This window comes from Candidatus Methylomirabilota bacterium (genome assembly GCA_035709005.1).
In the GTDB taxonomy this organism is placed as follows: Bacteria; Methylomirabilota; Methylomirabilia; order Rokubacteriales; family CSP1-6; genus 40CM-4-69-5.
In genome coordinates this window covers 1-85,356 of the sequence record DASTFB010000080.1, presented here as the reverse complement: position 1 = coordinate 85,356, position 85,356 = coordinate 1, and the positions used below count along the sequence as shown (strand labels likewise).

Sequence of the window (85,356 nt, the reverse complement as noted above, 5' to 3'; positions counted from 1 at the left end):
CCGGTGCGCAGGCGATGAATCTCCTCGCGGGGCTGGGGGATCTCGAAGAACGGTCGCGGGTCCGGCCGGCCGATCGGCTTGGCCGTGCCGTGGCCGAACACCGCGCGGATGCCCGATTCCTCCAGCCCGTCGAGCGCGGCGTCCGTCATGTCGGGGGACCGTAAGTTGTGGCACCAGTCGAAGATGGTGGTGCTCCCGCCGTTGATCTGGCTGAGCGCGCCCAGCAGGTTGGCGACGTAGTTGTCCTCGGCCTGGTAGCGCTGGGCAAGGTTGCCGTGCACGGTGCCGAAGTAATCGCGCGCGCTGACCCAGTCGGCGCCGATTCCGCGCAGCCCGATCTCCCAGGTGTGGATGTGCGCGTTGACGAGCCCGGGCATCACGATCATGCCGGTGGCGTCCAGCACCGTGGCCCCGGCCGCCGCCAGCCCGGGCCCGACCGCGGCGATCCGGTCGTCCTCGATCAGCACGTCGCCGCCGGCGATGTCACCCAGCGCCGCGTCCATCGTGACCACCCAGCCGTTGCGGAGCAGCGTGCGTGCCATCCCGGCCTCCTTCCGTGTGTCCTCGGGCATCGCCGGCCTACGCCGCGCCGACGCTACGCCCGCCTGACCCTGCTACAGCGGCTGGCGTGGAGTGTCAAGCACGAGGCGAGGGCGCGCGGATGAGGGAAATCGCGCCTGGCTCTTGACACTGCATCGCCGACGGGCCACCATCCGGCGCCGGAGTCGGGTCACCGCTGATCGGGAGGCGCACGTGTCCTTTCTGCAGTCCCGAACACGCTCGGCGCGCGAAGGGTTCGGCCAGCCGGTCCTCCGCAAGGAGGACGCTCGCCTGCTCGTCGGCGGTGGGTGCTACAGCGACGACGTCAACCTGCCCGGCCAGGCGTACGCGTGCTTCGTGCGCTCACCGCACGCCCACGCGCGCCTCGAGCACATCGAGACTACGGCCGCGCTCGGCACGCCGGGCGTGATCGCGGTGCTCACCGGCGCCGACGCGGCGAAGGACGGCGTCGGGCCGATCACCCACAGCCCGGTGCCGGCGAATCCCCACGAGGCGATGGTCCGGCCGGGCGACGTCCGGTTCGTGCCTCCGCATCCGCCGATGCCCGCCGACCGCGTGCGCTTCGTGGGCGAGGTGGTGGCCATGGTCATCGGCGCCACGCCCGCGGCGGCGCGTGACGGGGCCGAGCGCGTCGTCGTGGCGTGGACCCCGCTGCCCGCCTCGACGACCAGCACCACCGCCGCCGCCGCCGGCGCGCCGATCCTCTACGAGGGGGCCACGTCGAACGTGTGCGTGGAGACGGAGGTCGGCGATGCGGCGGCCGTGGAGCGTGCGTTTGCGCGGGCCGCCCACGTGGTGCGACTGGAAACCTGGGTGCACCGGATCACCGGCGTGCCCATGGAGCCGCGGGCGGCCGTCGGCGCCTGGGACGCGGCGACGGGCCGCTACACCGTGCATGCCGGAGCGGGCGGGCTGGGTCGGACCCGGACCGGCGTGGCCGGCGCCCTCGGCGTCCCGGATGGCACGGTGCGCGTGATGGCGCGGGACGTCGGCGGCAACTTCGGCACGCGGAACAGCTGCTACCCCGAGTTCGTGCTGGTCGCCTGGGCGGCGCGGCGGCTCGGTCGCCCCGTGAAGTGGACGGCCGACCGGCGAGAGGCGTTCCTCGCCGACTACCAGGGGCGCGATCTCGTGTCGCACGCCGAGCTGGCGCTGGACGCCGACGGCGCCTTTCTGGCCTTTCGGGCTGTCAACACCAGCAACGTCGGCGCCCACGCGGTGTCGTTCCATCCCCTCAACAAAGGCATGGCGCTGGCGACCACGGTCTACCGCGTGCCGGCCGCGCTCGTGCGCGGGCGCGCCGTCGCCACCAACACGTCGCCCACTACCCCCTACCGCAGTGCGGGCCGCCCCGAGGTCATGTTCGTCATGGAGCGGTTGATCGACCTCGCCGCGCGCCGGCATGGCTTCGACCGCCTGGATCTGCGCCGGCGCAACCTCGTGCCGGCCAGCGCGATGCCGTACTGCAGCGCCGTCGGCGTGCGCTACGACAGCGGCGACTATCAGGCCGCGTTCGACCGGGCGGTGGCGCTGGCGGACTGGGCGGGGTTCGAGGCCCGGCGCGCCGAGGCCCGCCGGCGCGGCCGCTACCGGGGGATCGGCGTGGCGAACTACATCGAGCTGAACACCGGGGACCCGCGCGAGCGCGCGCACATCACGGTCCATCCCGAGGGACGCGTCGAGCTCGTGCTGGGCACGCTGTCGTCCGGCCAGGGCCATGCGACGAGCTTCGCGCAGCTGCTGGTCGAGTGGCTGGGGGTGGAGCTGTCCCAGGTGCGGCTGATCACCGGCGACACCGACGTGACCGTCACCGGTGGCGGGGCCCATTCCGCGCGCGCCCTGCGGCTGGCCGCCATCGTGATGGCGAAGGCGTCGGACGAGATCGTCGCCAAGGGCCGGCGGATCGCGGCGTGGCTGCTCGAAGCCGCCGCCGCCGACATCGAGTTCGCCGCCCGCCGCTTCGTCGTCAAGGGCACGGACCGCTCGGTCGATCTCTTCGAGGCCGCCGCCGCGGGGGCGCGCCCGGACGCCCCGGCGGAGTGCCGCGGGCCGCTCGACGGGCTCTGCGACGAGACGCTCCCCGTGCCCTCGTTCCCCTACGGCTGCGCGGTCTGCGAGGTGGAGGTCGACCCCGAGACCGGCACGGTCGAGCTGCTGCGCTACACGACCGTGGACGACTGCGGCCGCGCCGTGAACCCCATGATCCTGCACGGTCAGACGCACGGCGGCATCGCGCAGGGCGTGGGGCAGGCCCTGTGGGAATCCTGCGCCTACGACCCCGAGAGCGGCCAGCTTCTCTCGGCGACGCTGATGGACTACGCGCTGCCCCGCGCGGACGTCCTGCCGTCGTTCACGACGGAGATCAGCGAGGTCCCCTCGACCGCGCATCCGCTCGGCTTGCGCGGGGGCGGCGAGGGGGGGACCACGCCGGCGCTCGCGGCCGTGGTGAACGCGATCTGCGACGCCCTCGCCGAGCTGGGCGTCGAGCACATCGAGATGCCGGCGACGTCCGAGCGCGTCTGGCGCGCGATCCGCGACGCGCGGTCACGGAGGTAGGACGATGCGAGCACGATCGACGATGATGGCCGCCGCGGCGCTGGTAATGGAGCCGGACCTCATCCTCTGCGACGAGGCCTTCGGCCATCTCGACGAGGTGACGGCCACCGTTCTCCGCCGGGAGTTTCTCGCCCTGGCTAGCGGTAGCTCCCGGACCCTGCTCTTCGTGACGCATTCCATCGAGGAAGCCTTCGTCCTCGGCCAGCGGGTGCTCGTGCTCCGACGTCCCGGCCAGGTGGGCGCCGAGTTCGCCGTCCCGCCCGGCGCCACGGCCACGGAGCTCGCGGAGCTGCGCGCCCGAATTCTAAAGACCATGGAGGCCATGAAGGCGTCGGCTTAGCCGCCTCGAACGCCGGCACCGAACACGGCCTAAACGAACCTGGCGGACCAGGCGAGCTGGACGCGGCAGCGTCTGGCGGCACCAACGACTCCGCTATCGAATCGCGGTCACAGCCGTCCGGTCAGGAGGAGGATGATCACAATCAGCAGGATGAGTCCCAATCCGCCGCTCGGGTAGTACCCCCAACCCGAGCTGTAGGGCCACATTGGCAGTGCTCCGAGCAGCAACAGGATCAGGATGATGAGCAGGATCGTGGTCATGGGTGGCTCCTTGTCCGCAACATTCTGTTATCGGTTGGGAGCGCAAGCGTCATGCCAGGCGAGACCGCGAAGAACTTCAGTAGATAACTCGCTAGCCTGGCGGTCTGCAGCAGGTCAAGGGATCGTGCACCGGCTCCCCGGCTTGAGAAATTCCGTACCGGATCTACGCAGTCAGGGACCGCCGCCGACGTGCCACCAGTAGGTGGTTACAGCCGAGCGAGCAAGGGCAGTGCGACAAGGCGCCTTCCGTCCCCTGCGGGAAGCCGCAAGGTCGTCTGCTAATCTCACCGAAAAACGATCGTCACACGGGCGGACGCCGTCGGTGCCATTCGGTAGCCTGCTCGTAAGCGTGCCCGGCGCGCAGGATGACGGCCTCTTCGAACGGCCGCCCGGCAAGCTGGAGCGAGAGCGGTAGTCCCGTCTTCGAGAACCCACAGGGCAGCGCGAGCGCCGGCAGGCCCGCCAGGTTGAACGGCGACGTGTTGCTCTTCGGAAACGGGAACGGCAGGTCCGGGTCCTGCACGACCGAGAACGCCAGGGCCGGGCTCAGCATCGTCGGGGTGGCCAGGACGTCCACGCGCCGGAGCACTTCCAACATCTCGGCCTGGAGCCGCCTCCGCAGTCGCTGGGCCTGCACGTATTCGGCGCCGGAGAAGAGCCCGCCGGTCAGGAGCTTGTCCCGCAGACCCTCGCCATAGAGATGCGGGCGCTCGCGCAGGTCGCGCTCGTGATAGGCGAAGGCTTCAGAGAGCATGATCGCCATGTAGGCGGGTGACGTCCAGATCGACCGGATCTCAACGTCGCTGACACTCGCGCCCAGCTCGCGCAATGTGTCCAGCGCGCGCTCGAACGCCGCCACTCCTTCGGGCTCCACGCCCTCGAGGAAGAAGGCGCGCGGCACGCCGATCCGCAGGCCGCGTATCCCCCGGTTGAGCTTGGCCACGTAGTCGCCGACGGGCGCCTGGCTGGAGGCCGGATCAGCGCTGTCGTGTCCGGCGATCGCCGTGAGTAGCCAGGCACAGTCCTCGACGGTCCGGGCCATCGGCCCAGTGTGATCGAGCGTCCACGCCAGCGTGACGACCCCTGCCCGACTGCACCGGCCATAGGTGGGCTTGAGCCCGACGATGCCGGAGAAGGCGGCTGGCCCGCGGATCGAGCCGCCAGTGTCGGAGCCAAGCGAGCCGACCGTGAGACCTGCCGCCAGCGCCGCGCCCGAGCCGCTCGACGAGCCGCCTGGGATGTGTTCCAGGTTCCAGGGGTTGCGGGCCGGCAGGAAGCGATGGCCCGGAAACTGGATGCCGAAGGCGAATTCGTGAGTGATGAGCTTGCCCAGCGTCACGCATCCAGCGGCCCGCAGGCGCGCCACGCACGTCGCGTCCTCGTCGGGGACCCAGTCCGCCAGCACCGCTGAGCCGGCGGTGGTTCGCACCCCACGCGTGGCATAGAGATCCTTGTAGGCGATGGGGATGCCGAGCAGCGGGCGCTCATCGCCCTGCAGAATCGCGGCCTCCGCGGCCTTGGCGTCGGCGAGCGCACGGTCGGCGGTGAGCGTGACGAAGGCGTGGAGCCTGGGATCCAGGCGCTCGATCCGCTCCAGGAGCGTCTGCGTGAGCTCGACGGGTGAGAGCTCGCGCCGGCGGAAGCACCGGGCGATCTCGCGGATGCCGGCGTAGGGGAGCGCGTCGCGCGCCAGGTTCGCGGCCGTGCCGACGGGCTCGCGTGATTGTCCCGGCCCTCCAACATCGATCCCGGCGGCGCCGCCGGTGGCCAATGGTCCGCCCGACTCCCCTCCGGCATTGAAGGTGACGGCGGGTTCCAGCACGCTCGCCGCCCGCCAATCCTCGCCGCGGATCGGCGCCAGGACGGGGGCCAAGAGCTTGCGGACCATCTCCCATCGGGCCTCGGGGATGGGCAAGCCCGCGGCGGTGATCCGCCGGCGAAGCTCATCGATGGTCATGGCGGGGGGTAGACTCATGACAGTCTCCTTGAGGGCTTCGAGAGCCTCACATCTAGCCGGGTCATCGGGTCGATGGCGGTCCACGCGCTCCCAGGTCAGGCCAAGCGCCTCCCCGCGACGGAGCCCGGTGTACAGCGCCAGGTCGACCAGGTCGGCCAGGTCCGCGTTCCGGGACGCCCGGCAGGCGTCGAGGGGCGCGGTCGCCTCCTCCGGAGCCGAAGGAGGTGCCAGAGGGCCCGCAGTGTAGCATTATCATTTCGCCCGTATGTCCGAGATCCGCCTGAGCGGCGTCAGCAAGCTCTGGGGCGCGGTGCGCGCCGTAGACGGCGTGAGCCTCACGGCTGAAGCCGGCGGCCTGCTGGTGCTGCTCGGCCCGTCGGGGTGCGGCAAGTCCACGACGCTCCGGCTCATCGCCGGCCTCGAGCGGGTGACCGAGGGCCGCATCTGGATCGGCGGTGTGGACGTCACCGACCTGCCGCCGGCGGCCCGCCGCCTGGCCATGGTGTTCCAGTCCTACGCGCTGTTCCCCCATCTCAACGTGCGGGAGAACATCGTCTTCGGCCTCAAGGTGCGGCGCGTGCCGGCCGCCGAGCGCGCGCGGCGGCTGGGCCGCGTGGCCGAGCTGCTGGGCATCGGCCACCTCCTCGACCGCAAGCCCGGCCAGCTCTCCGGCGGCCAGCAGCAGCGCGTGGCGCTCGGGCGCGCCATCGTGGCCGAGACGCCCGTCTGCCTCATGGACGAGCCCCTGTCCAACCTGGACGCCCAGCTCCGCCAGGACATGCGGCGGGAGATCCGCGCGCTCCAGCGGGCGCTCGGCATTACCATGGTGTACGTCACCCACGATCAGGTGGAGGCCATGAGCATGGCCGACCGCATCGTGCTTCTCCGCGAGGGGCGCATCGAGCAGGACGCACCGCCGGACGCCCTCTACGCGCGTCCGGCCAGCGTGTTCGTGGCGCGCTTCATCGGCACCCCGCCCATGAACGTGCTGCGTCTGGCCGACGGCCCCGGCGGCGCGGTGGTGCGCGGCGCCGACGGGCCGGCGGTGCTGCCGCGGCCCGGCGACGGGCTCCTGCTGGGCCTGCGCCCCGAAGACATCCGCGTCGACGGCCGCGGGGTGCCGGCGCGGGTCGTGGACGGCGAGTACCTGGGCGCCGACACTATCCTCAAGTGCACGGTGGGCGAGGAGACCGTGGCCGTCCGCGCCCCCGGCCGGGTGACTATCGAGCCGGGCGCCGCCGTGGGCCTGGGCTGGGACCCGGCGGCCGTGCACCTGTTCGACGCGGCGACGGGCCGCCGCCACGACACCATTCCGTAATCCCGCCGGCCATCGTCATCGGCTAAGATCGGGCCGCTCCAACGTACGCGAGGCCGGCCGCGGCCGGCCCGGGGAGGATCGATCATGTTCAGCCTGTCAGTCCGTCGCATCACGGCCGCGCTGCTGGCCGTCGGGCTCTTCGCCCTGCCGGCGCGCGCGGCCACCGAGCTCACCATGTACTACCCGATCGCCGTCGGGGGCCCGATCCCCAAGCTCATCGACAGCATGATCGCCGAGTTCGAGAAGGGGCATCCCGCCATCAAGGTCACCGCCGTCTACGCCGGCAACTACGACGACACGCGCAACAAGGCGCTGGCCGCGCTCAAGGCCGGCAATCCGGTGCAGCTCTCGGTGCTCTTCTCCATCGATCTCTTCGAGCTGATCGACCAGGACGTCATCGTGCCGTTCGACGACCTCGTGACCGCCGCCGACAAGCCGTGGCTCGAGTCCTTCTATCCGGGGCTGATGGAGAACAGCCGCACCAAGGGCAAGACCTGGGGCATCCCGTTCCAGCGCTCGACCATCGTCCTCTACTGGAACAAGGACGCCTTCAAGCAGGCCGGGCTCGACCCCAACAAGCCGCCGGCCACGTGGGGCGAGATGGTGGAGATGGCCAAGCGCCTGGTCCAGAAGGGCGCCTCGGGCAACGTCACGCGCTACGGGCTCATGATCCCGTCCACCGGCTATCCCTACTGGATGTTCCAGGCCCTGGCTCGCCAGAACGGCGAGGTTCTGATGAACCAGGACGGCAACCGCACCTTCTTCGACAAGCCGGCGGTGGTCGAGGCCCTCGCCTTCTGGCGCGACCTGGGCGGCACGCACGGGGTGATGCCGAAGGGCACGGTGGAGTGGGGCACGCTGCGCGAGGCCTTCCTCCAGGGCAAGACCGCGATGATGTGGCACACGACGGGCAACCTCACGCCGGTCCGCACCGGGGCCAAGTTCGACTTCGGCGTGGCCATGCTGCCGGCTTCCAAGATGCGGGGCAGCCCCACCGGCGGCGGCAACTTCTACGTCTTCAAGAAGGCCTCCCCGGAGGAGCGCAAGGCGGCGGTGGCCTTCATCAAGTGGATGACGGCGCCCGAGCAGGCCGCGCGCTGGTCCATCGAGACCGGCTACATGGGTGTGACCCGGGCGGCCTACGACACGCCCGCCCTCAAGAAGTACGCGGCCGAGTTCCCCGCCGCCGCCGTGGCCCGCGACCAGCTCCAGCACGCGGTGGCCGAGCTGGCCGTGCACGAGAACGCGCGCGTCAAGAAACTCCTCGACGACGCCATCCAGGCCGCCCTCACCGGCGGCAAGGAGCCGAAGGCCGCGCTGGCCGAGGCTCAGGCCGGCGCCGAGCGCATCCTGAGCCGCTATCGCCGATAAAGCCGTGAGGCGATTGCTTGGCGGCCGCCGGCTCGACGCCGTCCACGGCTGGCTACTCCTGCTGCCGGCCGCCGTGCTCCTCGCCACCTTCACGCACTACCCCATCCTGGCCAGCCTCGTCGACAGCGTCCGGTCGACGCCGCGGGGCGGCCAGCCTGCCGTCTTCGTCGGCCTCGAGAACTACGGGTTCATGGCCGCCGACCCCATCTTCTGGCGCGTCATGGGCAACAACGTCGTCTTCGCGCTGGGGACGATCCCGGCCAGCATTGTGCTGGCCCTCCTGATGGCCACCTGGATCGATCGCCGCCTGCCCGCCCGCGCGCTGGTGCGGCTCGCCTACTTCACGCCGACCATCCTGCCGATGGTCGCCGTGGCCAACATCTGGCTCTTCTTCTATACCCCGCAGTTCGGCCTGCTGGACCAGGTGCGCGCGCTCTTCGGCGCCGCGCATCACAACTGGCTCGGCGACCCCAGCACGGTGATGGGGTGCCTGATCGTGATGACGGTGTGGAAGGAGGCGGGCTTCTTCTCGATCTTCTATCTGGCCGCGCTCCAGCACTTGCCGCCTGATCTCAAGGAGGCCGCCGCCATCGAAGGCACGCCCCGGTGGACCTTCTTCCGTCGAGTGACGCTGCCGCTCCTGATGCCCACGACGCTGTTCGTGCTGGTGAACGCCACCATCAACTCCTTCAAGCTGGTCGACCAGCTCTTCATCCTGACCAAGGGCGGGCCGGACAACGCCTCGAACCTCCTCCTCTACTACCTCTACGAAGTGGCCTTCGGCTACAACGACTGGGCCTACGCGGCCACCCTCACCGTGCTGCTGCTGGCCATCCTGGCCGTGCTGGCCATCGCCCAGTTCGGGCTGATCGAGCGACGCGTGCACTATCGATAGCCTCGGAGGGAGGCTTTCATCGAAGGGGGCCTCGGCCGGCCCCCTCCGAACCTCCCCCAGAAAGGATTGCGCCGGCGGAGCCGGCGCTCGGAACGGGGGTGATATCGCGTGAGGGCAGAGGCCGATGGGATCGCGGGGCCGGCGCCGCGGGGGCAGTGGTTGGAGAACGCGGCGGCGCTGCTGCTCGCGGTGCTGTGGATCCTGCCGCTGGCGTACGCGGTGTGGGCGGCGTTTCATCCGCCGGAGTATGCGACGCGGTTCGACCTCACGGCGCCGCTGACGCTCGGGAACTTCCAGCGGGCGTGGGCGGTGGCGCCCTTCGCGCGGTACATCGTGAACACTGTCCTCCTGGTGACCATGGTGCTGGCCGCCCAGTTCGTGCTCTGCACGCTCGCCGCCTACGCTTTCGCGCGCTTTGCCTTCCCAGGACGCGACCTGGCCTTTGCCCTGGTGCTCGTCCAGATCCTCATCGTGCCCGAGGTGCTCCTGGTCGAGAACTACACGACGCTGAGCCGCCTGGATCTCGTGGATACCGTCCCCGCCATCGGCCTACCCTACATGGCCTCGGCCTTCGGCATCTTCTTGCTGCGCCAGACCTTCAAGCAGGTGCCGCGCGACCTCGAGGAGGCGGCGCAAGTGGAGGGGGCCGGCGTGCTCCGAGTGCTCCTCTCGGTCTACGTGCCGCTGGCCCGGCCGACGTATCTCGCCTACGGCCTGGTCTCGGTCTCGTACCACTGGAACAACTTCCTCTGGCCCCTGGTCGTCACCAACTCGGTGGAGACCCGCCCCATCACGGTCGGGCTCGGCATCTTCGCGGCCCCCGAAACGGGCGTCTCGTGGGCCGTCATCTCGGCGGGCACGCTGCTGTCGGTGGCCCCGCTCCTGGTGGCCTTCCTGCTCTTCCAGCGGCAGTTCGTCCAGAGCTTCATGCGCGCCGGCATCAAGTAATCAACCGACCGAACATTGAGCGATGTCCAACAGCGGTTCCGCGCTATCGAGCGCTGCCGGCAGCACTGCTGCGCCGAGCCTTCGACGGAGAACTTTGAAGAAGCCTCCTCAAGGCGCCCGAACTGATATTATCGGTTCTGGCCATGGTCGAAAATAGAGCTCGGGGCTGTTTGCGGTGGCGAAAATAACGCGCGGCCTGACGCGGATGGCGGCTCCAGGGCGCGCGGGCCAATTGCCCGGTAGAGGGCGACCCCATGTGCCGGACCCGCTGCCGCCTCGGATCACCTGGACACCGGCCCTTGTGGGAGCGCTCTCCGACGCCGATCGACTCATCGGGCGACTGGCCGGAGAGGGAGGTCGGCTGCCCAATCCGCACCTGCTGATCCGGCCCTTCATACGCCGGGAGGCGGTGCTGTCCAGCAAGATCGAGGGTACTCAGGCAACGCTGGGAGAATTGCTCGCCGCAGAGGCCGGGATGGCGGTGGATCGCAGCCCGGACGACCTCCGCGAGGTAGCCAACTACGTGGTGGCCCTCGAGCATGGGATTGCCCGACTGAGCAGCCTGCCGCTCTCCCTTCGTGTCGTGCGCGAGTTGCACAGCAAGTTGATGGCCGGCGCCCGGGGCGACCGGGGGCGGCCCGGCTATTTCCGCGACGTGCAGAACTGGATCGGCTCGCCCGGAGTCGGCATCGAGGCGGCCATCTATGTTCCGCCGCCGCCCGACCAGGTGCTGCCGTGTCTCGATGCGTGGGAGAAGTTTCTGCACGACCGTTCGCTGCCGCCTCTCGTCCAGGCGGGGCTCGTCCACTACCAGTTCGAGGCCATCCACCCGTTTGTGGACGGTAACGGCCGGGTGGGGCGGCTCCTCATCACACTGTTCCTCATCGAGCGGAAGGTGCTGCCGGCGCCGCTGCTGTACCTCAGCGCCTTCTTCGAGGCCAATCGGCAGGCCTACTACGCGCGGCTCCAGGGCGTGCACGAGCGGGGCGAGTGGGAGGCGTGGCTCGGATACTTCCTGCGGGGAGTCGCCACGCAATCGACCGACGCCCTCTCCCGGGCCATACGGATCAATGCCCTTCTCGAAAAGTGGCGCGACAAAGCGGTGAGCGCGGGGCTGCCGGCAGCCGTACGACTGGTAGACCTGCTCGCCGAGAACCCATACTGGACGACACGTCGCGCTGCCGAGCGCCTGAAGGTGGCCTTCACGACTGCACAGCGCGCGGTTGTGAAGCTCGAGACGCTCAACATCATGCGCCAGGTCAACGAGGCCAAGCGCGACCGCGTCTACTGCGCCACGGCGTTGCTCAAGCTCCTGGAAGAGCCGGCCCGGCTCGACGATGGGGAGAACTGATAGCCCGGCGTGACGCCACGAATGGCAACGGCAAGCGGCTGGCCAGCCAGCAGTCGGTGAACGCGGCCGTCAAGTCGATCTGCGACATCATGCGGCGGTCGAATTGCGCCGGCGCGCTCCAGTACGTTCCCGAGCTGACGTGGATCCTGTTCTTGCGCATCCTGGACGAGCGCGAGACGTGTGAGGCCGAGGCGGCTGAGGCGGTGGGGGCGGAGTTCACGCCGTCACTGGAGCCCGGGTTCCGCTGGCAGGATTGGGCCGCGCCCGAAGGACCGAAGCGCCAGCTCCTGGGCAACGCCACGCTCGGCGCCATGTTCTCGTTCGTGCACGAGGAGCTCTTGCCCTATCTCAAGGGCCTCCGCGACAAGCCCGGAGCGGAGCCGGGCGCGAACACCTGACGTCGGGACCTCTCCCGTGCGGGCCTTCGGCGCGGGCGTCGCCTGCGCGTCTCTGTCCGCGGCCGCGGATCCTCTTTGTCGGGAGAGCCTCCGCTCTCCAGGGTCAGCGTCCCAACGCCAGGTTCAGTGACAGCTCTGGTGAAACTTCGGTAACCGCAGCTGACAGGGCATTCGGCAAGTGGCTGAAAATCTGGTGGGCAGGGACGGGATTGAACCGCCGACACCAGGATTTTCAGTCCTGTGCTCTACCAACTGAGCTACCTGCCCACCAGGAGCAGAAAGGATACCACGGGGCCAGCTACTCGACGACGGTGACGAGCCCCAGCGGGCCGGACTTCTCGAAGTGCAGCGTGACGATGATGACCTCGCCCGGCGTCAGCGTGCGGGTGAAGTTGGCCAGCGCGATGTGGGGGCCGCCACGCTCGAAGCTCACGACGGTGGCCCCGGCGATCTCGACCCGGCCGATGCGGTCGCCGCCGGGGCCCCGCAGCTCGGTGGTGCGAGCCAGCCGTGACTCCGCGCCGGTGAGCGCGTCGCCGTACTTGCCGGTGCTGTTGAGCTTGAAGTAGACGGCCGCTTCGTGGCCGCTGGCCGACCGCACGGCGCGGCCGGCCTCGGGGCGCAGGCGGACCCCGCCCACGTCGACCACGCTGGGATAGTAGGTGCAGCCGCCCGCCAGCCCGCCGCCGGCGAGGGCGAGCCAGGCGAGCCCGATCCCCGCGACGGCCGCCGGGCGGCGTCTCATGCCGCGCCGAACACCCGCTCGGCGGCCATCGCCCGGAAGGCGCGCGCGTAGGCCGCAATCGTCCGGGCGATGTCCTCATCGGTGTGGACGGCCGACACCCAGCCGTGGTTGGCCGAGCAGTCGACGCCCTCGTTGAGCAGCGCGCAGCGCAACAGATGGTAGAGGGCGCCCCGGCGCGGCCGGTCGAAGCCCGCCAGGCCGGGCTTGCCCTCGAACGACACGTGATAGATGGACGCCTCGCCGTAGCAGGTGCCCGGCACGCCGGCGCGGCGCATCGCCTCGGCCAGCGCCCGCCGCAGCTCCTCGCCCGCCTTGCTGGCCCGCGCCTGCAGCGAGGCGTCCGCGCAGAGCTCGAGGGTGGCGATGGCGGCGGCGGCCGACAGCGGGTTGGCGTTGAAGGTCCCGGCGTGGGCCACCCGCTGGCTGCGGTCCCAGTCGGGATCGCCCCGGAACGCCATGATCGACATGATGTCGCCCTTGCCGGCGAGTGCTCCCCCCGGCAGGCCCCCGGCCACGATCTTGGCCAGCGTGGTGAGGTCCGGGCTGACGCCGAAGTACTCCTGGGCGCCGCCGGGCGCATAGCGGAACCCGGTGATGACCTCGTCGAAGATGAGCACCACGCCGTGCCGTTCGGTGACGGCCCGCAGCTCGGCAAGATAGCCCGGGATCGTGGGCGTGGTGCCGGCCTGGCCGCCCGCCGGCTCGAGGATGACCGCGGCGACGTCGCCGCGGGCCAGCGCGGTCTCGACGGCCTTGATGTCGTTGGGCGGGCAGATCACCACCTGGTCCATGGTGGCGCCGGGCACTCCGGCCGACATCGGTACTTCGTAAGGCGGGTTCACCGCGGCCACGGCGCCGTCGTGCCAGCCGTGGAAGTGGCCCGCGAGCTTCACGATCCGGGCACGTCCCGTGTAGGCGCGCGCCACGCGCATGGCCAGGTGCGTCGCTTCCGTGCCCGACATGGTGAAGCGTGTGAGCTCGGCACAGGGCACGAGCTGGTTGACGAGCTCGGCCCAGCGGATCTCCAGCTCGTGGCTGGCCCCGAAGTGCGTGCCGCGCTCCATCTGGGCTTGCACCGCCTTGACCACCGCGGGGTGGCAGTGGCCCAGGAAGAGCGCGCCGTGACCCATCCAGTAGTCGATGTATTCGTTGCCGTCGACGTCCCACTTGCGGGCCCCGCTGGCCCGGTCGATGTAGGGGGCGAAGGGCTGCAGGTGACGGATGTCGTGGGTGACTCCGCCCGGGATCGACTGGCGCGCCCGCTCGGCCAGGCGCCCCGAGATCGGGTGCCTGACCAGGAACGTCTCGCGAATCGTCATCGCGCTTGCATGATACTCGATCCCGCCGTGGGCCCTACCGCTCGGCCGACGCGGTTACCGCCTTGCTTCGTACAGCAGGACCTGGAAGGGTTGCAGCCGCATCGGTGGCCGCCCCGGCGTGGCCGTGCCTCCGAAGCGCTGGTCGGCGCTGTCGAGCAGCAGCCGCCGCGACGACTCCGGCGTCCACGGCTGGGCCTCGCCCGTGAGGTTGGCGGCCAGGTGGAGGGTCTGGCCGGCCGGCGCGCTGCGGGTCAGCGACAGCATCGTGTTGCCGGGCGCCAGGCTGGCCTGGGCGAGTTGCTTGTTCGCCGCGCCCAGCGCGGGATGCGAGCGGCGCAGGGCCAGCCAGGTTCGGTAGTACTCGCGCAGGCCCCGGCGGCGCGGCGCCGCGGCCAGGGAGTGGTTGAGTCGCGAGCGCACGAACGTGGCCGGGTCGCCCGGGTCCGGAACGGTCCCTTGCCAGGCGAAGCGGCTGAACTCGGCCGTCCGCCCCCGGCGGACGGCGGCGGCCAGATCGGAATCGAGAAAGGAGGTGAAGAATTGAAACGGCGCCGTCTCGCCGTACTCCTCGCCCATGAACAGCAGCGGCAGGGCCGGCGCCGCGAACATCAGCGCGGCCGCCAGCTTCAGGGCCTCGAAGGGAAGGATCACGCTCAGACGGTCCCCCCGAGCGCGGTTGCCCACCTGGTCGTGGTTCTGGATGCAGATGACGAAGTGCTCGCCTGCCAGGTCTGCGCTCGACGTGCCCCGCGGCCTGCCGAAGTATTCCGACGGCTCGCCCTGGAACGCGAACCCCTCGATGAGGGCCCGGGTGAGCTGACGCGGATCCCCGAAGTCGCCGTAATACCCGCCGCGCTCGCCGGTGAGGAGCACGTGCACGGCGTGGTGGAAGTCGTCGGACCACACGGCGTCCAGGCCGAGCCCGCCCTGTTCCGGGGGCAGGACGATCTGCCGGTCGTTGTCGTGCGACTCGGCGACGATGTGCACGGGCCGGCCGAGCCGAGCCCCCTCCTCGCGGGCGGCCTCGGCGATCTCGGTGAGGATGTGGAGCGGGCTCGCGTCGAAGGTGGAGTGGATGGCATCGAGCCGCAGCCCGTCGATGTGGTACTCGCGGGCCCAGGCCCGGGCGTTCTCGACGAAGTGCCGCCGGACGGGGGCGCTGTCGGGGCCGTCGAAGTTCAGCGCCTGGCCCCAGGGTGTCTTGTAGCGGTCGGTGTAGTACGGGCCGAACTCGGCCAGGTAGTTTCCCTCCGGGCCGAGATGGTTGTAGACGACGTCCAGCACGACGCTGAGCCCGTGGCCGTGGGCGGCGTCGACCAGCCGGCGCAACCCCAGCGGCCCACCGTAGGTCGACTGCGGCGCGAACAGGTGCACGCCGTCGTACCCCCAGTTGCGGGAGCCCGGGAATTCCGCCACCGGCATCAGCTCGACCGCCGTCACCCCCAGGTCGGCCAGCGCCTCCAGATACGGGATGACGGCCTCGAACGTCCCCGCCCTGGTGAAGGTGCCGACGTGCAGCTCGTAGAAGACCAGGTCGGCGCGGGCGTGGCCGCGAAAGTCCGCGTCGGTCCAGGTGAACGCCGTCGGATCGACCACCACGGAGGGCCCGTGCACCCCTTCGGGCTGCCACCGGGAGACCGGGTCCGGCCGGTAGCGCTCGCCGTTCAGGCGATACTGGTAGCGGGTGCCCGCGCCCAGCCGGGGCAAGGTCAGCGAGTAGACGTCGTCCTCGCCCCGCCACAGCGCCTGGCTGGGGCGGCCCTCGATGACCACCTCCACGCTCCGGCACCGCGGAGCCCAGACGCGGAAGGTGACGCTATCATCCTGGAGGCTTGCGCCCAGTCCGTTCATACGGTCCAATGGAGGCACTGCCGGCCGGTGACATGCCGCAGGTCCCGATGAAGGGTGCGTGGCGATGAGTTATCCGTTTGCCCTGGTCCTCCATACCCATCTTCCGATGGTGGTCAACCACGGTCGATGGCCCCATGGTAGCGACTGGCTCTGCGAGGCCGCGTTCGAATGCTACCTGCCGCTGCTGGAGACCGTCCACCGTCTGATCGCCGACGGCATCTCGCCCAAGTGGACCATCAACGTGTCGCCCGTGCTCGCCGAGCAGCTGGCCTCGCCGGAGTTTCAGCACGAGCTGGCCTTCTACCACGACAATGTCCGCCGGGCGTGCGCCGAAAGCCGTGAATACTTCGAGCGCGAGGGGCGCCACGAGCTGGTCAAGCTCACCCACTTCTGGGAGGCCTTCTACGAGCGGATGTGGGAGCTCCACCGCCGCATCGGCGGCGAGATCCCGGGCACCCTGGCCGACCTGGAGCGGCACGGCCACCTGGAGATCATCACCTGCGCCGCCACCCACGGCTACTTGCCGCTGCTGTCCCGCGACGAATCGATCCACCTGCAGCTGCGCACGGCGGTGGAGACGCATCGCCGTCACTTCGGGCGCGCTCCCCGAGGCATCTGGCTGCCCGAGTGCGCGTACCGCCCGCGGTACGAGTGGACGCCGCCGACCGGACGGGAACAGGGCAAAAACCCTCGCCTGCGGCCTGGTCTCGAGGAGATGCTGGCGGCCCACGGTCTCGAGTACTTCGTCGCGGACTCCCACCTCATCGCGGCCGGCGCGCCGCTGTTCCTGTATCACGACTACTTTCCCCTTCGCGGCGAGCTGACCAACACGCTGCCCGAGATCCCGCGCGCCCCCAAGCGCTCGCCCTATGCGCCGTGGCGGGTCGCCTCACGCGGAGGCGTGGGCCATGCCGTGGCCTTCTTCCGCGACCCGCGGACCACGCTCCAGGTGTGGAGCCGCGAGCACGGCTATCCCGGCGACTTCACGTATCTGGAATTCCACAAGAAGCACTTCCCGGGCGGTCTCCGCTTCTGGCGCATCACCGATGCGGCCCGGGATCTGGGCAGCAAGGTCCCCTACGACCCCGAGGCCGCCGGGCAGGTCGTGCGCAACCAGGCCCGGCACTTCGTCGAGCTGATCACGCAGACGACCGCGGCGGCCAGCACCGACGGCCAGAGCGTCGTCTGCTCGCCGTACGATGCCGAGCTCTTCGGCCACTGGTGGTTCGAAGGGCCGGCCTGGCTCGAGCAGGTCGCCCGCAACTTCGCGGCCGCCGGGGTGACGCCGGTCACGCTGGCCGAGGCCCTGGAAGCGGCGCCACCGCGCGGGACGGTCTCCCTGCCGGAGGGCTCGTGGGGCGAGGGCGGCGATCACCGGGTGTGGCTGAACCCCGACACCGAGTGGACGTGGGAGAGGGTCTACAGCGCCGAGAGCGAGTGGGCCGACCTGCTGCAGCGTCTGCCGGCCGGCGGCAAGGACTTCCGCCGCGTGCTGGCCCAGGCCTCGCGCGAGCTGCTGCTGCTCCAGGCCTCCGACTGGCAGTTCCTCATCACCACGGCCGCGGCCCGGGACTACGCGGAACGGCGAGTGGCCGAGCACTACGCGGAGTTCAAGAGCCTCGCCGAGCTGGCCCGGGGGCTGGCCGATGGCCAGCCGCTGACGCCGGAGGCGGCCGGCATGTTGCGCCGGCTGGAACGCGAGGACTTCTGCTTCCCGGATCTCGACCCGGCCTGGGCGGTGGCCCCTCGCTCGTCCTGACGGAATGCGGCGACCTCGCGTCCTGGTGATGATCATGGCCGGCGGCAAGGGCGAGCGCCTGCATCCGCTCACCCGGGACCGCTCCAAGCCGGCGGTGCCGTTCGGCGGGCGGCACCGGATCGTCGACTTCGTGCTGTCGAACTTCGTCAACTCGGAGATGCTCTCCCTCTACGTCCTGGTGCAGTACAAGTCGCAGTCCCTCATCGAGCACGTCCGGCTGGCCTGGCGCACGACCGGCATCGTGCCCGATTACTTCATCACCATCGTGCCGCCCCAGATGCGGGCCGGCCCCGCCTGGTATCGGGGCACGGCGGACGCCGTGCTGCAGAACCTGAACCTCATCGACGACTTCAACCCGGATGTCGTCGCCATCTTCGGGTCGGATCACATCTACCGCATGGACGTGAACCAGATGCTGGCCTTCCACCTGGAGACCGGCGCCGACGTGACGGTGGCGGCGCGACCGGTACCCGTCGCCGAGGCCTCCCAGTTCGGCGTGCTCGGCGTGGACCGCGACCGCCGGGTAACCGACTTCCAGGAGAAGCCGGCTCGTCCCAGCGGCATCCCCGGCGGCTCCGGCGGCGCCCTGGTCTCCATGGGCAACTACCTGTTCAACCGCTCGGTCGTCGTGGCCGCCCTGCTCGACGATGCCCGGCGCAGCACCCAGCACGACTTCGGCCGCTCCATCATCCCCGAGCTGGTGCCGAACCGGCGCGTGTGGGCCTACGATTTCCAGCTCAACGACGTCCCCGGCGTGAAGCCCTACGAGGAGCCCGGCTACTGGCGGGACGTGGGCAACATCGAGACCTACTGGCAAGCGCACATGGACCTGCTCGGCGAAGAGCCCCGCTTCGACCTCAACAACCGCGAGTGGCCCATCCGCACGGGGCAGGTCCCCGGGCCGCCGGCCCGGCTCATCGGCGGCGACGTCGACAACGTCCAGATCGCCGAGGGCGCGTTCATCAAGCGAGCTACCATCCGGAACTCGATCCTGGGCCGCGGCGTGTGGGTGAACGAGGGCGCCCTCATCGAGGACTCGATCATCATGGACCACACCACGGTCGGCAAAGGCGCGCGCGTGCGCCGGGCCATCATCGACCGCTTCAACGTCGTCCCCGCCGACACCGAGATCGGTCTGGATCCGGCCGCCGATCGCCGCCGTTACCACGTCGATCCGTCCGGCCTGGTGGTGGTGCCTCGCGGCGGGCGGCGGGAATTCCTCCGCTCGCTGGACGAGGCATGACCACGTCCCGCTTCGTCACCATCCACGGTCACTTCTACCAGCCGCCCCGCGAGAGTCCCTGGCTGGAGGAGGTGGAGGTCCAGGACTCGGCCGCGCCCTATCACGACTGGAACGAGCGGGTCACCGCGGAGTGCTACGCGCCGAACACGGCGGCCCGCCGGGTGGACCGCGTCAACCGCATCCTCGACATCGTCAACAACTACGCCGAGATCTCCTTCAACGTGGGGCCGACGCTCTTCGCCTGGCTCGAGCGCCACGCCCCGGACGTGTACGCGAAGATCCTGGAAGCCGACCGGGTGAGCGCGGCGGCGCGCGGCGGGCACGGCAACGCCCTGGCGCAGGTCTACAACCACATGATCATGCCGCTGGCGCCCCGGCGCGACAAAGTCACCCAGGTCCGCTGGGGCCTCGCCGATTTCCGACACCGCTTCGGCCGCGAGCCGGAGGGCATGTGGCTGCCCGAGACCGCTGCCGACGACGAGAGCCTTCAGATCCTGGCCGAGGCCGGCGTCAAGTTCACCATCCTGGCCCCGCATCAGGCCTGGCGGGTGCGCCCGCTCGACGGGGACGCCTTCAAGGAGGTCAACGCCAGCGTCGACCCCAGCCGGCCGTACCTCTGGAGGGGATCCGGCGGCGCCAGCCTGACCGTCTTCTTCTACGACGGCCCCATCTCCCGGGCGGTCGCGTTCGAGGATGCGCTGGACCGCGGCGAACACCTGGTGGCGCGCCTCAAGAGCGGCTTCGACGACAACCGAGACGGCCCCCAGCTCGTGCACTGCGCCACCGACGGCGAGTCGTACGGCCATCACAAGAAGTTTGGCGACATGGCCCTGGCCGCGGCCCTGCACCAGATCGAGTCGGAGCAATTCGCCAGCCTCACCAACTACGGGGCCGTCCTGGCCAAGCAACCGGCGGCGTGGGAGGTGCAGATTCTCCAGGCCACCTCGTGGAGCTGCGCCCACGGCGTGGAACGCTGGCGGGCCGATTGCGGCTGCCGCACCCGTCCCGACTGGCATCAGCGCTGGCGGGCGCCGCTGCGCGCCGCACTCGACTGGCTGCGAGAGCAGATCGATACCTTCTACGAGGCGCGGGCCTCGGCGCACCTCAAGGATCCCTGGGAGGCCCGCGACGCCTACATCGAGGTCCTGCTGGACCCGCGTCCGGAGCGGCTCGGCGAGTGGCTGGCCCGCCACCAGCGGGTGCGCCTCGACGGCACGGCGCTGGTCGAGACCAGACGCCTGCTCGAGATGCAGCGCAACCGCATGCTGATGTTCACCTCGTGCGGCTGGTTCTTCGACGAGATCTCGGGGCTGGAGCCCGTGCAGATCCTCAAGTATGCGGCGATGGCGATCCAGTACTTCCGCGACCTCGGTGGCGGCCAGCTGGAGCCGGAGTTCCTCCGCCGGCTGGAGGCGGCGCCCAGCAACCTGGCCGAGTATCACGACGGCGGGCAGGTCTACCGCCGCCTGGTCCGCCCCGCCATGGTGGACCTGCGGCGGGTCGTCGCCCACTATGCGATCAGCGGACTGTTCGACGAGCAACCCGACGACACGAAGGTCTACGCCTGGCGCGTGCAACGCCTGGACGAGACCCGTGAGGCCTACGCGGGGACGATGCTGCGGATAGGCCGGGTGCACGTCAGCTCGGCGACGACCGGCGAGGCTCGCGATCTCGTGTACGCCGTGCTGCACTTCGGCGGCCACGATTTCTCCTGTGGCATCCGCAGCGACCCGGGCCCCGAGGCCTACGAGAGCCTGAAGGCCGACCTGCTCCGCCGCTACACCCAGCACAGCCTGGCCGACATGGTGCGCGGCCTGGACGAGCACTTCCCGCGTGACCTCTTCGGGCTGCCTCACCTGTTCCTCGAGGAGCGGCGCCGGGTGATGACCCGGGTCATCCAGGCCGTCCTGGAGCGCTACGAGCAGGCGCACCACCGCATCTGGGACGAGAGCCGCAAGCTGGTCCACTACCTGCGCGAGGCCGAAGCGCCCATCCCCGAGGTGCTCCGCGTCACCGGCAAGCACGTGCTCGAGCACCAGCTCACCGCCGAGCTGGAGCGCGTGCCCGACTCGGGAGCGCTGCCCGAGCGCGCCTTCGAGCTGGCCGAGGAGGCGCGCAGCCTCGGCTTGAGCCTCGACCTCGGCGCGTCGCGGCCGGTCATGATGCGCGCCGTGGCCGCGGTCCTGGACGCGCTGGCCGAGCAGCCGACGCCGGACCGGGTAGACGCGGCCGTCGCGCTGATCGAGGGAGCCCGGCGGCTGCCGGTCCGATTCGGTCGCTGGCACGCGCAGAACCGGTTCTTCCAGCTGTGGCGGGCCCGGCCGGAGGCGCGGCCGATCCTGCGACCGCTCGCCGATGCGCTGGACTTCAACCTGGCGGGAGATGCTCCACGGTGAGCGGCCCGGCCCTGGCGACGTACCGGCTGCAGCTCGGCCCTGACCTGACGTTCGACGCCGCCGCCGCGATCGTGCCGTACCTGGCCGCGCTCGGGATCTCCGACTGCTACACCTCACCGTTCTTCGAGACCGCCTCCAGCGGGTCGCATGGCTACGACGTCTCCGATCACAACCGGTTCCGGGACGAGCTGGGGGGCGAGCCGGCCTTCTCGCGGTTCGCCGAGGCGCTCCGGCGGAACGACATGGGGCTCGTCATCGACGTCGTGCCCAACCACATGGGCATCGCCCACAATCGCAACGCCTGGTGGTGGGACGTGCTCGAGAACGGGCCGGCGTCCCCTTATGCGGCGTACTTCGACATCGACTGGAACCCCGTCAAGCGCGAGCTCGCCGGCAAGGTGCTCCTGCCGATCCTGGGCGATCAGTACGGCGCGGTGCTCGAGCGGGGAGAGCTGACGCTCGAGCTGGTGGACGGCACCTTCCGGGTCCGCTACTACGAGACCGCCCTGCCGGTGGCCCCCCGCTCCTACACCCGGATCCTCAGCCACCGCCTCGATGAGCTCCAGGCGGCGCTCGGGGCCGAGCACCCGGGCTTGCTGGAGCTGAAGACGCTGGCCGCCTGGTTCGTCACGCTGCCCAGCCAGGAGGAGGTCGATCCCGAGCGCCGGGCCGCCCACCGCCGGGATCGCCAGCAGGGGATCGAGCGGCTGGCCGCCCTGCTGCTCACGGATCCGGCGATACGCGAGTTCATCGAAGACAACGTCCGGCGCTTCAACGGGACCCCGGGCGAGCCCCATTCCTTCGACCTGCTCGACGTCCTGCTCGCCGAGCAGGCCTACCGCATCGCCTACTGGCGAGTGGCCGGGGAGGAGATCAACTATCGCCGTTTCTTCGACATCAACGAGCTGGCCGCGCTGCGGGTAGAGAACCCCGAGGTGTTCGAGGCCACCCACCGACTCATCATGCGGCTCGTCGCCGAAGCCCCCGTCACCGGGCTGCGCATCGACCACCCCGACGGGCTCTACGCGCCGACCCAGTACTTCCAGTGGCTCCGCGACGGGGCGGCCCGGCCGGTGGCGATCTACGCCGAGAAGATTCTGGCCCCGGGCGAGCGGCTGCCCGCCTCCTGGCCGGTCGAGGGCACGACCGGATACGAGTTCCTCAATCTCCTCAACGGCATCTTCGTCGACCGCAGCCAGGCCCACGCCATGGAGCTCTTCTACGCCCGGCTCATCAAGGAGCGGCCACCCTTTTCCGACGTGGTGTACGAAGCCAAGAATTTGATCATGCAGACGTCGATGGCCTCCGAGATCAACATGCTGGCCCATCGCCTCAACGTCATCTCCGAGAAGCACCGCTCCTCCCGGGACTTCACGCTGCTGAGCCTCACCGGGGCGCTCCGCGAGATCGTGGCCAACTTCCCCGTCTACCGGACGTACGTCGGCGAAGGCGCGGGCCCCAGCGAGGCCGACCGCGACTACATCGCCCGGGCCGTGGCCCAGGCCAAACGGCGAACGCCCTCCGTGAGCGCGTCGATCTACAACTGGATCCAGGACATCCTGCTCCTGCGCCAGCCCCCGTGGGCCGACGAGGCGTATCGCCGCGAGCGTCTGGAGTTCGCCATGCGGCTGCAGCAGATCACGGGGCCGGTCATGGCCAAGGGCTACGAGGACACCGCGCTCTATCGCTTCAACCGGCTGGTGTCCCTCAACGAGGTCGGGGGCGATCCGGCGCGCTTCGGCACCCCGCTCGCCGAGTTCCATACCGCCATGGTGGACCGGCAACGCACGTTTCCCCGGGCCCTCAGCACGACGTCCACGCACGACACCAAGCGGGGCGAGGACGTGCGGGCCCGCATCAACGTGCTGTCGGAGATGCCCGAGGAGTGGCGCCACCGCGTGGTGGCCTGGCAGAAGCTGAACCGCCGGCACCGGTCGACGGTGGACAGCAAGCCCACGCCCGGCGCCAACACCGAGTACCTGATCTATCAGACCCTGGTCGGGGCCTGGCCCATCACCGCCGAGCGGCTGCGCGGCTACCTGCACAAGGCGATCCACGAGGCCAAATCCCACACGAGCTGGATCGAGCCGAACGTCCGCTACGACGAGGCCATCGACCGCTTCGCCGCGGCCATCCTCGATCCCGCCCAGTCCGCCCGGTTCCTCGCGGATTTCGTGCCCTTCCAGCAGCGGGTGGCCCGCTTCGCCATGTTCAACACGCTGGCCCAGACCCTGGTGAAGATCACCGCCCCCGGCATCCCCGATTTCTATCAGGGCACCGAGCTGTGGGACCTTAATCTAGTGGACCCGGACAACCGACGGCCGGTCGATTTCGCGCTGCGGCGGCGGATCTTGGAATCGCTGGCGGCCGAGGTCGACAGCGGCCACGACCTGCCCGGGTTGGCTCAGGACCTGATCAAGCACTGGGAGGACGGCCGCATCAAGCTCTTCGTGGTCCGGCAGGCCCTGGCCTGCCGCCGCCGCAACCCCGGGCTCTTCACCGAGGGGCTCTACCGGCCGCTGGACGTCGAGGGTCCGCTGGCCGAGCACCTGTGCGCCTTCGCGCGCGTGCGATCGGACCAGGCGGCGGTCACGGTCGTGCCCCGGCTGCTGGCCCGGCGGGGCGGCGAGGAGCCGCCCCTGGGACGGGGATACTGGGGGCAGGACACGCGCGTGGTGATCCCGACCGACGTGGGCGACCGCTTTCTCAATGCGCTGACGGGTGAACGTCTGGCCGCGGCCGGAGGCGGCCTGGAGGCGGCGAGCGCCTTCGCCAACTTCCCGGTGGCGCTCCTGGTGATGGAGGGGTCGTGACGACGGCGCCCAACGCCTTCACGTTCATCGGCTGCGTGGAGATCCGCCAGGCGCTGGATCGGCAGGCTCTGGACGAGCGCGAGCTCATGGACCGGCTGGAGGAGGTGCCGGCCGGGGCCGTCTTCTATCACACGCACGGGTACTTCCTGCGCCATCGGCCGCTCACCACGGCCTACGGCAACGACTTCGCCCGCTGGGTGGCAGTGGAGGTGCGCGATCAGGCCCTGGCCGAGCGGCTGGCCGTCGTCGATCCCTTCGAGTACGCGGACCTCGAGGCGCTCCGGGAAGAGCTTGTCACCATCATCAACGACCACCTGCGGCGTCTCAGCAGCGTGCCCCGAGCCGAGGCCGGGCGCGCATTCCACTTCCAGCAGTCGCACATCGTGCAGGTCGAGCTGGGCCCGCAGGCCACCACCCTGGCCGAGTTCCGCGAGGGCCTGGCCGGCGTGGACGCCAGCGCCATCTACTTCCACATGGTCGAGGCCCGCGCCCGGCTGGGCCGGCGCTCGGGCGATTTCGCCGAATGGCTGCGCACCTCCCTCGGCATGCCGGCGCTGGCCGAGCGCGTCGAGCGGATCGACGGCTACATGACGAGCCTGGAGCGCGTGCGGGCCCGTCTCCTGAGTCTGGTCGATGACGCATTGGAGAGCCAGTCAGTATGACTCCGGCAGCCTGCGCTTCGACTCCAATAAATCCGAGAGAGCCACGCAGCCACGCCGTACCCAGAACAGCCCACCCTCGGTCCAAGGCCGGCAGGCGGCACCCGTTACAATGACCCTCGACGACTATCGGCTGGTGGCGCCGCCGGGCGTCATCGACATCATCTACAAGCTCGCCGAGCGCGTGCGCGGACGCCGCACGCTGCACATGAGCGGCGGGCGCTTCGGGGGCGGTTCGGCCGAGTTCCTCCGGACCGCGGTCCCGCTCTTCAACGACCTCGAGATCGACACCCGCTGGGAAATCACCGGCGGCGACCCGGCCTTCTACGCGACCACGCGCGCCATGCAGGCGGCACTGGAGGGCGCCGAGCGCGTGCTGGCCGACGGGGCCCTGACGCACTGGACCGAGATGAACCGCCTCAACGCCAAGAAGATCTCGCTCGAGGCGGACCTCGTCCTGGTCCACGACGTCCAGCCGGTCAGCCTGGTGGCCAACCGTAGCAATGGGCGGTGGGTCTGGCGGTGCCACTTCGACTGCTCGCGCCCTCAGCGCCGGGCCTGGTCTCTGATCCGCCCCTTCCTCACCCAGTACGACGCGGCCGTCTTCGCGCTTCCGGAGTTCGGCCGGCGCCTCGACGTACCCCAGTACATCATCCATCCCTCTATCGACCCCCTGTCCGAGAAGAACCGCGACCTGATGCCGCGCGAGGTAGCCTCCATCCTGGCCGCGCTGCGGGTGGAGACCGACAAGCCGATCCTCCTGCAGGTCGGAGCCTTCGCGCCCGCTCAGGATCCGCTGGGCGTGATCAACGCGTACCGCCTGGTGAAGAAGCATCACGACGTGCGGCTCGTCGTCGCCGGCACCGCGGGCGACGAGCCGGAAAGCCTCGATGTCATGACCGAGCTCCGGGAGGCTGCGCACCACGACCCCGACATCGTGGTGCTGGAGCTGCCCCCCGACGCCTCGCTGCAGATCAATGCGCTGCAGCGCGGCGCCACCATCGTGCTCCAGAAGTCCGTGCGGGAAGGGTTCGGGCTCGGCGCCGCCGAGGCGATGTGGAAGAGCAGGCCGGTGGTGGGCGGCTTCGCCGGAGGCCTGCCCCAGCAGATCATCACCGAGGTCACCGGCTACACGGTGCACTCGATGGAGGGGGCCGCCTTCCGCATCCGCCATCTCCTCAACAATCCCGAGCTGATCGCCCGCATGGGCGCAGCCGGGCGGGAGCACGTGCGGCGGAGCTTCCTGGTCACCCGCCACCTCATCGACTCCCTGGCGCTGATGATCCATTTGCTGCGATGAGCGACGACGCGAGCCCGGACGCCGCGGCCGCCGCGACCGAACCCGTCGCCGAAGCCCCGCCCGTACCCCTGGACGAGCAGCTGGCTCGGGTGGGCACGCCGGACATCGCCGTCTGTCTGCTCACCTACAACAATGCGGCGACCGTTCCGGCCGTCGCCGAGGTGGCTCGGGCCGGCCTGGAGCGGCACTTCCCCGGGGCGGCGGCCGTGCTGATCAACGCCGATGCCGGGTCCTCCGACCGGACGCCCGAGCTGCTCGGCGCCGTCGGCCTGCCCGTCGTGCTGGCCCGCCACGACGCGCCGATGACCGAGCGGGCGGCCGTGCCGTTCCACGGCGTGCCCGGTCGCGGCAAGGCGCTCCGCCTGGTGCTGGAGGCGATCCAGCGCCTGGGCGGCCGGGCGGCCGTCGTGCTCGAGGCCGACGTGAGCTCCATGACCGACGAGTGGATCGCCAGGCTGCTCCGGCCCGTGTGGGAGGACAAGATCGACTTCGTGATCCCCGCCTACGCGCGCCACCGCTACGACGGGACCATCACCAATCTGATCCTGGCCCCGCTGATCCGGGCCCTGTATGGTCGGCGGCTGCACCAGCCGATGGCCGGCTCCCAGGCGCTCTCGCCGCGGCTCGTGGACCACCTGCTGGCCCACCCGCGCTGGCGGTGGAGCGGGCGCGACGTCACCGACCTCTGGATCGTTGGCACCGCGATCGCCGACGGGTTCGCCGTCCGCGAAGCCTGGCTGGGCGTCCGCCGTGTGGTCTCGCGCACGCGCACGACCGATCTGCCCACGATGGTGGCCCAGACCCTGGGCGCCGTCTTCGCCGTCATGGACCGCCATCCGGACCTCTGGCTGGAGGTCCGGGGCAGCGAGCCCGTCCCCGCGGTGGGCGAGCCGACGCTGCCGGCCACCGATCCGATGGCGGTCGACGTCGACCGCATGGTCGCCGCCTTTCGGCAGGGCCTGCGCGACCTGGCGCCACTCTGGGAGGACATCCTGGCTCCGGAGACCTTCGGCGAGGTCCTGGCCATCGAAGGCGGCGCGGGGACCCGGCTGAGCTTCCCCGACGACCTGTGGGCCCGGGTCGTGTACGACTTCGCCCTCGCCCACCACTACGGGGTCGTCCACCGCGACCACCTGCTCCGCTCGCTGGTGCCGCTCTACCTCGGCCGCACCGCCGCCTTCGTGCGGGCCACCGTCGACCGGGACGCGGCCGGGACGGAGGCGACCCTGGAAGCGGTGGCCGTGGCCTTCGAGCGGCAGAAGCCGTACCTCGTGGCGAGGTGGCGCTGAATGCTCGGCGACCCGGCCGACCCCCGCCGCACCGTCGTCATCGAGAGCATCGCGCCCGCGGTGGACGGGGGACGCTACCCCGTCAAGCGCGAGGTGGGCGACGTGGTGGAGGTCTCGGCCGACATCTTCAAGGACGGCCACGACGTGCTGGTGGCCTTCCTCAAGTACCGTCCCGCCCACGCGCGCGAGTGGCGGGAAAGTCTTATGAGCTTCGTCGACAACGACCGCTGGGCCGGCGGCTTCAGACTCGACGCGCTGGGTCGCTGGCTGTTCACCATCGAGGCGCTGCCCGATCCCTTCCAGTCCTGGCTGGCCGACCTCGACAAGCGGGTGGCGGCCGGGCAGGACGTGGGCAGCGAGCTGCTGGAAGGCGCGGCGCTGGTGGCCGCCGCCGCCCGGCGCGCGGGTGGGCCTGACGCCCAGGCTCTGGAGGCGTGGGCCCGGCGGATCGGCTGGCGCGAAGATCAGGCGGCGGCGGTCGGCGCCGCCCGCGAGCCCGCGCTGGCCGAGCTCATGGCCCGACACCTGGACCGGGCGGAGGCGACCGGGGCGGAGCGTGTCTTCGAGGTCGTGGCCGACCGGGAGCGCGCTCGCTTCGCGGCGTGGTACGAGTTCTTTCCCCGCTCCGGCAGCGCCGACCGTCACGGCACCTTCAAGGACGCCGAGGCCCAGCTCGAGCGCGCCGCCGCCATGGGCTTCGACGTCGTCTATCTGCCTCCGATCCATCCGATCGGGCGGACATACCGCAAGGGCCGCAACAATACGCTGACCGCCCAGCCCGGCGATCCCGGAAGCCCCTGGGCCATCGGCGCCGCGGAAGGCGGCCACACCGCCGTCCATCCCGAGCTGGGGACGCTCGAGGACTTCGATCGGTTCGTGGAGCGCGCCCACAACCTCGACCTCGAGGTGGCTTTGGACTTCGCCATCCAGGCCTCACCCGACCATCCCTGGGCGCGGGAGCACCCCGAGTGGTTCTTCCACCGGCCGGACGGGACGATCAAGTACGCCGAGAATCCGCCGAAGAAGTACCAGGACGTCTACCCGGTCAACTTCACCACCGCCGATCCCCGGCCGCTGTGGGAAGAGATGCGGCGCACCCTCGAGCACTGGATCGCCCACGGGGTCAAGACGTTCCGGGTCGACAACCCCCACACCAAACCCGTGAAGTTCTGGGAGTGGCTGATCCGGGCCATCCAGGACCGCCATCCCGACGTCATCTTCCTGGCCGAAGCGTTCACCCGACCGAAGATGATGAAGGTCCTGGCCAAGGCCGGGTTCACCCAGTCCTACACGTACTTCACCTGGCGCAACGACAAGCAGGAGCTCATCGACTACCTGACCGAGATCACCCAGCCTCCCGTCGCCGAATACTTCCGGGGCAACCTCTGGCCCAATACCCCGGACATCCTGCACGCCACGCTCCAGCGGGGCGGGCGGCCGGCGTTCAAGATGCGTCTGGTGCTGGCCGCCACCCTGTCCTCGCTCTACGGCATCTACTCCGGGTACGAGCTGTGCGAGAACGTGCCGTACGCCGAGGGCTCGGAAGAGTACCTGAACTCCGAGAAGTACGAGCTGAAGGCGCGCGACTGGGACGCCCCGGGCAACATCGTGGACCTGATCACCGCGGTCAACCGCTTGCGCCGGGAGCATCGCGCGCTCCAGCTCTACCGCAATCTGCGCTTCTACCCGTCGGACGATCCCCACGTGCTCTTCTACGGCAAGATGACGCCGGACCACCTGGACGTGGTGCTGGTGGCGGTGAACCTCGATCCGTCCGCCCCCCGCTCGGCGTGGCTCGACATCCCCATCCACGAGCTGAGCATGACCGACGACCGCCTCTACCGGCTCCACGAGCGGTTGACCGACACCTGGCAGGAGGTGCGCGGTTCCCGGCTGCGCGTGACGCTCGATCCCGCGCGCGAACCAGCCGCCATCTTTTCCCTGCACCGCAGCTGATCGGCGGGTGCCCCACGGCTGTCCGTGTCGAGGGTCGTCGGCTTGCATTCTGTGAGCGGCGGATGGACACTTGCGGCCACCATCGCGACGGTCGGCCGGGAACATCGAGGTGAAGTCGATATGAGATGGAGGAGCGGGCGGCGCAGCGAGAACATCGAGGATCGGCGCGGAATGCGGGTATCACCCCGCGTCGCCGGGGGCGGCATCGGCGTGATCGTCCTCCTTCTCCTGGCCCTCTTCTTCGGAGTCGACCCCAGCCTGCTCCTGCAGCAAGGCGTGCCCGAGATGGCGCCGGAGCAGAACGCGCCTCCGGCCACGCCGCGGACGGACGACCCGCTCCGCGACTTCGTCTCCGTGGTCCTGGCCGACACCGAGGACACGTGGGAAGCTCTGTTTCGCCGGATGAATCGGGTCTACGAGCACCCGCGGCTTGTGCTGTTCTCGGGCGCCGTCGAGTCAGCGTGCGGATTCGCCCAGGCCGCGGTCGGCCCCTTTTATTGTCCGGAAGATCAGAAGCTCTACCTCGACCTCAGCTTCTTCCGTGACCTGCGGGACCGGTTCGGCGCGCCCGGAGACTTCGCCCAGGCCTATGTCATCGCGCACGAGGTCGGCCACCACGTGCAGACGCTGCTGGGGATCAGCCAGGAGGTTCGGGGCGCTCAGCGCCGGCTGAGCCCTGCCCAGGCCAATGCGCTGTCGGTGATGCAGGAGCTCCAGGCCGACTGCTTCGCCGGCGTGTGGGCGCATCATGCGGACCAGTCACGACAACTCCTCGAGCAGGGTGACATCGAAGAAGGCCTCAACGCGGCAGCGGCGATCGGCGACGACCGGCTGCAGCGGCAGGGCCGGGGCTACGTCTCGCCCGAGTCCTTCACCCACGGCACCTCGGCGCAGCGCGTGGGTTGGTTCAAGCGGGGAATCGAATCGGGGGACGTCGGGCAGTGCGAAACGTTCAGCGCCCGCAACCGGTGATGCCGAGTTGCGGACCGCCGCCGAGGGCGTGATCCACCACGCCCCAGGCTCACGTGCGTCGTCCCTCCGACGAGAGGTCGTGGCGGCAACGGCGAGAGTGGGTGTCGAAGGCTCATAGGTGGCGCTGACAGCTTAGCGTCCGGGCATCCATCTGGCAACGTTCCGCTGCGGGCCGCGCCGGCGCGAGCGGTAGAATCCTTCGTGAGGCCATGAGCCGGGACTGGTACAAAGACGCCGTCTTCTACGAGGTGCACGTCAAGGCGTTCCGGGACGCCAATGGCGACGGCATCGGCGACTTCGCCGGACTCACCGAGAGCCTCGACTACGTCAAGGAGCTCGGTGTGGATTGCCTGTGGATCCTGCCGATGTATCCCTCGCCGTTGCGCGACGACGGCTACGACATCGCCGACTTCTACGGCATCCATCCCGCCTACGGCAGCCTGGAGGACTTCCAAAAGTTCCTCGACGCCGCTCACGAGCGCGGCCTGCGCGTGATCGCCGACCTGGTGATGAACCACACGTCGGACCAGCACCCGTGGTTCCAGGCCTCCCGCTCGGAGCCCGGCGGCCCCTACGGCGACTACTACGTCTGGAGCCCGACGGATCGGCGCTACGGCGCGGCCCGCATCATCTTCGTGGACACCGAGAAGTCGAACTGGACTCGGGACCCGGTGCGGAAGGCGTTCTACTGGCATCGCTTCTTCAGCCACCAGCCCGACCTCAATTACGACAACCCGGCCGTGCGCCGCAGCATGCTGGACATCATGCGGTTCTGGCTGGACCGGGGGCTGGACGGCTTTCGCTGCGACGCCGTGCCCTACCTGATCGAGCGCGAGGGCACGAACTGCGAGAACCTGCCCGAGACCCACGAGATCCTCAAGGAGTTCCGGCGGGTCATCGACCGCGAGTACGGCGGCGACCGGGTGTTGCTCGCCGAAGCCAACCAGTGGCCGGAGGACGTGCGGCCCTACTTCGGCGAGGGCGACGAGTTCCACATGGCCTTCCACTTCCCGCTCATGCCCCGGCTCTACATGGCCATTCGCCGGGAGGAGCGCCTGCCCATCCTGGACATCTTCACCCACACCCCGGCCATCCCGCCCAGCTGCCAGTGGTGCCTGTTCCTCCGGAACCACGACGAGCTGACGCTGGAGATGGTGACCAACGAAGAGCGGGACTACATGTACTACGCCTACGCCCGGGATTCCCAGGCCAAGCTGAACCTGGGCATCCGCCGGCGCCTGGCGCCCCTGATGGACAACGACCGGCGGCGAATCGAGCTCCTGACCTGTCTGCTCTTCACGCTGCCCGGCAGTCCCATCCTCTATTACGGCGACGAGATCGGGATGGGCGACAACATCTACCTGGGCGACCGCAACGGCGTACGCACGCCCATGCAGTGGTCGGGCGACCGCAATGCCGGCTTCTCCACCGCGGACGAGAGCCAGCTGTTCCTGCCCGTCATCGCCGATCCCGTCTACGGCTACCAGGCCGTGAACGTGGCGGCCCAGCAGCGAACGCCCTCGTCGCTGCTCAACACGATGAAGCGGCTCATCGCAGCCCGCAAGCGCTGCCGGGCGTTCGGGCGGGGGTCGATCGAGTTCCTCCGGCCCCTGAACCAGAACATCCTGGCCTTTCTGCGCGAGCACGAGGACGAGACGATCCTGGTCGTGGCCAATCTGTCGGAGCGCTCGCAGCCGGTGGCCCTCGACCTGGCCCGCCATCGCGGTGCGGTCCCCCTGGAGCTCCTCGGCGACACGCGATTCCCCCCCATCGGCGAGGCCCCGTACTTCCTGGCCCTGGGCCCGCACGGCTTCTACTGGTTCCGCCTGGAACGCCGGGAGCCACGTCCGCTGCGCTATGGCATCGAAGACACCGCCATCTGATGTCCTGGCCGCCTGGCTGCCCCGCCAGCGCTGGTTCGCCGCCAAGACGCGCCGCCTCACCACGATCGGCGTGGCCGACACGATCGCGCTCGGCGGCGGCGTGCTGGTGATCGTCGACGTCGGCCTGGACGACGGCACCCGGGATCGCTACGCCGTGCCGGTCGGGGAGGCCGCCGGCGCGGCTGCCGTCGCCGACGGCCTCGACGACGCGGTCTTCTGCCGCTCCCTGCTCGACCTCATCGCCCGCCGCGGGGTGGTGAGCGGCCAGCACGGCGAGCTGCGCGGCGTCCCCACTGCGGCGTTCCCGGCGGAGCTGCCGCCGCTGCCGGCGCGCCGCATCGGGGGCGAGCAGAGCAACACGTCGGTGGCCTTCGGCGACCGGCTCATCATGAAGCACTTCCGCCGGCTGGCCGACGGCCCGAACCCCGAAGAGGAGATGACGCGCTTTCTCACCGAGCGCGCCCACTTCGCCCACACGCCGCGCCTGGCCGGACACCTGGAGTACCGGCGGGCCGGCGCCCGCGCCACGCTGGCCGTGGTGCAGGAGCTGGTGACGGGCGCCCGCGACGGCTGGGAGTGGATGCTCGCCGGCCTGGCCGCGTTCTATGAGGCTGCGCGCCGGGCGTCAGGGGTGGACCCGGCGCGGCTCCGCGCGCTGGCCGGGCCTACGCTGGACGCGCTGGAGCGGCTCGGCACGGTGACGGGCGCGCTGCACCGCGCGCTGGCCTCGGACGCCACCGATCCCGCTTTTGCTCCCGAGCGCATCACCGCCGCCGATGTGGCGGCGTGGGCTAGCGACGTCGCTCGCCAGCTCGCCGCGGCGGCCGACGCCCTGGGCTCTCGCTCGCCGGTGCCCGACGCCGATCTGGAGAGCGGTCTGCGAGGTCTCGAGGGGATCGACAAGATTCGGCACCACGGCGATCTGCACCTGGGGCAGACGCTGTACCGGGAGGCCACCGGCGAGTTCGTGATCATCGACTTCGAGGGCGAGCCGTTGCGGCCGCTGGCCGAGCGACGGCGTAAGCACACCCCGCTGCGTGACGTAGCCGGTCTCCTGCGCTCGATCGACTACGCGGCGATGGCGAATCGGCCTGCCGGGCTCGAGGACTGGGCGGCGGCGTGGCAGGCCGAGGGCGCCCGCATCGTCACTACGGCCTACCGCCGCGCCGTCGCCGGGGCGCCGTTCGTGCCGGCGGCCCACGATGACTTCACGCGGACTCTGGCCGTGCTGGAGCTGGAGAAGGCCGCCTACGAGGTGCTGTACGAGGCCAACCACCGGCCGGCCTGGGTGGCCATTCCGAAGGCGGGGCTGCTCAGGGCTGTCGCGCGCCTGGGCCGGCCGTAGCCGGCTGGGGCTGCACGAAGACCATCGACTGCACCTGCCAGCCCTTCTTGTCGAAGTAGATGACCAGGCCCGTCTCGTAGAAGAACCACAGGGGCTCTTCGCCGACCGGCGAGCTACGATCGGGCTCGCCCCAGCCGGCCAGCACGGTGGGTCGCGTGAAAATATCCGGTTTGGGCTCCAGACGAAACGTGCGGACTACCTGGGGCCGGTAGCTGCCGCCGACGAGCAGCCCGAAGTCCACCACCAGGCGCTGGATGCCGCTGGGGGTCCGGGGACTCTCGTAGCTCCACTGCATGGTGTCGTAGCCGTCCACCTTGCCGGCCTTCGAGCTGGACGGCGGACCGTAACGCCCCCGCACGGTGTCCATCGTGCTTTCGGCCGGCTTGATGCCGCCCCATTCGGCGGCCTCGGCGCGGCCGCCGGCCACCGTCAGCGCGATCAGCAGGACGAGCCAGGAGGTTCCGCGCATGGGCCCTAGAATCCCAGCGCCATGCCGTCGCCGCGGGGGTCGGCGCCGCCCCAGAGTGTGCCGTCGCGGAGGGCGATCGCCTGGGCGTGGCCGACCTTGTAGAAGAGCGATGGCGCCGGCTTGACGTGATGACCCTTGCGGGCCAGCCCGGCCAGCACACGGGCCCCGACCCGGTTCTCCACGTGAATGGTGTCGCTCGGCTCACCTGGCAGAAACGCGCCGATCAGGAAGCGCGGGCGCTCGATGGCTTCCTGCACGTCCAGGCCGTAGTCGAGGACGTTGGTGAGGACCTGGATGTGGAACATGGCCTGGCCATTGCCGCCCATGGTGGCGAAGCCCAGCACCGGACGGTCGCCCTGCGTGACGATCGACGCGATGAGGGTGTGGAAGGGACGCTTGCCCGGGCCGAAGGCGCTGGGGTGGGCCGGGTCGACACGGAAGTGCCGGCCGCGATTGTGCAGCGTCACCCCTGTTCCGGGCACGACGACGCCGGAGCCGAAGGCGTTGAACAGGCTCTGGATCACGGCCACCAGGTTTCCCCGGCCGTCGGCAACCACGAATCCGGTGGTGTCGCCCTCCGGCTCTCCGGGCGCGTAGGCGCTGGCCTTTCTCGGGTCGAGCTCCCGCCGACGCCGCGCCGCGTACGGCTTGTCGAGGAGTGAGGCCACGGGCACCCGAGCGTGCTCGGGATCGCCGATCCAGCGGTCGCGGTCGGCGTACGCGAGCTTCACGGCCTCGATGAGCAGGTGCAGGTGCTCGACGGTGTGCAGGCGCCGGCGAGCCAGCGGGACGCCCTCGAGCAGGTTGAAGGCGAGCAGGGCCGCCAGACCCTGGGTGGGGGGCGGGGTCTGGTGGATGGTGTACTCGCGATAGCGGGTGGCGATCGGCTCCCCCCACTCGCCGCGATGGCGCGCCAGGTCGTCGGGGGTCAGGAAGCCCTCCGCCTCCAGGCGGCCGGCGATGGCCCGACCGACCTGGCCCGTGTAGAAGAGGTCGGGGCCGTCGACGGCGAGCGCCTTCAGCGTGCGGGCGAGATCGGGCTGAACGAACAGCTCGCCCGCCGCGGGCGGGCCACCGGCCGGCCGGAACACGCGGTGCCACTCGGGATCCTCGTTGTCCGGCGCCAGCTCGGCGATCGCCTGGCTCACGATGGAGCTCGCGGCGAAGCCCAGCTCGGCGTAGTGGATGGCCGGGGCAAGCAGCTCGGGCAGCGGCCGCGTGCCGAAGCGCTCGAGAAGCATGCCCCAGCCACGCACGCAGCCGGGCACGCTGACCGTCGCCGGCCCCAGGACGGGAAGCTGCTCCAGTCCCCGCCGGCGGAGCTCCTCCAGCCCGGCGCGGGAGCCGGAGCGGCCGGCGCCGTTGAGGAAGTGGATGCGCCGGCTCGCCGCGTCGTAGTACAGGCAGAAGAGGTCGCCGCCGACGCCGCAGCTGTTGGGCTGGGTGACGGCGAGCACGGCGTTCGTGGCGACCGCCGCGTCGGCGGCGGTGCCGCCCGCCCGAAGAACATCGACGCCCGCCAGCGTCGCCAACGGATGGGCCGAAGCCACCATTCCCTCGCGCCCGAGCGCGACTGGCCGAAACGAGTACCCGAGTTGAGGCATACCTAGCCTCCTGAGAACAGCCTGGTGATCTCGTCCTGGGGGAAGACGGGCAACGGCCGTTCCCGACCCCCCTCCACGAGGACGACCCCGCGTTCGCGGGCGACCACCTGGCCGATGTAGTGCGCGTCGATCCGCTCCCGGGCCAGGGCGTGGATCACGATCGCCGCGTCGGCCGGGCTCAAGGTCATCACCAGCGCGCCGGATGCGATGGTCCCGAGCGGGTCGAGACCGAACATCCGACACAGTCGATCGCCCTCGGGCAGCACGACGATGCGCTCGCGGTCGATCCGCAGCCCGACGCCGGCCGCGTCGGCCAGTTCGACGAGCGCCGTGGCCAGGCCGCCCTCCGTCGGATCGTGCATGGCGTGTACCTGGGCGAGCTCACAGGCGAGCTGGGCCTCGGGCAGCACGCTGAGCCCCGGCCGGCGGACGAACGCCTTGGCCCGCGTCACCACGGCGGCCGGGACCCCGGCGGCGAGCGCCTCGGCTTCGCGCTCGCGCGCGATGATGGCGGCCCCTTCCAGCGGGATGCCCTTGGTCATCACCACCGCGTCGCCCACGCGCGCGCCGGACGTGGTGACCAGCCGATCCTTGTCCACCTCGCCGAGCATGGTGCCGGCGATGATGGGGCGGTCCAGGCCGTGGGTGATCTCGGTGTGACCTCCGACCAGCGTCACCTCCAGCTCGGCGCACGCCTCCGCCAGCCCGTCGAAGAGCGCGGCCACCGAGTCGTCGCTGGTGCGCCCCTCGGGGAGCAGCAGTGTGGCCAGGAACCATCGGGGACGCGCGCCGCGGACGGCCACGTCGTTGGCGTTCACCTGGAGCGCGTACCAGGCCAGGTCCGCGGCTGCGAAGGTGATGGGATCGCTGGTGGCCACGAGATAGCGGTCGCCGAGGTCGATCACCGCCGCGTCCTCGCCGACCCGGGGGCCCACCACCACGCGGGGATCCTTGATCGGGTGGCGGTCGAACACCGCCTGCAGCAGCTGGGCCCGGAGCTTGCCGACGGGCAGGACGCTCATCGTCGTGACCCGTAGTATACCCGTGCCGTGCGCCAGCCCGTGATCGAGTGCGTGCCCAACGTGAGCGAAGGACGCGACCCCGCCCGCCTGGCCCGCTTCGCCGCCGCCATCCGGGACGTCGATGGTGTCCGGCTCATGAACATCCATGCGGACCCCGATCACCACCGCTCGGTCTACTCGTTCCTCGGACGCGCGGAGGCCGTGGCGGCCGCCGCGCTGGCCCTGGCCGACGCGGTGATGGAGACGATCGACCTGCGGCACCATCGCGGCGAGCATCCCCGTCTGGGAGCCCTGGACGTCGTGCCGTTCGTGCCGCTGGTCGACGCCACGATGGACGAGGCCGTGGCCCTGGCCCGCCGGGTCGGGCGCGCCATCGCGGAGCGCCACCATGTGCCCGTCTTCTATTACGGGCACGCCGCCACCCGGGCGGCCCGGCGGCGCCTGCCCGACGTGCGCGGCCGCGGCTACGAGGCGCTGGCCGAACGCCTACGCGCCGGCGACGAGCCCGACGCCGGACCGGCCCGCTTCGATCCCGGCCCCGGCGCGGTGATCGTGGGCGCCCGGGACATCCTGATCGCCTTCAACGTCTGGCTCGACGGCGACGACGTCGCCGCGGCGCGGGCCATCGCCGCGTCGGTGCGCGAGTCGGGTGGCGGACTGCCTGCCGTGCAGGCGCTCGGGGTGCGGCTGATCACCCGTGGGGTGGCTCAGGTGTCGATGAACTTGCTCGATCACCGGGTGACGCCGATCCCGGTGGCCTTCGACCGAGTCCGCGCCGAAGCGGCCCGGCGCGGCATCGGGCTCCTCCGAGCCGAGCTGGTGGGCGTCGCCCCCCGGGCCGCCTTCGCCGGACGCACGCCGGCCAGCGTGGGGTTGCCCGATTTCTCGCCCGAGCTCTTCCTGGACACGCACCTGCCGGAGCGGGGACCCGCCGGCGCTTGAGCAGCCAGCCCGCTCAGGCTGCCAGGAGCTTGAGCAAGTCGGCCGTGAGGTCGTAGAGCTGGCTGCAGCCCGACGGGCCGCCCACGAGCGTGCCGAGGCGCTTGCGCAGCCCCTCGTCCACGCGCTCGCCCACCAGCGCGCGCAGCCGCGCCTGGGGCTCCGTGCAGACGCCCGCGTACGGCAGCCGGGAAGTGATGTGCTCGGCCTGGACGATCGTGCCGGAGGCGGCATCGACCTCGCACGTCAGCTCGAAGCCGTGCACGTTGTCGTGCATGGAGTGGAAAAGCCGGAGACGGCCCTCGAGGCGCGCCAGGCTCGCCAACTTCCGCCTCACGAATACGCGCCGCTGGCCGGGCCGGGGGCTGTAGAGGTCGGGCTCGGCCGTCGCGGTGACCGTGCGGGTTCCGAAGACCGCGCGGCCGGCCTGGCTGTAGGTGAAGCAGGACTCGGGCAGGTCGACCCACCCGGCCATGTCGAGCTGCCAGCACTCCCAGGCGCCGGTCCCCGCCCGCTCCGCCTGCGCGCGAGGCAATCTGGTCGTCTGACGGGCCAGCCGCGCGACCTCGATGGCCGCGTCCACCGCCAGAGGCGCGCCGGCGCCGCCGCCCGTGGCCTCAGCGACTCGGCGCGTGAACCCGGCCACCATCCTGACTCCGGCCAGGGACGCCATGCCCAGAACGACGTCGGGGCCGACATCCCCGGCCAGAACCCGACACGAGGCATTCCGGATCTCGTAGGCCGGCGAGGGCAGGGCGAGGACCTCGAGCTCCACGGCGCGGTCGTCGTCGGCGATCCTGACCGTGTGGGTCAGGGCCTCGGCCTCGAGGTTGTCGGTCCACGCCTCCACCCGGCGCTGGTACGTGTCACGTCCGGCCAGGAGACGCGGCTGCAGCTGGGTTGCGCTCACTGCTGACCGGTGTAGCGTTCGGGCTCCCGATCGAACTTCTGCTTGCAGCCCACCGCACAGAAGTAGTAGATCTGCCCCTTGTAGGCCGACTGCGCGGCGGCCTTGGCGGGCTCGACGGTCATCTTGCAGACGGGATCGACGGCCATACCTTCTCCTCCACGTCGACTCCGGCCCGCGGCGCCCAGCGCCGGAGCCGGAGGCTGTTGGCGACGACGGACACGGACGACAACGCCATCGCCGCTCCGGCCAGGATCGGCGAGAGCAACCCCCCGCCCAGCGGGTAGAGGACTCCGGCCGCCAGGGGGATGAGGACGACGTTGTAGCCGAACGCCCACACCAGGTTTTCCTTGACGATGCGGATCGTGCGGCGGGACAGCTCGATCGCGGCCACCACGTGAGCGAGCTTGCCCCGCATCACCGTCACGTCCGCCGCTTCGATGGCGACGTCGGTCCCGGTCCCCATGGCGATGCCCACGTCGGCCACCGCCAGCGCGGGAGCGTCGTTGACGCCGTCGCCCACCATGGCGACGAGGTATCCCTGCTCCTGCAGCCGCCGGATCTCGCGGGACTTGTCCTCCGGTAGCACCTCGGCCAGGACGCGCTCGATGCCGGCCTTCCGGGCGATCGCCGCACCGGTCTGCCGGTTGTCGCCGGTCAACATGATGACGGTCACGCCCAGGGCCTTCAGTCGCCGCACCGTCGCCGCGGCATCGGACTTCAGCACGTCGGCGGCGGCGAGTCGGGCGACCAGGCGTCCGGCGTACGCGAGAAAGATGACCGTCTTGCCCTCGGCCTGCAGCGCCCGGGCCTGCTCGTCGTCCGGGCTCGCCTCGCCCCGCGCCGGGCCGCTGGCTTCCGGCGCCACGATCCCGCGGCTCTCCATGAGCAGGCGGTTGCCGAGCAAGATGCGCCCCTCGGTGGTGAGAGCGTCCACACCCTGACCGGCCAGGCTGGTGAACTCGGTCACCGGCGGCAACGCCACGCCTCGTTCCTTGGCCCGCCGCACGATGGCCTCCCCGAGGGGATGCTCGGAGGCCTGCTCGGCGGCCGCGGCCAGTCCCAGCACATCGTCGATGGCGACGTCGCCGTTGCCCGTGACCGGGATCACGTCGGTGATCTCGGGGCGCCCGATGGTCAGCGTGCCCGTCTTGTCGAAGACGACGACATCGACCTTGTGCAGGAGCTCCAGGGCTGCCGCGCTCTTGATGAGCAGGCCGTGCTCGGCCCCCTTGCCGGTGGCCACCATGATCGCCGTCGGGGTGGCCAGCCCCATCGCGCAAGGACAGGCGATCACGAGCACGGACACCGCGGTCGTCAGGGCCAGGACCAGGGCGGGCTCCGGGCCGACGAGCAGCCACCCGGCGAACGTGAGCCCCGCCACGCCGAGCACGATCGGCACGAAGACCGCGGCGACGCGGTCGGCCAGACGCTGGATCGGCGCCCGCGACCCTTGCGCATCCTCTACCAGGCGGATGATCCGGGCGAGCGTCGTCTCGCTGCCCACGGCGGTAGCCCGGAAGACGAAGCTCCCGGCGCGGTTCACGGTGCCGGCCACGACCCGGGACTGCGGCGCCTTCTCCACGGGCAGGCTCTCACCGGTCAGCATGGACTCGTCCACCGCCGAGGCGCCCTCGACCACGACCCCGTCGACGGGGATCCGCTCGCCGGGACGGATCCGAATCAGGTCCCCGACGACGACAGCGTCCGTCGGCACGTCGAGCTCCTGGCTCTCTCGCACCAGGCGAGCCGTGCGGGGCGCCAGGCTCACCAGCCGGCGGATCGCTTCCGACGTCCGCCCGCGGGCGCGGGCCTCCAGCCACCGGCCCAGCACGACGAGGGTGATCACGACGGCGCTCGTCTCGTAGTAGGTCATGGCGCCCAGGCCCATGAAGGCGTGGGGCCAGACGGTGACGGCGAGGCTGAAGAGGTAGGCCGCGTTGGTCCCCAGCGAGACCAGGGTCGACATGCTGGCGGAGCGGTAGCGAAGGTCTCGCAGGAGCCCTCGGTGGAAGGGGGCGCCCACCCAGAACTGCACCGGGGTGGCGAGCGCCAGCAGCACCCAGGGATCGCGAAGCCAGCCCGGCCCCCACGGGAACAGCTCGGTCATGCTGCCGACGATCACGGGCGCGGAGAGCACCGCCCCCACGATGAAACGACGGCGCAGCGCCGCCTGCTCACGCTCCCGCTCGGCTTGCTCCCGGTCCAGGGCCACCGGGCCGGCTTCGGTCGGCTCCAGGAGCTCGTAGCCGGCGGACGCCACCGCAGCCTGCAGCGCGGCCAGGTCGACGGCGCCCGGATCGAAGGCGACGGTGGCGCGCTCGGTGGCCAGATTCACCGAGGCCTCGCCGACGCCGGGCACCGCGCGCAGCGCCCCCTCGACCTTGCCCACGCAGGCCGCGCAATGCATGCCGCGCACCGGCAGGGTGGCGCGCTCCAGCGTCGGCATCACCGGCCTCCGAACCGCGCGAACACCTCGATCAGCTCGTCGATCTTCCGCTGCCGATCCCCGCGGGATCCCGCGCGGACGGCCTCGGAGACACAGGACTCGATGTGGCGGCCCAGCAGCAGCTTCCGCACCTGCTCCAGGGCCCCCTGCACCGCGGAGATCTGCAGGAGAATGTCCACGCAGGACTCGCTGTTGCCGATCATGCGCTGCAGCCCCTGGACCTGCCCCTCGATGCGGCGGAGCCGGCCCAGCGCCTTGGCCTTCGTCGTCTCGTCGATCATTGGCCCCCCCGGACCCAATACCCGGCACGGGTATTCTGCTCCGGGCCGCCGCGCCTGTCAAAGAACGCGCGCCCAGCTACAGCTCGAAGAGGAGCGGCTGTTCGGCCCCGCCAGCCGGGCGGCTCCGCCGCGCCGCGGTCGGGCGCTTCGAGCGCGGGCTTCGCCCGCGCGAGCGTTGTCGCGCGTCACGCGAACGGGGAGGTTTGGAGGGAGCGGCCGCTGCCCCCTCCAACTTCATGGACGGGGGGCGAAGCCCCCCTCCGAGCTGCTTCCAGCCCTTCTGGTGCGCGATCCGGTCGCCCTGCTTGATGACGAGGAGGTCGACCACGCGCGCCAGCGGATTGCGCAGCAGGAGCAGATACTTCTCCCAGTACCGAGGCGAAAACGCCAGCGTGCGCATCTGGTCGAGGGCCACGGCCAGGGCGGTCCGGTCGCCGCGGCGGGCGGCGACCCGCAGCTCCTTCAGGATCCGCCCGCTGCTCAGCCGGGAGGGACGCGGGCGCGTCACCTCAGGGCTTGCCCGACAGCTCCCGCCGCAGCAGGCGAGCCGCCTCCACCAGCGAGCGCAGCTTGGACACCGCGACCCAGCGCGGCGTTTCCCACAGCCCGCAGTCGGGGACGAGCCACAGCCGCTCGGGCGGCACGTGCTTGAGGGCCACTCGGACGCGGGCCGCCACCTCTTCCGGCGATTCCACGCGGAAGGCCTTGACGTCGATCACCCCGGCCGCCACTTCCTTATCGGTGCCGTGCACGCTCCACAGCTCGATCTCCGCCATCTCCCGGCTGGCGTACTCGAAGACGAACTGCTGGACCGGCGCCTCGAGGATGTGGGGGAACAGCGGAGCGTAGCGCCGGGGGGTCGCGAAGGCGTGGTTGTGGGCGTTGCCGAAGCATACGTGCAGGGCCAGCTTGATTCCGATTCCGTCCACCGCGGCGGCCAGCGCTTGCAGCATCGGTCCGGGTCCGGCCTTGACGATGCGGTGCTTGCCTGCGGTCATGACGTAGTTCGGCTCGTCCACCTGGACGAAGTCGCAGCCGGCCGCGACCAGGCCGCGGATCTCCCGGTTGACGATCGCGGACAGGTCGGCCACCAGGCTCTCCTCGGTGGTGTAGGGCGCGGCTCGCCGCAGCGGCATCAGCAGCGTCATGGGGCCGGGCACGGCCACGCGGAGCCGGCGATCGGTGTGGGCCCGGGCGAACCGGAACTCGTCCACGATACCGAGACCGTCGGGGGCCTCCACGCGGCCCACGACCTGGTAGGGGCAGTGCGAGTCGTAGTTCAGCGGGCCGAGCCGGCGAGGGACCGGAAGGGGCTCGAGCCCGGTGAGGCGCTCGTAGAAGCCGCGGATGAAGGTGACGCGGCGCATCTCGCCGTCGGAGATGACGTCGATTCCCGCCTCGAGCTGATCCCGCATGGCGACCCGGACCGCGTCGTCATAGGCCTCCCGCAGATCCACCGGCCCCAACCGCCCGGCCTCCTGGGCCTCGCGCACGAGGAACACCCAGGAAGGCAACGCATGGGAGCCACAAACACTGGTGGGCAGCACCGGCAACTCCTGCATCGCCCGGATGCTACCACGCCATCCAGACGCGGTGTCACCGCCGCGCCGTGTTCGCGGGCCGGCACGGGCTGCCGTGGATGAGACCCCCACCGACCCGGTCTCGCCGCCGGCCGGTGTGACCGCAGCCGGCGGGTGGGGTGAGACCCCCGCCGACCCGTTTCCCTCTTACTGTGACCGGGCGTAGCCTATCGATGGAATCGCGCGACCCGGTGAGCGCCGCCGCGCTCGTGGTCGCCGGGCGTCTCACCCTATCCGCCGGCCGCGCGCACTGCCGACCGCGGCCGCGAGCTACCGCGTCTGGATCTGATACTCCTCGCGGTGCAACCCCGTCGCCGCCTGGACGCCGACCTTGAGGTCGAGCGCGGCCGAGAGTCGGGCCAACCCGTCCCGCCCGTCGCCCTCGAAATAGGCGGCCATGTCGGGGTGGACCCGGACCACGATCTCGCGGCCGGTGGACTCGGCCGCCTTGGCCTGCACCGCCCGGAAGATCTCGGCGGCCAGCGTGGCGTCCGACCGGATGACCGCGCTGCCCCGGCACGTCGGGCACGGCATGGTGAGCAGCGACCGGAGGTCCTGACGCACCCGCTTACGGGTCATCTCGACGAGGCCGAGCGCGGAGATCTCCAGCACGTTGGTCCGAGCCTTGTCCTCGGCCAGCGCCCGCTTCAGCGCTCGGTACACCTGCTCGCGGTGCTCGGGCACCTCCATGTCGATGAAGTCGATGATGATGATGCCGCCCAGGTCGCGCAACCGGATCTGCCGCACGATCTCGGCCACCGACTCGAGGTTGATCTTCAACACGGTCTGCTCGAAATCGCGCTTGCCCACGTACTTGCCGGTATTGACGTCGATGGACACCAGCGCCTCGGTGTGGTCGATGACGATGTAGCCGCCGGACTTGAGCCAGACCCGCCGGCGCAGCGCCCGCTCGATGTCCTTCTCCACCCCGTGCGCCTCGAACAGCGGCGTGCGCCCCTCGTGCAGGATGACGCGCCCGGCCAGCCCGGGGACCAGCGAGCGCACGTAGTCCAGGCACTTCGCGTAGACCTCCCGGCTGTCGACGATGAACTCGTCGACCTCGGGGGACAGCAGATCACGCACGACGCGAAAGGTCAGGTCCATCTCCTCGTGCAGGGCCGCCGGGGCCGTGGCCTGCTGGGCGCGGCTCTGGATCTGCGACCACAGACGGGCCAGGAACTCGACATCGGCGGCGAGCTCGGCTTCCCCCTTGCCCTCGGCATTGGTGCGCACGATGAATCCACCCGGCGGAGGATTCAGGCTCCGCACGATGGCCCGCAGCCGGTCCCGCTCCTGGTCGTCACGGATCCGGCGGGACACCCCGATGTGATGGGCCAGCGGCATGTAGACCAGGTAGCGTCCGGGCAACGAGATGAAGGAGGTGATGCGCGCGCCCTTGCTCCCCAGCGACTCCTTGGAGACCTGGACCAGCACCTCCTGGCCCTTGCGTAGGCTCTCCTCGATGGGGGTGCGGGGGGCCCGGCGGGAGGCTTCGTCGGCCACGTCGCCGTCGGCCACCTCGGCCTCGGCGGTGTCGGTCTCCTCCTCCAGCTCCAGGTCGCGACCGTCCTCGACCCCCGGCGCCGCGTAGTCGCCGGCGTAGAGGAAGGCGTCCTTGGTGAGACCGATATCGACGAACGCGGCCTGCATGCCGGGCAGGACGTTCGTTACGACACCCTTATAAACGCTCCCGACGATCGAGCGGCGGGCGTGGCGCTCCAGATAGATCTCGGTGAGGAGATTGCCTTCCTGCACGGCCACGCGCGTTTCGGTGATCCCGGCATTGACGAGAATCCGTTTGCCCACGGCAGCACCTCGCCGGCACGCCGGCCTCCCGCGGAGCAGGAGAGCTCGTCATGCCTCATTGGAACTGCCGCATCCGGACCGAGAGCAACAGGCCAAGGGTCGTCATGGAAACGAGCATGGAAGATCCCCCGTAGCTCATGAACGGCAAGGGGATGCCGACGACGGGCAGCAGGCCCGTCACCATCCCCACGTTGATGAGCATCTGGATCCCCAGCAGCGACGTGGCGCCCAGGGCCACGAGCCTTCCCACCGGTTCTCGCGCGGCGGCGGCGATCTCGAAGCCGCGCAGCAGGAGCAATCCGTAGCAGGCCAGCAGCACCAGACAACCGACGAACCCCCACATCTCGGCGAATACGGCGAAAATGAAGTCCGTGTGGCGCTCCGGCAAGAAGGCCAGCCGGCTCTGTGTGGCGCCGGCGATTCCCTTGCCCAGGAGCTGACCCGACCCGATGGCAATCTTGGCCTGGATCACGTTGTACGCGCTCCCCAGCGGATCACGGAACGGATCCAGGTACACCATGATTCGTTCCCGCTGATAGTCCCGTAGCGCGAACCAGGCCACCGGCAGGGTCGCCAGGCAGGCCAGCACGAACCCGCCCAGGAGCCGGAGCCGCGTCCCCGCGGCGATCAAGAGGGCCATCAGCAGGGGATAGAGCATGAGCGCCGTGCCCAGGTCCGGCTGCCGGACGATGATGAGGAACGGCACGGCGACGATCGGCGCCGCCGCCACCAGGACGGCCGGACTCACCGGCTGCGCCCAGCGCGACGTGAGAAACCACACCAGCGTGATGAGAAAGCAGATCTTGAAGAACTCCGAGGGCTGCACGGAAAACGTGCCGAGCGAGATCCACCGGCGCGCCCCCGAGACGGTACGGCCCACCACCAGAACGGTGACGAGCCCCCCGATGCCCGCGACGTAGAGCAGGGGCGCCATGCGCACCAGCCTGCGATAGTCGATGCTGGCCACGACGAGCATCGCCATGGTCCCGATCCCGATCCAGAGCAGCTGGCGGAAGGCGACCCCGCCGCTCGTCCGCCCGATGTTGAGGCTGGTGAGCGTGGTCGCGCTCATGGCCAGGAGCCCGGCGGCAGCGGCGAGCAGGAGCCAGTCGACGTTCTGGAGCAGGCGGCGATCGATCCCCACCGTGACCGAATAGGCGCTCCCGAAGCCGGGGTTGCTCACCCCGCGAGCTCCAGCGCGGCCACCTTCTCGAAGAAGATGGCGTTGAGGATCTTGCGGGCGATCGGCGCCGCCACCTGGCTCCCCCGGCCGCCGCGCTCGACGAGCACCACGACCACGACCTCGGGGTTGCCCGCCGGCGCGAACGCGGCGAACCACGCGTGGTCCTGGCCCCGGTCCGACCGGGAGTGGGCCATCATCTGTGAAGTGCCCGTCTTGCCGGCGATCTCCAGGCCGGGGATGCGCGCGGGCACGCCGGTGCCGTCCTGGACGACCGCCAGCAGGCTCTGGCGGAGGAAGGCCCAGATCAGCGGCGACAACTCCACGTGCCCCATCACCTGGCCGTTGTCCGCCCAGAGGACACCCCGGTCGGGCCGCTCGATACGCTGCACCAGGCGCGGCTTCCACAGGACGCCGCCGTTGGCCACCGCCGCCATGAACCTGGCCACCTGCAGCGGAGTGACCGCCAGCTGGCCCTGCCCGATGGAGATGTTGACGACGTCGCCCGGCTGCCAGATCTCCCGGCCGCGCCTGGTCTTGGGCTTGGGCAGCACACCGAACCGCTCGCCGCCCAGATCCACGCCGGTGGACTGGCCCAGGCCGAAGGCCCGCGCATACTTCACGATGGTGGGCCCTCCGATCTTGAGGCCCGCCTCGTAGAAGAAGATGTTGCAGGATTCGGCCAGGGCCCGCTTGAGGTTGACGAAGCCGTGCCCGCCCTGCTTCCAGTCCCGGAAGGTGCCCCGGCCCAGCTGGAACACGCCGTTGCAGTACCCGCGGTCCACCGGGGTAAGCACGCGCTCCTGCAGCCCGGCCGCCGCCACCACGATCTTGAAGATGGACCCGGGCGCGTACTGGCTCTGCAGCACCCGATTCAGCAGCGGGTGCTCGGGATCCTTGACGACCCGCAGCCAGGCCGCCCGATCGATGGTGCCGGTGAAACGGTCGATCTCGAACGCCGGCGTGGACACCATCGCCAGCACGTCCCCGGTGCGCGGGTCCATCACGACCACCGCGCCGGCCCGATCTTCCATCGCCGTCTCGGCGGCCTCCTGGATCCGGCGGTCGATGGTCGTGACGACCTGGGCTCCCGGCACCGGGTCGGTCTGCTGGATGAGGCGAACCGGGCGCCCCATGACATCGACCTCGATGCGCTCGCCCCCGTCGCGGCCTCGCAGATGCTCGTCCAGGAGCCGCTCCAGGCCGCTCTGACCGACCATGTCACCGCGACGGTAGCGACCTTGACGGAGCTGCTCGTCGTTGGCTTCGCGCACGTACCCCAGCAGGTGGGCGGCGAAGCGGCTGGACATGTAGGCTCGCTGGGGCTCGACCTCGACGATGACGCCGGGCAGCTCCAGCTTCCACTCCTCGACCTTGGCCATGTCCTCCAGCGTGAGGCCGCGGCGCACACGCACGGGCAGGAAGGAATCGGCCGGCACCCGCGCGACCGATTCGGCGAGCTCGGCGAAGGGGATGCGTAGCAGGGCCCCGACCCGGCCCAGGACGGCGTCCCGCTCCTGGTGGTCCCGGGGCAGTTCGTGAGGAATGAGCGACAGTGTGAACGCCGGTCGATTGTCGACGAGGGGAACTCCGTGCCGGTCGTACAGGATGCCCCGCGGGGCGGCGATCGGCCGGACACGGATCCGGTTCTTGTCGGAGGCATCCAGAAAGCGACCGCCCTCCAATACCTGTAAATACCAGAGCTGACCGATGATCACGCAGAAGGCGATCAGCGTCACCGAGGCCAGGGCCACCACCCGTCGCTTGCCGACGTCCGCGCCATCGGCCAGCGTCCCGCCGCGCGAGTAGGGGCCGGGTCGACGTCTCACGCGTCACCTCGCCTGGCCTCGGCCCAGGCCAGGCCGAAGACGAAGACGGCGCCCAGGAAGCCGTTGTACAGCGCCTGCGGCAACACCACGTAGGTCATGAGCTGCCCGAACGGGGCCGGAAAGTGGAAGAGCTTGAGGAGCAAGAACCTGGCGAGGCCCTCGGCGACGCTGAGCAGAACCAGACCCGGCACCTGGACCAGGGGCTGGGTCACCCACAACCGCCCCCCGAGGGCGCCGATGGCGAAGCCCACCAGGGCCTTCGTGCAGGCCTGCACGCCGAGCAGACCGCCGCCCACGGCGTCCTGGAGCAGCCCGGCCGCGAATCCGCCCAGGCAGCCGAACTCGGGGCCACGCCGCAGGGCCAGCAGCACGACCACGATCAGCGGAATGTCGGGGATGACATCCCCCACCTGCAGGGCCGGCGCGATCGTCGCCTGCGCGACGCCGCCACCGAAGATCGACAAGGCCAGCCACCCGCGCACGCTAGCCTCCGCTCGGCGCCGCGAAGAGCGAGGTGATGTCGGAGGCCGAGTTGCCGGTCACCAGAAGCACTTCGTTGATGCGGGCCAGGTCCACGACGGGCTCCAGAATCGCGTGATGGAAGAGCGCCGACGCCTTCTGGTCGAGATTCTGGACCCGCCCGATCGGCACCCCGCGGGGAAAGAGACCGCCTTGCCCGGCGGTGACCACGAGGTCCCCCACGGCGAGGGCGCCGTCGCGCGCCATGTACTTGAAGCGGACGGTGCCGCGCGGCTCGCCCTCGACGATACCGGGCGTGCGGGTGCGCAGCACGTGGGCTCCCACCGTGGACGCGGGATCGGAGAGAACCTGCACCACGGACGTCCCCGGGCGCACTTCCACGATGCGGCCGACCAGCCCGTCGGGCGAGATCACGGCCGTGTGCTTGCGGATCTCGTCGGCCCGGCCCCGATTGATGGTGAGCGCGCGGACCCAGCCGCCCCACTCGCGTGCGATGATCTCACCGGGCAGCGCATCCATGGGGAGCCGGGCCCGCAGGTCGAGCAGGCGACGCAGCCGCATGTTCTCCTGCAGCGTCTCCGTCACGACCAGCGCCTCCACGCGCAGGCGCCGGTTCTCCTCGCGCAGGCGCATGTTGTCGGTGTGGACGTTCCTCCAGTCGCGGTAGGTGGTCCAGACGCCGAAGGACACGCGGTGGACGGCCGTCAGCGTCTTCTGGACCGGCGTCATGACCAGGGCGATGAGGTCGGCGGCCGGGCCGGCGTAGCCGCGCGTCTGCACGGTGAGCAGCACCAGGCAGACGGCGATGACCAGGCCGAGCAGCGCCAGCATCCGGATCCTCACGCCAGCACCTCCCGCCCGGCGCGCGCCCTACGCGGGGATCGCGACCTTCTTAAGGAGCTCGAGCTCGTCGAGCACCCTCCCTACGCCGAGCGCCACGCATGACAGCGGATCATCGGCGGCGGTCACGGGCAGGTTGGTTTCCTGGCGGAGCAGGTGATCGAGCCCTCGCAGCAGCGCACCGCCGCCGGTGACGACGATGCCCTTGTCGACGATGTCGGCGGCCAGCTCCGGCGGCGTGCGCTCCAGGCACGTCCGCACCGTTTCCACGATCGTCATGACGGGCTCGCGCAGCGCTTCGCGGATCTCCTCGTCGGTGATCATGATGGTCTTGGGAATGCCGTCGATGAGATCGCGCCCCTTGACCTCCATCGTCCGGCGCTCGCCGCCCATCGGGTAGGCCGAACCCAGGTTGATCTTGATCTCCTCGGCCCGGCGCTCGCCGACCAGCAGGTTGTAGTGCTTCTTGATGTACTGCACGATGGCCTCGTCCATCTCGTCGCCGGCGATCCGAACCGACTTGGAATACACGATGCCACTCAGCGAGATGACGGCGACCTCGGTAGTCCCCCCGCCGATGTCCACGATCATGTTGCCACCCGGCTCCTGGATCGGCAGCCCGGCACCGATCGCGGCGGCCATCGGCTCCTCGATGAGATACACTTCCCGGGCCCCGGCTTGCATCGCCGAGTCGCGCACCGCCCGCTTCTCCACCTGCGTGATGCCGGACGGGACGCCGACGACGATGCGAGGCCGCACGAGCGTCCGGCGCCGGTGCACCTTGTTGATGAAATAATGCAGCATCTTCTCCGTCACGTCGAAGTCGGCGATGACGCCGTCCTTCAGCGGCCGGATGGCCACGATGTTGCCGGGCGTGCGGCCCAGCATCGCCTTGGCTTCGTGGCCGACGGCCAGCACCGAGTGGTCGGCCTGGTGGATGGCCACGATCGAGGGTTCGTTGAGGACAATACCCTCCCCACGGACATAGACGAGCGTGTTAGCCGTGCCGAGGTCAATCGCAAGGTCGTTGGAAAACATCCCGGCGAGCAGGCTGTAGAACATCGATAAACCCCGTCAGGCTGACTGCAACTGTTAATAAAAAGCACGCCCGCTTCCCCCCGCGGGAGCGGGCTTACAGTAGCACAGTCTATGCCAAGGCTAAAGAAAAACCCTGGTTTGACAGGGGTTTAGAGCCGGTCCGTGCCGGCCCGTCCGGAGGGTGGCAAAAGGAAAAGCTTTTCACGGGGTTGGCTGTCCCGGCCCGAGCCCAGTTCCCGACCCAGCCGCGGCCTCACCAGGCTCCCGGCGAGGGGGGAGCGAAGCCGTCTCCGGCCACCCACGGGAACTCCGCCCGGATGGCACCATCTGTGACGCCGACTGTCACGAGTGGAACTGGCCCCGAGCCGAGACCGCGAGCGGGCAGAATTTGAGCACACCACGCGGGCCGTCCCCGGCGGTAGCGGGCAACATCGCGCCGGTATAGCATTCCGTCGCCCGCTCATGAGCAGCGACGACTTCGAGGAGTGGTTCGAGCGTGGTGTCACGGACGGCTTACCGGTGGTGCCGCCGACGCGTCGACGCGTCGACCAGATGCTGGCGTCGACGCGGCGGCCGGCGGGCGAACTGCTGGGCGAGATGCCTCCCAACTACGGCCGGCTCACCGTCGAAAAAGTCGCCGTCAACGCCGTCATGGCGGGCTGCCGGCCCGAGTATCTGCCGGTGGTGATCGCCGCCGCCGAGGCGGCCTGCGATCCGAGCTTCAACCTCCACGGGCTGGCGTGCTCGACGCACTTTTCGGCTCCGCTCATCATCGTGAACGGCCCGGTCCGTCAACGGATCGGGCTGAACTGCTCGTTCGGCGTATTCGGTCCCGGCTATCGGGCCAATGCCACCATCGGGCGGGCGTTGCGGCTGCTGATGATCAACATCGGCGGCGCCAGGCCCGGGCAGACCTCGATGTCCACGTTCGGCCATCCCGGCCGCTATACCTACTGCATCGGCGAGCACGAGGAGGCGAGCCCCTGGCCGGCCTATCACGTGGAACGGGGGATCGCCTCCGGGGCAAGCGCGGTCACGCTCTTCGCCGGCGAGGCGCCGCACGGGATTTCGGACCACGCCAGCCGCACGGCGCGGGCGCTGGCGGGGTCGTTGGGCTGGTCGATGGTAGGCCTCTGGAACAGCAAGCACTTCCCGCTCTACTCCCACACCCTGCTCGTGGTGGGCCCCGAGCACGCCCTCACCTTCGCCGCGGACGGCTGGACGAAGGCCGATCTGCGGCAGCACCTCTACGAGCGCGTCCGCCGGCCCTACGGAGAGCTCTTACCCGACGCCGACCATGGCGAAGGCACCAACCTGCGCTACCGCCACCCGGCCCCGCCGCCGGACGAGCTGATCCCGAAGTTCGCGTCAATCGAGGAGATTCACGTGATCGTGGCGGGTGGGACCGCAGGACGCTTCTCGGTGGCTGTGCCAGGCTGGCTCGGGACCCGGAACGGCTCCCGTCCCGTCACCCGGACCGTAGAATCAGGTTGACGTTCCCGAAGGCTCCGTGTAAGACTGGCGCCGTTTTTCTGGTTCAAAACGGATGCGTCGGTAGCGATAGTGAACAAGCCACGCCGTGCGAGACCCGCATCGCACGGCGTTTTCTTTTGCCCCGCAAGGGGCAAACCCCGCCGGTATGGCGGGAGCACACGGGGCTGAAGACCCCAAGGAGAATCAGCGGTATGGCACAAGGTCGAGTGAAGTGGTTCAACGATGCGAAGGGCTACGGGTTCATCACGCAGGAGGGCGGCGAGGACGTCTTCGTTCACTACAGCGCCATCCAGTCGCAGGGCTTCAAGAGCCTGGCGGAGGGGGACGTCGTCGAGTTCGAGGTGACGCGCGGCCCGAAGGGTCTTCAGGCCAGCAACGTCCGGAAAGTCTAGGGCTCCCGCCCCACAGACCACCCGGGTCCGGCTCGAGCCGGACCCGGGTGGCGTCCCGGCCGATCGGGTCTGAAAAGGAGTGACGTCGCGAGGACCTGGTCCTGCGACGTTTTTTCTTGTCCGACACCCCGTCGAAAGGAACGACAGCATGGCTCAAGGCACGGTGAAGTGGTTCAACGACGCGAAGGGATACGGCTTCATCCAGGTCGACGGCGGTGAGGACGTGTTCGTCCACTACAGCGCCATCCAGGGGCAGGGGTTCAAGAGCCTGGCCGAAGGCGACAAGGTCGAGTTCGAGGTGACCCGGGGTCCCAAGGGGCTGCAGGCCGCGAACGTCCGCAAGCTCTAAAACAAAGCCCCGACGATGCTTGCGACGCCGGTTCGGACGGAGCGTCGCCCCGTTGGTGAGACGGGATCGTCGGGGCCGGTGGTGCCTGGATCTCCCAGGCGATCCACCTCGAGCTAGCGTGGAACTTGCCTAGGAGGCATCCACCTCACAGATCACCGCAGGGGTACACATCGGCTGGATCACCTCCTATCTCGGCAAGGGCGCCACGCGGGCCCAGTCCCACCGACCCCGAACCGGATGCCGACTCCCGGCCCGGGGCCCAGCCACGTCAGCCGCCGGCGGAATTGTCGGCGGGGACGCTCGAAGGAGCGCTGTTGGCCGCTCCGGCTGACTTGCCCACATCGTACTCCAGGGCACAAGCGCCCCCAAGAAGAAACGCCCTCGGCGCTCACTTTACGACGATGCGATCGCGGTTACGCTCGAACAGTCCGCCTCCGACACCGCGAACCTTGCGCAGATCCTCCGGCGCCTGGAATCGGCCCTGGGTCTGCCGGTGCTGCACGATTCTCTCGGCGATGGCGCGGCCGACGCCGGACAGCGTCATGAGCTCGTGGACGCCGGCGGTGTTGATGTTGACCCGGGCCGGCTCCGTCTGAGCTTTGCCGGGCGCCTTCGCCGCCGCCGGCGCCGGGGGTCCGGCCAGGCAGGGCCCCGCCGTGGACAGGAACGACGTGATGAGCGCGATCAACAACGTGGAACGAAGCTGAAGGTGCATTGATCGGTCCTCCGCGTCTTTGGTGTGAACGGCGCACGCTCGCGAGCGTGCTCATTCCATCCGGCTCGCGGAGGCCCGTCAATGCGCGAAGTTCGATACAGCCCGGCGCCCGGGAGGGCTCAGTCCTGGGTGGATCGGGCCAGCGCGGCGAGGTAGTCCTGCCATTCGACGGGCAGGAGCGACTGCTTCCGGGTGTTGCAGTCCTTGCAGGCCGGGACGACGTTGCCGCGCACGCTGCGGCCGCCGCGGCCCAGCGGCACCAGGTGATCCATCGTGAGCGCGCCGCGACCGACCTGACGTCGGCAGTAATAGCAGAGGCCGGCGGCGATGCGCCGCTTCCACCACTGGCTCTGCCGGAGCTCGCGCGCTCGCGCGCGCTCCCGCCGGAGCAGCGCGGGGTCGACGGGCGCGTAGAACTCACTCATGGCCGGCCACGGCCTCGGAGAGCTCCTCCCACTCGCGGAGGAGCCAGGCCACCTGCTCTTCGGCGCTCTTGCGCTCCTGAGCGATGGCGCGGACGCGCTCGCCGTCTCCGTAGAGCCCCGGGTCGGCCAGCGCTTCGCCCAGGCCGCGCAACCGTTCCTCCAGCGCGTTGATCTGCGCCTCGACCTGTTCGAGCCGACGTCGGAGCTCTCGTACCGCGCGGCCGGCGCGGGGCCGCTCCCGCCGCCGGCCCCGGTCCCCGCCCGGGGCCACCGCCGTCCGGGCGGGCGGGGCGCCGGATTCCTCCCCTCCAACCACGGCGCTCTTGGCGGCGAGGTACGAGTCGTAGTCGCCGAGATGGGTGCTCAGGCGACCGTCCGCGACCTCCACCACTCTGGTCGCGACGCGGTTGATGAAGTACCGGTCGTGCGAGATGAAGACGATGGTACCGGCGAACGAGGCCAGCGCCTCCTCCAGCACCTCGCGGGAGGCCAGGTCCAGGTGGTTCGTGGGTTCGTCCAGGCACAGGAGCGCGGCCGGACGGGCCAGCATCCTGGCCAGGGCCAGACGGGCCTTCTCGCCCCCCGACAGCACGCTGACCCGCTTGTCCACGTCGTCGCCGGAGAAGAGGAAGGCGCCCAGGATGGTACGCAACCTGGTATGGCCGACCTCCGGCGCCACCGCCGTCAGCTCCTCCAGCACCGAGCGGGCGGGATCGAGCGCGTCGAGCTGGTGCTGGGCGTAGTAATGCACGGTGACCTGGGCGCCCAGCGTCCGCTCGCCGTGCTCGAACGGCAGCACGCCAGCCAGCATGCGCAGCAGCGTCGACTTGCCGGCGCCGTTGACGCCGACCAGCGCCACGCGCTCGCCGCGCTCGACCTCGAAGTCCACGCCCGCATAGACCACGTGGTCACCGTAGGCCTTGTGCACACCGGCCAAACGCGCGACCCGGCGGCCGGTTCGCGGCGGCTCGGGAAACGAGAAATGGATCCGGCGCCCTTCGGCGGCGACGGCGACCCGCTCCATGCGCGCCAGCATCTTGATCCGGCTCTGCACCTGGCGGGCCTTCGTCGCCTGGTACCGGAAGCGTTCGATGAAACGCTCGATCTCGGCCACGCGCTTGGCCTGGTTGCGCGCGCGGGCCTCCAGCAACTCGTGCCGGGCCCGGCGCTCGACCAGGTAGTCGTCGTAGGTTCCCGTGTACAGGGCGAGCCCGTCCGGCCCGAGCTCGGCGATCGAGGACACCATCCGGTTGAGGAAGTAGCGGTCGTGAGACACGACCACCACGGTGCCGGGGTACGAGGCCAGAAAGCCTTCGAGCCAGGCCAGGGATTCGAGATCCAGGTGGTTGGTCGGCTCGTCGAGCAGCAGCAACGCCGGCCGCATCAGGAGCAAGCGCGCCAACGCGGCCCGCATGCGCCAGCCTCCCGAGAACTCCGCGAGCGATCGGGTGACTTCGGCGGACGCGAACCCGAGCCCCGAGAGAATCGCGCGCGCCTGGCTCTCCAGCCGGTACCCTCCCAGGGCCTCGAAGCGATGCTGCAGCTCGCCGTAACGGGCGGTGAGCGCCTCGCCAGGGGCGGCGGCCAGCGCCGCGGCCACCGCCTCCATGTCCCGCTCGAGCTGCCAGACCTCCTCGAAGCCGCTGAGGGCCACGCCCAGGACCGAGCCGCCCGTCGTGCCCCCGACCTCCTGGGGCAAGTAACCGACCGTGGCGTCGCGCGCACGACTGACCCGGCCCGCGTCCGGGTCCTCCAGGCCGGCCAGAATGCGGCAGAGCGTGGTCTTGCCGGCACCGTTGGGGCCCACGAGCCCGATGCGCTCCCCGGCCGTCAGCCGCCAGTCGAGCCCGCGGAACAGGAGCTGACCGCCGTAGCCTTTGCTGATGCCCTCGAGCTGGACGAGCATGCCTCTGCCCTAGCCCCGGCGGGCCTCCCGAAACTGCTCCAGCACGGCCACGGCATGGCGGACCGATTTCACCGACAGCGTGCCGCCCATGAGCAACCCGATATCGAGCGTCTCGGCGATCTCCGCCTCGCTCGCGCCCTGGTCGAGGACCTCCTCGACTCGATGATCGATTCAGTCGAAGCAGTTCTGCGACACCGCCACCGCCAGAGCCGTCAGCTCCTTGTGCTTCTTGGACAGGGCGCCGTCGGCGAAGACCTTCTCCCCGATCTCGCGGAAGGCCGTGTACACCTTCATCGGCGAGCGGAGAATGAGGCCGTTCAGGCGCTTCTTCTCCTTGTTGCGCTCGTGCACGTGCATCGGGCCCCTCCTCTCAGTCGCTACGCGCGGTCAGCTCGACGGCCCGGGCTTCGGCCATGCAGCGCAGGGCCAGCAGAAGGCGCACCACGCACTGCTGGACCAGCAAGGCGTCCTGGGTGAACGGATCGCTGAGCCAGTGCCGCGCCCATTCCGCGCGCTCCTTGGCGAACCCCAGTGTGGGCGACAGCTTCTGCAGCCGGAGCAAGAGGTCGTCGGGGGGCAGGCCGGCCTCGCGCAGCCGGGTCACCACGGCGGCCCGCACGGCCGCATTCCAGATGCCGGTCAGCCCTTCCAGCAGCGCTTCATAGCACGTGAGATCCTGGCGTTCCTGGAATTGCTGGAGCACCGCCGGCACGAAGGCGCTGACGGCAGGATCGCCGTCCTCGTCGATCCCGAACAGCGGACCGATCACGGGGTCGGTCTGGGCCTTGGGCAGCTCGGCCACCAGCGCCGCCGCCGCGGTGGCGGGGACTGCCGGCATCTGGGCGAGGCGCTCGAGCAAGGGCACGTCGTTGGCCATCGTCATCCTCCCGCACGGGTCGGCTCGCTCCGCACGTCGGCCCGGGCCAGGTCCCGGGCGCGCCCGGGCGGCACCAGGAACGCCGAGGCCAAGGCCGCCGCGCACACCACGAGTCCCACCACGAACACTCCGTGGAGCGCGCCCTCCAGCGCCAGGCCCGCGGCCAGCCGTCGGGCCATGACGGCACCCATCAGGCTGAGGCCGAGGGCGCCGCCGACGGCGCGAAAGAACTGCGTCATCGACGTCGCGATCCCCAGCTCCGACCTGGGCACGGCGCTCTGGACGGCGATCAGCATGGGAACCATGTTCATTCCCATTCCCAGCCCGCCCAGCAGCATGCTCCGCATGGCGGCCCCCGCGGTGAGGCTGGCGTCCCACCGAGCCAGCAACGCGAAGGCCGCCACCAGCAACGTCATGCCGGTCATCACCACGACCCGGTAACCGACCCTCAGCACCAGTCGGGCGCTGATGACCGACATCGCCACCCACCCGAGCACGAAGGGCGTCAACACGAAGCCGGCCTGCGTCGCCGAAGTGCCGACGACTCCCTGCAAGAACAGCGGCACGAACGAGATCGCCCCGAACATGGCCATCCCGGCCAGGAACCCCGTGATCGTGGCCGCGATCACCACCCGGTTCTCGAAGAGGCGCAGCGGGACGATGGGATCCCGAGCCCGCCGCTCGACGTGGACGAACACGGCGAGCGCCACCACGCCCGTGACCAGGAAGCCGACGACCCCGGGACGAGCCCACGTGACCGTCCGACCGACCTCCACCAGGCCCAGCAGCAACGCCGACACCCCCAACGTGAAGAGGGCCACGCCCGCGTAATCGATCGTCGGGCGCCGGCGTACCGCCGTCTGTCCACCGAGGGCGGTCCCGAGCAGCGCCATCGCCACGACTCCGAATGGCAGGTTGACGTAGAAGACCCAGCGCCACGACGCATGATCGGCCAGCAGTCCGCCGACCAGCGGTCCCAGCAGCGAGGCGACGCCCCACACCCCCGAGAGATAGCCCTGCAGCCGGGCCCGGCGCTCGAGGCCGAAGAGGTCGGCGACGATCGTCATGCCGATCGTCAGCAGCGAGCCGGCGCCCAGGCCCTGGAGGGCCCGGAACGCAATGAGCTCGCCCATGGTGCGGGACGCTCCCGACAATGCGGAGCCGAGCAGGAAGATCATGAGGCCGGCCAGGTAGGTGGAGCGGCGTCCGAACAGATCCGACAGCCGCCCCCACAGGGGCATGGCCACCGTCGACGTGAGCAGGAAGCCCGAGAACACCCACGAGTAGATATGGATGCCCCCCAGATGCTCCACGACCTTGGGCATCGCCGTGGCCACCACCGTCGACTCCAGAGCCGCCAGGAAGATCGAGAGGACGATGCCGGCCAGCGCCCGTCGGCGGCGAGCCTCCTCCATCAGTGTCCGCCCGTGCAGGTCGCGCACCGGCAGCCCGCCCGGAGCTCTGGATACGGGTACAGGCTCTCGTGAGCATCGCTCCAGAGGACCCGGAGACCACGTTCGGTGCGGGTGATCTCCGTCGGCCAGGCCATCGCCGTCGTCAGCGGCGCCCCCGCGGCACAGGCGCCGCACGGGCAGCTACGGCGCAGTCCCTCGAACGGATAGATGGATCCGTGGTCGTCCGCCCACGTAACGCCGACGGCGTAGCGCCCCACCAGGTGAACGTCCTTCGGCGTGTTGGGATCGGGTTGCCCGACGAGGGGCAGGAGCACCCGGCGGTTCACGACCCGCCACCTGTCGAGGCGCGCTCCATCCGCAGGCCGGCCAGCAAGTAGTGGATGGCGAGGTTCTGGTACGCCCCCCAGGCCCGGACCCGGCGGCGAATAGCGCCTTCGCTCGCCATGCGGCCACGCCCGTAGTAGCGCGCGACCGCCTTGCGCACCCCGAGATCGCCGGCGGCGCACGCGCTGCCCCGCCCCAGGCAACGGGCCAGGTACCAGTCCACCGTCCAGCGGCCCACACCGTGCAGCGCGGTGAGGCGGGCGATGATCTCGCCGTCGGCGGCCCGGCCCAGCGCCTCGAGGTCCAGGGCCCCCGACGCGATGGCGTCCGCCACGCCGCGGATGGCCAGAGCCTTCGTCTGCGAGAACTGCATGGTCCTCAGCGCGGACACGCGCGCCCGGGCCAGCACTCCCGGCTCCGGGAACGCCCACACTGCGTCGTCGCCGATCGTCACGCGCTCGCCGTACCGACGCACGAGACGGGCGCGGAGCGCGAAGGCGAACGTCAGGTTGACTTGCTGCGCGCAGATGGAGCCGACGAGCATCTCCAGCCCGGAGGGGGCGAGCGTCGGGCGTAGTCCGTAGAGCGGCTCGATGAGCCCGGACAGCACGGGATCCGCCTTGGCCATCCGATAGAACCCGGGCAGATCGAAGTCCAGACCGAAGACCGTGCGGACCTCGCGGACGATGGCCGCGGCGACGTCGTCCAGGTCGGGCTCCGGCGCCTCGATCTCGAGCCGGGGCTGGTCCACGGTGCCCCGGCTGCGAACCGTATAGGGGACCAGCTGGCCATCGCGTCGCAACACACGACGGAACTCCTCCCCGGCGACGCGATTGGCCGGGTCCTCCCCCCAGATCCGATAGCGGGCCAGCGTGGCGCGCACGTCGAGGGGGCCGTCGGGATTCAGGGTGATGTTCATTCGCGAATCACGCGGGGATCAAGTGTATCAGAGCGTCGACGGCGAGTTGACGGGGCCGCGGGTCGGGGGCCGGCGCCGGGGCCTCACCGAGGACCCCGGCGCCGGAGGAATGTCCGGGCCTGCTTCAGTGCAGATCGAACCGCCCTTCGGGGCGGATGGGAGCGTAACCCAGCAACGACCGAGCGCATCGCTCGCAGTACGTCACCGATTCGAGCTGGACGCCACACGCCGGGCAACAGGCGGCGCCGCACTCCATGCAGGCGAGCTGGTGGAACTGATACGCAACGTCTACACGGCACCCGCAACTCATGGATAGCCTCCTGAGCATGACCGCTCGGAGGCTATCCATTGGCAAGAGCCGTTCCAGCGTGTGAGCCACCCCGGCTTTTTGAGGCAACCAGCTGAAAACTAAACGCTTCCAGTGGGGTACCCGGGAAGCAGACAGTGAAAGTTCCTGGCCTTTTTACTGCGCTGAGACGCCGGTCGCGGCTCAGAACGGCTGCGGCTGGCGGTGCAGATCCGCGACGTTCTCGAAGCGGGCGTACTGGGGCAGGAAGACGACCTTCACCGTGCCCACCGGGCCATTACGCTGCTTCCCGATGATGAGCTCGGTGATGTTGGCCTCGTCGGGAGGCAGGTCCTCCTTGTAGACCGAGGGACGATAGAGGAAGAGAATGAGGTCGGCGTCCTGCTCGAGCGCGCCGCTATTATGGCTGACGATTCCGTCCGCGAGCCAGGAGGCCGGACCGGGGACCGTCAGGTCGAACACCTCGGCTTCCCCGTCAGGCGAAATCGCGACGATCCGATCCCAGAAGAGGTCGTCCGTCGCGCGCGACCGCAGTACCCCTCCTCTGTACGCGGTGCCGCGAAGCGCTGCCATTCGTCCAGTAGAGAGGCCTTTCTCGCGCGTCAGTGCCCTGACGCGGTCGACGTCCCCGAGCGGCACCGTGTCGACATTCGTGTTGGCCTTCCGAGCCGCTAACCAGCCCTTGAGACGCTCCGCCTGAGCGCGACGGGGGCCAAAGGCGCCGACGGTATCGAGGAATCGCCGCAACTGCGACGCCCCCGATACGGGGACAAAGAACGAAGGGCGGTAGCCTGGTTTGTTGGTCGAAGCGCCCGGCCTGTTGGTGCTGTAGGAGACGCCATGGCTGCCCCGCGAGTGGCGGCGTACCGCGATGGTGCCGTGGGTGGCCCACAGGCGGCGAAGCAGCAGGGCGATCTGCCGGTTCGAGAGCATGAACGCGGCCCGAGGAATCCGCTTCTGATGGGAGCGTTGCCCGAAGTTCCCGCTGAACAGCTGACCCATCAGGGCCACTCGAAGGTCGCGCCACGCATCCCGCGCAGCGGGCTCGGGCAGTCGACGAGCGACAGCGAGGCGGTCGCCCACTGCCAGCCCGCTGACGGTCACCCACCCCTGCCCGGAAAACAGACGGTGCTGTGCGGTGGCTCGCAGCATCCGCCCGCTCGCCAGCCTGATCAGGAATACCGGGCGGACGCCGACCTTCCAGATTCGCTCGCTCTTGGCCGGAGCGATGCTCCCGGTCCCGTGCATCGCCAGGACCTCGGGCGTCGCGCCCACGAGCTCGCCGATCGGACGCCGCTGCCCGTCGGCCAGGAGTACGAGCGTGTCCCCGGTCACGCACTCTCTCAGGTCGCTCAGCTGGGGCCGGAAATCCCGGGTGGCCCGTGACTCCACCGCCCGCGAGAGCTGAGACAGCGCGACCACCGGCACGTTGAGCTCCTTGGCCAGCGCCTTGAGCGATCGGGAAATCTCCGAGATCTCCTGCTGCCGGCTCTCCATCGAGGCCCGCCCCCGCATGAGCTGCAGGTAATCGATCACGAGCAGGTCCAGGCCGTGCTCGGCCTTCATGCGCCGCGCCTTGGCCCGAGCCTCGAGCACGGTCAGCCCTGGCGAGTCATCGATAAAGATCGCCGCCTCGCTCAGGCGCCCGGCCGCTGCGGTGAGGCGGTGCCAGTCGGAGGCCGAGAGCCGTCCCGTGCGCACACCCTGGGAGTCCACCTTCGCCTCCGAGCAGAGCATCCGCTGCACCAGCTGGGGCGCGGACATCTCCAGGCTGAGGAACAGGACCTTGCCGCCGAGCACGATCCCCACGTGCTGGGCGATGTTGAGACAGAATGCGGTCTTGCCCATGCTCGGGCGGCCGGCGATGATCACGAAGTCCGAGGGCTGCAGACCCGACGTCTCCAGGTCGAGCTTCTCGAAGCCCGTGGCCACGCCGGTGACGTGCTCCTTCCGCTCGTAGAGCCGTTCGATGTACTCGAAGGTGTTCTTGAGGATCCTGCCGACGGGCAGGGCGCTGCCCTCCAGCCGGCGCTCGGCGAGCCCGAAGATCCGGCGCTCGGCATCATCGACCAGGCTCTGCACGTCCTCCTTGGCGTCGAAGGCCTGGGTGATGATCTGCGTCGACGTCTGGATGAGCTCACGCAGCACGGCCATGTCGCGCACGATGGTGGCGTAGGACCCGAGGTGGGCGGCGATGGAGGCGTGCTCGACCAGGAGCGCCAGGGCGGCGGGGCCGCCGACGGCCTCCAGGGCAGCGATCCGCCGCAGCTCTTCGCTCAGCGTGATGAGGTCGACCGGCTCCCCGCGGTCGAACAGCCGGAGCATCGTCTCGTAGATGGTCCGATGCGCTTCCGTATAGAAGTCGGTGCGGCGCAGGAGCTCGATGACCCGCGGCAACGTCTCCCGGCCTTCGAGCAGCACGGCCCCCAGGACGGCGCGCTCGGCGTCGAGGTTATGGGGGGGAATCCGCGAGGGAACTTCCAGCGGACTTATCGGCACGCCTCACTGAAAAACATTCGCGCTGATCCTCAAGCGGACGCCCGCTCGTCGTCAACAAAATTCTGCAAAATGTGCCGCGCCGGTGGACAACGATGGGGATAGGCAGGGGGCAGCAAGTGGACACCGGTGGATACAGCAGGGTCTCGGGCGCGCCGACGTTGCGGCGCGCGCGGACGTTACTCGCGGACGACGTTCACACGAAGCTGCGCGGTCACCTCGGGATGCAGCCGAACCGGCACGGTGGTTTCCCCCAGCGCCTTGATCGGCTCGTCGAGCTGGATGCGACGCCGCTCGACCTTCACGTCCTGGCCCGCGAGAAAATCGACGAGGTCCTGGGCCGTGACCGAGCCGAACAGCTTGCCTTCCTCCGACGCCTGCCGCGTCACCTCGAAGACGAGCCCCTCGATCCGGGCGCCCAGCGCCTCGGCGTCGCCCTTGATGCGCTGGGCCTTCGTGTCCTGCTGCGTCCTGATCTGGGTCAGGTTCTTGAGGTTGCCGGGCGTGGCGGTGAGGGCCAGCTTCTTGGGAATAAGAAAGTTGCGGGCGTAGCCGTCGGAAACGTCGCGGACTTCGCCCCGGCGCCCGAGCTTGGCCACGTCGTCGAGGAGGATGACCTTCATGTGCGGCCGGCCTAGTCGGTGGCGAGGTAGGGCAGCAGGGCCACGGTGCGGGCCCGCCGGACCGCGTGCGTGAGCTGGCGCTGGTGCCGGGCGCAGCTACCCGAGATGCGCCGGGGAATGATCTTGCCCCGCTCGCTGATGTAGCTCCTCAGCCGGCGCACGTCCTTGTAATCGACCAGGTCCACTTTCTCGACGCAGAACTTGCAGACCTTGCGCCGGCCGAAACGGCGGCGCTTGACGGGCTTTTGTGGCGTCGGAATCGCGTCTCTCCTCCAGCCTTCTCCGAAGGCTCAGAACGGCACGTCGTCGTCGTTTCCGGCAGGCTCCTCGGCGAAGGCCGGCGCCGCGGCGGGCACGGCGGCGGCCGGGGCGCCCTTCGTCCGGGACATGAACTGCACGCGCTCGGCCACGACCTCGGTGACCGTGCGCTTCTGACCATCCTTGCCCTCCCAGTCCCGTGTCTGCAGCCGCCCCTCGACGAAGATCTGACTGCCCTTGTCGAGGTACTCGCTGCAGCTCTCCGCCTGCTTGCCCCACACCACGACGGTGACGAAGCAGGCGTCCTCGCGCTTCTCGCCGCTCTGCGTCGTGTAGTTGCGGTTGACGGCCATGCGGAGGTCAGACACGGCGGTTCCGCTCGGCGTGTAACGCAACTCCGGGGGACGAGTCAGGTTGCCGATCAGGAGAACTTTGTTGAGGCTCGCCATCAGCCGACCTCCTCGAGGACCTCCTGCGTGGGCTTCGCCGACCGAGCCCGCTTCCGGATGGGCACGCGAGTCGAGAGGAAACGCAGGACGTTCTCGTTGAGGCGCAGCTGCCGCTCGAATTCCTTGATCGTCGCCGGCTCCGCGCTGACCGTGAGCACCCCGTAGGTGCCCTCCCGCTGCTTCCGGATGTCGTAGGCGAGGCGGCGCTTACCCCAGTTTTCGACGTTGGTGACCTCGGCCCCCAGCCCCTTGATCTGCTCACCGAGCTGCACCAGCATGGCCGCGACTTCCTCGTCGGTGGGCCGAGGATCCATGATCACGAGAATTTCGTACGCCCGCAGACTTCTCACCCCCTCTCAAAAGCGCCTTAGGCTATCAAACATCCCTTCAGGCAGCAAGGTCAAGGTCCCAAAAACGATACGGCCCGGGCCGGTTGCCCGGCCCGGGCCGCCGCCCGCGCATCGCGCGGGCTCAACCACGGACTCCCCTCCTCACGCCTAGTACATGTCGCCGTGCGGCATCGGGGGTGCGGCCGCCGGCTTGTCCTCCGGAATGTCGGTGATGAGGGCCTCGGTGGTCAGCAGCAGCGAGGCGATCGACGCTGCGTTCTGCAGGGCCACGCGCTCCACCTTGGTGGGATCGATGACGCCCGCCTGCAGCATGTCCACGTGCTGCATGCTCTCGGCGTCGAAGCCCCGGGTGGGCACGCTCTCGGCCTTCACCTTCTCCACCACGACACTGCCTTCCAGACCAGCGTTCTCCACGATCTGCCGGATGGGCTCCTCGCAGGCGCGCCGCACGATGGCCGCGCCGACCTTCTCGTCGGAATCGAGCTTGAGCGTGTCGACGGCCCTGGCGGCCCGGAGCAGCGCCACCCCGCCGCCCGGCACGATGCCTTCCTCGACGGCCGCGCGCGTGGCGTTCAGCGCGTCCTCCACGCGGGCCTTCTTCTCCTTCATCTCCGTCTCGGTGGCCGCGCCCACCTTGATGACGGCCACGCCGCCGGCCAGCTTGGCCAGCCGCTCCTGCAGCTTCTCGCGGTCGTAGTCACTGGTGGTCTCTTCGATCTGGGCCCGGATCTGCTTGATGCGGCCTTCGATGGCCGACTGCTTGCCCGCCCCCTCCACGATCGTGGTGTTGTCCTTGTCGACGACGACCTTCTTGGCCTTACCGAGGTCGTCGAGCTTGATGTTCTCCAGCTTGATGCCGAGGTCCTCGGTGATGGCCTTGCCGCCGGTCAGGGTGGCGATGTCCTCCAGCATGGCCTTCCGGCGATCGCCGAAGCCGGGCGCCTTCACGGCCGCGCAGTGCAGGGTGCCCCGCAGCTTGTTCACGACCAGCGTGGCCAGGGCCTCGCCCTCCACGTCCTCCGCGATGATGAGCAGCGGCCGGCCGGCCCGCGCCACCTGCTCGAGCAGCGGCAGCATGTCCTTCATCACGCTGATCTTCTTTTCGTGGATCAGGACGAGCGCGTCCTCCAGGATGACTTCCATGCGCTCGGCGTCGGTCACGAAATACGGCGACAGATAGCCGCGGTCGAACTGCATGCCCTCGACGACGTCGAGCACGGTATCGGCCGACTTCGATTCCTCGACGGTGATCACGCCGTCCTTGCCGACCTTCTCCATGGCCTCGGCGATCAGATTGCCGATCGTCTTGTCGTTGTTGGCGGCGATGGTGGCGACCTGGGCGATCTCCTTCTTGTCCTTCGTCGACTTGGAGAGCTTCTTCAGCTCCTCGGTCACGGCGCCCACGGCCTGCTCGATCCCGCGCTTGAGCCCCATGGGGTTGGCGCCGGCCGTCACGTTGCGCAGACCCTCCCGGAAGATCGCCTGGGCCAGCACGGTCGCCGTCGTCGTCCCGTCACCGGCCACGTCGGACGTCTTCGACGCGACTTCCTTGAGCATCTGGGCCCCCATGTCCTCGTAGGGGTCCTTGAGCTCGATCTCCTTGGCGACGGTCACGCCGTCCTTCGTGATGGTCGGGCTCCCGAACTTCTTGTCGATGACCACGTTGCGGCCCTTCGGCCCCAACGTCGCCTTCACAGCCTCGGCCATGATATTGACACCCCGGAGCAGAGCCGCCCGGGCCTCCTCGTCGAACTTCAGCTGCTTGGGCATCTGTCACGTCCCTCCTTGGGGATGGTTACTCCAAAATGGCGAGGACGTCCTCCTCGCGAAGGATCAGGTATTCTTTGTCGTCGATCTTCACTTCCGAGCCCGAATACTTGCCGAACAGGATCTTGTCCCCGGCCTTGACGTCGAGCGGGATCTTCTTGCCGTCCTCCGACACCTTGCCGTTGCCGACGGCCACGACCTTGCCCTCCTGGGGCTTCTCCTTGGCCGTGTCGGGGATGATGATTCCGCCCCGGCGGACCTCCTGCTCCTCGACCCGCTCCACCAGGATGCGGTCATGCAGCGGACGAATCTTCATAACCCTCTTCGCCTCCTTGTTCTGGTGCTGGACTGTACTGGCTGCCTTCCCGGCTGTACGCTTGGCTGTTGCCACGATGGCCTCCGGATATCTATTAGCACTCCCCGAAAGCGAGTGCTAATATAGCCGCGCCTCGGGAGCGGATCAAGTCAAAAATTTGAGGACGACCAATGGCGAAAAGTATTTTGATATCAAACGTTTTGCCCGAGGAGGCCCGGCGGCTGATCCCGGCCGATTTTACGGTTGACTACAACCCCGAGGACCAGCCCTTCTCAAAGGACGAGCTGATCCGGCGCCTCAGGGGCAAGGCCGGCCTCATCTGCCACATCATCTCGACCATCGACGACGAGGTCCTGGCCCCCAGTCCGGATCTCAAGGTGGTCGCGAACGTCGCCGTGGGCTACAACAACATCGATCTGGCCGCGGCCCGACGGCGCGGCGTCATCGTCACCAACACCCCCGACGTGCTGACGGAGACCACGGCCGACTTCGCCTGGGCCCTGCTCATGGCCGCCGCCCGGCGTGTGGTCGAGGCCGACCAGTACGCCCGCTCCGGCCTGTGGAAGGCGTGGAAGTGGGATCTGCTCTGGGGGCTGGACGTGTACGGCAAGACGCTCGGCGTCCTGGGCTTCGGCCGCATCGGGCGCGCCGTCGCGCGTCGGGCCGGCGGCTTCGGGATGCACATCCTCTATCACGACGCCCTGCGCGCGGACCCCGCGATCGAGCGCGAGCTGAACGCCACCCACACCGACCGGCACACGCTGCTGGCGGAGTCCGACTTCGTCACCGTCCACACCCCGTTCCTGCCCGAGACGCGGCACCTGATCGACGAGCCGGCGCTGCGCCGGATGAAGAAGACGGCCATCCTGGTCAACGCCGCCCGTGGCCCCATCGTGGACGAGGCGGCGCTGGCACGGGCGCTGGCCGAAGGCTGGATCGCCGGGGCCGGCCTCGACGTGTTCGAGGAAGAGCCCAAGATCCACCCCGGTCTCTTGCCGCTGCGCAACGTGGTGCTGGCTCCGCACATCGCCAGCGCCTCGCACGACACGCGGTTGGCCATGGCCGTCCTCGCAGTCCGCAACTGCCTGGCCGTGCTGGAGGGCAAGCCACCCCTCACCCCGGTGTCGTGAGCCCGCGGGCAGGCCACTGCGATTAGAATGAGCCTCAGTGGCGCTTCTCACCCTGGCCCGCCTGACCAAGCGCTTCGGCGCCGACCGCCCGCCGGCGGTTGACGGCCTGACGCTCGCCGTCGAGCCGGGGCAGATCCTCGCCCTGCTCGGCCCTTCGGGCTGCGGCAAGACCACCACGCTCCGGCTCATCGCCGGGTTCGAGAGCCCCGACGCGGGACAGGTGATCATCGCCGGCCGGTTGATGGCGGACGCGGAGCGGGGGATCGCGGTCCCGCCGGAAGGGCGAGGCGTGGGAGTGGTCTTCCAGGACTACGCGCTGTTCCCCCACCTCACGGTGGAGGCCAACGTCGGCTTCGGCCTGCACGCCCTGCCCCGCGAGCGACGGCGTGAGCGCGTGCGCAGCGTGCTCGACCTGGTCGGCCTGGCCGACTTCGCGCGACGCTACCCCCACGAGCTCAGCGGCGGCCAGCAGCAGCGAGTGGCCGTCGCCCGGGCCCTGGCCCCCGCCCCCACCCTCGTCCTGCTCGATGAGCCCTTCTCCAACCTCGACGCCGACCTCCGCGCCCAGATGCGCGACGAGGTGGAAAAGGTGCTGCGGGCGACAGGCGCCACCGCCGTCTTCGTCACCCACGACCAGGAGGAGGCCTTCACGATCGCCGACGTCGTGGGCGTCCTCGACCAGGGACGACTCGAGCAGCTGGCGTCGCCGGAAGCGATCTATCACCATCCGGCATCGCCCTTCGTGGCCGAGTTCGTCGGCGCCGCCGATTTCCTGCCCGGGCTGGTGACCTCGGAGGGCATCGTCACCGAGGTCGGCGTGTTCCGAAACGTGGAAGATCGGGAGCCGGGGGAGCAGGTGAGCGTGATGATCCGCCCCGACGACATCACGTTCGTACCGGCCCCGGACGGCCAGGCCGTCATCTTGCGGCGCTACTTCCGCGGGCCGGAGACGCTCTACTGCCTGGGGCTGGCCTCGGGCCGCCGCGTGCACTCCTCGCAGCCTTCGGCGGCGGCGTTCACCACGGGCCAGCGCGTGCGTCCCGAGGCCCACGTGCTCCACGTGGTGACCTTTCCGCTGACCTGACCCGGTGGGCTCAGGCCTCCACGGCGCCGAGCCGCCGCTCCAGGCGGCTCAGCCGGTGCATGAGGTCCTGGATGAGCGCCGGCGCGGCGCAGGCCCGCCGGGCCTGGTCGAGCGCCTCCAGCACCACACGCCGGGCGGTCGCAAAGTCACGGCGCCGGTGCTCGTGGTACTTGGCCAGCTCCTGCCAGGGCTCCGGATCGAACCGGTCGGCGCCGGCCACCGCCTTCCAGAGCGCGCAGGCCGCATCCCAGCGGGCCAGGCGCTTCTCCCACAGCGCCAGACGCAGGCGCACCCAGCGCGCCTGCGGGCCGTCCAGGCCGGCATCCAGCGCGGCGCGATAGTATCCGGCGCTCCGCTCCCGGTCCTGCCGCTCCCACAGCCGGCCCAGCCCGGCCAGCTCTTCCGGCCGCGCGTCGAGACCGGGATCATCGGCCAGGGCCCGGGTGAACCAGCCGAGCAGTCCGGCCAGCGACAGGATGTCGGCCCGGTTGTGCGAGAACACCCGGGCCAGCGGCGCGGCGCGGCGGGATTTGAGGAACTCGAAGTAAAGGGTGGGGATGAGGGCCCCGGGGACGTCGTCCTCGCGGACGAGACCCAGCACCTCGCGCTCGAGCGTGTGGAGCCGGCAGTCGGCCAGCCGCGGCGCCCACACCCGTCGGCACGGGCGCAGAAGATCCAGGTGGCCCAGCGTCGCCGGCCACCGTCGCCGGGCCATCACGAAGCGTGTTTCCAGCAGCGGCACGTCGAAACCGCTGCCGTTGTACGTCACGATGCCGCTGGCGCGCTGGAGCAGCGGTTCCAGGGCGGTCAGCAGGGCCGGCTCCTCGTCGAAGTCGCGCATGAAAAACTGCACGACGATGAACCGGTCCGCCTCCTCATAGCCCACGCCCACCAGGAACGCGTAGGTCCCGGTGCCCCCGGCGAGCCCCGTCGTCTCCGTATCGAGGAATAGCAGGTTGCGGGCCTGGGCCGGCGCCTCCTCGGCTCGACCGATCAGGCGCAGGACGACCGGCGAGGCCTCCAGCGCGTGAGCCAGGGCCCACCGCCCGTGGTGATGCGTGAGCGGGAACTCTCGCCGGACCGTGACCAGCCGTCCGGCCGGAGTGTCGACCAGCTCGCCGCCCACGACGTGCTCGAGGGGCTCGGGCGTGGCCCGCAAGGGCCGGGAGGCTTCGATCCGCCGGATGATCCGGCGGAGCTCGTCGAGGCCCGCCCGGCCGGAAGCTTCAGCGAGTGAGCTCACCGAGCAGCGCCGCCGCCGTCACCTTGGCCCGGCGCCCCACCTCGTTGACCGGACCGACACAGGAAGGGCAGCCCCAGCGGCAGGGGCAGGCCTGAAGGATGTCGAGCCCTCGCTGCAGGAGCATGGGCAGAACGTCGAACACCCGCTCGGCCAAACCGATGCCACCGGCGTGGGCGTCGTAGAGGTAGATGGTGGGCTGGAAGCGCTCGGCGCCCAGGAGCCGCCGCTTGGTGCTCTCGCGCGTGGCCACCGCGCCCGTCTCGGCCGGCGTGGTGTCGCCCAGCCACGAGCCGAGGTCGCGGATGTCGCAGAGCAGGAAGATGGGGGCCAGGTGGTGCAACAGGTAGGTGACGGCCCGCAAGCCGTCGATCAGCTCCTCGCGCGAGGCGCTGACCCGGGCCAGCGTCTCCTCGGGCAGGGTGATCCAGGCGCTCGTGGTCTGCTTCTCCTGCTGGGGCAACTCCACCTCGCCGGATCCCACGTTCTCCAGCGTCCCCATCTTGATCTTCTTGAAGCCGACCACCTTCTCGGCCACCAGCACCTCCCCCTGCTCGGCGACGTAGGCGGGGTGCTCGCGATCGGCCAGGCGGCGGAGAATCCACACGCCCCTGGCGCTGATCGCGTCCGTGAAGTAGTCGACGTGGACCCGCTTGACGTAGGCGACCTTCTCTTCGTCCTCGCGGTAGTGCAGCTCCTGCACCTCGTAGGGCTCGCTCTCCACCAGGTAGATGGCCTTGGCGTGGATGGTGGCGAAGGCGCTGCCCCAGTCGACCTCGGCGATGATCTGCCGCCGCTTCGTCTGCTTGTCGTCCCGCGCCGTGGTGTCGATCACCACGAAGTTGTCGCTGGTCACGGTGCGGAGCGAGATGTGGTCGGCCGGGTACGTCTCGGATGCCCAGTGCCAGCGCCCGCCCGCCTGGTGCAGGACTCCTTCGTCCTCCAGGGCGGCGAGGTAGCGACGCACGTCCAGCTCGCCGAACCGCTCGTCGCCGCCGAAGGGCAGCTCGAAGGCCGCGCACTTGAGGTGGTTGACCAGAATGAACGGGTTGTCGGCATTGACCCGGGCATGCTCCGGCGGTGTGCCGAACAGGTAATCGGGGTGGGCGACCATGAACTGGTCGAGCGGGGCGCTGGTCGCCACGAAGACCGCCGCCGAAGAGCCAGCCCGGCGGCCGGCGCGTCCCGCCTGCTGCCAGAGTGAGGCGATGGTGCCCGGGTACCCGGCCAGGACGGCCACGTCGAGATGGCCGATGTCCACCCCCAGCTCCAGGGCGTTGGTGGAGACGACGCCCAGCACCTCGCCCGCGCGCAGGCCTTGCTCGACCGCCCGGCGTCGGCCGGGCAGGTAGCCGCCCCGGTAGCCACGGACGATGCCGGCATCGCCCGTCCGGTCGGCCACGCCGGTCTTGATCGCCCCGAGCATGACCTCGGTGGCCAGGCGGCTTTGCGCGAAGACGATGGTCGGAATCCGCTCCCTGAGGAACCGAACCGCCAGCCGGGCCGCCTCGCCCAGGTAGGGCGCGCGAATGCCGAGCTCCGCGTTCACCACCGGCGGGTTGTAGCAGAGGAAGAGCTTGTCGCCACGGGGCGCCCCGTTCTCGGAGACCTCCGCTACGGCCTCGCCAGTGAGCCGCTCGGCCAGCTCGCGCGGATTGGCGATCGTAGCCGAGGCCATGACGAACTGGGGCGTGGATCCGTAATGGCGGCACAGGCGCTTGAGCCGCCGGATGACGTTCGCCACGTGGCTGCCGAACACGCCCCGATAGGCGTGGAGCTCGTCGATGACGACGAACCGCAGATTCTGGAAGAGGATGGCCCACTTCGTGTGATGGGGCAAGATTCCCGAATGCAGCATGTCGGGGTTGGTCAAGACCAGATTGGCGCGCGCGCGCACGGCGCGCCGGGCGTCCTGCGGCGTGTCGCCGTCGTACGTGAACATCCGGAGCTCGGGCAGGCTACGGGCCAGCTCCTCGAGCTCGGCCAGCTGGTCCTGCGCCAGCGCCTTGGTGGGGAAGAGGTAGAGCACGCGGGCGTCGGGCTGGGCCAGCAGCGTCTGCAGCACCGGCAGGTTGTAGCAGAGCGTCTTGCCGGAAGCGGTCGGGGTCACGACCACGACGTGCTCGCCCTTCGCCACCAGATCCCAGGCGCGCGCCTGGTGCGAATAGAGCTCGGTGATCCCGCGGTCCCGCAGCGCCTCGGCGACCCGCGGATCGAGCGACGAGGGAAAGGGGACGAGGACGGCGGGTCGCGAGGGGAAGTGACGGAACGTCGTGATGCACGGCCCGGTCGACGGCGACGTCAAGAGATCGTCGAGGATCTCGCCGAGCATCGCGTCACTCTACCACGCCCACGGTAGACTGAACGCATGAGACCGGTTCACTGGCTGCCACCTCTCGTCTGGATGGGAGTGGTCTTCCTCCTCTCGACCGACGCCGGCAGCGTGGAATACTCCGGTCGGATGCTCCTTCCGCTGCTGCGGTGGCTCGTGCCGTGGGCCAGCCCCCCGGAGCTCGACGTCCTGCACGGGCTCGCCCGCAAGGGAGCCCACGTCGCCGAGTACGCCATCCTGACGTTCCTGTGGTTCCGCGCTCTGACGGTGGGAGCTCGATGGTCCCCCCGTACCGCCGCGTGGACGGCCCTGGCCACCGGCCTGGGCTGGGCGTGCCTCGACGAGGTCCACCAGACCGTGGTGTTCACCCGCACGGCGAGCCTGGGCGACGTCGCCCTCGACGGGGCCGGCGCGCTGGCCGCCGTGCTCGTCGCCCTGGCGGCCCGGCCGCGGGCCGCCCACGTGGCGACGGCCGTGGTGCTGTGGCTCGCCCTCGGCGGCGCTCCCGGCTCAGGCCGGCCGGTCGAGACGGGCGACGGCCTCGATGTGGGGCGTCTGCGGGAACATATCCACCGGCTGCACCCACTGCAGCCGGTAGCCGTGACGGAGGAGATCACCGACGTCGCGAGCCAGCGTGGCGGGATTACAGGAGACATAGACGATGCGCGCGGGCGCCAGCGTGACCAGGGCGGTCAGCGCCTTGGGGTGGAAGCCGGCGCGGGGGGGGTCGGCCACGGCGACATCCGCGCGGACTCCCTCGCCCAGCAGCGTGGGCAGCGCGTGGCGCACCTCGCCGGCCAGGAACGTCGCGTTCGCGATGCCGTTGGCGTGGGCATTCCTCACGGCGTCGGCCACGGCCGCCGCCGAAACCTCGATGCCGTAGATGTGGCGGCAGCGCCGGGCCAGCAGCAGGCTGATGGCCCCGGTGCCCGAGTAGAGGTCCACCACCGTCTCCCCGCCGCCTAGCGCGCAGGCCTCGGCCACGAGCGCGAACAGCCGCTCGGCCTGCACCGTGTTGGTCTGAAAGAACGAGCTCGCCGATACCTGGAACGTCAGCCCGGCCAGGGACTCCGTGATGTGGTCCCGCCCGAGCAGGACATGCTCCTCGGTGCCGATGGCCACCGCGGCCTTCTTGGCGTTCACGTTCAAGACGACGCTGGTCGTGGACGGCACCCGGGCCTTCAACCCCTCGGCCACCGGCCCCAACTGCTCGACATCGGGTGCCCCGGCCACGAGGTTGACCATGGCGTCCGCGGTGTGGCGGCCCTCGCGCAGCGTCACGTAGCGCAGCAGACCACGCTCGGACGCTTGCTCCCAGACGCTGAGGCCGCGGGCGCGCACCTGGGCGCGGACCTCGTCCAGAAGCGCGTTCATGGTCTCGGACTGCAGCAGGCACCGCTCGATGTCCAGCACCACGTCATATCGGTCGGCCTCGTGAAGCCCGATCACCGGTCCGGCGCCGCCCGGCGCCACCGTGAATTCCATCTTGTTGCGATAGGCATACGCCTCCGGAGCGGGCAGGATCGGGCGCAGCTCGAAGCGACCCGCGGCGCCCAGGCGGGTCAGACAGTCGTGGACCTGCTTCTCCTTGAAGGCGAGCTGGGACGGGTAAGCGATGTGCTGGAGCCGGCAGCCTCCGCACCGACCGAAGTAGGGACAGGGCGGCTCGACCCGGTGGGGGGACGCTTCTACCACGGCCTCGACCTGGCCTCGCGCATAGCGGGCGCGGGTCTCGGTGATGCGCACCCGGAGCCGGTCACCCGGCACGGCGTTACGGACGAAGACCACGTAGCCGTTGACCCGACCGACCGCCTCCCCGCCGAAGGCGAGATCGTCGATGGCCAGATCGATCACGTCTCCGCGGCGCGGTTTTACCATGTCCGAGGCCACTTAATTAATGCGGGGTCACTATAAAGGCCGGTCCGAGGCGAGTCAATTCGACGGCACAGAGCCCAAGATCCTGGTCTGGCCCTCGAAGGCGGGGGTATGATAACGACCGGTGAAGTCGACCAGGCCGCGGCCCATCGCTGACCTGCTGACGAGCGCAATGCCCGAGCTCGAAGGGCCCCTGGCCCTCGACCGGATGCGCCGAGCCTGGCCGGAGATCGCCGGCCGGGAAGTAGCCCGGCATGCGCGCCCGTGGCGGCTGGTCAACGGCTGCCTGGAGATCGTGGCCGACAACTCCCCGTGGCTCCACGAACTGACGCTACGCGCGCCGGAGTTGAGCGCCCGCCTGAGCGCGCGCTTCTCCGACGTGCGGAGCCTGCGCGTGAGCCTCGGCCCACTGCCGGCGACGGTCACGCCGCCCACGGCGCGCCCGCCCCGACGCCGGGCCCTCAGCCGGGACGAGGCGCAGGAGATCGACACCGCCGTGGCGACGATCGCCGACGAGCAGGCGCGTTCGGCGGCCCGCCGGCTGCTGGTCCGGGCACGCCAGGCCTCGATGGGGGGGCTACTGGCGGTGCTCACTCTCGCGGGCGCGCTTCCCGCCTGCGCCAACATGGGGAAGCTCGCCACCCAGTTCGAGCGACCGACTCCGCGTCAAGCGGCCGCGCAGCCGCTGACCCCGGCCGCCGAGGCGTACTATCACTACTCGATCGCCCAGCTGCACGCCCAGGCCGGCCGCTTCAAGGAAGCAGTGGCGGCGATTCAGGAAGCGATCAAGCGCGACGAGCGCTCCGCGTTCCTGTGGCGGGAGCTGGCCCATTGGCTGGCGCGCATCGAAGAGCCCGAGCAAGCCCTGGCCGCCGCCCGCAAGGCCGTGGAGATCGCCCCCGACGACCCGGCGGGTCACCTGACCCTGGCCGAGCTCCACCGGGGACAGCGCCGGTATGCGGAGGCCGAGGCCGAGCTCGAACGCGTCATCGCGCTGAACCCCGAGGCCCAGGAGCCCTATCTCACCCTCGCCCGCTACCACGTCGAGCGCAAGGCGTACGATCGGGCCCGAGAAGTGCTGCAGCGTCTCATCGAGCGGCACCCGCGTCTGGCCCAGGCGCACTTTCTGCTGGGCCGCCTGGCCATCGAGACCGATCAGCTCGACGAGGCCATCACCCGTCTGTCCCGGGCCGTCGAGCTCGACCCCGATCACGACGGCGCCTGGACCGCCCTCGGCTACGCCTACGAGGCCAAGCGCCAGCCGGACGAGGCAGTCGCAGCCTACCGGCACGCGGTCCAGTCGAATCCGGACAACCCGACTTTCGTCGAGCGGCTGGGCGATCTGCTGATCCGGCTGGGCCGGTTCGCGGAAGCCCAGAGCGAGATCGAGTCGTTGACCGAGGTCGCCCCCAGGGATGCCCGGCTGTGGACCAAGCTGGGAGCCGTGTACTACGAGCAGAAGCTCTGGGACAAAGCTGTCGAGGCCTTCCGGCGCGCGGTGTTGCTGGAAACGAACAACCTCCGGGCGCGCTACTTCCTCGCGGCCAGCCTGATGGAGGGCGGCCATGACGACGACGCGAGGACCGAGCTCGAGCGCATCCTCCGGCTCGACCCCCGCTCGATCGACGCCCGGGTACAGCTCGGCTTCCTGCATGGGCGCGCCAAGCGGTACGACGAGGCCATCGCGGTGCTGCGGGAGGCCGTGAACCTGGAGCCCAAGCGGGCCGAGCTGTTCCTGTACCTGGGCAGCGCCTATTTCCGGGACAAGCAGTACGATCGCGCCGCCGAGATCCTGCAGGAAGGCCTCATCCTCGACGACAAGAGCAAGGACCTGCACTTCCAGCTGGGCGTCGTCCTCGAGAAGCAGCAGCGCTTCAAGGAGGCCGTGGGGGCGTTTCGCCGGGTGATCGCGATCGACCCCAAGCACGCCGAAGCCTACAACTACGTCGGCTACATGTACGCCGAGCGCGGCGAGAACCTCGACGAGGCGGTCGAGCTCATCACCAAGGCCCTGGATCTGGAGCCCGACAACGGCTACTTCATCGACAGCCTGGGCTGGGCGTACTACCAGCAAGGTCGCTATGCCGAGGCGCTGCGCGAGCTCGAGCGCGCGGTACAGAAGACCAAGGAACCCGACCCGGTCATCTTCGATCACCTGGGCGACGCCTACGTCAAGGCCGGCCGGCACGACGATGCGCTGGCGGCGTGGGAACGGTCACTGCAGCTGGACCCGACCGCCGCCGGCATCAAGAAGAAGGTGGACGAGCTCCGGCAGCGTCTGGGGCGACTCAAGGGTGAGCCCTCGAAGGCAACTCCGTAGCGCCCTCGTCCTCGCTCTCGTCCTGCTCGCCGGCTGTGCCCGGGCCCTGCCGCCGCTCCGGGCTCCCATCGACCCGGAGGTGCACCGGGCCATCGATCTGCTGACGGCGCGTTGGCGGGAGTTCTCGGATCTGCGAACGGTCGCCGACATCCACCTGCAGCGTCGCAAGGAGCGGCACGCCCTCACCGCGATCGTCCTGGCCAAGGCCCCGGCCTCGCTGAGGCTCGAGGCCCTGTCCCCCTTCGGCCAACCCCTGCTCGTGATGACCATCCACGACAGCCAGCTCGTCGCCTACAACGCGGCCGACCACCGTGCCCTGATCGGGCCGGCCACCGCCGACACCGCCGCACGCCTGCTCGGCCTACCCTTCAGCCCCGACGACCTGGTGGGCGTCCTGGCCGCGCGCGCCGTCCCGCCCAGGGACCTCCGGGTGGCCTCGCTGCTCCCGGCCGACGAGCACGGCCCCTCGCTCGAGCTCATCGGCACCGATCACCGGCAGCGCGTCTGGATGGACTTTCAGAGCGGGGTGATCCGCCGCCTGGAGATCACGGGAGGGCGCTACGAGGCCCTGGTCACCTACCTGCGCGACGGCGATGGGCGGCTGCGCGGCTTCGACCTGAGCGCCGCCAATGAGTACCTGACGGGCTCGGTGCGCTACCGGGACCCCGTGTTCGACGGAGGCATCGACGCCGAGCGCTTCCGGCAGACGCTGCCTCCCGGCGCCCGCGTCGAGCACCTGCGCTGACCGTTCCAGACCTTCGAGAAATCGGGCGCTTACGTTGACGCTACCGGGGGTGCGTGGTACGCTCGGCTGCCTTGTCGAAGGGGTCGGGAGGCGGTCGCCGTTATGTGCTCAGCGCCGCAGCCAAGGTGAACCTGGTCCTGGAGGTCCTGGGCAAGCGTGACGACGGCTACCACGAGATCGCGACGGTCATGCAGACCGTCGACCTGACCGACCGGCTGACCCTCGAGGAGTCCGACGCCGTCGACTTGCGCGTGAGCGGTGCAAGCGTGCCGGCAGACGCCACGAATCTCGCTGTGCGGGCCGCCCTGGCCCTGCGAGCCGCCGCGGGCATCGACCGGGGTGTGCGCGTGGCGCTGGACAAGCGAATCCCGGTGGCGGCCGGGCTGGGTGGGGGATCGGCCGACGCGGCGGCGGTGCTGGTCGGGCTGAACCGCCTGTGGGGTCTGCGCTGGCCCCGGGCCAGGCTCGAAGAAGTCGCCGTCGGTCTGGGCATGGACGTCCCGTTCTTTCTGCAGGGCGGCGGGGCGCTGGCCACCGGACGGGGCGAGGTCCTCGCGCCGGTCGCGACCGGGGGATTGGGCCTCGTGCTCGTCAATCCCCGACACGGCTCGAGCACCGCCGAGGTCTATGGCCGCGTCACGCCGGCGATTTACTCGGACGGCCATCGAGCCCGGGTGATGGTGCTGGCGCTGGGCAGTCGCCGCGCGACCCGGGTGGCCGCGAGCCTTTACAATGGGCTCGAGGCGGCGGTGGCCCCCTGCGCCCCCGAGATCGGGCGCATGCGGGCGGCGCTGCTCGCGGCCGGGGCGCTGGGCGCGGCCATGTCGGGCAGTGGACCGACGGTGTTCGGGGTGGCGCGCTCGTACGAGCATGCCCGCCAGATTCGGGCGCGCGTGACCCGGCCGTCCTGGGCGTGCTGGGCGGTGCGGACGACACGGGGGCCGGCAGTCCAGATACGGAGCGGTGCACGATGAGGGCGGACGGGATGCTGGGGCGTGGCCAAGCGGTAAGGCGCGGGACTTTGGATCCCGTATACGGAGGTTCGAATCCTCCCGCCCCAACCAACGCCAAGCGAGAGACGCGATGACCTACGACCTCAAGCTGTTCACAGGCAACGCCAATCCCTCTCTGGCCCAGGAGATCGCCCGCTATCTGCATCTGCCGCTGGGCGATGTGGAGGTCTCCCGGTTTTCCGACGGCGAGGTCTTCGTGCAGGTCAACGAGAACGTCCGGGGCACCGACGTGTTCGTCGTACAGCCCACGTGCCCGCCCGTGAACGACAACCTGATGGAGCTCCTGGTGTTGATCGACGCGCTCAAGCGGGCCTCGGCCCGGCGCATTACGGCCGTGCTGCCCTACTACGGCTACGGGCGACAGGATCGCAAGGTGCAGCCCCGGGTGCCCATCACGGCCAAGCTGGTCGCCGACCTGCTCACGGCCGCCGGGGTGGACCGGGTGCTGGCTCTCGACCTCCATGCCGGACAGATCCAGGGCTTCTTCAACATCCCGGTCGATCACCTGTTCGCGGCACCGGTCATCGTCGACTACCTCGGCAAGAAGGATCTTCGCGACGCGGTCATCGTGTCGCCCGACGCCGGCGGGGTCGAGCGGGCCCGGGCCATCGCCAAGCGCCTGCGGGCCGGGCTCGCCATCATCGACAAGCGGCGCGAGGGGCCCAATCAGGCCATCGCCATGTACCTCATCGGCGATGTGCGCGACAAGGACACGGTCGTCATCGACGACATGATCGACACGGCGGGCACCCTGACCCAGGCGGTGGGCGCGCTGGAGCGCGAGGGGGCCCGGCGCATCCTCGCCTGCGGAGTCCACGCGGTGCTCTCGGGCCCCGCGCTCGATCGCCTCCAGGCCGCGCCGCTCGAGGAGGTCGTGGTCACCAACTCGATCCCCGTCCCCGAGCACAAGCGACTGCCGCACCTGACCGTGCTCACGGTGGCCCCCATCCTGGGCGAGGCCATTCGTCGCATCCACGACGAGGAATCTGTGTCGACCCTGTTCATCTGAAGGAGCGATTCATGCCGACGCAAGTGCTCACGATCCGACGCCGGGAAGGCACCGGCAAGCAGCGGGCCAAGCAGCTACGGCGGAGCGGTGTCATTCCAGCCGTCCTCTACGGGGGAGCCCAGCCGGAAGCCGTCACCGTCGATCCCCGGGCCGTGCTGCGCATCATCCAGGGGCATCAGGGGTCCACCCAGCTGCTGACGCTGAGCTTCGAGGGCGAGGCCGGGACCCGGATGGCCATCATCCGGGATATGCAGTTCGACCCCGTGAGCGAGGGGCTGCTCCATGTCGACCTGCAGGAAGTGCGGGCCGACCGGGCCATCACGGTGCGGGTCGCCGTCCACCCGGTGGGGGAGGCAGCCGGCGTCAAGGATCAGAAGGGCATCCTGAACATCGTGCTGCACGAGCTCGAGGTCTCTTGCCTGCCGACCATGATCCCCCAGCGGATCGACGCGGATGTGTCGGCGCTCATGATCGGCGACGTGCTGACCGTGGGCGACCTCCAGGCGCCGGAGGGGGTCCGCCTGCTGAACGCCCCCGACCAGGCCGTGGTGACGGTATCCCCGCCGATGGCGGAAGAGGTCGTGGCGGAGGTGGCGGCGCCGGCGGTGACGGCGGAGCCCGAGGTCCTGACCGAGCGCAAACCGAAGGAGGAAGAGCCGGCCGAGAAGGCCAAGAAGTAGGCGCTCGCGCCAGCGGTGGGCGTCGTGGTCGTCGGTCTGGGGAACCCGGGTCCCGAGTACCGGGCCACGCGACACAACGTCGGCCACCGCGTGCTCGACCTGCTGGCCCAGCAGTTTCGACGGGCCTGGCGCCGGGAGGGCCCGACGCTGATCGCCCGGGGCCAGTGGCGTGGCGAGCCGGTCACCCTGGTCAAGCCCCAAACCTTCATGAACCTGAGCGGGCCGGTCGTGGCCGCGGCGCTTCGCCGTCACGGGGCCGACGCCGGCGACCTCATCCTCGTCTACGACGATATCGACCTGCCCATGGGGACCGTCCGCGTCCGCCTCAAGGGCAGTCACGGCGGCCACAACGGCGTGCGGTCCGTCCTCGAGGCGCTCGGCACGGAGAACGTCCGGCGGGTGAAGGTCGGCGTGGGCCGGCCCGAGCGCAAGGAGGCCATCCCCGATCATGTGCTGGAGGCGTTCCAGCCGGACGAGCTCCCCGTGGTGGCCGAGGCCGAGAGGCTCGCCGCCGAGCGGGTCCTGGAGCTGATCACGGCTTCCTTGAAGTAGCGCGTGGGGGCGACCGATGGTATATAGTTTTCGTTTAGCCAGCTGGTGGTCGCCGTCGCGGAGGGGGGGAGTCGAGTGACCAAGGTGATCGTCGAGCCCGACGAGTCCTTCGAGAGCGCTCTCAAGCGCTTCAAGAAGCAGTGTGAGAAGGCCGGGCTCCTGTCCGAATTCAAGAAGCGGCAGCACTATGAAAAGCCGAGCGTCCGGCGGAAGCGCAAGGCGCTCGCTGCACGCAAGAAGGCCAAGCGCCGCGAGCGGCTGAACGATTAAACCCGGCAGCACCGCCGACTCAGACGCCGGCACTCCCGTGGCTTCGGGCGGTAAGCGAACGAGGCGAGACGCGATGGAGGCGGGCTGCATCTGGAGCCGGGGCATCGAATGGGAAGCCGTGGGCGCCTTGCTCGCCAGTGAGGCGCTGACGTTCATGGGGCGGGACCTGGCCGGGTCCCTCTCGCCACTCTTCGATGCGCCCGCCGTGCAAGCCGAGCTCGAGTCTACTGCCCAGGCTCGTCGCGTCCTGCCCCTGACCGGCTCCCCTCCCCTCGATACGGTCCCCGATGTCCGCCAGACCCTGGAGCGTTGCCGGATCCCCGGCAGCATCCTGGAGGGCCTCGAGCTGGTCAGCCTGCGCATGACCCTGGAGGCCGGCCCCCGACTGGTCGCCTGGGGACGGACCACCGGGACCCTCGCCCCCGAGCTAGCGGCGCTCGCCACCTCCCTGCCCGCCACGGGGCCGCTCCATGGCCAGCTGCAGCGGGCCCTGGATGACGATGGCGGCGTCAACGACGGTGCCAGCCCCAGGCTCGGTCAGGTGCGGCGGGAGATTCGCGATCGACGCCAGCGGCTGCTCGGTGAGCTCGAGCGCATGCTGGCCGGGCCGGATGCCGAGCGGCTCTATGCCGACCGCTTTGTCACGGTGCGTCACGGCCGCTACGTGCTGCCGGTTCGAGCCGAGGCCCGGGGCCGCGTTCACGGCATCGTCCACGACCGTTCCCAGAGCGGGCAGACGGTATTCATGGAACCCGGGGACGTCGTGGAGTCCAACAACGACCTCGTCCAGCTCGCCCGGGACGAAGAAGCGGAGACGGCTCGCATCCTGGCCGAGCTCACCGATGCGGTCCGCGCGCGACTGGACGACCTCGAGCAGCTGGTCCAGACGGTCGCCAGACTGGATCTCGTGTTCGCCCGCGCCCGCCTCGCCGATCGGATGGGCGCCACCATGCCGCGCGTCAGCGGGGAGCGCCGGGTCCACATCAAGGGGGCCCGACATCCGCTGCTCCTGGCCCAGAGCTGGGAGCATCCCGACCGCCCCGTCGTGCCCGCCGACCTCGAGCTCACCCCTGACCGCCCCGTCGTCGTGATCACCGGACCCAACGCCGGCGGCAAGACCATCGCCCTCAAGACGTTGGCGTTGCACGCGCTGATGGCCCAGAGCGGTTGCCACATCCCCGCCGAGGACGGCTCCTGCCTGCCGGTCTTCACGCGGCTGCACGCGATCATCGGGGACGATCAGAGCGTGGCCGAGAACCTGTCGACGTTCTCCGCCTTCGTCAAGCAGGTCCGGGAAATCCTGGCCGAGGCGGATGAGAGCTCGCTCGTCCTGCTGGATGAGCTGGGAGCAGGCACCGACCCGGACGAGGGGGCGGCCCTGGCCGAGGCGATTCTGGAATCCCTGGTCGAGCGCGGAGCGCTCGTCATGGCCACCACCCACCTGGAGCCCCTCAAGGCGTTCGCCAGCACTCATCCCCGTGCGCGGAATGCCTCCGTCGAGTTCGACGCCGCGTCCCTGGCCCCCACGTTTCGTCTCCGCTACGACCGCCCGGGACAGAGCCTGGCGTTGACCATCGCGGCCCGCCTCGGCCTGGCCCCCGAGCTGATCGCCCGGGCCGAGAGCCACCGCTCGCTGCACGCCACGCGGCTGAGCGAGCTGCTCCGCTGGCTGGACGAGTACACTCGGTGCGAGGCCGAGCGGGTGATCGCCATCGAACGTCGCGAGCAGGAAACGGCCGCCCGGTTGGCCGCCGCCCGCGACGCCGAGGCCGCCGCCGAGCGCAAGGCGCGGGATACCGTCGCTCGGGCCAAGGAGGAGGCGAGCCGGTTGCTCGGAGACATCCGTCGGGCCATCAGCGCTGAATGGGAACGGCTCAAGCGCTCCGAGCGCTCACGGCGCGACCTGGACGCCAGCCGCCGGCGCCTGCGCGAGGCCACGGTCAAGGCCATGCCCGACCCGCCGGCTCCCGCCGACACCGGCGCCTCGCTCGAGCCTGGTGCAGCCGTCGCCGCCGACCATCTCGGCCTCAAAGGCGAGCTGGTCGCCGTCGCCGGCGACATGGCGACCGTCCGAAGCGGCGCGATCACCATCCGCGTCCCCCTCACCGCCCTTCGTCCGCTCAGCGTCGGGACGACCGCAACCGGGAGCGCCGGGGGGGTGGCGACCCCACTTGGGACCCGTTTCCCTCGCCCCAATCGCCCCCACGGATCGATGGAAACGCGCAACGCAGCCGACGCCGCCAACCTCGTGGTCCCGAGGGGGGTCGCCACCCCCCCGGCGCGCGCAGTCGCGACCGAGCTGATGCTGATCGGCAAGAGGACGGACGAGGCGCGCGACCTCGTGGAGCAATATCTGGACGACGCCTTCATGGCCGGCCTGCCGACCGTGCGCCTCGTACACGGCAAGGGCACCGGAGCCCTGCGCAAGAGCGTCCGCGACCTGCTGGCCGCCCATCCGCTGGTGGAGTCGTATCGAGACGGGGAACCCGCGGAGGGCGGGGCCGGCGCCACCGTCGCTACTCTCAGGATCAATTGATGGCCAGCTACTCTCCCGCCCTCCTCGACGAGATCCGCGCCAGCGCCGACATCGTGGACCTCGCCGGGCGGTTCGTGAACCTGCGCAAGGCGGGCGCCAACTGGAAGGGGCTGTGCCCGTTCCACGCCGAGAAGACGCCCTCGTTCATGGTCAACCCCAAGCGGGGGATCTTTCACTGCTTCGGCTGTGGCGTGGGCGGGGACGTCTTCGGGTTCCTCATGAAAATGGACCGCCTGACCTTCCCCGAGGCCGTCCGCGCGCTCGCCAAGACGGCCGGGGTGACGTTGCCCGAGGATCGCACCGCCCGGCAAGACTCGGGACGGGAGGAGCTCTACCGGGTCATGGAGCTGGCCGCCCAGTGCTTCGCCGACGCGCTCCACCGAGCGGGCGGCGATCGAGCCCGCCGGTACCTCGAGCAGCGCGGCATCGATCTCGAGGTGGCCCGACGCTTCCGGCTGGGGTACGCCCCCGAGGGCTGGGACAACCTGCTCGGGTTCATGCGCGGCGAAGGCGTCCCGGCCGAGGCGCTGGAGACTGCCGGCCTGGCCGTACGGCGCGAGGCCGGCGGCGGCCACTACGACCGTTTCCGGGGGCGCCTGATCTTCGCCATCCGCGACGCGCAGGGACGCGTGGTGGCATTCGGCGGACGCGCCTTCGGTGACGAGACCCCGAAGTATCTCAACTCCCCCGAGACGCCGATCTACACCAAGGGCAATCTCCTCTACGCCGCCGATCTGGCCCGCGCCTCCATCCGCGAGCGCAATCGCGCCTTGCTGGTGGAGGGCTACGTCGACTGCCTGATGGCCCATCAGCACGGCTTCACCGAGACCGTGGCCGCGCTGGGCACCGCGTTCACGCCGGCCCAGCTCGGGATCCTGCGGCGCCTGTGCGAAGAGGTCGTGACCTTCTTCGACGCCGACGCCGCTGGCCAGAAAGCGGCCGAGCGCGCGGCCGAGCTGCTCGAGCCGACGAGCTCGGGGCTGGCCTGGGGGGTGACCCGTACCGGCGCCCTGGAGACCGGCAGCCCGTTCCGCCTCAAGGCCGCGCTGCTGCCGACCGGCTACGACCCGGACAGCTTCCTGCGCGCGCACGGCGCCGCGGCGTTCCGCGAGTGCGTGGAGTCGGCCCGGAGCCTGCTCGGTTACGCGCTGGAGCGGGCCATCGCTGATCCGGACGGCGCCAGTGGTCCGCGCGCGCGAGCCAACGCCTTCGCCCGGGTCGCGCTCATGCTGGCCAAGGTCGCCGACACGGAGGAGGCCGTCCTCTTGTCGCGGGAGGCCGGAATCAAGCTCGGGGTCGACCCGGCCCAGCTCTGGATCGAGGCGCAGAAGCTCCAGACGGCGCTCCGGCGGCCGGCGACGCCGCCGCCAGCCGCCGCCACGACCGTCGAGCCCATCGCCCGGGAGCGCGACCTGATCGCGCTGCTGCTCGGCTCGCTCGGCGCCCGAGCCGTCCTGCTGCCCCGCATCGAAGACGAGGACCTGCGACACGCCGGCCTGCGGGCGATCGTGGCCGCCCTCAAGAGCCGCCCCGACGCCACCCCCGAGGCCCTGCTTGCGGACCTGTCCGACGAGAGCGCCGCCAATCTGTTATCGGCCCTGCTCGTCGTGGAGCGTGATGGCGTAGACGACAGCCAGGCCCTGATCGACCAGTTCGCGGCGCACCTGGAGCGGGAGCATCGCCTGCGACGCCAGCGGCAGATCACCCGCAGCATCAGCGAAGGCCAGACGGCCGCCGGGGGCGCCGACACGCCGCGCGAGGAGTTCGTCGCCCTGCACCAGGAGAGCAAAGTCGTGTACGAGCTAGCGGGGGGGGTCGCCCAGTCGCTCGAACTCGGGACCGCCGGTCCCCAAGGAGCGCAGACGCATGAGTGAAGAGCCCAAGCTGGAGGAGTTGGATCGGCTGATCTCGATGGGCAAGCAGAAGGGCTTCCTCACCTACGACGAGGTGAACGACGCCCTGCCCTCCGACATCGTGTCCCTCGACCAGCTCGACGACATCATGCTGATGTTCGGCTCCCTGGATATCGAGGTGGTGGACTCGGCCAAGGCGGCCCGCCTGCCCTCCGAGATCCAGCGCGCGGTCCCCGCCGAGGAGCCGGACGAAGACGGGCCGGACATCGACCTCAGTCCCGGTCCGGTCGGCCGCACCGAGGACCCGGTCCGCCTGTACCTGCGCGAGATGGGGCGGGTCGCCCTGCTCACGCGCGAGGGCGAGATCGCGCTGGCCAAGCGCATCGAGGAAGGCAAGAACCAGGTCGCCAACGCCATCCTCAGCACGAACCTCGCCCTGGAGCGCTTCCGCGAGCTGCGGGAGCAGCTGCGCCGCACCGACATCTCGGTCAAGGAGGTCGTCGACGTCAACGAAGAGGAGTTCACCGAGGAGAAGGAGGCCGATCTCACCCGCCAGGTGATCGCGGCCTTCTCCAACGTGGACCGGCTCCTGCGCGAGCGGGACGAGCTCATCGCCAAGGTCAAGAAGCTGCGGACCAAGTCGTCGGGCCGCTCGACGCGCAAGGCTCGGGGCGGGCGGGGCAAGGATCCCGCCTGGAAACGCCTGGAGAACCAGGCGGGCGACCGGCAGCGCAAGGTGCTGGACAAGCTGCGCCGCCTCAACATCGGTAACCAGATCATCGACCGCGAGGACCCGGACGCGGCGCGGCGCGGGCTCGTGCAACGGCTCCGCGACCTGGTCGAGGACATCGAGCGGGCCGAGCGAGTCATCGACCTGTGGACCAACGGCGCCACCAAGTCCAAGGAGGAACGGCAGAACCTGCTCTACGTATCGTTCCGCGAGCCCGGCGCCAACGGCGACGGGAGCAACGGCGCCAGCGACCTCCACCTCAAGGCGGCCAAGAAATTCTCCACCCTCAAGCAGCAACAGATCTGGGTGGCCCAGCAGGAGGTGAAGGCGGCCGAGGGCCGGGCCAACGCCCGGGCCGACGAGCTCAAGCGCGTGATGGCGGTCATCAAGCAGGGCCAGCAGAAGGCGGCCCAGGCCAAGAAGGAAATGGTGGAGGCCAACCTCCGCCTGGTGATCTCCATCGCCAAGAAGTACACGAATCGCGGGCTGCAGTTCCTGGACCTGATCCAGGAAGGCAATATCGGCTTGATGAAGGCCGTCGACAAGTTCGAGTATCGGCGCGGCTACAAGTTCTCCACGTACGCCACCTGGTGGATCCGGCAGGCCATCACCCGCGCCATCTCAGACCAGAGCCGCACCATCCGCCTCCCGGTCCACGTCGGGGAGACCATCAACCGCGTCAAGAAGACCGGCCAC

At 70.0% G+C, this 85,356-nt stretch carries 74 protein-coding genes and 2 tRNA genes; 36 read left to right on the top strand and 40 right to left on the bottom strand.

The genetic code is table 11. The annotated features are described in order from the left end of the window. Positions 1-542: cytosine deaminase (locus VFR64_13970; GenBank protein HET9490847.1), on the bottom strand; the 542-nt coding region annotated here is incomplete at its 3' end. Positions 543-753: 211 nt separating this feature from the next. On the opposite strand from VFR64_13970, the gene VFR64_13965 reads away from it, so the two are divergent. Continuing rightward, positions 754-3,117, top strand: coding sequence for a xanthine dehydrogenase family protein molybdopterin-binding subunit (locus VFR64_13965; GenBank protein HET9490846.1), 2,364 nt, complete (start codon positions 754-756; stop codon positions 3,115-3,117). Positions 3,118-3,121: 4 nt separating this feature from the next. Beyond that, a complete protein-coding gene (locus VFR64_13960; protein ID HET9490845.1) occupies positions 3,122-3,457 on the top strand; it encodes a hypothetical protein in 336 nt (111 codons plus the stop codon). A gap of 107 nt (positions 3,458-3,564) precedes the next feature. On the opposite strand, the gene VFR64_13955 is transcribed toward VFR64_13960, so the two are convergent. Together VFR64_13955 and VFR64_13950 are read right to left on the bottom strand one after the other, a co-directional pair. Next, positions 3,565-3,717 (bottom strand): DUF3309 family protein, encoded by a 153-nt coding sequence (locus VFR64_13955; GenBank protein HET9490844.1) that lies wholly within the window; start codon positions 3,715-3,717, stop codon positions 3,565-3,567. A 301-nt stretch (positions 3,718-4,018) separates the two neighbouring features. Beyond that, positions 4,019-5,692 carry an amidase gene (locus VFR64_13950; protein HET9490843.1) on the bottom strand — a complete coding sequence of 558 codons (1,674 nt, stop codon included), beginning with the start codon at positions 5,690-5,692 and terminating at the stop codon, positions 4,019-4,021. Positions 5,693-5,939: 247 nt separating this feature from the next. Between VFR64_13950 and VFR64_13945 the strand changes: the two genes are divergently transcribed. The 6 genes from VFR64_13945 to VFR64_13920 all read left to right on the top strand — a co-directional run bounded on the left by VFR64_13945 (position 5,940) and on the right by VFR64_13920 (position 11,955). Beyond that, entirely contained in the window at positions 5,940-6,992 is a 1,053-nt protein-coding gene (locus tag VFR64_13945) for an ABC transporter ATP-binding protein (GenBank protein ID HET9490842.1), read from the top strand. Positions 6,993-7,076: 84 nt separating this feature from the next. Continuing rightward, on the top strand, positions 7,077-8,363 hold the full coding sequence (locus VFR64_13940) for an ABC transporter substrate-binding protein (protein ID HET9490841.1): 1,287 nt from the start codon (positions 7,077-7,079) through the stop codon (positions 8,361-8,363). Positions 8,364-8,367: 4 nt separating this feature from the next. Further along, a complete protein-coding gene (locus tag VFR64_13935) occupies positions 8,368-9,258 on the top strand; it encodes a sugar ABC transporter permease (GenBank protein ID HET9490840.1) in 891 nt (296 codons plus the stop codon). Positions 9,259-9,417: 159 nt separating this feature from the next. Beyond that, on the top strand, positions 9,418-10,206 hold the full coding sequence (locus VFR64_13930; protein HET9490839.1) for a carbohydrate ABC transporter permease: 789 nt from the start codon (positions 9,418-9,420) through the stop codon (positions 10,204-10,206). Between the two features lie 256 nt (positions 10,207-10,462). Beyond that, the gene (locus VFR64_13925; GenBank protein HET9490838.1) at positions 10,463-11,557 is read left to right on the top strand and encodes a Fic family protein; all 1,095 of its coding nucleotides are present in this window, start codon (positions 10,463-10,465) and stop codon (positions 11,555-11,557) included. Between the two features lie 56 nt (positions 11,558-11,613). Beyond that, positions 11,614-11,955 (top strand): type I restriction-modification system subunit M N-terminal domain-containing protein, encoded by a 342-nt coding sequence (locus VFR64_13920; GenBank protein ID HET9490837.1) that lies wholly within the window; start codon positions 11,614-11,616, stop codon positions 11,953-11,955. 191 nt (positions 11,956-12,146) lie between these two features. Here VFR64_13920 and VFR64_13915 read toward each other — a convergent pair. From VFR64_13915 to treZ, 4 genes are all read right to left on the bottom strand, one after another. Continuing rightward, positions 12,147-12,222 (bottom strand) — tRNA-Phe (locus VFR64_13915). 31 nt (positions 12,223-12,253) lie between these two features. Then, entirely contained in the window at positions 12,254-12,700 is a 447-nt protein-coding gene (locus VFR64_13910) for a copper chaperone PCu(A)C (GenBank protein HET9490836.1), read from the bottom strand. Next, entirely contained in the window at positions 12,697-14,019 is a 1,323-nt protein-coding gene (locus tag VFR64_13905) for an aminotransferase class III-fold pyridoxal phosphate-dependent enzyme (GenBank protein ID HET9490835.1), read from the bottom strand. The genes VFR64_13910 and VFR64_13905 overlap by 4 nt, the downstream gene beginning before the upstream one ends. Positions 14,020-14,073: 54 nt before the next feature. Next, positions 14,074-15,870: a malto-oligosyltrehalose trehalohydrolase gene (treZ, locus tag VFR64_13900; GenBank protein ID HET9490834.1), complete on the bottom strand. Its 1,797-nt coding sequence runs from the start codon at positions 15,868-15,870 to the stop codon at positions 14,074-14,076. A gap of 64 nt (positions 15,871-15,934) precedes the next feature. Here treZ and VFR64_13895 point away from each other — a divergent pair, with 64 nt between their 5' ends. The 11 genes from VFR64_13895 to VFR64_13845 all read left to right on the top strand — a co-directional run bounded on the left by VFR64_13895 (position 15,935) and on the right by VFR64_13845 (position 33,485). Then, a complete protein-coding gene (locus VFR64_13895; protein HET9490833.1) occupies positions 15,935-17,629 on the top strand; it encodes a 1,4-alpha-glucan branching protein domain-containing protein in 1,695 nt (564 codons plus the stop codon). A 4-nt stretch (positions 17,630-17,633) separates the two neighbouring features. After that, positions 17,634-18,872, top strand: a complete 1,239-nt coding sequence (glgC, locus tag VFR64_13890) for a glucose-1-phosphate adenylyltransferase (protein ID HET9490832.1) — start codon at positions 17,634-17,636, stop codon at positions 18,870-18,872. After that, a complete protein-coding gene (locus VFR64_13885) occupies positions 18,869-21,268 on the top strand; it encodes a DUF3536 domain-containing protein (protein ID HET9490831.1) in 2,400 nt (799 codons plus the stop codon). Before glgC ends, VFR64_13885 begins: the two co-directional genes overlap by 4 nt. Further along, positions 21,265-24,081, top strand: coding sequence for a malto-oligosyltrehalose synthase (gene treY, locus VFR64_13880; protein ID HET9490830.1), 2,817 nt, complete (start codon positions 21,265-21,267; stop codon positions 24,079-24,081). The genes VFR64_13885 and treY overlap by 4 nt, the downstream gene beginning before the upstream one ends. After that, positions 24,078-24,743: a DUF5752 family protein gene (locus tag VFR64_13875; GenBank protein HET9490829.1), complete on the top strand. Its 666-nt coding sequence runs from the start codon at positions 24,078-24,080 to the stop codon at positions 24,741-24,743. The genes treY and VFR64_13875 overlap by 4 nt, the downstream gene beginning before the upstream one ends. Before the next feature lie 109 nt (positions 24,744-24,852). After that, positions 24,853-26,040: a glycosyltransferase gene (locus VFR64_13870; GenBank protein ID HET9490828.1), complete on the top strand. Its 1,188-nt coding sequence runs from the start codon at positions 24,853-24,855 to the stop codon at positions 26,038-26,040. Beyond that, on the top strand, positions 26,037-27,329 hold the full coding sequence (locus VFR64_13865; GenBank protein HET9490827.1) for a glycosyl transferase family 2: 1,293 nt from the start codon (positions 26,037-26,039) through the stop codon (positions 27,327-27,329). The genes VFR64_13870 and VFR64_13865 overlap by 4 nt, the downstream gene beginning before the upstream one ends. Then, positions 27,330-29,285, top strand: a complete 1,956-nt coding sequence (locus VFR64_13860; GenBank protein ID HET9490826.1) for an alpha-1,4-glucan--maltose-1-phosphate maltosyltransferase — start codon at positions 27,330-27,332, stop codon at positions 29,283-29,285. A 120-nt stretch (positions 29,286-29,405) separates the two neighbouring features. Continuing rightward, complete coding sequence (locus tag VFR64_13855) at positions 29,406-30,257, top strand: neutral zinc metallopeptidase (protein HET9490825.1); 852 nt, start codon at positions 29,406-29,408, stop codon at positions 30,255-30,257. Between the two features lie 209 nt (positions 30,258-30,466). Then, on the top strand, positions 30,467-32,140 hold the full coding sequence (gene treS / locus VFR64_13850; GenBank protein ID HET9490824.1) for a maltose alpha-D-glucosyltransferase: 1,674 nt from the start codon (positions 30,467-30,469) through the stop codon (positions 32,138-32,140). Then, positions 32,115-33,485 carry a hypothetical protein gene (locus VFR64_13845; protein HET9490823.1) on the top strand — a complete coding sequence of 457 codons (1,371 nt, stop codon included), beginning with the start codon at positions 32,115-32,117 and terminating at the stop codon, positions 33,483-33,485. The genes treS and VFR64_13845 overlap by 26 nt, the downstream gene beginning before the upstream one ends. Here the strand turns inward: VFR64_13845 and VFR64_13840 are convergent. The 3 genes from VFR64_13840 to VFR64_13830 are packed head-to-tail and all read right to left on the bottom strand — an operon-like array spanning position 33,454 to position 36,580. Next, a complete protein-coding gene (locus VFR64_13840) occupies positions 33,454-33,954 on the bottom strand; it encodes a hypothetical protein (protein HET9490822.1) in 501 nt (166 codons plus the stop codon). The genes VFR64_13845 and VFR64_13840 overlap by 32 nt on opposite strands. 5 nt (positions 33,955-33,959) lie before the next feature. Next, a complete protein-coding gene (gene ggt, locus VFR64_13835; protein HET9490821.1) occupies positions 33,960-35,558 on the bottom strand; it encodes a gamma-glutamyltransferase in 1,599 nt (532 codons plus the stop codon). Between the two features lie 2 nt (positions 35,559-35,560). Further along, positions 35,561-36,580: an AIR synthase family protein gene (locus tag VFR64_13830; protein HET9490820.1), complete on the bottom strand. Its 1,020-nt coding sequence runs from the start codon at positions 36,578-36,580 to the stop codon at positions 35,561-35,563. 27 nt (positions 36,581-36,607) lie between these two features. Between VFR64_13830 and ftcD the strand changes: the two genes are divergently transcribed. Next, a complete protein-coding gene (ftcD, locus tag VFR64_13825) occupies positions 36,608-37,522 on the top strand; it encodes a glutamate formimidoyltransferase (protein HET9490819.1) in 915 nt (304 codons plus the stop codon). Between the two features lie 13 nt (positions 37,523-37,535). Here ftcD and VFR64_13820 read toward each other — a convergent pair whose 3' ends face one another. The 12 genes from VFR64_13820 to VFR64_13765 form a co-directional block, all read right to left on the bottom strand. Then, positions 37,536-38,429, bottom strand: a complete 894-nt coding sequence (locus VFR64_13820) for a DUF2889 domain-containing protein (protein ID HET9490818.1) — start codon at positions 38,427-38,429, stop codon at positions 37,536-37,538. Continuing rightward, entirely contained in the window at positions 38,426-38,575 is a 150-nt protein-coding gene (locus tag VFR64_13815; protein ID HET9490817.1) for a YHS domain-containing protein, read from the bottom strand. The genes VFR64_13820 and VFR64_13815 overlap by 4 nt, the downstream gene beginning before the upstream one ends. Continuing rightward, on the bottom strand, positions 38,548-40,875 hold the full coding sequence (locus VFR64_13810) for a heavy metal translocating P-type ATPase (GenBank protein ID HET9490816.1): 2,328 nt from the start codon (positions 40,873-40,875) through the stop codon (positions 38,548-38,550). Before VFR64_13810 ends, VFR64_13815 begins: the two co-directional genes overlap by 28 nt. After that, positions 40,875-41,156 (bottom strand): metal-sensitive transcriptional regulator, encoded by a 282-nt coding sequence (locus VFR64_13805; protein ID HET9490815.1) that lies wholly within the window; start codon positions 41,154-41,156, stop codon positions 40,875-40,877. The genes VFR64_13810 and VFR64_13805 overlap by 1 nt, the downstream gene beginning before the upstream one ends. A gap of 76 nt (positions 41,157-41,232) precedes the next feature. Further along, positions 41,233-41,664: a hypothetical protein gene (locus VFR64_13800; protein HET9490814.1), complete on the bottom strand. Its 432-nt coding sequence runs from the start codon at positions 41,662-41,664 to the stop codon at positions 41,233-41,235. Position 41,665: 1 nt separating this feature from the next. Further along, on the bottom strand, positions 41,666-42,718 hold the full coding sequence (locus VFR64_13795) for a methionine synthase (GenBank protein HET9490813.1): 1,053 nt from the start codon (positions 42,716-42,718) through the stop codon (positions 41,666-41,668). Between the two features lie 288 nt (positions 42,719-43,006). Continuing rightward, positions 43,007-44,542 (bottom strand): Rne/Rng family ribonuclease, encoded by a 1,536-nt coding sequence (locus VFR64_13790; protein ID HET9490812.1) that lies wholly within the window; start codon positions 44,540-44,542, stop codon positions 43,007-43,009. A gap of 55 nt (positions 44,543-44,597) precedes the next feature. After that, positions 44,598-45,725 (bottom strand): rod shape-determining protein RodA, encoded by a 1,128-nt coding sequence (gene rodA, locus VFR64_13785; protein ID HET9490811.1) that lies wholly within the window; start codon positions 45,723-45,725, stop codon positions 44,598-44,600. Then, a complete protein-coding gene (gene mrdA / locus VFR64_13780) occupies positions 45,722-47,551 on the bottom strand; it encodes a penicillin-binding protein 2 (protein ID HET9490810.1) in 1,830 nt (609 codons plus the stop codon). Before mrdA ends, rodA begins: the two co-directional genes overlap by 4 nt. Further along, complete coding sequence (gene mreD, locus VFR64_13775; GenBank protein HET9490809.1) at positions 47,548-48,033, bottom strand: rod shape-determining protein MreD; 486 nt, start codon at positions 48,031-48,033, stop codon at positions 47,548-47,550. Before mreD ends, mrdA begins: the two co-directional genes overlap by 4 nt. A 1-nt stretch (position 48,034) precedes the next feature. Continuing rightward, a complete protein-coding gene (gene mreC, locus VFR64_13770; GenBank protein HET9490808.1) occupies positions 48,035-48,874 on the bottom strand; it encodes a rod shape-determining protein MreC in 840 nt (279 codons plus the stop codon). A 27-nt stretch (positions 48,875-48,901) separates the two neighbouring features. Next, positions 48,902-49,933, bottom strand: a complete 1,032-nt coding sequence (locus VFR64_13765; protein HET9490807.1) for a rod shape-determining protein — start codon at positions 49,931-49,933, stop codon at positions 48,902-48,904. A 438-nt stretch (positions 49,934-50,371) separates the two neighbouring features. Between VFR64_13765 and VFR64_13760 the strand changes: the two genes are divergently transcribed. The 3 genes from VFR64_13760 (at position 50,372) to VFR64_13750 (ending at position 52,144) form a co-directional block, all read left to right on the top strand. After that, entirely contained in the window at positions 50,372-51,403 is a 1,032-nt protein-coding gene (locus VFR64_13760) for a hypothetical protein (protein ID HET9490806.1), read from the top strand. A gap of 191 nt (positions 51,404-51,594) precedes the next feature. Beyond that, a complete protein-coding gene (locus VFR64_13755) occupies positions 51,595-51,795 on the top strand; it encodes a cold-shock protein (protein ID HET9490805.1) in 201 nt (66 codons plus the stop codon). Between the two features lie 148 nt (positions 51,796-51,943). Beyond that, on the top strand, positions 51,944-52,144 hold the full coding sequence (locus VFR64_13750) for a cold-shock protein (protein ID HET9490804.1): 201 nt from the start codon (positions 51,944-51,946) through the stop codon (positions 52,142-52,144). Positions 52,145-52,532: 388 nt separating this feature from the next. Here VFR64_13750 and VFR64_13745 read toward each other — a convergent pair whose 3' ends face one another. The 15 genes from VFR64_13745 to groES form a co-directional block, all read right to left on the bottom strand. Further along, positions 52,533-52,859 (bottom strand): ComEA family DNA-binding protein, encoded by a 327-nt coding sequence (locus VFR64_13745; GenBank protein HET9490803.1) that lies wholly within the window; start codon positions 52,857-52,859, stop codon positions 52,533-52,535. Positions 52,860-52,978: 119 nt separating this feature from the next. Next, entirely contained in the window at positions 52,979-53,284 is a 306-nt protein-coding gene (locus VFR64_13740; protein ID HET9490802.1) for an HNH endonuclease signature motif containing protein, read from the bottom strand. Continuing rightward, positions 53,277-55,190, bottom strand: coding sequence for an ABC-F family ATP-binding cassette domain-containing protein (locus VFR64_13735; protein ID HET9490801.1), 1,914 nt, complete (start codon positions 55,188-55,190; stop codon positions 53,277-53,279). Before VFR64_13735 ends, VFR64_13740 begins: the two co-directional genes overlap by 8 nt. A gap of 171 nt (positions 55,191-55,361) precedes the next feature. Beyond that, the gene (locus VFR64_13730) at positions 55,362-55,547 is read right to left on the bottom strand and encodes a carboxymuconolactone decarboxylase family protein (protein HET9490800.1); all 186 of its coding nucleotides are present in this window, start codon (positions 55,545-55,547) and stop codon (positions 55,362-55,364) included. Between the two features lie 13 nt (positions 55,548-55,560). Then, positions 55,561-56,067, bottom strand: a complete 507-nt coding sequence (locus VFR64_13725; GenBank protein HET9490799.1) for a hypothetical protein — start codon at positions 56,065-56,067, stop codon at positions 55,561-55,563. 2 nt (positions 56,068-56,069) lie between these two features. Then, entirely contained in the window at positions 56,070-57,509 is a 1,440-nt protein-coding gene (locus VFR64_13720) for an MDR family MFS transporter (protein ID HET9490798.1), read from the bottom strand. Next, positions 57,482-57,808: a gamma-butyrobetaine hydroxylase-like domain-containing protein gene (locus VFR64_13715; protein ID HET9490797.1), complete on the bottom strand. Its 327-nt coding sequence runs from the start codon at positions 57,806-57,808 to the stop codon at positions 57,482-57,484. The genes VFR64_13720 and VFR64_13715 overlap by 28 nt, the downstream gene beginning before the upstream one ends. Continuing rightward, positions 57,805-58,725: a hypothetical protein gene (locus tag VFR64_13710; GenBank protein ID HET9490796.1), complete on the bottom strand. Its 921-nt coding sequence runs from the start codon at positions 58,723-58,725 to the stop codon at positions 57,805-57,807. Before VFR64_13710 ends, VFR64_13715 begins: the two co-directional genes overlap by 4 nt. A gap of 490 nt (positions 58,726-59,215) precedes the next feature. Continuing rightward, positions 59,216-61,531, bottom strand: coding sequence for a replicative DNA helicase (dnaB, locus tag VFR64_13705; GenBank protein HET9490795.1), 2,316 nt, complete (start codon positions 61,529-61,531; stop codon positions 59,216-59,218). A 176-nt stretch (positions 61,532-61,707) separates the two neighbouring features. Continuing rightward, positions 61,708-62,151: a 50S ribosomal protein L9 gene (gene rplI / locus VFR64_13700; GenBank protein ID HET9490794.1), complete on the bottom strand. Its 444-nt coding sequence runs from the start codon at positions 62,149-62,151 to the stop codon at positions 61,708-61,710. An 11-nt stretch (positions 62,152-62,162) separates the two neighbouring features. Beyond that, positions 62,163-62,411 carry a 30S ribosomal protein S18 gene (gene rpsR / locus VFR64_13695; protein HET9490793.1) on the bottom strand — a complete coding sequence of 83 codons (249 nt, stop codon included), beginning with the start codon at positions 62,409-62,411 and terminating at the stop codon, positions 62,163-62,165. A 30-nt stretch (positions 62,412-62,441) separates the two neighbouring features. Further along, positions 62,442-62,858 carry a single-stranded DNA-binding protein gene (gene ssb, locus VFR64_13690; GenBank protein ID HET9490792.1) on the bottom strand — a complete coding sequence of 139 codons (417 nt, stop codon included), beginning with the start codon at positions 62,856-62,858 and terminating at the stop codon, positions 62,442-62,444. Beyond that, the gene (gene rpsF, locus VFR64_13685) at positions 62,858-63,208 is read right to left on the bottom strand and encodes a 30S ribosomal protein S6 (protein HET9490791.1); all 351 of its coding nucleotides are present in this window, start codon (positions 63,206-63,208) and stop codon (positions 62,858-62,860) included. The genes ssb and rpsF overlap by 1 nt, the downstream gene beginning before the upstream one ends. Before the next feature lie 147 nt (positions 63,209-63,355). Continuing rightward, positions 63,356-64,978: a chaperonin GroEL gene (groL, locus tag VFR64_13680; protein HET9490790.1), complete on the bottom strand. Its 1,623-nt coding sequence runs from the start codon at positions 64,976-64,978 to the stop codon at positions 63,356-63,358. A gap of 25 nt (positions 64,979-65,003) precedes the next feature. After that, positions 65,004-65,291 (bottom strand): co-chaperone GroES, encoded by a 288-nt coding sequence (groES, locus tag VFR64_13675; protein HET9490789.1) that lies wholly within the window; start codon positions 65,289-65,291, stop codon positions 65,004-65,006. Positions 65,292-65,461: 170 nt separating this feature from the next. Between groES and VFR64_13670 the strand changes: the two genes are divergently transcribed. Both VFR64_13670 and VFR64_13665 read left to right on the top strand, forming a co-directional pair. Beyond that, complete coding sequence (locus VFR64_13670; GenBank protein HET9490788.1) at positions 65,462-66,421, top strand: D-glycerate dehydrogenase; 960 nt, start codon at positions 65,462-65,464, stop codon at positions 66,419-66,421. Between the two features lie 37 nt (positions 66,422-66,458). Further along, the gene (locus VFR64_13665; GenBank protein HET9490787.1) at positions 66,459-67,505 is read left to right on the top strand and encodes an ABC transporter ATP-binding protein; all 1,047 of its coding nucleotides are present in this window, start codon (positions 66,459-66,461) and stop codon (positions 67,503-67,505) included. Between the two features lie 10 nt (positions 67,506-67,515). Here the strand turns inward: VFR64_13665 and VFR64_13660 are convergent, their stop codons facing one another. The 3 genes from VFR64_13660 to rlmD all read right to left on the bottom strand — a co-directional run bounded on the left by VFR64_13660 (position 67,516) and on the right by rlmD (position 72,955). Then, entirely contained in the window at positions 67,516-68,748 is a 1,233-nt protein-coding gene (locus VFR64_13660; GenBank protein HET9490786.1) for a ribonuclease H-like domain-containing protein, read from the bottom strand. Beyond that, entirely contained in the window at positions 68,732-71,077 is a 2,346-nt protein-coding gene (locus VFR64_13655; protein HET9490785.1) for a DEAD/DEAH box helicase, read from the bottom strand. The genes VFR64_13660 and VFR64_13655 overlap by 17 nt, the downstream gene beginning before the upstream one ends. Positions 71,078-71,587: 510 nt before the next feature. Further along, complete coding sequence (gene rlmD, locus VFR64_13650; GenBank protein ID HET9490784.1) at positions 71,588-72,955, bottom strand: 23S rRNA (uracil(1939)-C(5))-methyltransferase RlmD; 1,368 nt, start codon at positions 72,953-72,955, stop codon at positions 71,588-71,590. Between the two features lie 121 nt (positions 72,956-73,076). On the opposite strand from rlmD, the gene VFR64_13645 reads away from it, so the two are divergent. The 11 genes from VFR64_13645 to VFR64_13595 form a co-directional block, all read left to right on the top strand. Continuing rightward, positions 73,077-75,272, top strand: a complete 2,196-nt coding sequence (locus VFR64_13645) for a DciA family protein (GenBank protein ID HET9490783.1) — start codon at positions 73,077-73,079, stop codon at positions 75,270-75,272. Beyond that, on the top strand, positions 75,247-76,017 hold the full coding sequence (locus VFR64_13640; protein ID HET9490782.1) for a hypothetical protein: 771 nt from the start codon (positions 75,247-75,249) through the stop codon (positions 76,015-76,017). The genes VFR64_13645 and VFR64_13640 overlap by 26 nt, the downstream gene beginning before the upstream one ends. 104 nt (positions 76,018-76,121) lie before the next feature. Beyond that, the gene (locus VFR64_13635) at positions 76,122-76,991 is read left to right on the top strand and encodes a 4-(cytidine 5'-diphospho)-2-C-methyl-D-erythritol kinase (GenBank protein ID HET9490781.1); all 870 of its coding nucleotides are present in this window, start codon (positions 76,122-76,124) and stop codon (positions 76,989-76,991) included. 15 nt (positions 76,992-77,006) lie between these two features. Next, positions 77,007-77,081, top strand: a tRNA-Gln gene (locus tag VFR64_13630). Positions 77,082-77,100: 19 nt separating this feature from the next. Next, complete coding sequence (locus VFR64_13625; GenBank protein HET9490780.1) at positions 77,101-78,039, top strand: ribose-phosphate pyrophosphokinase; 939 nt, start codon at positions 77,101-77,103, stop codon at positions 78,037-78,039. 11 nt (positions 78,040-78,050) lie between these two features. Then, complete coding sequence (locus VFR64_13620) at positions 78,051-78,719, top strand: 50S ribosomal protein L25 (GenBank protein HET9490779.1); 669 nt, start codon at positions 78,051-78,053, stop codon at positions 78,717-78,719. Positions 78,720-78,734: 15 nt separating this feature from the next. Next, a complete protein-coding gene (gene pth / locus VFR64_13615; GenBank protein ID HET9490778.1) occupies positions 78,735-79,271 on the top strand; it encodes an aminoacyl-tRNA hydrolase in 537 nt (178 codons plus the stop codon). Positions 79,272-79,346: 75 nt separating this feature from the next. Then, positions 79,347-79,541 carry a 30S ribosomal protein S21 gene (rpsU, locus tag VFR64_13610; GenBank protein HET9490777.1) on the top strand — a complete coding sequence of 65 codons (195 nt, stop codon included), beginning with the start codon at positions 79,347-79,349 and terminating at the stop codon, positions 79,539-79,541. 73 nt (positions 79,542-79,614) lie between these two features. Further along, the gene (locus VFR64_13605; protein ID HET9490776.1) at positions 79,615-82,077 is read left to right on the top strand and encodes a Smr/MutS family protein; all 2,463 of its coding nucleotides are present in this window, start codon (positions 79,615-79,617) and stop codon (positions 82,075-82,077) included. Continuing rightward, positions 82,077-83,951 (top strand): DNA primase, encoded by a 1,875-nt coding sequence (gene dnaG / locus VFR64_13600; protein ID HET9490775.1) that lies wholly within the window; start codon positions 82,077-82,079, stop codon positions 83,949-83,951. The genes VFR64_13605 and dnaG overlap by 1 nt, the downstream gene beginning before the upstream one ends. Continuing rightward, positions 83,944-85,356 (top strand): sigma-70 family RNA polymerase sigma factor (locus tag VFR64_13595; protein ID HET9490774.1); only part of this gene is annotated, 1,413 nt, incomplete at its 3' end. The genes dnaG and VFR64_13595, both read left to right, overlap by 8 nt.

Coding starts and splice junctions, on each gene's coding strand:
- ggt (HET9490821.1), bottom strand. CDS start 35,558: ATGCCTCAACTCGGGTACTCGTTTCGGCCAGTCGCGCTCGGGCGCGAG.
- VFR64_13760 (HET9490806.1), top strand. CDS start 50,372: ATGAGCAGCGACGACTTCGAGGAGTGGTTCGAGCGTGGTGTCACGGAC.
- treS (HET9490824.1), top strand. CDS start 30,467: ATGAGCCGGGACTGGTACAAAGACGCCGTCTTCTACGAGGTGCACGTC.
- rplI (HET9490794.1), bottom strand. CDS start 62,151: ATGAAGGTCATCCTCCTCGACGACGTGGCCAAGCTCGGGCGCCGGGGC.
- VFR64_13745 (HET9490803.1), bottom strand. CDS start 52,859: ATGCACCTTCAGCTTCGTTCCACGTTGTTGATCGCGCTCATCACGTCG.
- VFR64_13735 (HET9490801.1), bottom strand. CDS start 55,190: ATGCTCGTCCAGCTCGAGGGCATCAGCAAAGGCTACGGCGGTCAGCTC.
- VFR64_13730 (HET9490800.1), bottom strand. CDS start 55,547: ATGCACGTGCACGAGCGCAACAAGGAGAAGAAGCGCCTGAACGGCCTC.
- VFR64_13830 (HET9490820.1), bottom strand. CDS start 36,580: ATGAGCGTCCTGCCCGTCGGCAAGCTCCGGGCCCAGCTGCTGCAGGCG.
- VFR64_13670 (HET9490788.1), top strand. CDS start 65,462: ATGGCGAAAAGTATTTTGATATCAAACGTTTTGCCCGAGGAGGCCCGG.
- VFR64_13940 (HET9490841.1), top strand. CDS start 7,077: ATGTTCAGCCTGTCAGTCCGTCGCATCACGGCCGCGCTGCTGGCCGTC.
- VFR64_13765 (HET9490807.1), bottom strand. CDS start 49,933: ATGTTCTACAGCCTGCTCGCCGGGATGTTTTCCAACGACCTTGCGATT.
- VFR64_13755 (HET9490805.1), top strand. CDS start 51,595: ATGGCACAAGGTCGAGTGAAGTGGTTCAACGATGCGAAGGGCTACGGG.
- ssb (HET9490792.1), bottom strand. CDS start 62,858: ATGGCGAGCCTCAACAAAGTTCTCCTGATCGGCAACCTGACTCGTCCC.
- VFR64_13885 (HET9490831.1), top strand. CDS start 18,869: ATGACCACGTCCCGCTTCGTCACCATCCACGGTCACTTCTACCAGCCG.
- VFR64_13910 (HET9490836.1), bottom strand. CDS start 12,700: ATGAGACGCCGCCCGGCGGCCGTCGCGGGGATCGGGCTCGCCTGGCTC.
- groES (HET9490789.1), bottom strand. CDS start 65,291: ATGAAGATTCGTCCGCTGCATGACCGCATCCTGGTGGAGCGGGTCGAG.
- glgC (HET9490832.1), top strand. CDS start 17,634: ATGCGGCGACCTCGCGTCCTGGTGATGATCATGGCCGGCGGCAAGGGC.
- groL (HET9490790.1), bottom strand. CDS start 64,978: ATGCCCAAGCAGCTGAAGTTCGACGAGGAGGCCCGGGCGGCTCTGCTC.
- VFR64_13605 (HET9490776.1), top strand. CDS start 79,615: ATGGAGGCGGGCTGCATCTGGAGCCGGGGCATCGAATGGGAAGCCGTG.
- VFR64_13840 (HET9490822.1), bottom strand. CDS start 33,954: ATGCGCGGAACCTCCTGGCTCGTCCTGCTGATCGCGCTGACGGTGGCC.
- VFR64_13960 (HET9490845.1), top strand. CDS start 3,122: ATGCGAGCACGATCGACGATGATGGCCGCCGCGGCGCTGGTAATGGAG.
- VFR64_13945 (HET9490842.1), top strand. CDS start 5,940: ATGTCCGAGATCCGCCTGAGCGGCGTCAGCAAGCTCTGGGGCGCGGTG.
- VFR64_13810 (HET9490816.1), bottom strand. CDS start 40,875: ATGCCGACGCTGGAGCGCGCCACCCTGCCGGTGCGCGGCATGCATTGC.
- VFR64_13865 (HET9490827.1), top strand. CDS start 26,037: ATGAGCGACGACGCGAGCCCGGACGCCGCGGCCGCCGCGACCGAACCC.
- VFR64_13625 (HET9490780.1), top strand. CDS start 77,101: ATGACCTACGACCTCAAGCTGTTCACAGGCAACGCCAATCCCTCTCTG.
- treZ (HET9490834.1), bottom strand. CDS start 15,870: ATGAACGGACTGGGCGCAAGCCTCCAGGATGATAGCGTCACCTTCCGC.
- VFR64_13795 (HET9490813.1), bottom strand. CDS start 42,718: ATGCAGGAGTTGCCGGTGCTGCCCACCAGTGTTTGTGGCTCCCATGCG.
- VFR64_13855 (HET9490825.1), top strand. CDS start 29,406: ATGAGATGGAGGAGCGGGCGGCGCAGCGAGAACATCGAGGATCGGCGC.
- VFR64_13805 (HET9490815.1), bottom strand. CDS start 41,156: ATGATCGACGAGACGACGAAGGCCAAGGCGCTGGGCCGGCTCCGCCGC.
- VFR64_13870 (HET9490828.1), top strand. CDS start 24,853: ATGACCCTCGACGACTATCGGCTGGTGGCGCCGCCGGGCGTCATCGAC.
- VFR64_13620 (HET9490779.1), top strand. CDS start 78,051: ATGCCGACGCAAGTGCTCACGATCCGACGCCGGGAAGGCACCGGCAAG.
- VFR64_13950 (HET9490843.1), bottom strand. CDS start 5,692: ATGAGTCTACCCCCCGCCATGACCATCGATGAGCTTCGCCGGCGGATC.
- VFR64_13860 (HET9490826.1), top strand. CDS start 27,330: ATGCTCGGCGACCCGGCCGACCCCCGCCGCACCGTCGTCATCGAGAGC.
- VFR64_13895 (HET9490833.1), top strand. CDS start 15,935: ATGAGTTATCCGTTTGCCCTGGTCCTCCATACCCATCTTCCGATGGTG.
- VFR64_13955 (HET9490844.1), bottom strand. CDS start 3,717: ATGACCACGATCCTGCTCATCATCCTGATCCTGTTGCTGCTCGGAGCA.
- VFR64_13655 (HET9490785.1), bottom strand. CDS start 71,077: ATGCTCGGCGAGATCCTCGACGATCTCTTGACGTCGCCGTCGACCGGG.
- VFR64_13725 (HET9490799.1), bottom strand. CDS start 56,067: ATGGCCAACGACGTGCCCTTGCTCGAGCGCCTCGCCCAGATGCCGGCA.
- VFR64_13710 (HET9490796.1), bottom strand. CDS start 58,725: ATGAACATCACCCTGAATCCCGACGGCCCCCTCGACGTGCGCGCCACG.
- VFR64_13905 (HET9490835.1), bottom strand. CDS start 14,019: ATGACGATTCGCGAGACGTTCCTGGTCAGGCACCCGATCTCGGGGCGC.
- VFR64_13740 (HET9490802.1), bottom strand. CDS start 53,284: ATGAGTGAGTTCTACGCGCCCGTCGACCCCGCGCTGCTCCGGCGGGAG.
- VFR64_13750 (HET9490804.1), top strand. CDS start 51,944: ATGGCTCAAGGCACGGTGAAGTGGTTCAACGACGCGAAGGGATACGGC.
- rlmD (HET9490784.1), bottom strand. CDS start 72,955: ATGGTAAAACCGCGCCGCGGAGACGTGATCGATCTGGCCATCGACGAT.
- VFR64_13845 (HET9490823.1), top strand. CDS start 32,115: ATGGCATCGAAGACACCGCCATCTGATGTCCTGGCCGCCTGGCTGCCC.
- VFR64_13815 (HET9490817.1), bottom strand. CDS start 38,575: ATGGCCGTCGATCCCGTCTGCAAGATGACCGTCGAGCCCGCCAAGGCC.
- dnaG (HET9490775.1), top strand. CDS start 82,077: ATGGCCAGCTACTCTCCCGCCCTCCTCGACGAGATCCGCGCCAGCGCC.